Raw genomic sequence first — 115343 nt, 5'->3', positions numbered from 1 at the left:
TAATGTCAGGTTGTGGTGCTGAGCGTGGATTAATCAGTATAGATGAAGCGCTAGATTTAGTGATTAATAAGCCTAAAAACTTAAACTCTATTCAAAAGACTCTAATAAATAGCCTAAGTAGTTATCTTGCTAAAGATATTTACTCTGAAATTAATCTACCAAGCTTTTCTCAAAGTGCGGTAGACGGTTATGCGCTTTGTAGCCATGCAGAAGATTTAAATAATCAAAAGTTTCAGGTTACTGGCGAGATTCGTGCTGGAAGTGAGAGTCACGACATACTCGGTGAAGGTCAGGCAATTCGTATATTTACGGGCGGCAAAATTCCTGAAGGGACAACGCATGTAGCTCGGCAAGAAATTGTATCGGTTATTTCGGCTCAAGAAATTTGTCTAACGGAGCATATACGCCCTCAAGCTGATATCCGTTTTACTGGTGAAGAAATCCAGCAGGGGCAGTTGCTTGCTCAAACAGGACAGTTTCTAAATATTGGAAGCTTGGCTGCTTTAAGTATGGCGGGAGTGCAAGAGCTTACTGTTTATCGTAGACCAAAAGTTGCAGTACTAGTCACAGGTGATGAAGTTGCTCAAACGGTAGATGATTTAATTGATGGAAAAGTCTTTGATGCAAATGGGCCTTTATTAAAAGCTTGGTTTGAAGATTATGGTTTAGATATTGAACTCATTCACGTGGCAGATGAAGCAGAGCAGGTCACCCATTACTTTAACCAATTAAAAGATAGTCATGATGTCATTATAACAACAGGCGGAGTTTCAGTCGGAGACTACGACTTTGTTCGACACTGTGCTTTCGAAGTTGGGTTTGAACAAATATTTTGGAAAGTTAAGCAAAAACCGGGTAAACCTTTATTCTTTGCCGAATATCATAATTCACAAGTTAGCCATTCATGCTATTTATTAGGCTTACCGGGCAATCCAGCTGCGGTATATGTAGCAATGCAAGTTTATGGCAAATCTTTGCTTGATGCATTGCAGGGCAATAGACAGGGACCAGAATGGTTTACAGCAATTTTAGAGCATGATTTAAAAGAAGATGCACGTGAGCGTTTTTTACGAATGTATGCTTATTTTGATGCAGGACAACTTAGAGTAAAAAGTTTAGCGAAGCAGCAGTCCCATATGCTGAGTAATCTTATGCAAGCCAATTGTTTAGTACGTATTCCTGCGAATAGAAAACTAGAGTCAGGTACATTATTAGAAGGAATCTTTATTTCAAATTAGCCTACAAATAAGCTGAATATGATTAATTTATACTTATAAGTTAATCATATTTTATAAATATTTCTATTCATGGTTATTTAAAAAATAAGCGTCATAAGTACATTAAAAACTTATTTTTAAGCTGAATGTTGCATATAACATATTAAGTGGTTTAGGGTATGAATAATAAGGCAAGTAGGCCAGTTCTATATTGAGGAAAGCATAAAGATGAAATGGGATGACATCGGTGATCAACCTTGTTCTGTTGCCCGCATGCTATCAGTAATTGGTGATCGATGGACGATGCTAATATTACGTAATGCTTTTATGGGAATTCGCCGTTTTGATGATTTTCAAAAATCGCTAGGTGTCACTCGTCATGTCCTATCGGATCGTTTAAAGCGTTTGGTTGAATACGAAATTTTAGTCAAAGCTCCTTATTTTGATCGTCAGGAACGCTTTGAATATCGTCTCACCGATAAAGGATTTGAGCTTTATCCAATTATATTATCTATGGCGAACTGGGCAGATAAATGGATGGATCAAGGTTTAGGTAAACCTTTGGAATATCGTCATAAAGCTTGTGGTCATAAATTTGAACCAATCATGGTATGTTCGGTCTGCCGTGAACCTTTGCATGCAAAACAAGTTCAAGTTACGGCTGGACCGGGCTATTTTGCTTATATAGAACAAAAGCAAAAACAAGCTTAAAGCGTTTTCTTTAAAGACTCTTGCTGAAGTGCCTCTGTAAGAGTCTTATAAATATAATCATGATTTGATTGGGTAATATTAAAACGAATAAATTGGCCTGCCGATTGTGCTTGGCTAAAAGCATTGCCCGGAGCAAGAATTACCTCTCGATTCAGACAAAACTGAGCAATCTTCGCTGCATCTACTCCTTCGGGTAACCGACACCACACAAAAATTCCAGCTTTGGGTTCAATCCATGGTTCTATTCCAATCGATTTAAGTTTCGCTATTGTTTCCCGCATGGCTTGAGCTAAACGAACTTTTAACACATCTAGATGCTTACGATATGAACCATCGGTTAAAGCTGTGTGTAAAATTTTAGCTGAAAGGCCATTGTGAGAAAAGCTGGTAGCTATTTTTAAATCGGTAATTTGATCAATCCATTCTGGTTTAGCAATAATGTAGCCGCAGCGAATAGAGGCAGAGAGTGTTTTAGAAAAACTTCCAATAAAAATCACGCGTGAAAGGTTGTCTAGGGCCGCAAGTTGTGGCGCTGAAGTATGTTCAAAATCTGAAAATATATCGTCTTCAATCACAATCAAATTAGACTGCTCAATGAGTTTTAATAATTGATGAGCGATCGAAAGTGAGAGTGTTGCACCAGTGGGGTTGTGTATTCCAGAATTTGTAATGTAAAGCCGTGGATTATGGGTCTCAATCGCTTCTTTAAAGGTTTCTAAATCTGGTCCGCTTGATGTATAAGGAATGCCAATAACTTTAACTTGATGAACTTTAAGTAAAGCATGAAAGTTAAAGTAGCAAGGGTCATCAATCAAAACAACATCATCTGGTTTAAGTAAAAAACGACAAACTAGATCAATTGCTTGAGTACCAGAATCAGTTAAAAGAACTTGGTTCAAGTTTGCTTCTATACCTTTACTTTGCGCTCGCCTAGCGAGTAAATCTCTTAATGCTGGTAGCCCTAAAGGTGACGAATAGCCCATTAAGTTATCATCTTCGTTACGTGTAGCAGATCTTAAAGCTTTACGAATACTTTCAAGTGGCATCCAGTCATTTGGTAACCAGCCACAACCAGGTTTAAATGCATCGGGTTTTGCTTCCAAAGACTGACGCGAAATCCATAACGGATCTATAGAACGATCTAATTTAGGGCCTAATTCACTTAAAGCCAAAGGGGCAAGCGGTCCTACGACATAAAAACCAGAGCCACTACGAGATTCAATTTTACCTACGGCAATTAACCGCTCATAAGCTTCAACAATAGTAGAAACAGAAAAACCTAAATCTTTGGATAGTTTACGTACAGAAGGTAAACGGGAGCCTGGTGTTAAAGAACGATTTTTAATTTGCTGTTCAATCTGTGAAATAACAAGCTCGATTTTTGTTTTTGACTGATTCACGTTAACCATCTCTAACTGTATTGCTTATTTATACATAACAGTTTTTTGAAATTGTACTGCTTTGTATCTGGTTTTGACACCATATCACAGCTTAAATTCTTCGTATAGTTGCGGAGAATAATATGCAAAAGTTTATGAATGGTTGGGTAAATGGTTTTATTGGGGTTGCGATTTTTGCAGGCTCATTACCAGCCACCCGTGTTGCGGTTACCAGTTTTGATCCTGGTTTTCTCACGGCGGCAAGAGCAGCCATTGCGGGTATTCTAGGTTTAATTCTTATCTTTTTGCTTAAAGAAAAAAGACCGGCTAAACAATATTGGGGGGCACTTGCTATAGTTGCTTTAGGTGTTGTGGTGGGTTTTCCCTTATTTACGGCACTTGCTTTGCAATATATGAATGCAGCACATTCAATTGTCTTTGTGAGTCTTCTACCGCTTGCAACAGCGATATTTGCAGTAGTGAGAGGCGGAGAAAAACCAAATTTATTTTTTTGGATATTTGCAATTTTAGGCAGTCTGATTGTTTTTACCTACATGTTTTTTTTATCGGGTGAAGCTTCTTTTGGCATCGGCGATTTATACATGCTTATTGCAATTATTCTATGTGGATTTGGCTATGCAGAAGGCGGAGTACTTTCGAAAAAAATAGGTGGCTGGCAGGTGATTTGTTGGGCGCTTATTTTAGCTTTACCGATTATGTTATTTGCTACTATTTTTTACATGCCTGTTTCTTTCCAAGATGTATCTACATCGGCGATAGCAGGGCTGGTTTATGTATCGTTATTTAGTATGCTTATCGGGTTCTTTTTCTGGTACAAAGGGCTTGCACAAGGCGGTATTGCTGCAATTAGCCAGCTACAGCTTTTACAACCTTTAATGGGACTCGCGATTGCCGCACTGTTATTACATGAACATGTAAGTTGGTCGATGTTAATGGTAACGGCAGTAACAATTCTATGTGTCGCTGCCGCTAAAAAGTTCGCATAAAAAAGTTATAAACAATTTGCTGGTTTAGGAATGCCTGCTAAACGACTGAGATGGCGCGCAACTAAACCAGTATTAAATTTTTGCTGTAAAACAGCATTATTGATATCAGGACTGACAGTTTTCATTAAGAATTTAATGAGGGGACGAGTCGCTGGAGAATGCCCAAATTGCTGATAAAATTGGCGAACCGCAGCTAAAACTTCAAAATGCCAATCTGTTAATTCAAGATCGAGAGATTTGGCAAGTTCCTGTGCGACTTCGGGATTCCAAATCGTATAGTCGACTAAATGACCATCTTGATCTAATTCTAAATTCATAAAAATGAGCCTAACTATATTATTTCAAAGAAATACATCGATTAAATTGTAAAACCAGATCCGCAAACTGGTCATAGTTTAATACCTTAACGTGAGCCAAGGTTTCTGCATCAATTAAATCTTTTTCATGAGACAAACAAGAAACTGAGCCAAACTGCTGACAAATGCTTAGGGAAAGCTGTGCGGTTGAATCGCCCATAAAAATAATCTGATCGTCTTTATGAAAAAGTTTTTCAAGTTCTTCAATAATGCAAGGAGTATGTTGATAAGAAGCTTGCACCAGATAAAGTGTTGATTGCGTCATTAAATTTACACCTTTATCTACCAATATAAGACATGATTGAAGGATTGGATGAGTTCAGTATCTAACTGAACAAACTCTAGCTCCTGCTCACTGTTTTGAACAAAAGGATGCTGTTTATTTTTGGTCTCAACAAGAATGGGGCTCAAGTCATAAAACTCAAAGCTATCCACCATGTTTGAAGCAATTTTAAAAGCATGCTGCAACTGGTCAAAGTTATGTTCATTTTGTAAGAGGCTAAGAGCTGCATCTTTCAATAATACTTTGACTGGTGAGCCAAAGGTTGCTAAAACCATAGTAGCGGCGAGGCTTTCATTGACTTGTAGGCTGGTTAGATTGGCTTGGGTCAAAATAACGAGTACAGTTTTCACACAATATACCTTTTAAAAGCAACAATCTAAGTTAACAAAGTAACTTAGAATTGAAGAAGACGAGAGGCTGACTGTACTGCATCAGCAAGTTCACCTAGTCCAACTAACTCAAAGTTGTCCGCTAGGTTGTGATGACTAAGTTGATGGCGACTCGCATTTTCTGCATCGGTAATACCACGTGCAAGGGCGGCGCTGACACAGACAGGAAGTTGGATCGAGAGCTTTTGCCATTCATGCGTTAAATTACGCTGGTCGTCAGGAACCCACTGAAAATCATTCGCAACCTGAACGCCATCTTGGTAAAAGAATACACGAAAGTCTTCATTTTTACTTTTGAGTGCCTGAGCAAGGCCCAGCGCATGCCAAGCATGGATTGAAGTAGGAGCAGAGGTTATTAGTAGTAATGTACTCATTGAGAATTCACTATGGTCATACGTCTAAATGGGCGTAGATACATTAAGAGAAAGGTAAGTATACAATGATTTTAGTGACAGGTGGTTTAGGCTTTATCGGTTCACACATTGCATTGAGTCTGTTGGCTCAAGGCCAAGAAGTGGTTATTGTCGATAATTTGGCTAACTCGACCTTGCAAACGCTTGAGCGGTTAGAATACATCTCTGGTATGTACGTTCCGTTTGTTAAACTTGATGTACGTAATACACCTGCATTGAATAAGGTATTTGAACAATACTCAATTGATGCAGTCATTCACACCGCTGGTTTTAAATCCATTGAAGAATCTAACTTAAAACCGCTCGAATATTATAACGATAATGTCAGTTGCATCATGAGTCTATTACGTGCGATGCAACGTACAGGAGTTCGTCATTTTATCCATTTATCTAGCTTGGCAGTCTATGGAAAATCTGATTTAGAACTAAGTGAAACACAAGATTTCAACTACGCTTATCCAAATCCATATATCAAATCTCAACAGATGATTGAAGAAATCATCCGTGATACCTATAAAATTGATCATGAATGGAAAATTGCGATCTTACGCCTATCAAACATTGTAGGTGCTTTTGAACATGGTGTATTAGGTGAGTATGTTGCGCAGCTTCCTAAAAATATTGTACCGCTTGCATTGCAAGTAGCAGCCATGCAGCGTGATTTAATTGAATTACAAGACCAAGTGTCTACCGAAGACCATACTGTAGAGCGTAGTTTTCTACATGTCTTAGATGTATGCGAAGCTGTAAGTGCAACTCTACTATGGCTACGTGATCAAACCCATTGCTGTGAAGCATTTAATATTGCACATGACCAAGTACATTCAATTCGTCAGTTATTAGATGAAATTTCACAAGTGACCCAAGCTGAAATTCCGACACAATCGGCAATTTATAAGCATGAAGAATTGGCTCAACTTGGTGCAAATGTAGGAAAAGCAAAAACTTTATTACAATGGAATCCGAAACGAACTTTAAAGCAAATGATTGAAGATGAATGGAGATTCTATCAAAACACATTAAATGGAAGATGAGATAATGATTCTTATTTACAATAATGGAATGCTTGAGTACGATACTAAAATTAACTAGCCAAAGCAAAAATTGCTTCAGCCCGTGAGTTCTTTAACCAGATAACCGAGGTTTCTATGCAAACACGAATTGAACATGACACTATGGGTGAGATTGAAGTTCCAAATGAAGCGCTATGGGGAGCACAAACCCAACGTAGCTTACAGAACTTCAAAATCGGGCAGGAGCGTTTACCCCGTGCCATGATTCGAGCGATGGGATTGGTAAAAAAAGCAGCAGCAATAACCAATGCAGAGTTAGGACAGTTACCACAAGATTTAAGTCAATATATTGTGGGCGCTGCCGAAGAAGTGATTGCAGGAAAATGGGACCCACAGTTCCCACTCGTAGTTTGGCAAACAGGTTCTGGTACACAAAGCAACATGAACTGTAATGAAGTGATTGCCAATATTGCCAACCAAAAATTAGGTGAAGTGCTGGGCGCACAAAAACCAGTACATCCAAATGATCATGTCAATCGTGCGCAATCTACCAATGACTCATTTCCAACAGCTATTCACGTAGCAGCAAGTTTGCAAATTAATGAATTGCTGATTCCAGCTGTAGAGCAGCTTAAAGCAACTTTGCAGAAGAAGTCCGATGAGTTTCACGATATTGTTAAAATTGGCCGTACTCATTTGCAAGATGCTACACCATTAACCTTAGGCCAAGAATTTAGTGGTTATGTTTCTCAGCTTGAGCACGGTTTAGTACGTCTACAACAAGCTTTAACTGGTTTATATGAGTTGCCATTGGGTGGCACAGCAGTGGGAACAGGGTTAAATGCTCATCCTGACTATGCTGTTAAGGCAGCAACTCAGCTTGCAGCTTTAACAGGTTTGCCATTTGTTACTGCTCCTAATAAATTTGAAGCACTTGCAGGGCGTGATGCCGCTGTTTTTGCATCAGGCGCATTAAAAACTTTAGCAGTAAGCTTAAATAAGATTGCTAATGATATTCGTTGGTTAGCAAGTGGGCCACGCTGTGGTTTTGGTGAAATTCGCATTCCTGAAAATGAACCAGGCTCAAGTATTATGCCGGGTAAAGTGAACCCAACACAAAGTGAAGCAATGACCATGGTGGTTGCACAAGTGCTTGGCAACGATACCACTATTAATGTCGCAGGTGCTTCGGGTAACTTCGAACTAAACGTATTTATGCCAGTAATTGCTTATAATTTATTGCAATCAATTCAGCTTCTTGGCGATGCATGTAATAGTTTTAATGATCACTGTGCGGTTGGAATTGAACCTAACCGCGATAAAATTGACCACTTCTTGCATAACTCTCTCATGTTAGTTACTGCATTAAATCCAGTTATTGGTTATGAAAACTCTGCAAAAGTAGCGAAAACTGCCTATAAAGAGAATAAGACTTTAAAACAAGTAGCTGTTGAGCTTGGTTTAGTAACAGCTGAACAGTTTGACGAAGTCGTTAAACCTGAAAAAATGGTTTCGCCAAATAGTAAATAAGCAGTCTATATAGCCATCAGTAGTTTATGTACATTCAGTACAAAATGGCACTACTGATGGCTATTATATCTACGCATTAAATCTATAGCTTTTCATATATGCTCTAACTTATAGGTTGATAATAAAAGCTACATCAGTAGATCTTCTATATATTCCCAACCATTTGCTTTCATTTCTTCAAATTTTCTTTTTAGTTCTTCTTTCGTGTATTCATGAGCATCTTTTGCTAAAAGAATATGATAAGAATTTGAGGCTGGATCTATAGTGACCTCTGTAATTTCTATCGGTTCAATCACACCATTTTCGGTCAGACCAAGATCGGTAAAGCACATTCCTTTTACTGGAATAACGCTGCATTCATATTCTTTTGAAATAAAATAGTGATTTGAATAAGTTGAATAGGTACGTGAAGCTCGAATCTTCATTGATCTCTCCTTTATTTGTAGGGAAGACATCAATAGTTTGGTGTCTTTTAACTGTTAAAACTGTTTAATTTTTATTGTTTATTTACTATGAATCTTTGTTTTTTATAATTTTTAACCTTCTATCTCAAAGTTTCTTATAGAAGCCTTCCATTAAAAGAAGGCTTCAGAATATATAAAAGCTTATTTTAAAATTTTGTAAACTTTCTCTTTGTATTCGTCGTTGGAAATGACTCCTTTATCGTATTGCTGTTTTAATGATCTATATTGTTGAATACGAATATCTCTTTTGAGACCTATATCATCATGATTTCTAATGTAGTAGAGACTTCGGTCATGATCACTCATATTCACAGTTGGATCTGGAGAGTGAGAGTATGTATTTTGTGGTTTCTCATCTTGGTATTGTTTGGCAATTTCAGAAAAATCTACTGCTTTCTTGTTTGAATCGGAACGAAAAGGATTGTGTTGTGATTCGTTAAACTTATGATTTGAATTGTTTATCTCAAGCATACTTCTATGGCGATTCGATTTTTGGTCATAAAACTCTTGTTCAGTTGGGAAGGTAATCGTTTCAGAAAATACAGAAGAAGAAAAAGTACCAATACTTAAAAATAATAAAATTAACTGTGATCTATTCATTTCTTTGGGAGCCAGATGAAATTGAGTAAATCACTGTATTGTAACATTAAATCTTAATAAGAGGCTGAGTTGTAGTGTATTTAATGAGCACTAACTTTTTGAGCTATTAATTCATATCAGCGCTCTTTACAAAGTTAATTGAATTTAATTGTTCTTATATAGCTTAATCAAACTAACTTAGAGTTGAATAAGCTGTCATAATTGTTAAAATGCCCACCTTATCCTGTTTTTGTATTGTTTTTAATTTGCATTTATTTTGCGATATAGAAATTAAACACATAATAAACAGTTGCTTAGCCAAGGATTTTTGAATGCTCTCGATTTATTTAACAGATACCGAACAACATGTGCAGTTTAATGATTACCCAAGTGATCAGCCTGTTAAATTTCTGTTAAATCTTAAAAAGATTTTTCCAAGTACTGGTGATTTACTGTTACCTGTTTTACCCGAAGATAATAATCTGGAAAACGTAACTTGGGAATCAACGACAAAAGACTTTGAAATCTTCAAAAAATTGTTGGCAGGTTGGGGTGTTATTGAGCTTCGTTTAAATGCAATCACAACATATAAAGATAAAAATTTTGCAAATGAGCTCATTAAACAAGCTCAAGCTAAACGTAAAAAAGTAGCACAAAAAAATCATCAACTGTCTTTAGTTTCGTTGGATTATATTTTTATGCACGAAATTCATGCACTAATTGATGCTGAGTTGGTCACAATTGGTGAGAAGTTTTATTTACCAACCTTGCGAGAGCAATGGAAAGGTCTAGTTTCTGACCAAGTGCTTGAAGGAAAGCTCTAATAAATAGCAAAAGGTGAATTTAAATAATTCACCTTTTTTTATAATTAAATCAAATACTTTCTTGTTTAATTGAATTGCTGTACAAAAGTTTACAAGAAAAGAATGCGTTTTTTTAAAAGTGGCAGATACATTGCTTATATAAATACAAAATTATTGCGGGAGAGAGGTTCTTAGGAACCCGCCGAAGGAGCAACAGGCCCGGAAACTCTCAGGCAAAAGGACTGTAATAATTAAAAAATCTGGAGAGCAGCTTAAGATTTATAAGCATGAAGAATAAAAACTTATAAGTCATAAACTCACCGAAGGGGAAGATCGAAATGCTAAAAGGTAGTGTTTAGGTCGAAACTCTCAGGTACAAATGACAGATGGGCTGTACTGATGAAATGTTTTTGCATTTCAGAGGAGTCTGTTATGCCACATGTTATTGTGATTGGTGCAGGAATCACAGGGGTTACTTCAGCCTATGAATTATCTCAATTAGGTTACCAAGTCACAGTGATTGATCGCCATCTTTATCCAGCTATGGAAACATCATTTGCAAATGGAGGGCAATTATCTGCTTGTAATGCAGAAGTCTGGAACCAGAAAGCGACCGTTATAAAAGGTTTTAAATGGATGAGGCAAAAAGATGCTCCTCTATTACTTAACCCTTCTTTTAGTTTGCACAAATATAGCTGGTTAGTTGAGTTTCTATCTCATATTAAAAATTATGAGGCTAACACCATAGAAACTGTTCGCTTAGCATTGCTCGCTCGTAAGCGCTTGTTTGAAGTCGCTGAAAAAGAGCAGCTTCAATTTGATTTGGAGAAACGCGGTATTCTTCATATGTATCACAGTAAGGCTGATTATGACGTTGCCAAACAGGTGAATGACGTCTTAAACAAAGGTACTTTGGAGCGCTATTCAGTTTCACCAGAGGAAATGAAGACAATCGAGCCATCTTTAACTGGTGATTACTTTGGGGGGTATTACACTCCAAGTGATGCAACTGGAGACATTCATAAATATTCAACAGCTTTAGCTGAAAAGACTAAACAATATGGTGTTCAGTATAAATTTGGACTTGAAGTGACTGATATTAAGTGTCACACAGATAAAGTAGTGTTGAATTGTCAGCCAAGTGCTGAACATCCTCATCTTTCTCAATCAGATAGCTTTCAATTGGAAGGTGATGTTCTGGTTGTTTGTGGTGGTGTCGGAAGTTATCAGTTGGCTGATATGGTCGGTGAGCGTGTAAATGTTTATCCAGTTAAAGGCTATTCAATTACTGTCCAATTGAAAGATGAGAAAAGTATTAAAAATGCGCCATGGGTGAGTTTGCTTGATGAAAGCGCCAAAATTGTAACGTCTCGTTTAGGCCAAGATCGTTTACGTATTGCAGGTACTGCTGAGTTTAACGGCTATAATCGAGACATTCGAGCGGATCGTATTCAACCCCTAGTGAATTGGGTGAATCGTAATTTTGACATTTCAACTGAGCATGTTGTTCCATGGGCAGGTTTAAGACCGATGATGCCTAATATGCTGCCAGTCGTAAAACAGTCTAAACAGCCACGGGTTTTTTATAATACTGGACATGGCCATTTAGGTTGGACTTTATCAGCAGCGACTGCTGTTTTGGTGAGTCAAGATATTCTGCAGAAATATCCAGCATAAAAAAGAAAAGCCAGTGTATATTCACTGGCTTTTTTGTTTTATATCAACTAATCATATAGTCTATAAACACCAGTAAATCGTTCACAGCCTTTTTGTTGGGTTTTCACTACAAGTAAGGCCTTTTGGAAATCGAACTTATATTTGCAGTTATGTTCGTTGTCTAAAATTTCACTTTTTTGTTCAGGAGAGCTATAAGCCATGAGTGAAATAGTTTGCGTATCTTTTCGGTTATTCGGATTACGGTAAGCTAATCCTTCGATTTTGATTTTATCTTTAGCAAGTTGATGAATTTGTAAATGAACAGGTTGAGCTGCAATATGCCCATTTTCAAATTTAAGATAATGCTGCGTTAGGGTTTGCTTAAGTGATGCATAAAAGTTTAAATCATCCCCACGTATATCAAACTGTTGTTGAAAACATGAAGTGTTTTTGCATTGTTGAGTATGTTTAAACCACAAAGTCTGTGTATCTTGTAGAAGTTTTAAGGGGGCATCTGTAACTAAGTATGCAGAAAGATATTGATTGTTAAGTTGCTTACGCGCTTCACTAAAGGTTTTTGAGCAGATTTTGAGCTCAGATTTTGAATTTGAGCAGTCGATAGATTCCGCAAAAACAAATGGTGAGCATAAACAACTCAATGTCACGACAAAACTTAATCTTTTCAATTGATTCATATCAGTATTCGACGGCATGATCGCTTATACTTTCAGTCTACTTTGCTAAGTGTACTATAGCGAAACACAACAGCTGAATACAAGATTTCTTAAGTTTTTATAGAAGGGAAGAGTTGATATGGTCGCTCAAATTCGTATTGGACAAGGAATGGATGTACATGCCTTTGAAGAGGGTAACTTCGTAACTTTGGCTGGCGTTCAGATTCCACATACGCATGGCTTAAAAGCACATTCTGATGGCGATGTTGTGTTACATGCGCTATGTGATGCTTTACTCGGTGCACTGGCGCTTGGTGATATTGGTCAGCATTTTCCAGATACCGATCCCGAGTTTAAAGGAGCGGATAGCCGTGTACTGCTAAAACACGTTTACCAATTAATATTAGACCGTGGTTATCGTTTGAATAATGCTGATATTACTGTAGCTTGCGAACGTCCTAAATTAGCGAAACATAATTTAGAGATGCGCCAAAGCATTGCAGATGTTTTGAATGTGGATTTAAATCAAATTAGTATCAAAGCGACCACCACCGAAAAACTTGGGTTTACGGGTCGCCAAGAAGGAATTTTAGCAACAGCGACGGTATTAATCTCTAATTAAACTAAATCATCAGTTTGTTGCAGAGACTGTTGAAGTTCTAAGGTAGCCTTACGGCCTTGTAGCTGTAAGGTAATACTATGGATCAGTCCTGTCCAAGTTTCATTGGGTTCCCAAATTTCGTGTAGTAAATCTTGAGAAGTTGGCATGTCCATATTCATATAAAATTGTCTGTATACGTACATGAGACAACTTACACGTTTGTTTTTGGCACAATGTAACCAAACGATTTCATTTTGAACCAAATGATCAATTAAATCTAAAACCAATAAGCATTGGTCAGAAGAAGGTGTTTCCCAGTCAATTGGAATATGAATGTAATTTAAACCATGCTCAAGACAAACCTGATCTTCATTTTCAATACAATTCGATGAATTTGTCAAAGCTAAATTGATAACAGTACTACAGCCGTACTCTTTAATGAGTTTGAGCTGTTCAACGGAAGGTTGTGCTGAACTAAATAAGTGTTCATGAATAATTGAAAATGCAGGGATTTGAGATAGTGATTCTTCAAGGGTTGTCATAATCGCACTCTACAAGAGTAGGCTTGGCTTATTGTGTAGAATGTTATACACGATTCTAGAGTGTAGTTGAAATATAGACTGTTTATATATTCAGCAACATCGTGAAAAATTTTAAAAAATAAACAAGAAAAATAAGAGTTTTATGGAAATAAAAAAAACAGCACCTTAAAGATGCTGTTTTTCTATCGAGATTAAGCTTTTTTCAAATTTTCATTCAATAAAAATTCCATTAAAGCTTTCTGAGCATGTAGGCGGTTTTCTGCTTCATCCCATACGACTGAATTTTTATGATCAAGCATGGTTTCTGAAATTTCTTCACCACGATGTGCTGGCAAACAATGCATAAATAAACAGTCTGGATGTGCAAGACTCATCAGTTTTTCATTGACTTGAAACGCTGAAAAAGCATTCTTACGTAATTTTTGTTCTTCTTCTTGCCCCATGCTTGCCCATACGTCTGTAACGATAAGGTCAGCATTTACAGCGGCATCTTCAGCATTGTCAAAAAGCTCAACACAATGTCCAAACTCTGCTAAAAATTCAGGTTTAGGCTCAAAACCCTTTGGCGAAGCAATTTTTAATTTAAAACCCATTAAATGTGCAGCTTCAATATATGAATTACACATATTATTGCCATCACCAATCCAAGCTACGGTTTTACCTTCGATACTACCGCGATGCTCAATATAAGTTTGTAAATCTGCAAGTAACTGACAAGGGTGGTGGTCATCAGTTAGGCCGTTAATCACAGGAACTTTTGAGTAAGATGCAAAGCGTTCAACAATATCGTGACCAAAAGTACGAATCATCACAATATCAAGCATGCTTGATATAACACGTGCTGAGTCTTCAATAGGCTCACCACGACCTAGTTGTGTGTCGCGAGGTGACAAAAAGATGGCACTGCCACCAAATTGGTTAATACCAGCCTCAAAAGAAATACGAGTGCGTGTGCTCGATTTTTCAAAAATCATTCCCAATACTTTACCAACAAAAGGCTGATAAACCTTATTGCCTTGTTGCATTTTTTTTAGTTCACTTGCGCGTTCTAAGATGCGGTTAAGTTCTAATGTGGATAGATCACGTAAAGTCAGGAAATGTCTTAGAGCCATGTAGCTACTCCATAATAATTGTCTTTGAAATACAACAATTATCTGTTGTTGGCTGGGTGGATGTGGAGAAAAAGAAGTCTACTATACTATAAGCATTTCAAAATGCAAAAGAATTAGACTTTATGGTGGCCTTTTAAGAAAATTTCTACACAATATTCAATATAATCAAATGCTTCTTTCTCATTGGGTAGGGCAGGCATACCCATAATCATACGCCACTCAATATCGCGTATAATCCCAAAGTACATGAGTGAAGAATGATAAGGAGAAGGACATGTGATTTCTCCTGCATTGTGCGCAAACTCTAATGCTTGAGTAAGAGTATTCTGTAAGTTGTGTACCCATTTGTCATAAAGGTATTGTATGAGGACTGTATTGCATTCGGTCTGTTCGATAATAAGTCGTAAAAACGCGATATGTTCCGGTTGAATGATATGAACGTAAACACGTTCGAGCGTTTGAATTAGATATTCTTTTAAAGTACTTTTTTCAGGATTAAATGGAATACACACATCTTTAAAAAACATTTCACGTTTATAGTCACAAATAGCGGTAAAAAGTCCTTCTTTGTTTCCAAAATATTTATAAATAGAGGCCTTTGAACCACCTGCATGATTTACGATATCGTCCAGAGATACGGCATCATATCCTTTTTCCAAAAACAGCTCGGTTGCGCTTAGCAATAAAGCTAAACGACGTTCGATACCGCGGCGCGTTTGAGGTTTGTCACATATAGGATGATGTGACTCAAGGACTGGATCATGCATAAAATTTAATAACAACGATTAATACTGCTTAGCTAGTATATCAAAACTATCTTTACCGATGGACATTGCTATATTCTTAGATTGTCTGCTAAACAATCATATAAGTATGAAACTGAATAAATATTTTAAAATATAAAACCTTACACGATCTTTTGGAGTTTTTTAGTGATGTAACTATATGTTCACGTTTTATTTTAAAGATTAATTTCCTTATCAATAGATACAAAGAAAAAGCGGCTAAAATCAATTAGCCGCTCTTGTTGTGTATTTTACAATTAAGCTTCAGACAACGTTGCTTTATGTTCGTCCTCATCATCGTCATCAGCAGAATCCATTCCTAGTTCCTTTAACTTTCGGGTTAGGGTGTTGCGTCCCCAACCTAATAGTTCAGCTGCATGACGTTTGCGTCCACGAGTTTGTTGTAGGGCAGCATTAATTAATGTGCGTTCAAACATCGGTGTTGCAATATCCAAAATCTTCATTTCGCCATTTTTTAGCTTTTGAATTGCCCATTGGTTTAGCAATTCATCCCAATGATGTAAAGAAATACGCTCAAAAGATGGGGCTGGCTGACTAGTTTCACTAGTTTTTTGAAGTGGTACTTGTTTTAGTTCAGAAGGTAAATCTTCTGGATAAACTTCACGACCAGTAATCATGACAGTTAACCAACGACAGGTATTTTCAAGCTGACGTACGTTACCTGGCCATGGCAGTTGTTGCATATAGTCTGTTGTTTCAGTACGTAAAATCTTTGGACTTACACCTAACTCTTTGCCTGCACGGGCCAAGAAGTGTTGAGCAAGCATTGGTATATCTTCGCTACGATGCGCAAGCTTAGGAATATGAATACGAATTACATTTAAACGGTGATATAAGTCTTCACGGAAGCGTCCTTCATTCACCAATTTTTCTAAATCTTGGTGTGTCGCAGCGACAATTCGGACATCCACTTTAACAGGGATATGTCCACCAACTCGATAAAATTCACCATCTGCAAGTACGCGAAGTAAACGAGTTTGTGTTTCAAATGGCATGTCACCAATTTCATCAAGGAATAATGTTCCACCATTGGCTTGTTCAAAACGACCTTGATGTTGAGTGTTAGCGCCCGTAAAAGCACCTTTTTCATGACCAAATAATTCCGTTTCGATTAAGTCTTTCGGAATTGCTGCCATGTTTAGTGCAATAAATGGTTTGGCACGGCGCGGTGAATGCTTGTGTAAAGCATGTGCAACGAGCTCTTTACCAGTTCCTGACTCGCCATTAATTAAAACGGTAATGTGTGATTGCGATAACCGCCCAATTGCTCGGAAAACCTCTTGCATGGCAGGAGATTCACCAATAATTTCTGTCGATTGTAGCGGAGAAGCAGTTTTTGTAGCTTCTTGCTGCTGCAATTTATTGATATGCAAAATCGCACGATTGACTAAAGCTAAAGCTTCATCAATATCAAATGGCTTTGGTAAATATTCAAACGCACCAGTTTGATAGCTTGATACAGCTGACTCTAAGTCTGAATGAGCTGTCATAATAATGACGGGTAAGTCGGGGTGTGTGTTTTTTACTTTGGATAAAAAAGTCAACCCATCGATACCAGGCATACGGATGTCAGTTAAGATGACATCGGGAGCATCATGATGTAAACGTTCGAGTGCTGTTTGAGCTTCTTCAAAATTGGTGACGTCAAATCCTTCTTCTTTAAAGGTCTTTTCAAGTACCCATCGCATGGCGCGATCGTCATCAATAACCCATATTTTATTTCGCGACACGGTCTGACTCCCAAGGTAAATATAAGCTAAACATTGTTTTTCCAGGAACTGATTGGCATTCAATCATTCCGTTATGTTGATGCATAATGTTCTGTGCAATACTTAGGCCAAGCCCTGTACCTTTTGCTCGTCCTGTAACCAACGGGTAAAACACAGATTCTAAAATGCTTTCTGGAATACCCGGTCCATTGTCTTCAATATCAACTCGAACAGCCGAGCGGTTGAGCACACCATTAATAGTGACTAGACGTTGAATTCGGGTACGTAAAATTAATTCGGGTTCTTGATCTATAAAAAATGACTTATTTTCTGTAATCGCTTGAATGGCATTAACGCTAATATTGAGCATAACTTGAATTAATTGGTCTCGGTCAGCATTCACATCTGGTAAAGACAAATCGTAGTCACGCGTAATTTTAATTTTTTTCTTGGTTTGGTTTGCAATTAAAGACCGAACACGTTCCAAAGGTTCATGAACATTCACGTTCTCATAACTCGGCAGTTGTCTTGAACCTAACATAGTGTCAGCCAAGTTAGTAAGACGATCTACTTCATTAATAATAACATCTGTAAATTCTGCATAACTCTCGTCATTTAAGCTCCGAGCAAGTAATTGAGTAGCACCTCGTATCCCAGCCAGTGGATTTTTAATTTCGTGAGCAACGCCTCGAACCAACTGTCTAGCCACTTGATGTTGTTGAATTAAGTTTTCTTCTTTAGAAATTTTCAACATACGGTCAATTGGATTTAACTCAATAAGTAAAAGTGGATGATAACTTTTACCTGCATTTAATTGTGAAACCGTATAATCAACATGTAAGTCTTTAAAGTTGACATTAATCACAGCTTCACGACGTGTATAAGGTTGTCCTGTTTTTAAAGTATTGAGTAAGGCTTCATGTGTATTAAAGGTATCATCTGGCGCATGAAGTAAATTTAAAACCGGCTGCCCAGAAGCACGTAGCAAACTAATGTCGAAAAGTGCTTCGCAAGCTGAATTCAAATAAAAAATATTAAAATTACTATCGATTAATAAAATCGCAGTAGTTAAATTGTCTACCAAAAGGCGATAGTCGATAGGTGCGTGTTGATCCATTAGCGAATCGTTCCTGTCTTAAAATGGCGCAATGGCATCTTCATTGGTTATCGGTATTCACCGTTATAGAACATGAATGATGCAAAATGTACGCCAACTTTGTTTATGGATTATTTTGAGGTTTCAAGCGTAATTAAAGCGCGCTAAAATCGTTCTTAATATCTTTTGGTCAAAAATAACAGACTGCTTTCTAATAATAACATGTTCCAACTTGGTGCAATATTGGGTTTTGGTGCAAATATTGGTTGTATTTTGGTGCATTACACAAAGAGTGGGGTTTCCACCTATGCGTGAGACGAGAAAAGACATACAATACGCGCATTCAAGTGGAGCGCAGATTCATGAAGACCCCCAAAGTCGGTTTTGTTTCTTTAGGTTGTCCTAAGGCATTGGTAGATTCTGAACGAATTTTAACTCAGTTAAAGACTGAAGGTTATCAAGTTGCATCAGATTATGATGGTGCTGATTTAGTAGTTGTTAATACCTGTGGTTTTATTGAATCTGCGGTACAAGAGTCGCTAGATGCAATTGGCGAGGCCATGAGTGAAAATGGTCGAGTAATCGTTACAGGATGCTTAGGTAAAGACGAAGATAAAATTCGTCAAATGCATCCGAACGTTTTAAAGGTTACTGGTGCGGCAGCTTATCAAGATGTGATGCAAGCTGTACATGAATATGTACCAGCACCGCCAAAACATAATCCTTTTATTGATCTTGTTCCTGAACAAGGTATCCGTTTAACGCCTAAGCATTATGCTTATTTAAAAATATCTGAAGGCTGTAACCACCGTTGTACCTTCTGTATTATCCCGAGCATGCGTGGTGATTTAGTATCACGTCCAGTTGGTAGCGTGTTAGAAGAAGCAGCTGCGTTAAAACGCGCAGGTGTGAAAGAAATATTGGTTATTTCACAAGATACTTCAGCTTATGGTGTAGATACTAAATATAAGTTGGATTTTTGGAACGGGCAGCCAGTAAAAACCAAATTCTTTGACATGTGTGAAGCACTTGGTCAGCTTGGAATTTGGGTGCGTCTACATTATGTATATCCATATCCACATGTTGATGCAGTGATTGATTTGATGGCTCAGGGTAAAATCCTGCCTTATCTAGATATTCCATTCCAACATGCGAGCCCACGCGTTCTTAAATTAATGAAGCGTCCAGCGCATAGTGAAAATACTCTAGAAAAAATTAAATTGTGGCGTGAAAAATGCCCAGATCTTGTGATCCGTTCTACTTTTGTGGTTGGTTTTCCAGGCGAAACTGAAGAGGATTTCCAGATTTTGCTAGATTGGTTAGTTGAAGCTCAACTTGATCGTGTAGGCTGCTTTACCTACTCACCAGTAGAAGGCGCTACGGCCAATGATTTACCAGATCATGTGCCAGAAGAAATTAAGCAAGAGCGTTACGAGCGCTTTATGCAAGTGCAGCAGCAAATATCTGCTGCCAAATTACAAAAACGTATCGGTCAAACGATGACTGTGTTAGTCGATGGTTTGGAAGATGAATATCCTGTTGCTGTTGCACGTTCTTATGCCGATGCTCCGGAAATTGACGGTAATGTCTTCGTAGAAGATATCGATAAGAGCACGATTCAACCAGGCGATATGTTGGAAGTCGAAATTACCGATGCGGATGAATACGACTTATTTGCAAAGTTAATTAAAATTAAATCGGTCTAATCGAATCACGATTCAAAAAGCATTCAGTTTAAGAGGTCTTGGAGCAAAATCATGGCGGAAACAATAAGCCCCCGTTATTCACGAATTTTATTAAAATTATCTGGTGAGGCATTATCAGGTAATAAAGATATGGGTATTGATGCTCAAGTTTTAGATCAGATGTCACTTTCTATTGCACATTTGGTGGGCTTGGGTGTGCAGGTAGGTATCGTTGTTGGTGGCGGTAACTTATATCGTGGTAGCCAGTTACAAAAAGATGGCTTGGTTGGCCGTGTAACAGGTGACCAGATGGGTATGCTTGCAACTGTCATGAATGGTTTGGCAATGCGTGATGCATTAGTGCGTCGAAACATTAGAACTCGTCTTATGTCTGCATTACCAATTGGTACTGTTGTAGAGTCATATTCAAGTCGTGATGCAATCCGTCATTTAAGCCAAGGCGAAGTTTGTGTTTTCGTTGCAGGAACAGGTAATCCATTCTTTACAACTGATACAGCAGCATGTCTACGTGGTATCGAAATTGAAGCAAATTTAATTTTGAAAGCAACTAAAGTAGACGGTGTCTATAATAAAGACCCAAGCAAATACGAAGATGCAGTCAAATATGATCATTTAACATTTGATCAAGTGTTAGATGAGAAGCTAGGCGTTATGGATTTAACAGCAATTTGTCTATGCCGTGACCATAATGTTCCATTGCAAGTATTTGATATGAATAAATCTGGTGCGCTTTTATCTGTTGTGATGGGTGAAAAAGAGGGTACGCGCGTTACTAAATAATGTACGTGTGCTGCAAAGCTCTTTATACTAGCGCTAAATTAAATTTGTTATATACATCCTTGAATAAATAAGTAAGGAAGATCATATGATTAACGATCTGAAAAAAGACAGCGAACAGCGTATGATGAAAACTCTTGAGTCTTTGGAACAAGGGTTTAATAAAGTTCGTACCGGCCGTGCACACCCATCAATTTTAAATGGGGTAATGGTTCCTTACTATGGTTCTGATGTGCCTTTAAACCAAGTAGCGAACGTTGGTGTTGAAGATTCACGCACGCTTATCGTTCAACCATTTGAACGTACAATGGTTTCTGCAATTGATAAGGCAATTCGTGAAAGTGATTTAGGTTTAAACCCTATTACTGCCGATTCAATTCGTGTGCCTTTACCAGCTTTAACTGAAGAAACACGCCGTGATATGCAAAAAGTTGCACGCAGTGAAGCTGAAAATGCAAAAGTTGCTATTCGTAACATTCGTCGTGATGTTTTAGGTGATATCAAGGCACTCTTGAAAGAGAAAGAAATCTCTGAAGATGATGAACGTCGTGCAGGTGATGATATTCAGAAAATTACTGATAAATATGTTGCAGAAGTAGATAAGCGTCTTGCAGCGAAAGAAGCAGAATTGATGAAGGTCTAATTTTATGACCGAATCAGAAGAGTATCATCTTCCACAGCATGTTGCCATCATCATGGATGGCAACAACCGCTTTGCCAAGAAAAATCAAATGCAAAAAGGCGATGGGCATCGAGAAGGTAAAAATATTCTTGATCCTATTGTTGAGCATTGTATAAAAACTAGCGTCCGTGCTTTAACTGTTTTTGCATTTTCGAGTGAAAATTGGAATCGACCACAATATGAAGTCGATCTGCTTATGAAGCTTCTTGAAGAAACGATTCATGAGCAAATACCTCGCATGAAAAAATTCAATATTGCTTTGCGTTTTATAGGGGATCGTTCTAGATTACCTTCACATTTAGTTGCCTTAATGGAAGATGCAGAGCAACAAACAGTACATCATGACACCATGACATTAACTATTGCGATTAGCTATGGTGGTATGTGGGATATTGCAAATGCAGCTAAAGAGGTTGCACAAGCAGTTTCTCGTGGTGAAATTGACGCTGATCAAATAAATATTGATTTGTTCGGAAAATATGTCAGTCTAAATGATCTGCCAGCTGTGGACTTGTTGATCCGTACAGGTGGAGATTTCCGTATATCTAACTTCTTGTTGTGGCAAGCAGCTTATGCGGAACTGTATTTTACGGATACATTATGGCCGGAATTTACAGTCGAGGAATTCGATCATGCACTGAATGTGTTTTCAGGGCGTGAACGTCGTTTCGGTAAAACATCTGAACAAATTCAGCAAGAGAAAATCGAGAAATTATAATGTTAGAGCGGATTGTTACCGCATTGGTACTTGTTGCAGTTGTTTTGGGCTGTATGTTTGCTACGCAATCACATTATCCAATGTTGGTACTTATGATTGTGGCGGCAGCGGTTGCGGGGTATGAATGGTATAAGTTAATGCCTCATGAAGCTGGTGCGGTAGTAAAGCCTAAAGCATGGGGTTATGGTCTACTTGTTGCCTTTGTTTCTGGTGTTGCCTTATTCTTTCATGACATTGCATTGTTGCTATGGTCTGCTTCAATTTTAACTTGGCTCGTTAGTGTATATTGGGTTAAGTCTTTTCCTGAATTTGATGGTTGGTATAACGCGACTCTCTATATTATTGGTTTAATTCTTATCTGTGCAGCAGTGACTGCAATCTTTGTAGTATGGCAAAGCTCACCATGGTGGTTGATGTATTTGTTCTTGCTTGTATGGGGTGCAGATAGTGGAGCTTACTTTGTAGGTCGCAAATTTGGTAAAAGAAAATTGGCACCCACAGTAAGTCCAAATAAATCGGTAGAAGGATTGTATGGTGGTATTTTAACTACAGTGATTGTCATGCTTGTAGTGCAATATCAATATTTAAACCTAACTTGGGTTCAACAACTTTTATTCCTGATCTTATCTTTAATTACAGTATTTGGTTCAGTATTAGGTGATTTGTTTGAATCAATGATCAAACGTCGTGCTGGTATTAAAGACTCTGGCCGTGTGTTGCCTGGTCATGGTGGTGTGTTGGATCGTATTGATTCTTTACTCGCAGCAGCCCCGATTTTTGCAACGGGAATGTATATATTAAAGCTTATTGGTGTAGATTTATAGATGACACAATCTGTTTGCATATTGGGTGTAACTGGTTCTATTGGGCAAAGTACCTTAAAAATTTTAAGTCAGCATCCAGATAAGTATTCAGTCTTTGCAGTTTCGGCACATAGTCGAATTTCTGAACTTGTTGAAATCTGCAAACAGTTTCGCCCTAAAGTTGTTGTTGTTCCTGAACTGAAGATAGCTGAATTAAAAACATTATTTGCGCAACAAAACATACAAGATATTGAGATTTTAGTTGGGCAAGATGGTCTGATTGATATTGCATCACATTCTGACGTTGATATTGTAATGGCTGCAATTGTAGGTGCTGCAGGTCTTTTACCTACTTTGGCAGCTATTAAAGCAGGTAAACGAGTATTGCTTGCAAATAAAGAAGCATTGGTGATGTCTGGTGAAATCATGATGCAAGCTGCTCTTGATCATCAAGCATTGTTATTGCCAGTGGATTCAGAACATAATGCTATTTTCCAGTCATTACCTCATAATTATTTAGAAGTTGAGAGAACTGGGCAACCACAATTAGGTGTATCCAAAATACTACTGACGGCATCTGGTGGTCCCTTTTTAAATCATTCCCTAGAACAATTGGAACATGTAACACCACAACAAGCATGTAAACATCCAAACTGGTCTATGGGCCAAAAAATCTCAGTTGACTCAGCCACTCTTATGAATAAAGGGTTAGAGTTAATCGAAGCATGTCATTTGTTTTCAATATCTGAACATTTTGTTACAGTTGTTGTTCACCCACAAAGTATTATTCACTCTATGGTGCAGTATGTTGATGGTTCAACATTAGCACAAATGGGTAATCCTGATATGTGTACGCCAATAGCACATGCATTAGCATGGCCTGAGCGTTTACAAACAAGTGTTCCTGCTTTAGATTTATTTGAGTATTCTCAACTTAATTTTCAAGCTCCGGATACCCAAAAATTTCCTGCACTAAATCTTGCAAGACAAGCAATGCGTGCAGGAGGTTTGGCGCCTACCATTTTGAATGCAGCGAATGAAATTGCTGTTGAAGCATTCTTAAAGGAAAGGATTGGATTTACACATATTCCGCAAGTGGTAGAGCATACTTTGCAAGATTTAGAGAATGCAGCCGCTGAGAGCATTGAGAGCATTTTAGACAAAGATAAAATGGCTCGCTCAGTAGCTCAACAATATATATCAAGTATTGGAGGCTGAAATGAATGCTCTTTTTATGATTGCAGCAGCGGCTCTTTTACTTGGTCCGTTAATTGCAATTCATGAGTTTGGTCATTACTGGGTTGCACGTAAACTTGGTGTTAAAGTTTTAGTTTATTCAATTGGATTTGGTCCAACTTTACTCAAATGGACCTCTAAAAAGTCTGGTATTAAATATCAGCTTTCTGCTTTACCTTTAGGTGGCTACGTTAAAATGTTAGACGAGCGAGAAGGTAATGTGGCAGAACAAGATTTACCATATGCCTTTAACCGTCAAAAACCATGGAAACGTATTGCTATTGTTGCGGCAGGGCCATTAATTAACCTAATTTTTGCCATATTGCTTTTTTGGGTTTTATTTTTGCCGGCGCAACAACAATTAAATACTAAAATCGGTAAAATTATACCAAACTCGCCAGCTGCAGCTGCTCAGTTACATGTAGGTGATAAAATTATTGCTGTTGATGGCAAAGAAACAGCAACTTGGGAAAAGTTAAATTTTGCTTTGATCGATCGGGTAGGTGAAACCGGTACTGTAAATATCGATGTAAATCGTGCAGGCACCGAGAAAAATTTTGTATTACCGATAAAAGATTTTTTAAAAAACCAAAATGAATCTGCACTCGATGTATTAGGCTTCTTACCTTATCGACCTGTAATTCCTGCTGTTGTAACAGATTTAACAGCAGATGGTGCTGCAATTCGTCAAGGAATGAAAGTGGGTGATCGTATTGTTGCGATTGATGGTCAGCCTATGAAAGATTGGTTTGATGTTGTTGAGGTTGTTCAGCGCTCTCCAGAAAAGTTACTTAATATTGATGTGTTGCGTCATCAACAGTTGGTTCATTTGCAAGTGATGCCACAAGGAAAACGCGATAACATGGGACAAGTAAATGGTGTTCTTGGTGTAAAAAGTGACGCTGGAAAAATTACAATTCCTGACGAATATAAGCAAACAATCCAATATACTCCAATACAAGCTTTTGAAATGGCTCTTGATAAAACTGGCCAGATCTCTAGCATGATTTTGAACTCAATAGTGAAAATGGTAAAAGGACTTATTGGATTAGAAAATCTTTCTGGACCTATCACTATTGCAAAAGTAGCTGGGCAAAGTGCAGAAATGGGATGGCAAACTTTTATCTCTTTCATGGCATTGATGAGTGTAAGTCTTGGAATTTTAAATTTATTACCAATTCCAATGTTAGATGGTGGTCATCTAGTGTATTACATCATTGAAGCTATTCGAGGAAAGCCTGTTTCTGAACAAATACAAATGTTTGGTCTGAAAATTGGTATGGTACTGCTCGGTAGTATGATGCTTTTAGCTTTATTTAATGATTTTATGCGTTTGTAAACGTGTATGGATTTATAACTTACTGGAAAAAACTGGCATGCGGCACACACATTTTTTAATGCCTTTGGCACTTGTTAGCGCTATGGCAGCGGTACAACAAGCATATGCAGCTGATGATTTCGTTGTTAGAGATATTCGTGTAAACGGTTTAGTCCGTCTTACTCCTGCAAATGTTTATACCATGTTGCCAATCAACAGTGGCGATCGCGTTAATGAGCCGATGATCGCCGAAGCAATTCGAACATTGTATGCCACGGGTCTTTTTGATGATATTAAAGCGTCAAAAGATAACGATACTTTGGTTTTTAATGTTATTGAACGCCCTATTATTTCAAAACTTGAATTTAAGGGTAATAAACTTATTCCTAAAGAGGCGTTAGAACAAGGCCTTAAAAAAATGGGTGTTGCAGAGGGTGAGGTTTTTAAGAAATCTGCTTTGCAAACCATTCAAACAGAATTAGAGCAACAATACACACAACAAGGTCGTTATGATGCTAGCGTTACTGTTGATACCGTTGCGAGACCAAACAACCGCGTTGAATTAAAAATTAATTTCAACGAAGGAACGGCAGCAAAAGTTTTTGATATCAATGTAATTGGTAATACTGTTTTTAAAGATAGTGAAATCAAGCAAGCATTTGCTCTTAAAGAAAGCGGCTGGGCTTCAATCGTTACACGCAATGACCGCTATGCGCGTGAAAAAATGGCCGCAAGCCTTGAAGCATTACGTGCTATGTACCTTAACAAGGGTTATATTAATTTCAATATTAATAACTCTCAGCTTAATATTAGTGAAGATAAAAAACATATCTTTATTGAAGTTGCAGTTGAGGAAGGTAATCAGTTTAAATTTGGCCAAACTAAATTTTTGGGTGATGCACTTTATAAGTCTGAAGAATTACAAGCCTTAAAAATTTATAAAGATGGCGATACTTATTCTCAAGAAAAGGTAAATGCTGTTAAGCAATTACTTTTGCGCAAGTATGGTAATGCAGGTTATTACTTTGCTGATGTAAATATTGTTCCGCAAATTAATAATGAAACTGGTGTTGTTGATCTAAATTATTATGTTAATCCAGGTCAGCAAGTTACCGTACGTCGTATTAATTTCACTGGTAATAGTAAAACTTCTGATGAAGTATTACGTCGTGAAATGCGTCAGATGGAAGGCGCTTTGGCAAGTAATGAAAAAATTGACTTGTCTAAAGTTCGATTGGAGCGTACAGGTTTCTTTAAAACTGTTGATATTAAACCTGCCCGAATTCCAAACTCACCTGATCAAGTCGATTTGAATGTAAATGTTGAAGAACAACATTCAGGTACCACAACATTGGCGGTAGGTTATTCGCAAAATGGTGGTATCACGTTCCAAGCAGGACTTAGTCAAACCAACTTCATGGGTACTGGGAACCGAGTTGCAATTGATTTGTCTCGTTCAGAAACTCAAGATTATTATAATTTAAGTGTCACTGACCCATACTTCACCATTGATGGTGTAAGCCGTGGTTATAACGTTTATTATCGTAAAACTAAGTTAAATGATAACTATAACGTTAATAACTATGTAACCGATAGTGTGGGTGGTAGTTTAAGTTTTGGTTATCCTATTGATGAAAACCAAAGTTTAAGTGCTTCGGTTGGTGTTGATAATACTAAAGTCACCACTGGTCCTTACGTCTCTACCTATGTACGTGATTATTTATTAGCAAATGGTGGTAAAGCAACTGGTAAGTCGACTTGGTGTCCAAGTGGTAAGACAGAGACAGATCCTAAAACAAATGAATCAATAGCTGATACATGTCAAGGTGGATTTGAAGACTACAATAGTGCTTTTGATGGTGAATTCTTTACTTATAATTTAAACTTAGGTTGGTCATATAACACGTTAAATAGACCAATTTTCCCAACATCTGGTATGTCTCACCGTTTAGGCCTTGAAATAGGCTTACCAGGAAGTGATGTTGACTACCAAAAACTTACTTATGATACGCAAGCATTCTTACCGATTGGTAATTCAGGCTTTGTACTTCGTGGTTATGGTAAGCTTGGTTATGGTAATGATTTACCATTCTATAAAAACTTCTACGCGGGCGGTTATGGTTCTGTTCGAGGCTATGACAACAGTACTTTGGGGCCTAAATATGCTAGTGTAAATTTACAAGAAACAAAACAAAATGATCCTTCACCTGAAAATGTGGGTGGTAATGCTCTAGTTCAATTTGGTACTGAGTTAGCATTACCTATGCCATTTAAAGGAGATTGGACTCGTCAAGTACGTCCTGTACTGTTTGCTGAAGGTGGTCAGGTCTTTGATACTAAGTGTAACATTAATAACTCTGTATATGGCGATAAAGGCATGAGGATTAATGGTCAGACAATTACAGACGTTAAGAAGTATTGTGAAGATAATTATGGCTTCGATTTAGGTAACTTACGTTATAGCGTGGGTGTGGGTGTAACTTGGATTACTATGATTGGGCCACTGTCACTTAGCTATGCATTCCCGTTAAATGATAAACCGGGTGATGAAACTAAAGAAATCCAGTTTGAAATTGGTCGTACTTTCTAAGTGCGACTTCATTGAACAACGAAATAAGGAAAGTGATTATATGAAAAAATTAAATGCATTAATGTTAGGATTGGGTTTAACGGTAGCTTCAGTGGCAGCTAATGCAGCTGGTTATGGCGTAATTGATCTAGCTAAAGTTGTTGAAAGTAGTACTTATTTGAAACAACAAAATGCAAGCTTAAACCAGTCTGTAAAACCTACAACGACTAAACTTGAGCAATTGGGTAAAGAGTTAGAGGGACTTCAACGTCAGGCCCAAACTCAAGGCCAAAAAATGAAAGAAGATGATATTAAGAAATTGCAATCTCAGTATCAATCGAAATTAAATGAATTTAATTCAACACAACAAGGCTTACAATCTAGAGTTCAAACTAGCTTACAAAGTATGAATACAACGTTTGAAACAAGAGTTAAGCAAGCTGCTGAACAGTTACGAAAAGAAAATAATCTTGACTTTGTTTTGAATAAAAATTCAACTGTTGCCTATGACCCTAAGTATGATTTAACTGATAAAATGATTCAAAAGGTTAATTCAATGAAATAAATTAATGAAAGTGCAACAATATCGTTTAGATGAATTAGCTCATCTGGTTCAAGGTGAGCTAATTGGTGAAGGCAGTCTTCAACTTTCGAATTTGGCAAGTTTAGAAAAAGCTAATTCAAACCATATTACTTTTATAAATGGTGAGAAATATCTTGAGCAAGCCAAAATGAGTAATGCTGGTGCCTTCATTGTTACAGCTACTTTAAAAGAACTTCTTCCAGAAAAACATAATTTCATTATTGTTGAAAATCCTTACCTTGCATTTGCAATTTTGACTCATGTGTTTGATAAAAAGGTTTCCATAACGGGGATAGAAAGCACTGCTCAAATTCATCCTTCTGCTATTATTTCGGAAACCGCATATATTGGTCACTATGTGGTTATTGGTGAAAATTGTGTGGTAGGTGATAATACGATCATTGAGTCACATACTAAACTTGATGATTATGTAGAAGTTGGAAAAGATTGTTTTATCGATTCTCATGTCACCATTACGGGTAGCTCTAAATTACAAGATCGTGTGCGTGTACACTCGAGTACTGTGATTGGAGGTGAGGGCTTTGGCTTTGCGCCATATCAAGGTAAGTGGCATCGTATTGCTCAGCTAGGTTCGGTCTTAATTGGAAATGATGTTCGAATTGGATCAAATTGTAGTATTGATAGAGGTGCACTTGATAATACAATTTTGGAAGATGGAGTAATTATTGATAACCTTGTGCAAATTGCACATAACGTTCATATTGGTTCAAATACTGCTATTGCAGCCAAGTGTGGTATTGCTGGAAGTACAAAAATTGGCAAAAACTGTATTCTAGGTGGAGCATGTGGAGTATCAGGTCACCTTTCAATTACCGATAATGTGACTTTTACTGCAATGTCAATGGTCACAAAAAATATTTCTGTTGCAGGAACTTATTCATCGGGAATTGGATTATTTGAAAATAGTCATTGGAAAAAGACTGTTGTACGCTTGCGACAATTAGCAGATGTGCCATTGACCCAAATCACTAAACGACTTGATCATATACAGGCTCAAATAGAGTCTCTTGAATCAACTTTTAATTTGCGTAAATAGAATATTATGACCGAGTCAACTACCCCTAAATTTGCCATCCCTGAATTACCAATGCAGATTCAAACGATTCGTCAATATTTGCCGCATCGTTATCCATTCTTGTTGGTTGATCGTGTGACTGAAGTTACTGACAATAGTATTGTTGGTTATAAAAATGTTTCTATCAATGAAGAGTTCTTACAAGGACATTTTCCAGAATATCCAATTATGCCTGGTGTTCTAATTGTTGAAGCACTTGCTCAAGTTTCAGGTGTTCTTGGTTTTATTATGAACAATGAAACACCAAAACCAGGTTCTTTGTTCCTGTTTGCTGGTGCTGAAAGAGTTAGATTTAAAAAACAAGTAGTTGCAGGTGACCAACTTGTATTAAAATCTGAGTTGGTAATGCAGAAGCGCGGCATTTACAAATATAATTGTACAGCTAGCGTTGATGGCATTGTAGCAGCAACCGCTGAGATTATGATTTCACACCAAAAAACAGAGCAGGCATGAGTAATCACGATTTAATCCATTCTACCGCCATTATTGATCCATCTGCAGTAATTGCTGCAGATGTTCAAATAGGACCTTATTGTGTTATTGGTCCTCAAGTGACTATTGGTGCTGGTACTAAATTACATTCTCATGTGGTAGTAGGTGGTTTTACCAGAATAGGCCAAAATAATGAAATCTTTCAATTTGCAAGTGTTGGTGAAGTTTGCCAAGACCTCAAATATAAAGGTGAAGAAACTTGGCTTGAAATTGGTAACAATAATTTAATTCGCGAACATTGCAGCTTACATAGAGGCACAGTGCAAGATAATGCATTAACCAAAATAGGTAGCCATAATCTATTGATGGTAAACACGCATATTGCACATGACTGTATTGTAGGTGACCATAATATTTTTGCTAATAATGTTGGTGTCGCTGGGCATGTACATATTGGTGATCACGTTATTGTGGGTGGGAATTCTGGAATACATCAATTCTGTAAAATTGATTCTTACAGCATGATTGGTGGTGCTTCATTAATTCTTAAAGATGTACCTGCCTATGTGATGGCTTCTGGTAATCCTGCTCATGCTTTTGGTATAAATACTGAAGGTATGCGAAGAAAAGGTTGGTCTAAAAATACAATTCAGGGTTTAAGAGAAGCTTATAAATTGATATTTAAGTCTGGACTGACTTCTGTTCAAGCTGTTGAACAAATTAAAAGTGAAATTTTGCCTTCTGTTCCAGAAGCTCAATTATTAATTGATTCTATTGAGCAATCAGAGCGTGGAATTGTACGCTAATTAATATGACATAAAAAAGACACTGTTTAACAGTGTCTTTTTTTATGCCTAAATTATTTTTTAAAGAATTTAACTTCTTCAGATTTAGGATATTGCGTAAGTAATTTGTTCTTATATTGGTTTGCTGATGCAGTATTCTTATCAACATCCTTTGCAATGCTATACAGTTGATACAATGCTCGAGGAGCTTTACTAGAGTTTGGATATTGATTCGCAACAATATTATAGTTTTTCTTCGCTTCATTGTAGTTCACAGGGTCTGTGGCTAAATGAAATTCAGCTAACCAAAAGTAAGCATTACCTGTATAAATACTATTAGGGTGGTTTTTAATAAAGTTTTGCATTGGGGCAATAGCTTTTTTCGCTCCGCCCTGTTTGTAAGCATCTAAAGCTACTGTATAAGCGGCTTTTTCTAATTCAAGTGGATTTGACTGGTTTTGAGCAGCGGTGGTTGGTTGAGCGTTTGTTACTGGTGCGCTAGGTTGTTGTTCAGAGGTGGTTGGAGTAGGCGGAGTTGCAACTACTTTGTTGCCATCTGTAGGCTGAGAAGAAGGTGCTGATGTATTTGTAGTGGCGCTACTATCGGCAGTCGTATTTGAGCTATCATCTTGGGTCGCACTGTCTGGGTCAACTTTTTGATGTAGTAGCTCTAAACGTTGATCTAAGTCTGTATAGCGGTTGGCTAGCTCTTTTTTTAGTTGCTCAATATCATTTGCTTGTTCTTCTAATTGACCTCTTAATGTGCGGATATCATTCTCTAATTGTTGATTTTTTTGCATCAACTCCCAGTTTAAATTGGTGGGAACTGAAATATTGCTTGAAGAAGTATTAGATGCACTACCATCATTTTGACTTAAACCACGAGACTCGATAGGAATATTTGCGTATAGAGAAGTGGTACTCATTAAGGCAATAAATAATAAAGAATGCTTCTTCATTTGCATGTGTATAAATCCATAATTTTATATAAAAGCCACCTTGAACACCGGAATATAAAAATCAATTCACTAAATATCTAAGGTTTTTCATTGATCAATGCAATTAAAACAGTTAACAGTTTAAATGCAAGGATAGTTTACAATCTTCAAGCATATTTTATGCAAAATGAAAAAGGAACTTAAGCTCATAAAATTACATTTTCAAATTTTAAACGATTGTTGTTGATGAATTAATCAATCGAAACAAAAACTTGCTGAAAACGGTATAGAAGGGTTGCATCTCTTTTAAAAATCTCTATACTTTGTTTTGCAATGGTAGCCCCGCTGGTGGCTTCGCAATTGTACTCTGTGAACCCCGCCAGGACCGGAAGGTAGCAACGGTAGCAGATCTATGATGTGCCGAAGTTTTGCTAGTGGGGCTGCCACCTTTCTTTTAATCCAATTTTCTTTGGATTGCTTTTAAAATTACATCTAAATCAAACCCTCTATACTGTAAGAATCTAATTTGTTTTGCTTTAAGCTTTGGATCCTTTTCAACAACTTCTCCAAATTTCTTAACTTTAAGCTGATAAGCTTGCTCTATCCAATCAATTTCGTGAATTTCATCAGCGATTAAATCGTTCTCAATCTGTTTGGTTTTTAAAGCTTGTTGAATGCGTTTTGGACCTTTACCTTTACGAATCTGACTTGCAAGCATTTGCTCTGCAACACGTTGGTCACTTTGATAGTTTTGCTCAGATAACTCTTCAACGAGTTGTTTCACTTCTTCTATATTTTGTGCATAACGGGCTAATTTTTCAATCAGTTCTGCTTTAGAGTAGTCTCGGCGAGTAAGTAAAGCAAAAGCATATGATCGTAAACGCTGGCCAGTAAGAGGGGAGCGCTGTTGAGATTGCTCATCGTTTCTTTTGAACATATAGGTTTCCTTGTAAAAAACGCCCCGAAGGGCGTTTTATGACTCATCTATAATTAAGATTCTAATAATAGATCTGGCTCTTCTTCGTCATCTTCAACTTGTACTGCGCCATTTGTACCTGTGGTCAGCAATTGCTCTCGAATATTGCGCTCAATCTCTTCAGCGATTTGCTTATTTTCTTCAAAATAACGAATCACGTTATTCTTACCTTGGCCAATTTTATTACCTTGATATGAATACCATGCACCAGCTTTTTGAACGATATCTTGTTGAACTGCCAAATCTACAAGTTCACCAAGTTGGTTGGTACCTTTGCCGTATAGGATTTGGAAAATAGCTTCTCTAAATGGAGGAGCCATTTTGTTTTTAACGACTTTAACTTTAGTTTCTGAACCAACGATTTCGTCGCCTTCTTTTACTTGACCAATACGACGAATATCTAAACGAACTGACGCATAGAACTTAAGAGCGTTACCACCCGTTGTAGTTTCTGGGCTACCAAACATAACACCAATCTTCATACGGATTTGGTTAATAAAGATAACCATACAGTTTGAACGTTTAGCGTTACCCGTAATTTTACGAAGCGCTTGGCTCATAAGACGAGCTTGTAGACCCATGTGAGAATCACCCATCTCACCTTCGATCTCTGCTTTAGGTGTAAGGGCAGCTACCGAGTCCACAACGATTAAATCAATTGCGCCTGAACGGACAAGCATATCGGCGATTTCAAGTGCTTGTTCACCATTATCAGGTTGTGAAACAAGTAGATTGTCAATATCTACACCAAGTTTACGTGCATATTGAGGATCTAGGGCATGCTCGGCATCGATGAATGCACATGTACCACCAGACTTTTGACATTGGGCGATTGCTTGCAATGTCATTGTGGTTTTACCAGAAGATTCAGGACCATAAATTTCGATAATACGGCCTTTTGGTAAACCACCAATCCCCAATGCGATATCTAAAGTTAAAGAACCTGTAGATACGGCTTCAACTGCTTGAACAGTGTTATCACCGAGACGCATAACCGTATTTTTGCCAAATTGCTTTTCAATCTGACTCAAAGCGGCTTGTAATGCTTTGCTTTTATTCTCATCCATCTCAAAAACCTCAATACTCTATGTTCATCACGTTTAACCCAAGTGGATGCATTGAATCTCAACTTGTTTCACAGGGCTAATAGTGACAGATTTTTTCTTTAGCTTCTATATCTTATATATGTGAGTGCGACATAACTCGACGTTTCTATTCATCATTATAAGACCAATGGTCTTCATAATGTTGATCGTTATCCTGTTTAAACCGATTGATTTGTCGCCGATCTTTCTTACTTGGTCTATGGTCAGGTCGAGCTAGATTATGCAATTTTCGTTGGGAAGCAATCAACTCCCGTCTCGCAATACTTACTTCAGTTTCTTCATAAAGTTGCTGCGCAACTGGAGCTGGTCCTCGGGTGTTGGAAAGTGCTTTGACAACAACTGTCTTTTTTTCGAAACTTTGTTGAACAACAAGTTCCATTCCAACACGAATTTCTTTAGAAACTTTTACACGCTCATTATTGTGATGTACTTTACCACCTTCAATTGCAGCTTTAGCAATAGAACGAGTCTTAAAAAAACGTGCTGCCCATAACCATTTGTCGACACGCATTGTGTCTACAGCATCGTTTTCATGCAATTTTGACATCATTATCCTTTCTATCAGTTTGATTCAAAACAGACAGTAGCTCTGTAAGCTGATCTAGAGCTTTATACTCTAAATCTTGTGGCTGTCTTTTACTCTTAAGAGTTGAGGGCTGTAATATAGTAAACAAGTGTCTTATACCAAATTTTTCTGCAGTTTTTAAAACTTGAAGAGTATCGTCTAAAAAAATAGTGGTTTTTGGTTCAAAATAATGCAAGCGTTGTAACTCTTGCCAAAACTGAAGATCTTCCTTCGCATAACCCATTTGTTCACTAGATACAATCACATCAAAAAAATCTTGAATAGGGATGTTATCAAGTTTTAATTGTAAACTTGCGCAGTCTGCATTGGTCACTAACCAACATTGATAACCTTGTTCTTTTAGAGCATTAAGTAGCTCCATACATCCTGATCGTGTTTTAATTTTGTGTTGAAATTCTTTCTGAAGATTTAAAACATCTACTCCAGTAGTTTTCGTCCAATAATTTGAGGAGTACCATGAAAGCGTGTGCTTATTACTAAGATAAAACTGAGTCAATATTTCTTGGCTTTTTGTTAAAGAGAGTTGATGCGTCTGAGAATGCCGTACAGGTAGACATTCGTTCCAGATAAAGTCGTCAAAAGCCAAATCTAACAAAGTTCCGTCCATATCGAAAAGCACTATTTTAGCCATGTTTTAAGGACTCCAATTTGAATAGACAAGGAAGAAAGTTAGGCTAAGATTATAAGCATTAAAGCCTATAAAAACGGATTGATTTGTTATTATTTCATCATTTAGAGGTCTATCGAGGCTGATTAATAATGATTGTTAAAAGTGATAAATTCAAATGCTGCCAAGGACTTGATTGTTATTTTTTAGATGGAGAGTCTAATGAAAATTGAGTGATCGCAATTCTGATCAATTTATTCAAAATAATAAATGGAACTTTAAATGATGGGAATCTATCAATAGTACTCTTATGTCTATAAAAGTAGTAATCGCACTATTTTGATTTACATAGTGTACGTATTGACGAACATTTTATAAATTGAACTGTGCATGTTTAAAGTTATATTAAAAATTATCCGAACAATAATTTAGAGTAGGCAATGAAAATTGGATTTATTGGAGGAGCCAATGATGGCATAGTTATCAATGCCGCAAATGGCATTGATACTTATAAACTTGAATGGCATTACAAGGCTGAAAAGCACTGTCAAGAACCATCACTAGGACTAAATGGTCCTGAATATGACTATTACAATTTATTAATTTTGAGAAAAAACAAAGAGGCAAAACTTTTCTATGTTTTAACTACAATGGACAAAGAAGCTATTGCAGATAAAATTAATGAGTATTGGGAGCATTCAACTTCGGTAGGTTATGACTTTGATGAATAGCTCTGGTTTAAATTTATTAGTAATCTTTGATCATATCACTATTTAATATACTCATAACTCAAATTAAGGATTGTATATTTCATAAAGAACGTGTTCTTGAAGTGCGTGCCCATCTGGAAGCTTGGGATGATTGAAGTGTTTAACTTTACGCATTCCTAGTCTTTCCATTACAGCTTGAGAAGGCTTATTCACTGTTGCTGTAAAAGAAACCACTTTATCTTTATTAAGCACATTGAAAGCATAGTCTAATGCTGCTTTTGCTCCTTCTGTGGCATAACCTTTTTTCCAGTGTTTTGTAGCAATCCTCCAGCCAATTTCAATGCAAGGGGAAAAATCAAATTGTTCTGGTTGGTCGTGTAGGCCAATAAAACCAATAAAGTCGTGGCTTTCTTTTAATTCTACAGCCCAAAATCCCCAATCTTTTTCATCAATAAGGGCCGATGCTCTTTGAATTAAATTTATACTTTCAGTAGCAGATAAAAGCTTTGGAAAAAAACGCATAACATCTTTATCCAATCCCATTTCGATAAAGGGGGCAGCATCAGTTTCTTTCCATTGTCTTAAGATTAAACGTTCGGTTTCGATCATAGTAAAAGCTCTTTAAATATAATTTTAATTTAACCATATAGTCTACAGTGGCTTTTGTATAATTTTCTGTAAGATAATCTTAGAATTAATGCTTACCACTCCTTTAATTTTATTGAGTGTATTAATAACAAAGTGAGAAAAAGAATCTAGATCTTTAGTGGCGACATGCAGGACATAATTAGATTCGCCTGTAATGATATAAGCATTAATAACTTCATCAAAATTCTTGATCTGGCTTAAAAAAAACTGGTGATCATTTTCAGTGAGTTGAGCAAGTTTAATTTCAACTATGGCCTCAATTTTTATACCTAATTTTTCGTAGTTAACTTTCGCTTGATATTTTTCAATGATCCCGTTGGTTTCTAAAATCTTGACACGTCGGTGACAAGCAGATGCTGAGAGATTGACTAGATCAGCAAGTTCTTGGTTACTTAAGCGGGCATTATCTTGTAAATACTTCAAAATTTTTAGATCGATTGCATCGATATTCATTTTCGAATTCCATCCATATTTTTTAATTTTAATTAGAATTTTATACGAAATTAGTCATTTTTTATCAAATATTATCGAATAAATCGCAAGAATTGGCGTGATAAAATTCAAATACAAAGGAAATGTTGAAATAGGTGCAATACCAAATGATTACTCGTGAACAGTGTTTATATTGGGATCAGGAAGATGAACTCAAAAAATTTAAAGATGAATTTGCATTGCCAGAAGGTGTCATTTATTTAGATGGTAACTCTTTAGGTGCTAGACCAAAGAAATCTTTGGCTGTCGCCCAGCACATTATTTCCCAAGAATGGGGAGAAGATCTAATCAATAGCTGGAATAAGGCTGATTGGTGGGGGCTACCTACTAGACTGGGAGATAAGGTAGCCACATTGATTGGTGCTGAGCAAGGCGAAGTTGTTATTTCAGATTCAACTACACTGAACTTATTTAAAGTTTTATCAGCAGCGGTAAAAATTCAGGCTGAAAAAAATCCTGAACACAAAATCATTGTGGCAGAAAAAGATGCTTTTCCAACAGATATTTATATTATTGAAGGTTTCATTGATTTAATTCAAAAGGGCTATCAAGTTGAATTGATTGATGGCGTAGAAGACTTAGCTCGAGCGTTAGAGAAAGATGTTGCTGTAGTGGTACTTTCTCACGTGAATTACCGTACTGGGTATTTCTACGATATGTCATCTATTAATGAGCAGATTCACTCTAAAGAAGCTTTGGTGATTTGGGATTTATGTCACTCCGTTGGTGCTGTTCCAATGGACCTAAACCAAAGCGGCAGTGATTTTGCGATTGGGTGTACCTACAAATATTTAAATGGTGGTCCTGGTTCTCCAGCAATGTTGTGGGTCAATGAAAAGCACCGTGATCAGTTTTGGCAACCTTTATCTGGCTGGTGGAGTCACAAGAAACCATTTGATATGGCACAGCATTATGAGCCTGCTAATAGCATTCGTCGCTATTTATGTGGAACACAGCCCATTATCTCTATGAGTCTTATTGAATGCGGCGTAGATATTTTCCTAGATGCAGATATGCAAAAAATCCGTGAGAAATCTCTGAAATTAACTGATTTATTCATTCAACTGGTACAGCAAGAATGCTCTGAATTTGGTTTTGAGTTAATTACGCCTTTAGAACATAAATATCGTGGTAGTCACGTTAGTTATCGCCATGAATTCGGTTATGAAATTATTCAAGCGCTTATTGCACGTGGTGTGATTGGTGATTATAGGGAACCTGCGGTGTTGAGATTTGGTGTTACACCTTTGTACTTAGGATTTGAAGATATTTGGAATGCAGTACAGCACTTAAAAGAAACTATGTTGAATAGTGAATGGAAAAACAAGCGCTATTTAGTTCGCGGTGAAGTGACCTGATTTTAAGGAATCAAAATAAAACAAATGGCTAGGAGGGCTTATGAGTAGTTTTGATGAAATACAAAATAGAGAAGCTGGGCTGCATAAAAAGTTATCTGCAAAACAGATGGGTATGATTGCCATTGGTGGAGCAATTGGAACCGGATTGTTTATGGGAAGCAAATTTGCAATTAGCTTTGCAGGTCCTGCAGTCATTGTCAGCTATGCGATTGGTGGTTTAATTGCATTTGCACTTATGGCTTGCTTGGCTGAAATGACGGTTCAGCATCCTACTTCGGGCTCATTTGGGGCGTATGCAGAACATTATATGAGTCCACTTGCTGGCTTTTTAGTTCGCTACTGTTATTGGGCTTGTATTGTACTGGCTGTAGGTACCGAGATTACCGCTGTAGCTGACTATATGAAGCTTTGGTTCCCCAATGTAGGCTCTTGGGTCTGGATTGGTTTTTTTTCACTAACTTTACTTGTTGTAAATGCCTATAGTGTTAAAGCCTTCGGACTAGTTGAGTACTGGTTTTCTACAATCAAAGTTTTTGCCATTATCGTGTTTATTCTTTTGGCTATTGGTATCTTGACTCAAAGCAATCAGGGAATGAAGCAAGTTGTGACTAATTTGTCAGGGCATGGAGGCTTTTTCCCCAATGGCTTTAGTGGGGTATGGATTGGTGTCATTATTTCAATATTTAGTTATTTAAGTATAGAAATGATCGCCGTCGCAGCTGGTGAAGCAAAAGACCCTGAAAAAGCAGTAAAAAAGGCATTTAAAAGCACAGCACTCCGACTCATTTTGTTCTATTTATTGTCCTTATTTCTCATCGTTACTTTGGTGCCATGGACGGTTTTGATTGGAGCAGATGCAACAAGTCCTTTTGTTATGGTCATGAAGATTGTTGGTATTCCATATGCCGATAGTATTTTAAACTTTATTGTAATTGTAGCTGCCTTATCTGCAATGAATAGCATGCTTTATATTTCAACTCGTATGTTGTTTAGCTTGTCCCGTGCAGGTGATGCACCAAAAGTTTTTGGCCGAATCAGTAGCAACGGTGTACCTGTAAATGCACTGTTGTTATCAGCGGTGGGGATTGGTATTGCTAGTATTGTTTATACGATTAATCCAGCTTCTGCGTTTCCAATCATGATTGCGCTATCGATGTTTGGTGCATTGTTCACGTGGGGCAGCATCTTTGTAACACATATGTTTTTTAGAAAACATATGGCTCAGCAAAGCATCGAGCTGAAATTTAAAATTCCTGCTAGTCGATTCATCTCACTATTTGGTTTTATTGCGATTTTGAGTATTACAGTAACCACTTGGTTTACGAATGAGTTTAAGTCTACTTTACAGTTTGGCGTACCTTTGGTGCTTGTTCTGATATTTTGCTTCTACTTAAAACGTTCAACCTTAAAAGTAAGTCTTAAGTCTACTGAAGAGACATTGAAGTAATCGCGATATGAGACAATATGACAATGCTACAACGGTAGCAAATGAAGGTGAAATATTAGCAAGCTTTCAATATAGAAGCTTGCTAAGTTATCAGGCCTATCATAACGTAAAAGATATTAAGTATGGTTCACAGAACCGATCAACGATGGATTTTTTCCCTTTAGAACATGCCAATAAAACAGTGATTTTTATACATGGGGGATATTGGCAGTGGTGTGATAAATCGGACTTTGCCTTTATAGCACCATATATTTTGGCAAAAGGAGCGCAGTGTGTACTTGTAGAATATGACTTGGCTCCTCAAAGCCATATTTCACAAATTGTGGCTCAGACTCAAAAAGCCCTAGATTTTATTGCACAGCAGAATTGGAAAACGGATGAGGTTTTATTAGTGGGCCATTCAGCAGGGGCGCATCTCGGAGCATTATGTTTAAGCCACCCTTTGTTATCTGAGGTGGCTTTATTAAGTGGAATATATGATTTAGCACCTATACAAGCGACTCATTTAAATCATGCATTAAAGTTATCACAAGACGATATTTTAAAATATAGCCCTATTCATCGGGAAGAGAATGTTGATATTCCTTGTACGCTTTTGTGTGGAGAGTTGGAGCTAAGTGAGTTGAAATGGCAAAGCCAAAACTATTTTGATCATAAGTGCAAACAAAATCAGAATCTTATGTCATTAGATATTATTTCGGAAGTTAATCATTATTCTATTTTAGATTATTACTTTAAGTATATATTTTAATAAAATAGAAAATGCGAAATATAAAACTTTGGGAATTAAATTGGATAAATTATAGATTTTAAAAATCAAAAACTTATCCTTGCTCTATAAAAGAGAATACCTCTATCTCAATTGTTAACTTAAGTGTATAGACGGGTTTAAGTGATTGTTAGACCCTCTATGGTAAATCAATTACTTGAACCTAAAGCTAGATTATATATATTTATTTAAATTTTAATAATATATATTCATTGTTTATTATATGTGGATTGAACTGTAAACTTTGTCACATTTAATTAACTTTTTTATTGATATATATGCTTAAGAGTTGACCTAAACTAATATCTCGATTAGATTAAAAAGATAGTGTTTTCTCTCTACGCGACAAATTGTTTAGCTGTTGCTTAGCTGAGTTTTATAGTCCGTAGCTTCCCAAGATACGGACTTTTTTATTTTTAAACTTTGCTGTTGAAAGGTGTTTTAGTACATAAAATCATCAAATTTGCTCATGCTTATAGTCATAAGTCACTAAATTGATCAAAGAGGTATTGAAAATACATCTTTAAGCGATTATAGTAGTTCAAGCATATACTGCGTCTGTAAAGTTATTTATTTTTTAATACCCTCATATTTTTTAATATGGGGGTATTTTTTATTAAGAACTAAATCAATAATTAATATATTTATACATTTCTGATACGAAAAATTTGTAGTTGAATAAATTGTAAAATTCTTATGGTTGATAATTTGATTGAATTTTTAAATAATTTTTAAAAGTTTGGTTGTTTCTAAGATTTTATGGATATTTTGAAGTTTCTAAAAAGTTTTAATACAGTTGGTACTTATTTGACTGTTATGCTAGTTGTTTTAATAAGTATGCTTTTATATTTTTATATAATTGCTCCTCAAACGTAAAAAGAAAGGTCCTGAAGGATCTTTTTTAAATTTTTGCATGAGTACCATAATTATCTATCATAATTGAGCTCGCTTCATTTAGACCGCGAACAGTTACTTTAATATTGTTCTTTTGAAATTTATTTACTACAGAATCTAGCATAGCAACTGAAGTCACATCCCAAATATGAGAATGGGTAAGGTCAATAATGGCTTCTTTAATATCTTCTTTAAAGTTAAAGCTTTGCATAAGTCTTTCAGATGAACTAAAAAATATTTGACCACTTAACTTATACAGACGAGCTTCACCTTCTAAGGAGGTTTCTATACGAATATCATTTTCAAGTTTATTTGCTTAGAAAAGTGCTGAAAGTAATACGCCCGTCAATACGCCTAACGCTAAGTTATGAGTGGCAACTACCACGATAACTGTAGCAATCATAACAACATTACTGCTTTTAGGATTGTTTTGAAATTGTGTTAGTGAACTCCACAGCAGAAAGTAGATAAACGTGTGCGGCCACCCGATTTTACATTAATTATTGATTGACCAATCATGGCACAACCGGCCATACCACCCATGAAACCCGAAGCAATATTAGCTGCCTTCACACGTAACTACACCACATCACTAAACAGTGATGAGTTATTTACACGAAATAAGAGGATGTAAACTTAAGGTGGCGTAAGCATCATGGATATTGAGTTTGAAGCATTTAAGAGTGCCTGAAGAATAGCGTAAGATTTAAAAATTAATAAAAGAGATCAAAATAAATTTAAGTTGTTTAACTTAAAAGAAGTTTATAAAGATGTTGAGTTCTTTTGAATAGCTACTTTTATGCAACAGAGCCTTTCATAAATTTGGATTTTAATAAATGTGCTATTCATCATAATACAAATCATATAGAGAGCATGTACCAAACTTTTGCTAAAGGTTTAAAAATTCTCGTAAATTTTGAAATTTATAAGGTGGACATATGAATAAACATTTATTGGCTAAAATTGCTTTAATGGGTGCTGCCCAGATATTCGCATTAAATACAGCGTTTGCTGATATTCCTCTTACCCCTGCACAATTTGCTAAAGCAAAAACAGAAAATTTTGATAAAAAAGTTATTTTGTCTAACTTAAATAAACCGCATGCTTTGTTATGGGGGCCAGATAATCAGATTTGGTTAACTGAACGAGCAACGGGAAAGATTATAAGAGTCAATCCTGAGTCTGGTAGTGCAAAAACAGTGTTTCAGGTTCCTGAAATTGTGAATGATGCAGATGGACAAAATGGTTTATTAGGCTTTGCCTTTCATCCTGACTTTAAACATAACCCTTATATCTATATTTCGGGTACTTTTAAAAATCCAAAATCTACAGATAAAGAACTACCAAACCAAACGATTATCCGTAGGTATACCTATAATAAAACAACAGATACATTTGAAAAACCTGTCGATTTGATTGCAGGTTTACCATCATCGAAAGACCACCAGTCTGGTCGTCTTGTTATTGGTCCCGATCAAAAAATCTATTATACAATTGGTGACCAAGGTCGTAACCAGTTGGCTTATTTGTTTTTACCAAATCAGGCGCAGCATACCCCAACTCAGCAAGAGCTTAACGGCAAAGACTATCATACTTATATGGGCAAGGTATTACGCTTAAATCTGGATGGAAGTATTCCTAAAGATAACCCGAGCTTTAATGGGGTAGTTAGTCATATCTATACTTTAGGGCATCGTAATCCACAAGGTTTAGCATTTGCTCCAAATGGAAAGCTTTTACAATCTGAGCAAGGTCCAAATTCTGATGATGAAATTAATCTCATTTTAAAAGGTGGGAACTATGGTTGGCCAAATGTAGCGGGTTACAAAGACGATAGTGGCTATGCATATGCCAACTATTCAACTGCAACTAATAAATCTCAAATTAAAGATTTAGGCCAAAATGGGATAAAAGTAGCCGAAGGCGTTCCAGTGACTAAAGAGTCTGAATGGACTGGGAAAAACTTTGTAGCACCTTTAAAAACGTTATATACCGTACAAGATACCTATAACTACAATGATCCAACTTGTGGTGATATGACTTATGTCTGCTGGCCAACGGTTGCACCGTCATCGGCATATGTATATACGGGAGGCAAAAAAGCGATTCCGGGATGGGAAAATACATTATTGGTACCATCTTTAAAACGTGGGGTAATTTTCCGTATTAAGCTAGATCCGACATATAGTGCGACTTTGGATGATGCTATCCCGATGTTTAAAAGCAATAACCGCTATCGTGATGTGATTGCAAGTCCTGAGGGCAATGTTTTATATGTACTGACCGATACAGCGGGGAATGTGCAAAAAGACGATGGTTCTGTAACGCATACTTTAGAGAATCCTGGTTCTCTTATTAAATTTACGTATAACGGAAAGTAGTTTATGTAAAAAACCCAGCTCTATAGCTGGGTTTTTTATACAAGTTTAGATTTATTTATTCAGTTACGACTAATACTGGTACATGGATTTCTCCTAACAGTGCTTGAGTCACACTTCCTAGGAAGAACTTTTTAAAACCTTTTCGCCCATGAGAACCAATCACTAATAAATCAGCTTTTAGCTCAGTTGCTGCTTTGATAATTTCTGTGTGAATTGTTTGACCTTCAACAATCTTTGTTTCAACAAAGATTCCGTGTTGACTAAATTGCTCTTTAGCTTGATCTAAAATGCCCTGAATCGAAGCTCTCGCTTTATTAAAGTAATCTTGCGCGATTTCTGTACTATCGATGATTTCAACTGAAATAAAAGGATCAATAGTGAGCGCATATACTAAAGTGACTTTACTGTTAAATACTTTTGCAAGACTTGCAGCATGGTTAACGGCAATAAGTGAAGTAGGAGAACCGTCGACTGGAACTAAAATATGGTGATAACTCATATATTGCTCCTTATTGCCTTGTGGCAATATTTATTGTTGAAGAACTAAAAATTCATTATCGTTATGATTATATTATCGCCAATTTTATAATTTTTATTGTGTGCTTTTAGTGTGTAAAGCGAGCGACTTCTTTTGAATATTCAGACTAATTCATAGAATAGTGGCTTTCTATATAAGCCTGACCTTGTTTAAGAATAGATATAACCTGATTCGCATCAATAGCTTGTTCAAATAAGAAACCTTGTCCAATGTTATATCCGAACTGGAGCAGTAACTCTTGTTGTTCAGGTGTTTCAATACCTTCTGCTATTAGCCTAAGGGAAAGATTGGGTGCAAGTAAGCCGATTGCTTGGACGATTGCATAAATTGATGGGTCATGTTGCATCTTTTGTATAAAGCTACAATCGACTTTTATGCAATCAATTGGATAGTCTCGTATATGCGTTAGAGAAGAAGATCCTGTTCCGAAATCATCTAAAGCAATGCGTACACCATGTTGTTTTAGTTTATTGAGTGCACGAATAACATATTCAGAACCTCGATCACCAAGCATATGCTCAGTAACTTCTATTTCAATTAAATGTGTAGGAACGTCAAACTGATATATCTTTTTTAATAGGCGTTCAGCGTAATTGTCTCTTAAAAATTCAACTGGTGCTGCATTTAAAGATACAGGAAGTGGCTGAAAACCTAATTTTATCCATTTAGCCATATCATGCAAAACTTGATGCTGCATAATTTCACCGATCTTACTGGCTAAATCATAATCTTTAAATGCTTCAGCAATCTGGGAGGGTAATCCTGTTTGAGCTGATGTTGTGTGCCAACGCAATAATGCTTCAAATCCTACGACAGTATGGGTTTTTAAATCAACTTTGGGTTGATAGTAAGGTTGGATGGTATGGTGACGAATAAGCTGTCGAGCAATGTTAAGTTGAGATGCGATTGCTTCGGTTAATTGCATCATACTGGGGTTATACATACGTATACCACCACGACCTCGAGCTTTTAAGTCATGTAATGCCATGTCTGCACAGCTCAATAAACTCGACTGATCAACAGCATCTTGCGGGTAAATGGCACAGCCGATACTCATTCCGCCGTTGAGCACATTGCCAGCATATGTAATAGGGTGATTGAGTTGTTGAAGTAATACTTCAGCGATACCTCGAATATCATCTTCATCTTTTAAATGACTAATAATGACCGCAAATTCGTCTCCACCTAATCTAGCAACAATACATCGTTCATGATCTACGCACTGATTAAAACGTTTCGATAGAATTTTTAGCAAGTGATCACCAGCACTATGACCTATAGTGTCATTAATGTGCTTGAAATGATCTAAATCAATTAAAAGTAACCCTACGCTGGTTTGAGTTTCTCTTGAGTAAGTTAATGTACGTTTTAGTTGTAGTTTAAATGAACGTCTATTAAATAATCCGGTAAGTTCATCTCGCTCACTAATGTCTCTAAGACGATTCTCAGTAAGATATTGCTGAGTAACGTTCCGAGAAACACACAATATTTGAATAATTTCGCCGTTTGTATGTTGGATTGGGGTAAGTATATTGTCCCAATGTTCAGGATCCTGATTGGGTAAAGAACTCATGCCAGCGAATCGAGCTACTTTACCTTGCAAGGCTTTTTTTAAAGCAACTCTTCCACGTTTACGTATATGAGGTGGTAAAAGGTCTAACCATGGCATTCCAAATTTTTTTTCATTTTCAGGCACGCCTAGAGCAACGCATCCTGATTTATTCATATGAGAGACTGTGCCATCTGTATTTAAAACTTTAATACAATCGACACTGATATCAAGCATTTGATTTTGTATATCAATATCTTTACGTAAGTTTTGTTGTTCTTGAATGTCTTGATCAATATCTAAAAAACTAATAAACCATTCATTTTCAGGCAAAGATTCATGATACTTTGACAATTGAATTGAAAGCTTACACCATCGATAGTGATGGCTTTTATGTAAAAGACGACATTTAAATTCAATTCTTGATTGGAGTCTTATAGCATCTAACCATTTGTTTTTAACTTCTTCTAAATCGGCAGGGTACACGAAATCTAGCCATTGTTGAGATAATGGGGGAGAAGTATCGTGCCAGTATTTTGTACACTCCGTATTGCAATATAAAATTAAGCCTTTTTCATCACTAACCCATGTCGGTAGAGGAATCTGCTCAACAATAAAATGCTTTTGGGTAGTGTTCGACATTGAAGTCATAACATGCCTAAAAATTGCTGAAGAATTAAACTATTTATAAACTGTATTGTAATAGTTGTGTCGTCAGCACAAAAGCTATAAAAACTGGACATTTGGTGTTTTTTTGAGCTTAAATAAATATTTTTCTAAAATATAATTGTAATTACTCATGTATGCGTATGTTATTTATTAATTTTTAATTCTATTTAGGTTACTAAAAATAGAGTTTTAACTTTAAAAAATTATGCTTATTTTTGTAAAAAAATTGTTATAAACAGTTGTTTATATATTAGAAAAAAGAAGAGATTATGGAGGTATATAAATGAGATAAAATATTTTTTAAGGCGCAAGTTAGGTTAGATTCAATATTTTACTTAGAAAAATTTATATAAATAATTAATTTAAATTATTAAGTACAAATACAATAACTACTATTAAGTTTACAAAAGTAACATAAAATAAGGCCTTATATTATCGTAGAATTCTTTTTGTCGAAAAGGATATATACATCCTTTTTGTGCATTTTATAGCCTACATTTTCCCCAAGATGTAGGTTTTTTTTATGCCATAATTTTATCATCTTACTGTTTATTAACTTTTAAATTATATAAAAAAAAGCCATGATGGCTTTTTATACGGTTTCTGGTTTTTTCAATTGTTGTTGAATATAAAGGTTCATATAATACTGCTCTATATAGTCATCAGCATAATTGTTAGCTAAAGTTTTTGTAGCTACCTGTTCATGCTTATTATAACAATTAGTTTCTAAATCTTTCTCAAGTACCCACCATTGACGGTTAATACGACGTACCTGAAACTTATCACTTTTATATTTTCTTTTAGCCATTTTTCCAAAAATTACGATGTAGATAATAGAAGAGAGTTTCTACTGGAGTTGAAAGAACAAGTCAACACGCATAGTGTTTAATTGACTACTTTATGAAATTTAAGTTTCGAGTCATAGTCAGTAAATGTAAAAAAGCCCTCATAAGAGGGCTTTAAAATTCAGTAAGTTATAGAAAGTAATTAACGAGATAGATTCTTTAAAAGCATTTTTAAGCTTTCCATCATTTTTTCTAACTGTAAAGGGGTTATGCCTTCAAAAGATTGCTCAAGTACGACGCTGGTTAGGTCATTAATTTTATTTATCATTTCTGTGCCACGTTCAGTAAGATATACACGTGTAATACGTCCATCAGTTTGGCAAGAATATGTTTCAACTAAACCTTCGTCTTTTAAGCGATAAACAATTTTGGTTGTTGTCGACATCTTTGAAATGATCATGTCAGATAACTCAGAAACGCTAGCATGTGGTTTGCTACTGAGTGCAAGCATAATCCGTCGACGAGAATTATCTAGGCCATATTTTTTGAGGGCATTGTCAATATTCTGAACATATTGAGCATGGACCTGAGTAATCCAATAATATGGAAAATCTTCAAGAGTGAAAGATTCTGTTGTAGGTAAAAAACGCGCATACTTCTTTGTCATTGACTTTTCCCCATACCTTGGTGGATCGCATTTTATGAAACTAATCTTAATAGTTGAAAAATATAGTTTCACTAAGCAAGTTATATCAGGACTTTAGGTCGTGAGCAAAATTTATATTGTTTGATTTAACAAGGACAAACTATAAATTTTACTAATCTGATAAAACTTATTTCTTACCGTTGATTTGAACTTGGCTGCTCGCTTGTTCGTAAAATGAACGATATCTCTTTGCCAGAGAATCCTAGAAAAAAAAATTTGTTTTGAACGTGACATTTCTCTAAATATTTTTTGTCTACAAAGTCATAACCATAAAAAATAAATGCATTTAATAATAAAATATTAAATATTATCAACAACTTAATTAATGTTAAAAGCTAAAAAATTTACCAGACATTTAACACGATTGATGAATAATCTATAAATTTTATTGGATATTTGTTTTTATGTTATTGATTTTTAAATATTAAAATATTTTTTTAAATAGGGCGATTCTTTCAAATTATAACTTAAATATGTAAATAGGGTTCTAAAAGCTCAGAAATTAAAAGAAGAATCTAATAAAAGCTAACTCTTGCAGTGGTATTAGCCCAAGATCTTCCAGAAGAAATTATGGCGCGAGCAGTTCAAATTCAACATTAAAAATTAGCTAGTAATAAAAAGGGAGAATTAATATTCTCCCTTTTTATTAACTTATGAGTTTGTTAATAGTTTTTCTTCTTGGTTCCTTTTTAGGATGGCATAACTTACACCTGTTACGATGCTTCCAGCTGCAATTGCTGCTAGATATAACCAAGCATGATTAATTGCATTTGGAATTAGAAGTACAAATACACCGCCGTGTGGGGTAACGAGTTCACAGTGAAATAAAGCAACCAGTGCTCCAGTTACTGCGCCACCTAAAATACAAGTTGGAATAACACGCATTGGGTCTTTTGCTGCAAATGGGATTGCACCTTCTGAAATAAAGCATAAGCCAAGCACGAAAGCAGCTTTGCCAGCATCTTTCTCGCCTGTACTAAATTTATTTCTAGCGAGGAAGGTTGCAATTGCCATACCTATTGCAGGAACCATACCACCTGCCATAGTGGCTGCCATTGGCATATAGGTATTGGTTGTAAGTAAACCTACCGTAAAAGCATAAGCTGCTTTGTTAATTGGGCCACCTAAATCAATACACATCATACTTGCCAGAATAATTCCCATTAATATGGCATTTGTGGTGCCCATGTTATTGAGAAAATCTTTCATTAACTCAAAAATATGTGCTACAGGTTGACCAACCACATAGAACATAATGAGACCAACAAATAATGTTCCTAATAGTGGAATAATTAAAATAGGTTTAAGAGACTCTAAGCTAGTTGGTAGTTTAAGTTTTTTGGCAATAAATAATGCGATATAACCAGCAAGGAAGCCAGAAACAATACCACCTAAAAAGCCCGCTTGTAGCTGTGCAGCCAATAATCCACCAATTAAACCAGGGGCAAGACCAGGGCGGTCTGCTATGGAATATGCAATGTAACCTGATAGCATCGGTACCATTAGAGTAAATGCTGCTGCACCAATCTGTTTTAATATAGCTGGCAGGCTACCAGCTTGTTCTGCTGCATTCAGGCCAAAACATAGAGAGAGTGCAATTAACAGACCACCTGCAACAACCATAGGTAGCATATAAGAAACACCAGTTAATAAGTGTTTATATACTCCAACTTTTTCAGTTTTCTCTTTATTTTCCGTTGTAGCTTGTTGTTTACCTTGTTCTAAAACTTGTGCATTCGCAATTGCCTCTGCAAATGCCTTGTCGGTTTGTTTTAGGGCAAAGCCAGTACTGCATCGATAAACACGTTTACCTACAAAACGGTCTGTGTTGACTTCAATGTCAGTTGCAAGAATAACAATATCGGCATCTGCAATCGTTTGTGCTGACAAAATATTCTTCGCACCTACAGAACCTTGAGTTTCTACGTCGATTTGATATCCAAGTCTCTCTGCACCTTGCTGTAACGCTTCGGCCGCCATAAATGTATGGGCAACTCCAGTTGGGCAAGCAGTAATTGCAACAAAGTGAGTTGCTGTATTTGAAGCCTGCTTAGGTTTTTGAGCCCATTCGTTTGCAGGTTTCGAGTGTTCAAGTGCTGTTAAAAATGCTTTATCTGCATCTTCTTTAATATCTTCAATAGATACTAAAGCTAAATCGCTTTGACCAAAAATATTTAGGTTTTTAGGCTCTTGCCCAATAATAATCACATGATTAAAGTCATCATTTGATTCAAATTCATCGAGTGAAATAACACTGTGTTTATAGCCATGTTGTGTTGCGACTAAAGCAAGTTTACGAGCTAAAATCAAAGCATTGACTTGCTGTTGCGGACTATTCGTGACAAATAATAAATGTTTAGCAGTTTGCATCAGATTCACTCAATGAATTGATAGTAGTTTGTGCTTTTAATTGGTCTAGAACTTCTGGATTAGGAATTCGAAAACCAATTTGTGTTACAGCATGGCTTGCAATTGCTGTCGCAGTTTTTAAAGTTTCTTCAGGAGAAAGTTGGTTTACAAGTCCGTGAATCATACCTGCTAAGAGGGAGTCACCAGCACCGACTGTACTTTTTACAATAACTTTTGGTGCTTGAGCATGTAGGGGGTGTGAGGCATGCAGCCAATTTACGCCACCTTCACCCATTGAAATAACCACATGCTCAATATCGCTTAAGCTGTCAAAAAGTTTTCTTTGTTCAGCATAGCTTGTTGCAGGACGTTGATAACTTTCTAAGAGCTCATCAGTATTAGGCTTGATCATCCAAGGTTGACATGCAATTGCGGCAACCAAAGCTTTACCACTAGTATCTAATGCAACTTTTTTATTTTGTTTTTTGATTAATTGAATAAGTTGTTGTAACTCATCAATACTAAAACCTTGGGGTAGGCTACCAGCTATTGCAACCACTTCAACTTGTGGTAACAGAGCTTCAATCTTATTAAATAGGCTTTGTTTGTCTGTTTCAGAAACAAAGAAACCTTTGCCATTTAAATCGGTCATCCGCCCAGAATGCTCAGCAATTTTTATATTTTGGCGTGTTTCGCCATAAATATAAATAAATTCGGGTTGAAATTGAGCTTGGGCAAAATGTGTATCGAAAATTTGTCGATTATGTTCGCCTAAAAAACCAGTTACGATGACATCGTGACCTAAGTCTTTTAATACTTGAGCAACATTAAGGCCTTTACCAGCCGCATGAATTTCTACCGACTCTTGTCGGTTCACTTCACCTACCTGTAACTCATTTAGTTGGATGGTTACATCAATTGCAGGGTTTAAAGTAACTGTTAAAATTTTGGCCATTACTATTCCCAATTTTATAAGTCTTGTTCAGAGAGCTGGCGTACAGCAGGGGCGCTATCACACAGTAAAGCTTGTTGCGCAAGTTTTTGAGCATGACTATAACTCAGCGTACGAATTTGGGCTTTTACTAAAGGAATGCTATTTGGTGACATACTCAGTTCATCTACGCCCAATCCCATGAGAATAGGTACAGCTTTCGGGTCTGCTGCGAGCTCACCACAGATTCCCACCCATTTGCCATGTTTGTGGGCAGCCTTAACAGTTTGATCAATCAAGTTCAGAATACTTGGGTGTAACCCATCTGCTTCAGCTGAGAGTATTGGATGGCCTCTGTCAATCGCTAAAGTATATTGAGTCAGGTCATTTGTACCGATACTGAAAAAGTCGATTTCTTGTGCAAGAATTGGTGCAAGTAAAGCGGCAGAAGGAACTTCAATCATAATGCCAACTTGTAAATTGTCACATGGATGTTGAGCTCTTACTTCATCAAGAATCGCTTTCGCAGCACGCCATTCTTCAACGCGCCCAATCATAGGGAACATAATTCGTAATGGACGATTATCTGATGCTTTTAATAAAGCAGTTAATTGCTGTCTTAAAAGCTCAGGGCGTCTTAAAGTTAAACGAATTCCTCTTAATCCTAAGAATGGGTTCTCTTCCTCAGCAATTGGTAGGTAAGGTAAAGGTTTGTCACCACCTACGTCTAATGTTCGTACAACAAGTGGGCGGCCAGCAAGTGCATCTAATACCACTCGGTAGTCAGCTTCTTGAACAGTTTCACTCGGTGCACTGCTATGAGACATGAAAACCAGCTCTGTACGAAGTAATCCAATCGCTTCTGCACCACATTCTACCGCTTGTGCTGTTGCTTGAACTTTACCTAAATTTGCCGCAATTTCGATTTGGTGTTGATCTAAAGTAATAGCAGGTTCTTGGCTATGACGTTCGGCTTCTTCACGAATTTGACGCTGTTGCTCACGCTCTTGCTTGGCTTGTTCGATTTGAACTGTATCTGGATTTAAAACAAAAGTTCCCGTGTCACCATTAATGAGTAGGGTACTTTTCTGATCAATTTCCAAGACTTGTTCACCAGCACCAACAATAGCCGGAATACCTAAAGCACGTGCCACAATTGCACTATGAGCACTTGCACCGCCTATAGCAGTCAAAATGCCTGCAACGCGGTCTTTGTTAAGACGAGCGACATCGCTTGGCCCAACATCATGCATAATTAAAATATACGGCTCTTTAGGCTCTTCAATAACCACTTCACCACATAGTTGTGTTAAAACACGGTCACCAATATCACGTAAGTCTGTTGCACGTTCAGCGAGTAAACGATCTGGTAATGCTTCCTGCGCTTTAGCCGCAGCCTCAATGTGCTCATGCCAGGCAGCTGGTGCTGATAGATTGTGGTTAATTTTTTGATAGACACCATTAATCAAATCAGGGTCATCAAGCATTTCTAAGTGAGCTTGAAAGATTTGCTTAATTTCAGAAACATCTGATTTGGCAATAACTTGATGGATATTGTTTTTTACGGCATGTAATGCAATATCTAAATTTTCTTTTTCAGCTTTTACGCTTAAACCCATACGTTCATATTGATAAACCTTTGGTTTAATCACATGTACTGGTCCAAAAGCCAAACCGCTCGATGCCGCGATTCCTGTGTTGTTGTTTCCTAGTGTTTTTACGCTTGATGTAGATGGTTGTAAAGAAACCTGATCGGATACTTGACTGGTTATTGCTATGGCTTCGACTTCTTCGCCTAAGCCTTGCTCTACTGCAAAAATCACTTTATCTAATGCATCTACTGCATCGGTTTCTGGTTCTGCAATAAAACGTAGAGTTTGACCACGTTTACAACCTAAGGCTAAAAGACGAGTTAAACTTTTAGCGGAAACAAAGTTGCCATCATCTACAGCAACTTGAATGTCGCCTTGAAAAGTTTTGGTCAAATTGACTAAGTGCGTAGCTGGTCGAGCATGTAAGCCATGTGCATTTGCTAATACAACTGAACGTTGAGGCCAGTCTGGAATAACATCAGCCCCAATAATTTTTGCAATTTCGTTTGGAGTTTGGGTTTTATCTAACTCTGCAACTTGTTCTGGGTTGAATAAAATATCAATTAAACGATTAAATCTTGCATTATCGAGCTGATCATTCGCTGCTATACAAACTAATGTATTTAGCTTTTTCCCATTTAGTTCTAAAACGTTTGATGGTTTAGTAATGCTAATAGCAGGTTGTTGAACAAATTGATTGCTAGAAATGGACCAAATTTGATCTTGCAGTTGAATGGCTTGTTCTGGATTGAGTGAACTTAAGAAACCACATTTTACAAAATTATGTTTTTTTAGTGTCTGAGAAGCTGTCCAAAATAAATCTTCGATATCTTGTGCATCAATTTCAGTTTGGATGAGGTTTTCATGAAGTGCTAAAGATAGAGGCTGAGCTTGTAGTAACTCAATAATTTGTTCAGGTTTTGAAGCATTTTTTACTTGTTCACTCACATCATGCATTAATGCGCGAGTAAGAATTTGCAAAACTTGCAAATGTTCATCAGATTTTGCTGCAATAACGACGGCTAAATATATTTTATTTTCCCCATCCCAAATTACGCCTTCCGGAAAATGGGCTAAGCGAATACCTGTTTTTAAAATATATTCACGTGATTGGGGAGTACCGTGGGGAATGGCAATACCTTGGCCTAAGTAAGTCGCGCTTTGTTGTTCACGATTGATGAGTCCTGTTATATATTCAGGTGTAACTAACCCATCATTTTCTAATATATCTACTAGACACTTTAATGCATGTGTTTTATCAACAGCATGTTGATTCATATGAATATGTTGAGGCTCTAGTGCTAGCATAATTATCCTTGAACAATTTCTTTGGCTTTAGCTAAAACAGAAAAAAAGAAGCTGTATGCATTAAACAAGTATATTTACTTATTTTTGACAACAGCTTCAGATGAATTACCTTAGCAGAACTTTAAATGTATATCGACGCATTTAAGTAAAAAGTAGTTCGTTTTTAATACAAAAAAACCTCTAAGTAGGATTACTGACTTAGAGGCGAAAATAAAACCAGTGATTAATGATTAATTTCTTGTTCTAAAATAGACCAAAGTTTTTGATGTGATTTTTTGAATAACAACATATGGCCAATTGATTTATATCCTAAATCTTTTGGAGTAAGTTCAATCATTTTTTTATTTGCATTTGGATATAGACTTAATAATTCTTTTACATTGCATTTGGTTGCAATCTCATCGTCATCAGCCCAAATCGCAGTAATTGAACACTGAATTTCTGAATGAAAATCATGAAAAATAGTCTTGCCGATGGCATTTTTGACATATCCGGGATGGCTACAAAATTCTCGCCATTGTTGAGCAACTTTTTTAGGTAAGTTTTCTCCCATACCAATGAATTGAGTTGCGCCATAGCCTTTAACGAGACTAGAAATAGGGAAGATAAGATTAAACATCACTGGCGCTAGAAACTTAGTTTTTCCTTTAAGACCTTTAATATTTCCTGTTGAACATGCAACAGCTATAACCTTTGCGACTTTATTATAATTAGGCACGACCCCAAGTAATTGTCCGCCAGCACTGTGTCCAATAAGAATAACCTGATCTGCTCCAGTTTTAATTAATAGAGCATCAATCGCAGCTGGTATATCGAATATGCCCCAATCGGTAATGCTTGCACTACTTTGCTTTAAAGTACCATGTAATGATTCACCAATTCCTCGGAAGTCAAAACTCAATACATCGTGGCCTTGTTGGCTTAACCATGCCGCAAAGGAGTGATAAAAGTTTTTAGTAATACCCGTTGCTGGACAAATAAGAATAGGGTAGTCAGCTTTCTTTTCTTGAGCAGGATAAAATTGTGCTGCAAGTTGATAGCCATCTTTACAGGTAATCCAAAAAGATTCAAAAGTCTTATCCATATATTTAGAGCTAATTATTTAATCATTCATCTTAATGTACATGAGTTCTGAAAAGGTACTTGATTAAAATGTGACTATAAAGTCAAGATTTATGTTATACAGCTCTTCAAATTTTAATAAAACGAATAAAGGAAATGATGGAAATATCGAAAGCTGTACAGTTGGCTGTTGTCTTTAGTGGTGTCTTTTTATGGATAGGAATGTTAACAGGAGTATGGAAATATTGGCAAATTCGCCGTTCTGAATTAAGCCGTGCACATTATTATGTAGACATTGCACATAGAAGTAGTTTGCTTTATGCAGCAGCTACACTCACTTTGGCTGCATTAAGCTATTTTACCGTTTTAAGTGAAGATATTGCTCTATGGTGTGTATTGGCAAATATACTATTTTTTAGTTTCTCAATTTTAGTTTATATCATTCATGGTATTTTGCAGGATACGAGCAATCAGTTTAAACAACCACATAGGTTAGGGCATTTAAGTTTACCGACATGGTTGATGACTTTCATGATGATTGCTTTAATTATTACTGAGTTATTAGCCACTGCTATTTTGCTAATGGGAACCATTCTATTATTTTTAGGTAAATAAAAATGGATGATCGCTCATCCATTTTTTTAAATTCTATTATTTCTGTCGACTCATTCGTCTTTTAGCTAATTTTCGCATTTTGTGATCGACAAAGGCCCATACACAAAATACAAAAGAAACAACCATGGCGTATACAAAGTACTCGGGTTTCAGATTCCCTTTAATCATACCTTGAAACAGTAAAGTGAGCATAAGAGCAAGCGTGGTTACTCCATACACAACTGAATCTTTACTGTTCAGAGTGTTAATGAAGACTTGTTTGTTGAAATGTAATGATAACATCTCCATCCCTCCTTGTGGTTGCGCTAAAACCAAATGTTTTAGTCAAGAATAAGTTTAATGTTGTACTTGTATTTTTAGCTTAATTCAATAGTCAATTGAAAATTTTTTGAACAGTTTTATGAAAACCTCTATATTTATAAATAGTTAAGGTATAAGAAAGGTAAATATTAAATATTTTTGTATAAAATACTTAATATTTTAGAAAAGAGAAATTTTTAGGTGAAAAGTAAAATAATTTCTCTTTTCTTACAATTTGCTTTAGTTGCTTTGTTTCTTTAAAAACACATCAATGGCATGTTGTGCAATTTCAGCATCTTCAAAAGATTGGACACCAGAAACACCAATTGCGCCTAAAATCTGGCCTTCATAAATAATCGCTTTTCCGCCTTCTAGCATACCTTTAGCACTTGGCAGACTTAAGAAACCAAGACGGCCATTTTGAAGAAGTTCTTCGTAAAATTTTGAAGGGCGGCCGCTCATTGATGAGCATTTAGCTTTTTCTAGACAGATATGTGTACTGAGAGGAGAAGCGCCATCTAGACGTTTCATAAGTAATAAAGAACTTGTTTCATCAACAATAGCGATACTCACTTTAAAGTTATGTTCTATTGCATATTTTTGAGCTTCTTCCATTAAAAACTCTGCATCTGCTAATGTCAGATAATATTTACTTTTCATTTATGCTCTTCTTTCCTGAGTAAGCTAAAAATTATTTTAGTGTAATATTACAGTAAAAATTAATTATATCTATAGTTGAATTGTCATCAAATACTGGTGTTTGAAATAAAATGCTGGTTGGGTAAACGCAGCATTTTATTCGATATATAAAATCATGTTTGGGTAAAACTCGATTTCAAAAAAACACCAGATTAAATGTTTTTATGTTTAACTTTGTCGATAAGGGTTGTTACCGCAAGAACAATTAAAGATGGGATCAGCCATGCTAGGTTTTGTTCATTTAATGGTAAATGCTGAAGGAACGTAGGAAGATTATCTCCAAAACCTGCAACTTTAAGCCCATCGATGATTCCGAAAATGAAAGCAATACTTGTTACCGAACCAACAATAAAAGACGGCTTATGCCAAAATTTCCAGAAGAAGCTAAGCATAATCACCACAATAGCAGGTGGATAAATTGCACTTAAAACTGGAACAGATACGGCAATCAGTTTGGTCAATCCAAGATTAGAAATAATGAAAGAGAAACCAACTAGAATGAAAACTAAAAGCTTATAAGGTAACTTGGTCAATTGGGCAAAATATTCACCACATGCACAAGTTAAACCAATTGCAGTCACCATGCAGGCTAAGAAAATGAGGCCAGTTAGGAATAATGAACCCATATTACCAAAAGCATGTTGAACATAGGCATGTAAGATTACAGCACCATTTGCTGCATTTGGTGCAACTTCGTGGCTACCCAAACCTAATTTAAATAAGCTTAAGTAAACTAAAGTAAGACCAACACCTGAAATAAGGCTAGCAATAATTGCATATTTGGTTACTAGTCTGTTATCGGTAACACCGCGCGAGTAAATTGCTTGAATAATTACAATACCAAATACTAAAGCGCCTAAAGTGTCCATAGTGAGATAACCATTTACGAAACCTTCTGAAACAGGAGAGTTAACGTAATGATTGATTGGAGCAGGAACATAGCCCGAAGGAATCATAACCGCTGCAATTCCTAAAATTGCGAGAGCAATAATTTTTAGGGGAGCGAGTACATGTCCAACAGTATCTAAAAGCTTGTTTGGATATAACGAAACTACAGTTACAAAGGAAAAATAGATTGCGCTATAGATTAAAAGGCTACTACTTGATGTTCCAAAATATGATGAAAAACCGATTTCATATGAAACAGTTGCAGTACGTGGAGTCGCAAATAAAGGACCTACTGATAAATAACAAACAACAGTTAAAATCAGACTTGCTATTCGGCCTAAAGGAGAACTAATAATTTCAATGGAACCCTGCATGCGAGAGAGTGCCATAATCGTAATGACAGGTAGGCCAACTGCAGTAATCAAAAATCCTATGGCTGCCAACCATACATGATCACCTGCTTGTTGAGCGACTATGGGAGGAAAGATAATATTGCCAGCTCCAATAAAGAGCGCAAAGGTCATAAAACCTAAAGCAATAATATCTCCAGTACGAAGTTGTTGCATAAATCAAATTTAACAAAAAAGAAAGAATTTTAGAGCAAACGAGAGCATGATCAAGCGCTATTTTATGTGAAAAAGCTTTTTTTCCGACCTTATAAATCATTCAGAGATATGAAAAATATCAAGTGGTTAAGTTATCTAGTTGAAAAACCTTTGAAAGAAATAAAGAAAAGATTTTTTATATCTGACTTTTTAAGAAAATTATGTAAAAATAAAAATATCAATTTCTATTATGAATGTTGAATATTTGGGCATTTACAGCTTCCTGCCTACTCTACATCCGTTCTAAAATATTCGAAATTAACTTACATTTTTGTAGACATGGTAAAAGCAATGTCTACGAGGATAAAATTGAATGAGAGCTTCTACTGTTACAATTAAAACTGAACAAGACCTGGAAAAATTGCGGATTTCTGGCCGTTTGGCTGCACAAGTTTTAGAAATGATAGGTGAGTATATTAAACCCGGTGTAACAACCGAATATTTAGATAATATTTGTAATGATTACATCATAAATACGTTAAAAGTGATTCCTGCCAATGTGGGTTACCACGGTTTCACAAAAACAATATGTACCTCAGTTAACGAGGTGGTTTGTCATGGTATTCCTTCACCAAATAAAATTTTAAAAGATGGTGACATTATTAATATTGATGTAGCGATTATTAAAGATGGCTACTTTGGTGATACAAGCCGTATGTACTATGTGGGTAATGTAAATCCACATGCCAAAAAACTAGTTGAAACAACTTATGAAGCAATGGTTGCTGGTATTCACACAGTTAAACCTGGGGCGACTTTAGGCGATATTGGTTACGCTATTCAATCAGTTGCTCATCGTGAAGGGTATAGCATTGTTCGTGAATATTGTGGGCATGGGATTGGTAAAGTCTATCATGAGCAGCCTAATATTCTGCATTATGGGCAACGTGGACAAGGATTAGTTTTGAAGAAAGGTATGGTCTTTACGATTGAACCTATGGTGAATGCAGGGAAACCTCAAGTTAAAGAATTAAACGATGGTTGGACGGTTATTACTCAAGATCTTTCTTTATCTGCTCAATGGGAACACATGGTTGCTGTTACAGATACAGGTTTTGAATTGTTGACACCATGGCCAGAAGGTGTGGGAAGCTATCCGAAAATTTAATCGCTAAAAGTATAAAAAGTTCGATGTCTCATCGAACTTTTTTATTTTTTAATATTATGAATGCTCAGAAAGATGCTCTACCAAATAGTCAATAAATACGCGTACCGCTGGAAGCAATCCTCTACGAGACGGATAAACTGCATGAAATATACCATGAGCCGCTTTCCAGTCTGGCAAAATTTGTACAAGCTGGCCGGATTTCACAAAATCTTCAGCAGCTGTTTCTGGTAATAAGGCAATACCGCAATTTTGACTTGCGAGTTGGGCAAGCATATAAAGATTGGTCCCCATCACAGTTGGACTGACTTTGACTTTTTTCAATTGGTTGTCTGGTCCATGTAAGGTGAATTGTTGGTCTAAATGCTCTTCAGATAAGCTTAAAATACGATGCTCACTCAATTGTTCTGGCGTCTTGATATTGCCAAATTCATTTAAATAAGCCTGACTTGCAAATAGACTTTGCTCTATAAGTGAAAATTGTCTTAACACTAAGCTTGGATCATCATCTAATTTAGATCTGACACGTAAAGCAACATCAATACCTTCATTAATCACATCAACACGGCGGTTACTTACGATAAGTTGTAAGCGTATTTCAGGATATTTTTTTAAAAAGGCCGGCAAAATTTTAGGTAGTTGGTTTTGGGCAATATCTACAGGAACACTTACTTTGACCACACCTCTAGGTTGAATACTCAAGTGGTCGACTAGATCATGAGCAGCTTGAGCAGCATTCATCATGACTTGAGCATGTCTATAGATATCCATACCAATGTCAGTAACGGCGAAATGGCGTGAGCTGCGTTGTATTAGACGAACTCCTAAATTTTCTTCTAAATTATAAACACGACGACTTAATTTTGATTTTGGGATGTCAGTAACACGTTCAGCGGCGCTAAATCCACCATGCTCAACAACAAGGGCAAAACAATAAAAATCATCAAGATCGGTGAGCATTAAAATATCCTATTTATGCAACACTAAAGATTTTACATTATTATTTTTGCAACGATAAAGTTTGATTTTAATTTTTTGTAAAAAGCATATAAAAAGGACTCGAAAAGCAAAGTTAGATGGTTTGAAATGCAAATGTAATTACATTGAAATTGTTTTGTGTGTCGTTTTTCGAATTAAAAATCAAATATGGTGTTCATACGTTATTTTTCATAAAATATATTTTTATCAAATTTTTTTAAAGTATGTCTTACCAGTTAGTTGAATTAAAAGATGCAACTGCAAATATTCTTTGCCCAATTTGTAAGCTTGCAGTTATTGATTGGTCACAAGAGCAATACGTCCAACCTTGTGAACATACATTGTTTATTGCAATGGATTTAGGCTTTGAATTTGTGGCTGACCGTTTTGAAGAATCTATGAATCAAAACGTAGATGAGTTACATGAAGATCCAAATATGAATGTTTTTGAAGCGATAACGAGCACATCATATAAAAATTTGACTATTTTAAAATCAGATCTTGGTGTTGATGGTTTGTTTCGTTATGTCGGCATAAGTGATTGTTAATTTGATGGGTATAAAAAAGCCAATCTTTCGATTGGCTTTTTTATTATTAAGCTTCTGGAGCTGCGCTATATTGTTCAACTAATGGTTTTAATTCGCCATTTTGGAACATTTCAAGCATGATATCGCTACCACCGATAAGTTCGCCATTTACCCATAACTGTGGGAAAGTAGGCCAGTTTGCAATTTTTGGTAAAGTTGCACGAATATCAGGGTTTTCTAAGATGTTCACATATGCGAATGGACGACCAATTTGACTGAGCGCCTCTACTGCACGTGCAGAGAAACCACATTGTGGAAACTGTGGAGTGCCTTTCATGTAAAGTAAAACGGGATGCTTCGCAATTTGATCGCGAATTAACGCTTCAGTATCACGTGCTTGTTCAGTCATATGTAGATCCTCAACTAATCTTGCAGCATTATAGGGGGTGTTCACATTGGTTTGCAAACCACCTTGCTGTCTAAAGTTGCATAGAATATTCAATATTTTATTGTATAAAACGAAGTGATAGTAAAAAGCAGACGAAATTTTAGATAAATGAGTGATGAGACTTTTCATCAGCGCAAGTTTTTGTTTATATAAACCCTTCTTAAAACCTCATAAAGACAGAGTTCGTGATGACTGATATTACCCTAGCTCCAGTACAACCTGATCAACCAACACACTTAATGGCTACTTATGGTCGCCAAGCGATCAGTTTTGTCCGAGGCCGAGGGGCATATCTATACACACAAGATGGTACAGAATATTTAGATGCATTAACGGGTATTGCTGTCTGTGGTTTAGGACATGCTCATCCTGCTATTGCTGAAGCAATTGCTGAACAAGCAGCAACGCTCGTACATACCAGTAATTTATTTGAAATTCCTTGGCAAACTGCTGCTGCTCAGAAGCTTGCTGAAGTTTCTGGTATGGAAGAAATCTTCTTTTCAAATAGTGGTGCCGAGTCAAATGAAGGTGCAATCAAAATTGCTCGTAAATTTGGTACTCAACAAGGTATAAGTCTGCCAAAGATTATTGTGGCTGAACAATCATTTCACGGTCGTACTTTGGCGACACTTTCTGCAACAGGGAACAAGAAAGTACAAGATGGTTTTGCTCCTTTAGTAGAAGGCTTTATTCGAGTGCCATTTGGTGATATCGAAGCGATTCAAGAAGCTGCTCTACAACATCCAGATATTGTTGCTATTTTGATTGAGCCGATCCAAGGTGAAGGTGGTATTAATACTGCACCACAGGGATTTAGCTATTTAGAAGAAGTTCGCCATCTTTGTAATCAGCACAACTGGTTGATGATGTTAGATGAAATTCAAACTGGTAATGGTCGTACTGGTAAATACTTTGCATATCAACATACCAATATTATTCCAGATGTTTTAACCACTGCTAAGGGATTAGGGAATGGTTTTCCTGTGGGTGCTGTAATGACCCAAGGTAAAGCTGTAGGGTTATTAGGGCCTGGAAGCCATGGTTCGACTTATGGTGGTACGGTATTGGGTTCTCGTGTGGTTTATACGGTAATTGATACGATCCAGAAGGAAAATGCAGTAGAGAATGCAGCAGTAGTGGGTAACTATATTGTTGATCAATTACGTGCTCAATTAGCAGATAAAGGCGTACAAGTGCGTGGTTTTGGTATGATGATTGGTATTCAATTACCTAAAGATTGTGCTGAACTCGTTGCGATTGCTCGTGATGAATACAAGCTTATTATTAATGTAACAGCAGGTTCTGTAGTTCGTTTATTACCTCCAATTAATATGACTCAAGCTCAAGCTGATATTTTGTTAGAACGTTTAGTTGCTTTAATTACCAATTATCTGTAAGTTTTAAAGGCAATAAAAATGGGCGATTAACGCCCATTTTTATTTTGTACGTTTAGCCAGAAATATATTGCTTTAATTGTTCAATTAAAACTTTTTGGTCTTCCATTGCTGCTTTAACTAAGTCACCGATTGAAATAAAACCAACTAGTTTTCCATTTTCTAATACAGGTAAGTGACGTAAATGACGATCGGTCATGAGCTGTAAACATTCTTCAACTGTATTGTTTAGGCCTACAGTGATTACTTTTGCTGTCATAATTTCAGCAACTGTTGTGCTATAAGACGAGCGTTCCATTAGAGTTACTTTTCGAGTGTAATCACGCTCAGATAGTATTCCGACTACTGTTTCACCCTCTGCTACGACTAAAGCTCCAATTCCTTTTTCAGCCATAATCGTAATTGCTTCAAGGACAGTTGCTTCGGGCGAGATTGTGAAAATAGCTTGTTGTGATTTGTTCTTAATTACTTGTGCAACGATAGTCATTTCTTCTGTCCTGTTGTTTTATCATTTTGATTTAAATTAGCCTGATTTTAGAAAATTGCAAAGACTCCATAGTCACTCAAATACAAGTTTTATGCTCAAGCGTTCAAAAAGCACTCTATATTTGGTGGCTTAAAAATTAAGCTACCTGCCATTTAGGATGATTAAAAAAGAAATGATGCATTTGCTGAGTAGATAGCTTTAACTTGCGGTGAGATGAATTAAATAAAGCAGGGGTAACTTTTAACCGTGTTAAGGTTGGTAGTAGAGATTCATGGAAGTCTTTTGGAGTGATTTTTCTAGGTTTGTAATTAGGCCAGTGAGTTTTAGCATATCGATGCGCCTGAACTCCATTTAACCAAAACGGGAAAATGAAATCTTCCTGATCCGATTTAATGGCCCATCCTTCATCAAATAGTCCCCAAAGAACCCCGCAGTACATCATGGTTCTTAAAATATAAATCTTGATCATCAAGTCTTTAGAAACCGGTTGTAGATTACTTAAATTATTCATTTTTCAATTTAAAGGTTTTAACTTATCTAGCTTATTATAAGAGAATCACATGACATTTCAGTTTAAACAGGTGTCAAAACGTAAACAAATATTGATGACTAGAAATATCAATGATAAGTACCAAATGAAAATATTGTTTTCGTAGTTATTGAAGAACCTTATTAGGCTTATGACATTTTGTTTTTTATAAACGTAAAAAAACTCCACCTGAGCCACGACTAAAGTGGCGAAGCAAGGCCTCTAATAATTGATAACTTTGGTTTTTTATAGACGTAAAAAACGCCACCTGAGCAAGACAAAGCGACTAAAGCTTTGGCGAAGCGTAAGAAAAACAACAGCTAAATTTGTCTATATCGAATTTTTTTTACAGGTATAAAAAAACGCCACCTGAGCCACGACTAAAGTGGTGAAGTAAGGCTTCTAAAAAATTGATAACTTTGGCTTTTTATAGACGTAAAAAAACGCCACCTAGGTGACGTTTCTTTATGCTTGCATGGTGGCCAGTTTCTGCCAATATTGTGCTTTCAGGGAGTCACGTTCAACACGGAAACCTTGATAGTATAATTCTGCTAAGAATAGTGCAGCTTTACCGTGACCAGCACGAGCAACTTCTTCTAACTGTGCAACCGCATCTTGGAAATTCATTTGAGAGTGAATTGTGTTAACCGCAGTTGCGTATACATGTTCTAAATCATGATGAGAGATACGTTGAATCATATAAAACTCCTTATTGTAATTATGATTACTTTTTCTAAAGGTCGCTGCCTTTAATCTAATTTAACTTAGAATTGTTAAACTAATATTACAGATTAATTGATTTGTCAACTATTGATCAGCTTTCTTTATTTCACTATTAGGATACATGATTAAACATTATTCGCAAATAATTTTGAGTAAAATCAATATGAGAATAAAAGACAAGGAGAATAACTATGACAAATACAATCGATGGCTTTGTTTTTGATACTCCTCCTAAAGAGGACCAAATAATAGAGCTTGCTCATTATCATCGTAAATTATTAGACGAAGCAATTTTTCATCAAGAAATACATTTAGGTGATTATTGTTTGGCACAAAGGAAACGCGTTTTTGATTACGCTAGCCAATTAGATCCTAGTCAAAAAGCTCAGTTCTATAATATATATGATGGTGAGCTTAGAAAAATTGCAGATGAAGATGAATTGCACCCGGCAGATGCAGAAGAAGGTTTGAGCATTTTTGCTATGTTCCTTGTTTTAGTGATTATTGCTGCAATTTTATACTTCTCTGTAATTCGATCTCTCATCAGCTAAAGTTTGTGATCCAGTAAGGATAAAGAATATTAGCCTTACTGGATTTTGATCTTGTGCTGAAGTGCATTGAACCCTACACTACATAAATTAGAGGTAGGTCATGCTCACATTCAAACAAAATTTTCTTAAATTAAAGTCTGAGTTAAAGGCAGAGCAATGTTTTAATCTAGTTGTGATTATTATTATTGCCTGTATTTTTGTACTTTCTTATTTAGCATTACTTCGTCCTGTCAATTCAGAGCAATACCAAAGAATTGTACAACTTTCTCGACAGGCGACTTATCCTAGAACTCAGGATATGGCTGAGTTGATTATGACTCAATCTGAGATTCATCGAGCAGAGTATCTGAAATTAATGCATGCTTATCAATTTGAACACAATCATATCAAAGAATATCCAGCATTAGCGCAAGAAGATACTCAATAAGTATTGTCTTTATTTCAACAAGGTTTTGCTCGCTATTGGAGCAGGCAAAAACTTGAATTTATGCTAAACTTTCCGTTTTTTAACACGCTGCTTTTCAAGGAATCGGCATGCAACAACAATCGAATATGCAAAATAAATTCTTGATAGATGCTGAGATCGGGGATGACGATGTCACATTGCCTAATTTACCTGCTATCGATGTTCCTATCGTTGAATCACCTGTTAAGCAAGAAGTAAAAGTTGAAGAAGCTGTTGAAACTGCACCTTCTTTAGAGTCAGAAAAGCCAAAATCTGGTTTCTTTGGACGAATGAAAGATGGTTTGACTAAAACCCGTCGTAATTTCACTGATGGTATGGTTAACATCTTAATTGGTGGTAAAGAAATTGATGATGAGTTGCTTGAAGAAGTAGAAGAGCAGTTATTGGTTGCTGATATTGGTGTTGAAGCAACCAAAACAATTATTACCAACTTGACTGAACGTACCGCTCGTGGCGATTTGATTTATTCACATTCACTTTATAAAGCTTTACAAGAAGAGTTGGTTGCTTTGCTTGCGCCTCGTGTTAAGCCTTTACATATTGACCCAAATAAATCGCCATATGTGATTTTAATGGTTGGTGTGAATGGTGTAGGTAAAACAACGACAATTGGTAAACTTGCTAAGCGTTTACAAGGCGAAGGTAAAAAAGTAATGCTAGCTGCAGGTGATACATTCCGAGCAGCTGCTACTGAACAATTGCAAATTTGGGGTGAGCGTAACGATATTTCTGTTGTTGCTCAAGGCCACGGTGCGGACAGTGCTTCGGTTATTTTTGATGCTTTTGAAAGTGCGCGTGCAAAAGGTATTGATGTACTAATTGCGGATACCGCAGGTCGTTTACATAACAAAAGCAACTTGATGGAAGAGCTTAAGAAAGTTAAGCGTGTTATGCAAAAAATTGATGCAACCGCGCCGCATGAAATTATGTTAGTAGTGGATGCTGGTACAGGGCAAAATGCAATTAACCAAGTACAAGAATTTGACCAAGCAGTGGGTTTAACTGGTATTACTATTACTAAGTTAGATGGTACTGCCAAAGGTGGTGTACTGTTCAATATTGCAAGCCGTACTCATGTGCCAATTCGTTTCATTGGTGTTGGTGAAAAAATTGATGATTTAAGACCGTTCTCGGCGAAATCATTTGTAGCAGCATTATTTGAAACAGAAAAATAATGTTTAGTTAAGTTGATAAGACCTCACGAAATAGTGAGGTTTTTTTATATTAATATCTTTTTTTATTGTTGCGAAAATAAAACGAACTGTCATATTTTTAATGCTGATTATAAGAAATGAGTTTCATAGACTATATTCATTCCCAAACAACGGCCAATGGTCAATCAAATAGGTAGGAAATAACAAAATGTCTACTTTCTTAGATAAAATTAAAAACCGTCGTACTATTTATGCAATTGGTAAAAATGTTGCATTAGATCGCACTAAAATTGAAGAAACAATTCGTGAAGCGGTTAAACATAGCCCATCATCATTCAACTCACAATCTTCACGTGTAGTGACACTTTATGGTGAATCACATGCTAAATTTTGGAATTTAGTTCGTGAAGCATTACGTAAAATTGTTCCTGCAGATTCTTTTGCTGGTACAAATGCGAAAATTGATAGTTTTGTTGCTGGTGTTGGTACAGTATTATTTTATGAAGATCAAGCTGTTATTAAAAGCTTACAAGAGCAATTTGAATTGTATGCAGACAATTTCCCAGTTTGGTCTGAACATTCAACTGCAATTGCTCAGTTCGCAACTTGGACGGCACTTTCAGAGCTAGGCTTGGGTGCTTCTTTGCAGCACTATAACCCAATTGTTGACGCAGATGCTGCTGCTGCATTTGATGTACCTGCAAATTGGAAATTACGTGCTCAGCTAGTATTTGGTTCTGTTGAAGCTCCTGCTGGTGAGAAAGCATTTATTAGCGATGAAGATCGTTTTAAAACATTCAACTAAGTTTGGTTGATGAAAAGAGCACCTTGTAGGTGCTCTTTTTTTTGCTTGAAAAATGGGTTGTAACTTTGTTTTAAAATAGATAATGACTAAAATTCAATAATATATTTTAAAAAAATTAAGGCTAAGTTTGTATACATAAAGCTTGTCATAAAATGGTCATAATCATGTTGCATATTGCTCATGTTTTTACAAACTATTAAATATTATAGAGACGTGAACAGATGGCTTTAAGATTAAGTGTTGCTGCGATTGGTTTATTACTCAGCGGTTCAGTATTTTCAGCAGTTACAATTACAGCACCAGAGGAAATTGTAATCCTTGCGGTGAATGGTCAAGAAGTCAACTCTGGATTATTTCGTTCTTCTAAAAATAGTTACAAAGTCGATGCCGGCGAAACAAACTTAAGTGTACGTTATCAAGAATATTTTGAACATTTAAATGGTGAGCACGATATCGTTAAGTCGGGCGTGGTTACAATTCAAACACCAACATTAAAAGACGGTCAAACTTATAAGCTGGCGATGGTTGATGTGCCAAAAAAATATGAGCAAGCAAAGAAATATGCTGAGCAACCAACAGTGGCTTTATATAATTCAAATAATGAACTAGTTGTTCAGCAAACTGGTGCAAACAACGAAGCAAAACCTTGGTTTGCAACTGGCTTGTTGGGTAAGGTAGCAGACTTTACAACAAAACCTTCTAAACCTCAGCCTCAAGCTGTTTATGCTGCTGCCAAGCCATCTACTTCTCAAGTTACTACATCTGTTGCTGCAACGGTTCCTTCGACAGGTGCTGCGCAAAGCAATGATCAACGGTTGGTTGAAGTGTGGCAGAAATCTTCTAAAGCTGAGCGTCAAAAATTTATGGCTTGGTTGGCAGAACAATCAAATTAAATTATTGCTATTCAAAATAAAGCCGATTTAATATCGGCTTTATTTTTATAATATTTTAAATAGCCTAAGCATATTTATGATGAATTTAAATTTCCGTCTAGCAGAATTGAGTGACATAACGTCACTGGTCGATTTAATTAATCAATCGTATAGAGAACAACAAGGTAGAAGCTGGACAACTGAAATTGAATTTGTAAAAGGGCAACGTATTAGCCAAGAGCAACTACAACAGCAATTAGAGTTGTCTAATTCATTACTAATAGTTGCAGAAATAGATTCTTCAAGAATTGTTGCGTGTATCGGGTTAAATTTTCAGGATAATAATGTTGAGATTGGAACGTTCTGTACCGATCCTAATTTACAGAACATGAAAGTAGGCAGTTGTGTTTTGGAATATGCAGAACAGTTTGCTTTGCAAAAAGTCCCTGAATTAGACAGTGCGATCATGTATGTATTAGATGTTCGTTCAGAACTGATTGCTTATTATGAAAGACGCGGATATACAAAAACAGGTCATGTAGAACCATATCCATATGAAGCAGATGTTGGAGTCCCTCTTGTGCCTATACAAGTGATTGAAATGAAAAAGGACCTCAAATGAGGTCCTTTTTTTAGGTTAAAAACCAGATGTAATAGCCTAACAGCATAAGAGGCCAAGCTATCCAAGGGCTAAATAACCATTTCCATAACCAGAAGTGCGGTACGAAACCAACACCGTAGATAAAGCCTCCGGAAATTCCCACCATAACCAGCATAAGCTGACTATGGTTGTAGTGTCCGTTTGCATCTAGCATCAGTGAAGGATGAACCAATAAAATTGCAGCAAGCGGCAATGCCAACAGAAATGAAATGGCCATTGCAAATGCTTGAGCTTTTCGTTGACTTGGTGTTGTCATTGCATTTGCCATGATCTATTCCTCATCTAAATCTTGATGATGTTCGATATAAAGCGCACTGAGTACACCCGCAAAACATGCCATCAAAATTCCAAGAATCCATGCGAAATACCACATATGCTTCTCCTTATTAGTACAAGCTGTGCGAGTTTGACTCGATATGTTTGTTGGTAATCACGCCCCACATTTTGTAATACGACCAAGTGGTATATATCAAAATGATTGGAACAAATATACAAGCAGCAACTGTCATAACACCTAAAGTACGATGACTTGATACAGCATCCCACATTGTTAAGCTAGAGTTCGGATTAACACTCGATGGTAACAAAAATGGGAAAAGAGCAAACCCAGCAGTTAAGATTGCACCTACAATCATTAAGCTTGTTCCAGCAAAACTTAAACCCGCTTTTGCTTTAGATGCCGTAAAGAGTGCGATAAGTGCCCCTAAAATTGCGAGAACTGGAGCAACTTTAGTGATTGGGTAGTTACTGTAATTGTTCATCCAACCAGGGTTATTATTTGTGATGACTTGTTTCGCCAAAGGATTAAGGGCAGCATTTGGATCAATTGCGGTTGCATAGCTATAACCTGGTACTTGACCGAAGTACAACCATGCACCAATGACAAGGAAACAAATTAAGAATACTGCTGCCATAATTTGTGTGGCTTTAGCAGAACGTTGTTTTAAAGCGCCGTCTGTACGTAGCATTAGCCAAGCACCACCATGCGCACACAACATAGATAAACTAACAATACCGCAAACTAAGGCAAATGGGTTAAGAAGAGCAAAGAAGCTACCTGAATATTCAGAGCGCAATGTGCTATCTAAACTAAAAGGGATACCTAAGAATAAATTACCGAACGCTACACCGAAAACTAGAGCAGGCACTGCACCACCTATACATAGTCCCCAATCCCAAGAGTTACGCCATTTTGTATTTTCAAGTTTAGAACGATAGTCAAAACCTACTGGCCGTAAGAATAAAGCAAATAGCACAAGTAATAAGGCCCAATACATTCCCGAGAATGCAACTGCATAAACCATTGGCCATGCAGCAAATAAGGCACCACCTGCAGTAATAAACCAAACCTGATTTCCATCCCAGTGCGGTGCAATGGTATTAATAGCCGCACGGCGTTCATTATCAGTTTTACCAACAAAAGGCATAAGTGCCATTGAGCCCATATCGAAGCCATCGGTTAAAGCAAACCCGATGAGTAAGACTCCAACTAACACCCACCATATGATTTTTAGGAGTTCGTATTCAATCATGATAAAGCCTCCCCATTAACAGCTGCTTTTGTCTCTTGCTTTTCAAAATGATATTTACCAGTATGAAGTGAGCTTGGTCCTAAGCGAGCAAATTTAATCATTAAGTACATTTCAATAATAAGCAGGACAGTGTAGAACGCTGCTAACGCGAGGATAGAGCCCCATACATCACCTGTACTTAAACTCGAAGTTGATAAGTGAGTTGGTAGAATTTCACCAATAGACCAAGGTTGACGGCCACCTTCAGCAACGAACCAGCCTGTTTGAGCTGCAATCCATGGAAGTGGTAACGCAAACAATGCATATTTAAGTAACCACGGTTTATTTTCAGCATTTCTTTTTGCTACAGCCCAAGTGGCTAAAATGAAAAGAAGCAACATTAAGAAACCAGAGGCCACCATTGCACGGAATGAGAAGAATAGAGCAGTCACATTTGGAATGGTGTCTTTAACAGCGGCTTGAATGTTTTGTTCACTTGCATCCACGACATTTGGTGCATATTTCTTAAGAAGTAAGCCATAGCCTAAATCTTTTTGATTTTTTTCAAATGAAGCTAATAACTCTGGTGAGCGGTCTCCAGCACGTAGTTTTTCAAGTTCAGCATAAGCAAGCATACCGTTACGAATACGGACTTCGTGCTGTTGCATTAAGTCTTTTAGACCAGTGACTTCTTTGGTTGTTGAGCGAGTTGCAATTAGACCTAATGCATAAGGAATTTTAACTGCATAGTCTGTTCGCATTTCTTCATGGTTTGGCACACCAAATAAAGTAAATGGAGCTGGAGCAGGGTGAGTATCCCATTCTGCTTCAATTGCAGCGAGTTTAGTTTTTTGTACATCACCTAGTTCATAACCAGACTCATCACCAAGCAAAATCACTGAAAGTGTAGAGGCAAGACCAAAAATGGCAGCAATCGCGAATGAACGGCGGGCAAAAGGCAGATCACGTTTTTTAAGTAAGTAGTAACTTGAAATTGCGAGTACGAAAATTGCACCTGTTACGTACCCAGCAGAAACAGTATGTACAAACTTAACCTGTGCTACAGGGTTAAAAATAAGTGCACCGAAATCTACAAGCTCCATACGCATTGTTTCAAAGTTAAATGCTGCACCTACAGGGTTTTGCATCCAGCCATTGGCAACTAAAATCCAGAGAGCTGACATATTAGAGCCAAGGGCAACTAACCAAGTAACCCCTAAATGCTGTACTTTACTCAGACGGTCCCATCCGAAGAAGAATAAACCGATAAATGTTGACTCAAGGAAAAATGCCATCAAGCCTTCAATTGCTAATGGGGCACCGAAAATATCACCAACATAGTGTGAGTAATATGCCCAGTTTGTTCCGAATTGGAACTCCATGGTGAGGCCAGTAGTTACACCTAAGGCAAAGTTAATACCGAATAGTTTTCCCCAAAATTTAGTCATATCCTTGTAAATTTCTTTACCCGATATAACGTAAGTGGTTTCCATAATAGCCAGAATGAATGCAAGGCCTAGGGTCAAGGGTACGAAAAGAAAGTGATACATTGCGGTCATCGCAAACTGGAACCGCGAAAGATCAACCACGCTTTCAGAAATCATCAACGTGTCTCCTTAATATGGGAAGTATTATCGCCAGCAATATGCTCAGCGACTTGATTGTCGAAATTTTTGGGGATGGTGGGAGCATCAAACCAAATATGTTTGATTGTTAAGAGAAGTACGACTTTAATTATTAGAATAATCGTGATTTCTCTAACTAATTTGGCATTAATATCTAGATTTTTAAGGCTCATAAAATAAACCTCGATACATATTAATTTTATTATTAATCAAAATATATTAAAAATAAACAATAAATATATTTTAAATAAAAACTTAATTATATTATTTATTTAAAACAATAGCTTAGGTGTTTAAATAATTTTAAATAAAATATCTTACTAAAATAGTTTGAATTGATTATTAAATCCAACTAAAACACTTGTAAATAATAAAAATTAAATCCAACTAAAATACTTGGTTATTTTTTATTCTGAGTGTTTTGGTTGGTTTAAAATAAAAAATGAACAAATAGAAGGGAGTGGATATGACTCAGTTAAGAAAGAGCATCCATAAAAAAATATTGTTTTGATAAATCTTAAGAAGGGTATAAAAGTATAAAAATTAGTCTGGTGCAAATAAGTCGTTGGACATCGAAATCTTTTTTGCAAGATAGTGGCTTTTTTGAACTCTCACTAAAATCACTTGTGAATATAATTCTAATTCACCATATTCTGGTTCAACTTGAACATAATGTAGTTGACCAAATTCATCTCTTACGCGTGCTTGAGCTGAAAAACCTGGTCTAGCACTGCCACTTGAGATAGTTGCTAGTCGTCCTAACAGATTGTAATTGGTGTGAGTGAGCTTTGGTTTAATCACTTGGTCAAGACAGTGGATCATGAATACAGTAAAAAAGATTGCGATGACCAGTGCAGGAATAATTAAATAAAAAGGAGTAATAAAGTAATGCTGTATTGCAAAGAAAGAGAGTTGTAAGAAATAACCTGCAAAGCTGAAATTAATAAGTAAAAAAACGAAAATTAGAGCTTTAGAAAATTTAACATTCAGTAATGGGGAGTTAGTAAGCCAGTCGGGTGCAATTTTTTTAAGTAGTTGGCTTGGACGTAATCCAATATACATACCAATGGTTTCTACCACGCTGAGCAATATCAAAGCCACAACACTTAAATGGAATGGCATAAGATAATAATTAAAAAAGAAATCAGCCATGGTAGAAACTCTAATGTTGATGATCTTAGTCTACGATATAAATACCGCCATCTGAATGGACTTTAATCTCAACTTTATTTAAGAAATCACCTAAACAAGGACCTGATATACATTCACCAGTTTCCACGTTAAATAAAGCACCGTGAGTAGAACATTGAATATATTCTTGGTCTTGATCTAGAAATTGATTTTCTAAGTATTCAAGTTCTGTTTGCAAATGTGGGCATAAATTCTGATAAGCATAGAATGAGCCATCACGCTGTGTAATGAAAATAGTCGTTCCTTGTAAAGTGTCAAAAGCTCTAGCTTCACGCTCAGGAACTTCTTCCGTCATACAGATCCTTTCCATTTCAAGCACATTCCTTCTGAAAATTTTCAAGAAGTTTAGCATAGTCATTAATGGCTAAACGAGGACCAAATTGCGACACAACTTCACTAGAAATTAGGATGGCTAACTGTGCAGCAGCATTTAAATCTTCGTGATGGTTTAATGCATAGAGGAATGCGCCTGCAAAAGCATCACCAGCGCCATTTGTATCTACAGCTTCGACATGACGACCTGCTACATGAAAATGTTGCGTAGGGTTTGCAACTAAAGCACCTTTTGCACTTTGTGTAATCACAATGGTGTGGTTTTTAAAGCGTAATTGAGTAAGTGCATCTTCTACGGTAGTCGTATTGGTATACATTAAAGCTTCTTGTTCATTACAGAACAATAAATCTACACCATCATCCATCAGCTCTTCTAGACCTTCACGGGCATATTGAACCATTGCAGGATCTGATAAAGATAAAGCGATTTTAACGCCGTGAGCTTTTGCAATTTCTCGTGCTTGTTTTACTGCTTTACGAGCTGTTTCACTTGTAGAAAGATAACCTTCAATATAAAGCCATTTTGCTGTTTTTAACGGCTCAAAATCGATTTGATCTTGAGAAAGTTCAGCCGTAATACCTAAATAAGTATGCATGGTACGCTCAGAGTCTGGGCTAATAAGTACCATACAGGTACCTGTTACACCTTCACTGATTGACTTAGGAGTGGTTTGGATGCCAGCTTCGTTTAGACCTTGTAGATAAATTTCGCCCAATTGATCATGACCAACACGACACCCATAAAAAGCGCTACCGCCTAATGCACTAAAGGCTACAGTTGTATTTGCTGCAGAACCACCACTTGCTTGACCTTTGTAATCTTGAGTTTGCTTTAATTTTTCATATAAAGCAGATTGTGTTTCACCGTCAGACAACTGCATGGTGCCTTTTTGTAAGCCTTGCTGACTAAGAAAATCATCAGACACTTTAAATTCTTGGTCGATTAATGCATTACCAATTGCAAAAAGATCTACAGTTGCCATATGTGTTGTCACAGAGTAAAAAATCAGATTTATAAGTTTACACCATTGCTCACCTTTGCTGTAGTTTGTTGAATAAAATTCAGTTAATTCAGCGATTAGCAGACGAAGTGTGTTTTGACTAGGCTATTGAAATAATCCTTTTAATAAATATTATCAATTAATAATGATTCTTGATAATATTTACAAAGGTATAGTATTTCATTGAAACTTCGCGTGAAATTATTCGTAGCGAACTTACATGAAGCGTTCTATTTTATTTATTTCATCATTTGGGGTTATAACAGGCCATGTATATGCCGCAGAGACAGCCTCACAGGCTGTAACCAATCTTCCAACAATTTCAGTAAAAGCTGAGAAGGAAAAAAGTTTAAAACAAGAAGTAGGTCAAGCATCCAGTGCCACTAAGGGACTGATGCAATTAAAAGATGTTCCTCAAATTGTAAATGTTGTACCGAAACAAATTTTAAGAGAGCAGACAGTGACATCTATGCAAGGTGCCTTGCAAAACGTTGCTGGTTTGAGTTTTAGTGTCGGTGATGGACAACGTGATCAGGTCATGATTCGTGGTTTCTCTGCAATCACAGATAACTATGTAGATGGTATTCGCGATGATGCATTGTATTTCCGTGATATGTCGAATGTTGAACGAGTTGAGGTATTAAAAGGACCTGCTTCTGTACTTTATGGACGCGGTTCGGCGGGTGGGTTGGTCAATAAAATTAATAAAAAGCCAATGGATGAATCTTTGCGTGAAGTGAGCCTGATTGGTAGTACTACAGGTCAACGCCGCGCAGAAGTCGATGTGAATGAAAAAGTAGCAGAGAATGTTAAGGTTCGTTTAACTGGTGCTGTTGAAGACTCAGATGGTTATCGTGATCAGGCTTTTTTAAAACGTCAGGCGGTGGCTCCATCGGTGCAGTGGGATATTAGCGATAAAACTAAACTTTTACTTCAGGCCGACTATTTACATGATGACCGTTTAGCTGATCAAGGCTTCCCGACAGATCCAATTACAGGTAAACCTGTTAAAACAAATCCTAAAACTTTTTATGGTGCATTAAACGGTAAAGAAGTCGGGGATGTTGATACTGAAATCTCAAGTCAAACTATCAGCTTAGACCATGAGTTTAATGATCAACTCAAATATCATGGTGCAGTTCGCCACTATAACTACTCATTAGACCGTCAATATAGTGTTGATACGCATCCTGCTGATAAGTCAAAAATTACTTTGACTCAAAATAAACGCTTGCGTAATGAAGATGATGTGTATGTTCAACAAGAATTGAGTGCTTTATTTAATACAGGTTTCTTAAAGCACAATACCTTAATTGGTGCTGAATATAGCAAGCAGCATAAAGATGAGATACTTTGGCAAGGTGCTAAAACAACTACAGATTTATATGATCCTAAATTAGAGTACTGGGCGCCTATTAATACAGGAACTACAGCTGCACGTAATAACAATAGCAATACTTTTGAAAACTACGGCGTGTATCTGCAAGACTTAATGACAGTGACAGACCAGCTTAAAGTTTTAGTTGGTTTACGTTATGACAATTTATCTCAAGATCGTGATGATAAAACAAGCGCGAATTTAGACTTAAACCGTACTGACAATACTTATTCTCCACGAATTGGAGTGGTCTATCAGCCAATAAGCAATCTTTCACTCTATACTTCTTATAACCGTTCTTTCCAGCCTTTGGCTGATTCATTTGTTTTTTATCAAAACAGTGATGATTTAAAGCCAACAAAAACCGAAAATTATGAGGTGGGTGCAAAGTGGGATGTAAATGATCAATTGAATGTGACATTGGCTTTATTTGAAATGAGCCAAACCAATATTCAAAATCAAGATCCAGCTAATCCAACGCAAGCACTGTTAGCAGGCGAACAAAAAACCAGAGGTGTTGAACTTTCATTAACAGGTCAGTTGACTGATCAATTGTCCGTGCTAGCTGGCTATTCTTATATGAATGGTAAGATTGAAAAATCGACTATTGGATTTACGGGTAATCACTCAGCGCTTACGCCAAACAATACAGCTAACCTGTGGTTAAAATACCAAATTAATGATCATTGGTATGCCGCTGTAGGTGGTCGTGGTGAATCATCACGTTTTAGCGCGCCAGACAACAAAAACGTTTTACCAGGTTATGCAGTTGTGAATGCGGCCTTAGGTTATCAAAGTGAACGTTATGATGTGAACTTGAACCTTAATAATTTGTTTGATCGCGATTACTTTGTTTCAGGTCATAGTGGAGCAAATGATTCAAACATGATGGGTGACCCGCTAAATGCACAAGTCGCACTTCGCTATCGTTTTTAATTAACAAATATCCAAAAAAGCTCATCGAAATGATGAGCTTTTTTGTGTGTTGTATAGCATATAGATAGTATTAAAAGGTTTTGTTCTGCTAGGATACAACCATGTGGGCTATGTGTTTGATATCAAAGCTATGCCCATGAAAACTAATACTCAACAAAAACATAGTATTTTACTTGGCTTTTGTTCGCCAATCTCAAGCCGACTCAGGCTATAATGAGACTTATTCACTTATCCGATATGTTAGGAGATCACATGACTGTAGATGTCACTGAAACCATTTCTCAAACTGTTCACCCTGCGTTTCAGTTGCTACGTCAGCACCATGTTGAAGCATTAGATATTTTAGTGTCTGAATATAAGCATAAAGTCACAGGTGCGGTGCATTATCACTTGGCAACTGATTATGATGAAAATGTATTCCTTGTTGCGTTCAGAACACAACCTATGGATTCTAAAGGAACTGCACATATTTTAGAGCATACAGCTTTATGTGGTTCTGAAAAGTTTCCTGTTCGTGACCCATTCTTTTTAATGATTCGCCGTTCATTAAATACATTTATGAACGCGTTTACAGCAGCAGATTGGACAGCCTATCCATTTGCAACTCAAAATAAGAAAGATTTCCAAAACTTACTCTCTGTTTATCTTGATGCGGCTTTTTCAGCAAATTTAAATCCTCTTGATTTTGCTCAAGAAGGTATTCGTATTGAACTTGAAAACGGTCAGCCTGTATATAAAGGCGTAGTGTTCAATGAAATGAAAGGTGCAATGAGTGCACCGTCTGATCAGCTTTATCACCAGTTGGCTCATCATCTATTCCCTGAAACTACATATCACTACAACTCAGGTGGTGATCCTAAAGATATTCCTGATTTAACCTATGAACAGTTAGTCGAATTTTATAAAACTCATTACCATCCAAGTAATGCGGTATTTATGACCTTCGGTAACCAAACGGCATATGAGTTACAAGAACAATTTGAAAAACTAGCTCTACATAAGTTTGCTGCGGGTACAACTTTATATTCAAAACCAGAAAAACGTTTAACAGCACCTGTAGAAGTTACAGAAAACTATGCTGTTGATGGAGATGAGTTAAAAGATAAAACTTACCATGTATTGTCTTGGTTGTTACCGCAAGCGAGTGATATCAAACTACGTCTAGGTATGCGTTTGGTTGAAGGTGTTTTACTTGAAAACTCCGCGTCGCCACTACGTCATTATTTAGAAACTTGTGGTTATGCTCAGTCAACTGGTCCATTAATGGGCGTAGATGACAGTAACTTTGAAATGACATTCTACTGTGGTGTTCAAGGTTCAAACCCAGAGTATGCAGAAAGCTTTAAAGATGGTGTTTTAAATATTTTACGTGAAGTAGCTGCAAAACCAATTGATTCAGCTTTAGTTGATGCGATTTTGCATCAAATCGAATTGCATCAACGTGAAATTAATGGTGACGGTACACCATATGGCTTAAGCCTGATCTTAAATGGTTTAAGTGGCGCTATTCACCATAATGACCCAATTCAGATTTGGGATGTTGACAGTGCCATTGCTCAGGTCAAAGAAGAACTTCAAGACCCAATGTGGTTATCTAATTTAATTCAAACACATTTGTTAGATAACCCACATCGTGTCCAAATGACTTTAGTACCTGATGCAACTAAGTCAGTAAAAGAGCAAGAAGCTGAAAAGGCACGTTTAGCTGCGATTGGTGAAAAGCTTACTGAAGAAGACAAAGCAGAGATCGTTGCTAAAACCAAAGCATTACAAGAACGTCAAGATACACCAGACAATCTTGAGCTATTACCTAAAGTTGGTCTAGAAGACGTTCCTGCTGACTTGCATATTGTACAAGGTCAATTGCGTGAAATTATCTGTAATCGAATGGATACGCCGTTGAATTTGTATCATGCCGGAACGAATGGTATTTACTATCAACAAGTCCTCATTCAGATTCCTGATGATGTTGTTAGCTCACCATATTTCAATTTGCTCTCTATCTTAATGGGTGAAGTTGGTGCAGGTGAGTATGACTATCTTGAACTACAAAACTTACAAACAGCTGTAAGTGGTGGTTTGGGAATGGGTGCTTCGTTACGCAGTAAAGTTGACGATAAAGACAAAATTAGTGCTTGGTTAACTTTAACGACTAAATCTTTAACTCAGAAGTTCGATGCAATTCATTTATTAAAACTAGCATTTGAACAACTTCGCTTCGATGAGAAAGAGCGCATTATTGAGTTGTTACAGCAACGTAAGACACGTTGGCAGTCTCGTTTGTCAGGCGCGGGTCATAGTTATGCGATGCAGATTGCTTCTCGTAATATGAGTGCATTAGCTCAACGCGACTATCAAAACACAGGCTTAGGTGCGTTGAACTGGTTGGGTGAGCTTGTTACTAAAATTACTCAAGACGATGCCGCTTACGATGCACTTATTGCTGAATTGAAGCATATCCATACCAAATTATTGCAAGCACCTAAACAGTTCTTATTGGTATGTGAAGAGCATCAGTCAGAGCGTTTAGTTGAAGAAATTCAAAACGTTTGGGATAAATTAAACGTTGATAAAGCAGCAACTGAGTTAACTCAAGTTGAGCAAGAAAATACGAACGAACATGAAGCTTGGTTAATTCAAACCAATGTTCAGTTCTGTGCTTCTGGATATCAAGCAGTTGAAGTGTCTCATCCAGATGCAGCACCTTTAATGGTGTTGGCAGCCTACTTGCGTAATGGTTTCTTACACAGCGCTATTCGTGAAAAAGGTGGTGCTTATGGTGGTGGTGCTAGCTATGATGGAAATGCATGTTCATTCCGTTTCTTTAGTTACCGTGACCCACGTTTAGCTGAAACGTTTAAAGACTTTGAAGCGAGTGTGCAATGGTTGCTAACTACGGAGCAACAACCTCATCAACTAGAAGAAGCAATTCTTGGTCTCGTGGCGAGTATGGACAAACCTGGTTCACCAGCAGGTGAAGCAATTACAGCATGTTATGCACTGTTACATGCAAGAACTCCAGCTTTCCGCCGTACCTTACGTGAAAGACTATTGCATGTGACTCTAGAAGACTTACAGCGTGTTGCGCGTCAATATTTAATTGAACAAACACCTGTAAAAGCTGTGGTTGCACCTTTTGCAAAACGTGATGAATTGCAGCAACTGGGCTTTACAATTAAACAAGTTAATTAAAATAAAAATTGGAGATGAACATGGCGTTCAGACAATTTGAACGCACATCATTACAGCTAAGTATGGGAACCCTGCTTAGCTGCTTATGTGCGTCGGTGGCATATGCTGACACCTTAGCCCCTGTAAAACCTGCGACCGTAGATGCATGTGTTGCCCTTGCTTCAAATGCTGATCGCCTAGCTTGTTATGACTCTGTATTTAAACCCTCGGCTTTGCCCGCTCTGCAAGCTGCAGCAGTCCCAGAGCCTGTTAAAAAAGTTGATCAGCCTGCTGTTCAACCTGAAACATTTAAAGAGAAGGTTGTAGATACGGTTAGTAATATAAAAGTAATAGGGAAGGCTCCAAAAATTGAGCCTACTACTTCTTTACTAGACCAACGGTGGGAGTTATCTGAAAAGAGTAAGCTCGGTGTTTGGAATATTCGTGCTTATCAGCCTGTCTATCTACTACCTGTATTTTGGACTAGCGATAAAAATGAATTTCCAAGTAGTCCAAATCCCAATAACACTGTTAAAGAAGCTCAAGATTTGAAATCTACGGAAACTAAATTTCAAATTTCTTTGAAAACGAAAGCTTGGGAAAATATTTTTGGCAACAATGGTGATTTGTGGGTGGGATATACGCAATCTTCACGTTGGCAGACATTTAATGCTAAAGAATCTCGTCCTTTCCGTGAAACGAACTATGAGCCTGAAGCAAGTTTAATGTTTAGAACAAACTATGAGTTGCTCGGTTTAGATGGTCGTTTATTAGGTGTAACTTTAAATCACCAGTCAAATGGTCGTTCAGATCCTTTATCTCGTAGCTGGAACCGTGTCATTTTTAATGTGGGCTTAGAGCGTGGTAACTTTGCTGTCATGCTTCGTCCTTGGGTACGCATTAATGAAGCTGCCAAAGATGATAACAACCCTGATATTGAAGATTATGTTGGGCGTGGGGATTTAACTGCTTTTTATAAGTGGAAAGATAACGATTTCTCTTTAATGCTACGTCACTCTTTAAAAGGTGGTGATGAGTCGCATGGTGCAGTTCAGTTTGACTGGGCGTTCCCAATTAGTGGTAAGTTACGTGGTCACTTTCAGCTATTTAATGGATATGGTGAAAGCTTAATTGACTATAACCACCGCGCAACTTATGCAGGTTTGGGTGTTTCACTCATGAACTGGTACTAAGTTCAAGCCTATAAAAATGCCGCTGTAAAAGCGGCTTTTTTATTAACCAATTTGAATGTTGGCCTGAGGATGTTTGAGGCGACTCTTTTTAGGTGTGGCGATCAAATATGCCAGAGTTAAAGGTCCAAGTCTTCCTGCAAACATAAGTAGGCTTAAGATAAACAGGCTACCATTATGTAAATCTGGGGTAATACCACGAGAAAGTCCAACTGTGCAGGCTGCCGAGACCACTTCAAATAATAAGTTCATAAAGTCAGCTTTCGGTTCTAAAAGCAAAAGTATGAAGAACCCAATAAATATAAGAATGCTGGTAATTGCAGTAACTGCTAAGGCCTTATAAGTAGTTTCATGAGAAACAGAATGATTGAAGACTCTAATTTCATCTGTACGTCTTAGAAATGAAAGTACACTTAAAACTAATATCGCAAAGGTTCCTACCTTAATACCACCAGCGGTACTCAGTGAGCCGCCACCAATAAACATAAGCAGCATCATAACCAAGGAACTACTATTGGTCATTGCACCAGTATCAATGGTGTTGAACCCTGAAGATCGTGGAACAGTTGCTTGGAACCAAGCATGTAAAGCTTGATCGCCTACACTCAGCATTCCTAATGTATGTGGGTTCTGCGCTTCTAGAGCCCAGATTAATATGAAGGCGACTAAATTAATAATTGCTATTGTTGTAAGTATGAGTTTGCTATTGGGGCTTAGTTTTTTCCACTTTTTATTCTGCTTAATATCCATCAAAACTAAAAAGCCAAGTCCACCTAAGATATAAAGTAAACTCACTGTAAGGCAGATGACATAGTTGTTTTGGAATCCCATTAAACTATTATTAAATAAAGAAAAACCCGCATTGTTAAATGAAGAAATACTATAAAAAATTGCATAATACAAACCGCGAGCAAAACCAAACGCAGGTGTAAATGCAGTCGTAAGAATTATGGTTCCGATCAATTCAAAAAGAAAAGTATAGGCGACAACACCTTTTGCAACAAAAGTCACTTTAGAGAGGCTAGTTTGACCAAGACTGTCTTGAGCCATCATTTGCTGCTTAAGGCCAACTTTCGGCGATAGACTTAGTGCGGCCAAAATTGCAAAAGTCATGAAGCCTAAACCACCTGACTGAATCAGTAATAAAATAATGACTTGCCCAAAAAGTGTAAAAGATTGATGAATATTTAAAACAGATAAACCTGTAATGGTAACCGCTGAGGTTGCTGTAAATAATGCATCCATCCAGCTGACATGTCCGTTATTGGCAATAGGAAGCTTAAGCAACAATGTGCCGAATATAATAAATGCTAGAAACCCTAACGCTAATAAAGATGGAGGACTTAAATTTAGTGTTTTGTGTGGCTTAGGTTTAAGAGACATATTTTCTAGTTCGTTTTCTTATAAGAAACAATGTGAGAGTTTTTTAAGCTGCTGTAAATGACCTTCCAAAATAATAATATCATGCATTTTTAAGGTAAAAGTCTCATCAGTTTCAAATAGAATTTGCTGCTGTCTTTTTACAAGTAGTGTTTTAACCTGTGGTGCTTGCTGCATAATTCCATACAAGTTAATACCATTTAATTTCTCGGGAATATCAATTTTCACAATATAGTGATCATCATCTAAAGACATGTAACGACTCACCATAGGGTAATTGAGTGCTTGCGCAACACGTACGCCCATGTCTTCTTCAGGATGAATGATTTTATTGATATTGAGGTGAGATAAAATTGTATGATGGGCTTTAGTTTTTGCTTTTACCCAAATTTTATCAATACCGAGATTTTTTAAATTCAGCACACATAAAATACTGGCTTCAATATCTTCACCAATTGCAACCACAACTGCATCACAATTTTGAATGTTTAATTCATCTAGTACATGTTCATCTGTAGCATCAGCAATGACAGCATGAGTTAAAACATCGGCAAGGTTCTCTACATTCTTTTTGACTGTATCAATGCCAATAACATCATGATTTAATTTTGTGAGTTCTTGAGCAACTGTTGCTCCAAAACTTCCCAAGCCGATGACCGCGAACTGTGCCATAAATAACCTTTTATACTTAATTAGGGCTTTATTTTTAATGAAATTTTCTTTGAGATAAAGACAAGCAATGTAAATATAAAAAATATTGAGCTTAAATCATAAAAAAGCCGACAAATTTGCCGGCTTTTTTATCAAAATAAAAGATTATTTCAAGAAACGCTTATAACCCACATTGTCAGTAATTTCTGCATATGGATAGCTAATTTGCTCTAGAGTTTCGATTAAGCCATCTGGATTTTGTTTGGCATCTGTTGCTTGTAAACCAACCAATACGCGGCCTTCAGCAGCACCGTGGTTTCGGTAGTGGAATAGCGTAATATTGTGGGTTGGGCCTAAACGAGTTAAGAAGGTGAGTAATGCACCTGGACGTTCAGGGAACTCAACACGGAACAATCTTTCATCGTCAAGATTGGCATGACCACCAATCAAGTAACGAATATGCAATTTAGCAACTTCATCATCAGATAAATCATCGACAACATAATTTTGTTGTTTAAGTTGCTCTAAAATTTCATGACGTTCAGCATCACCACCTTTTAAGCTAATACCCACAAAAACTTGTGCTTCTTCTGTGTTATTTGCGCGGTAGTTAAACTCGGTAATATTGCGGCCTTGTAGGGCACGGCAGAAACCTAAGAATGCGCCTTTTTCTTCAGAAAGCGTAACCGCATAAATTGCCTCGCGTTGCTCACCTAGTTCAGTACGCTCTGCAATGTAACGTAAACGGTCAAAGTTCATGTTGGCACCACAAACAATCGACACCATGTTTTTACCGCTAATTTTATGCTCAGCCACATATTTTTTAATACCAGCTAAGGCCATTGCACCTGATGGTTCAACAATACTTCGGTTTTCATCAAAGGTATCTTTAATTGCAGCACAGATTTCATCTGTATTTACAGTAACAATGTCTGGCTCAACAATTGGGCCAGAATTATCTGATTTGCGAAGACGAATAATATCAAACGGCAAAGCACCAATTTGGGCAACTGCTGTACCATCTGCAAATAAGCCTACATGTGGTAGCACTACACGTTCATTGGTTTCTAAAGCTGCTTTTAAGCAAGCAGACTCTTCATATTCAACACCAATTATTTTTACATGTGGTGCAACTTCACCTAGGTAGGCAGCTACACCAGCAATTAAACCACCACCACCAACAGCAACGAATACATATTCCACATCGCGCCATTGGCGTAAGATTTCATTCGCAATCGTACCTTGACCAGCAATAACCAGTTCATCGTCATAAGGAGGAATAAAAACTAATCCTTCTGCTTCGGCACGTTGTTGAGCATATTTGTTTGCAATGTCAAAGCTATCGCCATGTAATACAACTTGGCCACCTAATCGCTTAACTGCCTGAACTTTAATATCAGGAGTAGTGCTTGGCATAACAATAATTGCAGGAATGCCTAAACGTTGACCAGACAATGCAACGCCTTGTGCATGGTTGCCGGCAGATGCGCAAATCACACCACGCTCAAGTTGATCTTTCGGTATTTGACTAATACGGTTATAAGCACCGCGTAATTTAAAAGAAAAAACTGGTTGTAAATCTTCACGCTTAAAACGAATTGTATTATTTAATTTTTGACTAATTCGTGGAGCTGCTTCGAGAGGTGTTTCAATTGCAACATCATAAACCGTTGCTTGTAAAATTTGTCGTACCACACGAGACAGCATGTTCATCTTCCCTATAACAGTTTAAAATAGGAAATTATTGTAGCAAACCCTTGTGCATTTGCGCCGATTATTGGCGCATAAATGTCAAAAAATAGTTGAGTGATGTAATGAGCCTATATGCAACCCAAGATGAAAAGAAACAAGCTGCTGCGAAAGCTGCTTTAAAACACTTACCCAAAGGTGGCATTTTAGGGGTAGGAACTGGAAGTACTGTAAATTTTCTAATCGATTTGTTGCCTGAATTACAGCTAGAAGCAGCGGTAGCAAGTTCGCAAGCAACAGCAGACCGTCTTAAAAAATTAGGTATCGAAGTGGTTGATATGAACCATGTAGGTGGCTTAGATGCGTATGTAGATGGTGCAGATGAAATTGATCGTCATATGCATATGATCAAAGGCGGCGGAGCAGCATTAACTCGTGAAAAAATTGTAGCTTCAATTGCTAAAAAATTTGTATGTATTGTTGATGATTCGAAATGGGTCGATCAACTTGGTCGTGATTTCCCATTACCAGTAGAAGTAATTCCAATGGCGCGCTCTGCTGTAGCTCGTAAATTGGTCAGCTTAGGTGGTGATCCAGTTTACCGCGAAGGTGTGGTAACAGATAACGGAAACGTTATTTTAGATGTATTTAATTTGAATATCTTAAATGCAATTGATTTGGAAAAGACCATCAATAATATCCCAGGTGTTGTAACTAACGGTATTTTTGCGTTAAACCCTGCAACAATTGCAATTGTTGCGACAAATAATGGTATTGAAGAGCGTACTGCACAGTAATGTCTGTGGAAATGCCAGAAATTAAAATTGTTCGTCACGTAAGGGCAAGAAAATTGCGCTTACGTGTTGAGCCTGCCTCTATACGACTGACTGTCCCGCTATTTTGTAGCAAGAAACAGATTCAGCAGTTTTTGGCGCAGTCTGAACAATGGTTGATCGAGACGTGGAGTAAACAGCAACACGTTCAATCAGCATCCTTTGAGATTCCTTCAGAGATTTCTTTTTTCAATAGAGAACAGCCTTTTCAAGTTGTTGTACAAAAGCAACATCGTATTTTTCAATTTGATTGGGAAAATAATTATTTATTCATTAAAGACCAACAACCTTATCAAGCTTTACAAAATGCCGTGATTGCTTATGCCAAACAAGAGTTGCCACTTCTTTTGTCAGAGCTTAGCCAAAAAACTCGGCTGAGTTATGCCGAATGTGCAATTCGACGTCCTAAAACACGTTGGGGAAGTTGTAGTAGTCAACATAATATTATGTTGCATGCAGGCCTGGTTCTTATGCCAGCCCCAATTACCCGTTATGTTTGTATTCATGAGTTAGCACACACTAAACACTTCGATCATAGCCCTGCATTTTGGGCCGAAGTTGCAAAGTTCGACCCCAACTATATGCAGAACCGCAGACAATTAAAAGCCAATCCATTGCCTGCTTGGTGGTATATAACAGCTTAGCTAAAGCTACATTCCAATTGTTTTGTTTGTAATACATCTGGTGCTTTGCGGCTATCAAGGCCAGCTTGTGCGCTAACGATTTTATTAGTTTTAATGTGTAATTGTATAAAATTATATTGCTGCGTTGAATTGTTTGGTTCAGATGAGCTTGAGTTAAGTAAGTAACTATAACTTGCAGCATCTGTTTGCAGTAAGTTGTCTGTACTATCAGCACTCAATGCAGAACGATAAATCTGAGAACCTTGAATTAACTCAATTTGTCCATTTGCACGGAAATTAAGTTGGCAGCCTGATGCGCTGTTTTCATAGTGACCGACTAAATAGTCTGTGGCAGGTAGTTTAGGGTCAGCTATATTGATGCTGGTCAAACCTTGTTTACATGGATAAGCCGAACCATTACAAGTCGCCGTAATACCACTAAAACCAACAGCACGTCGATAATCACCCGCACCATCTATACGGAAAAAGTCAGTCGTATTTCCAGAAGGCACAACCCCAGAATAGAGTTTTTTCTGCAAAAGAGCATATCCTGTTTGGTCTAAACTGGACTGACTTTGTGAATCTGCCAATTGCAATGTGGCAGCTTTTAAATTAGTAGCAAAATAATCACGAGTTGCTTTTTGATTAGCTGCAATGTCCAAAAGTGTATTTTTTACAGGATCAATATTATCTGGTGAAGGGCTAAAAATAGGTGTCATGGTTGTATTATCACCAATAAGTTTTTTGCCATCTAAATATCCATCTTTTAAATCGGTTGCAAGGCTATTTGTAAGTTCTTGATAAGCATTCAAATTACCGTGGATCGTATTCCAATATTGTAAATATCCAAAGCTAAGATAGCTGTCCACATAAGTACTGGGTTGCTTTATTGAATACTGTAATAAATTTAGAACAGTCAGAGGGCTAGCTGGGCTCAAGCTTGGTATAGCTGCATCTTTAAATGCACTAATAAGCGCTGTGTAAACATCTTGAGAAGCCAAGTCAGCATGAGATACTTCAATCAGGGTCGGATTTATAGTTTCTTGCGGGAGTTGCCCTGATCGGATTACAGCACGTTGATAAATTGCTTCTGAAGTTGGACTAATCAGTTGAGTTTTATTACTGATTGAGCTTGGCGTAATAAAAGCGTGATAAACACCAGAAATACTTTGATATTTAGAATTAATCGGGTCAAATACTTGAGATGAAGCCTGAGTTATGACTTCAACTCGATAGAGACGGTTCAATTTAGTACTTGGAAGTTTAATATTATAACTTGTTAAACTCGCAACTTGGGTATCAATCAAAATACTATTATCGGTATTGTCATAGACCTTAAGTTGAACATTACGCATTTCGACAGGGGTTTTAAGTGTGAAATCTGTCGTAACTTCAGGAGTTGGCACAGTAGGCGTCGTTGTACTAGATGAACTACTACTACTGCCACCACCACACCCCACAAGGGCTGCGCTTAAAATTAAAGTACTAAGGCCGAGATAAGTGCGCAACTTTGTTTCTTTTGATTGATCAAGCATCCTAGCTCTCCAAAAATGAATCTGGTATTTATTTACTGATATTTGTTTGGTTCTGACAGACCAGCAAGTGCTGTGTAATTAACGCTAAAAAATAAAAAAATTAAAATTACCAAGCATGAAATGGTTTTGTAAGCCTGGACATCCTGTCATACTACCGCAAGTATAGATTCAATATTTGAGGTAATGCACGTGATTTCTGTCGGAATTGTTGGTGGAACTGGTTATACAGGCGTTGAACTATTACGTATTTTATTACGACATCCAAAAGCGCAGGTTCGAGTTCTGACTTCACGTACAGAAGCAGGCAAACCAGTTGCTGATATGTTCCCAAACTTACGTGGGCATACAGATCTTCAATTTTCAGATTTAAACATTGATGCATTAAAAGAATGTGATGTTGTATTCTTTGCGACCCCACATGGTGTTGCGATGCAACATGCAAAAGATTTGATCGAAGCAGGGACCAAAGTTATTGATTTGGCAGCGGACTTTCGCCTGCAAAATCTTGAACAGTTTGAAAAATGGTATGGCATGGAACATGCGTGCCCAGATGTACTAAAAGATTCTGTTTATGGTTTAACTGAGTTAAATCGTGAAAAAATTAAACAAGCTCAAGTCATTGGTAATCCAGGTTGTTATCCAACAACTGTTCAATTAGGTTTGGCTCCACTTTTAAAATCTGCACAAGCATTGATTGAAACTAAAAACATTATTATTGATGCTAAATCAGGGGTTTCAGGTGCTGGCCGTAAAGCGAGCTTAGGCATGATTTATAGCGAGAATGCCGATAACTTTAAAGCGTATGGTGTTGCAGGTCACCGTCACCATCCAGAGATTGTTGAAGCACTAGAAAATATTGCGGGAAAGAAAGGCGGGTTTGATGGTCTATTGTTTGTACCGCATTTGGTGCCAATGATTCGCGGTATGTTGAGTACAATTTATGTGGACTTAACAGAGACAGGTAAGCAAACAGACTTACAAGCTTTGTATGAAAACTTCTATGAAAATGAAAAATTTGTAGATGTTATGCCTGCAAACAGCTCACCTGAAACACGTAGTGTGCGTGGAGCAAACGAGTTACGTATTGCTTTGTATAAACCACAACCAAATAAACTCATTATTTTGGCGGCGCAAGATAACCTTGTAAAAGGTGCATCTGGTCAAGCTGTACAAAATATGAACCTTATGTTTGGTTTTAATGAAGACGAAGGCTTACAAGGGATTGGTTTATTACCATAAAAAACTCTTTTTTGCTTCACACACATTTAAATTTCGATTTAAATGTGTGTCTTGACTCTGATCTTAAACACTGAGATGACGATGCAAAACTCGGAACAGACGACTTCTGTAGAAAGTTCGTTGCAAAAGAAAAAATTTTTAAACACTAATAAACCTTTGTTTATTGGTGCCGCTATTCTAGTAAGTGGTTGTTTTGCGCTCGGCTATACAATTGGACACCGTCAAGGTTTAACTGTTGTAGGTTACGATGCAGATGCAGAGCAATTGGTTGAAGTTGTGCAAAAGCAAAAAACAGCGTTAGATGCAGTCAATAAAAGCCTGAACGCTGCTGTACAAGAGCGTGATGTTGCTGTTACAAATGCGAATGATTTGTTTACAGCACTGAATCAAGCAAATGCTGATAAAACACAACAAGAAGGTATGAGTAATATCTACCGAGAAATTTTAAGACAACGCGGTGGTTTAAGCTTAACGATTCAAAATTTGGCAATTAAGCCATTACCAGAAAATGCTTATGAATATCAGCTTGATCTGGTACAAGTGAGTCCAAGTAAACGCCGTGCTTCTGGCTCAGTAGAGATTAGACTGATTAAAGATACAGAAGTTTTGGTTGTACCGCTTGAAGATAAGAACTTTAACTTCACTGATTTTGAGCGTTTAACAGGCCGTTGGACCATGCCTAAGGGTTTCACACCTCAGTTTATTGAAGTGCGTTTAACGGGTGGTTCTGATACACCTGTGATTAAGCGTTTTAGTTGGCAGCGTGGTGCACCTGTCGAAACACCTTCTGCTTTTGTTGCAGAAATTCCCCAAGCTGAAGCAAATTCACAATAGTAACATCATATGCGAACAAATAAGCGTCAAACAAATTTAAAAGATATTAAGGCTTCTTTTCAGCAGTCTGGCTATGTCGATTGGCACTTCAATCCACGCTTAAGTGATTCGCAAAACGAAGATCATGATGGAGAGGTTGTTGTTCAAACAGCACCTCCCGAACTCAAGCGTCCGCCCTTATATGCAGTAGTATTATTGAACGACGATTACACACCAATGGACTTTGTAATTGAAATTTTACAACAATACTTTGCAATGAATCTTGACCAAGCAACTCAAGTAATGCTAACAGTACACTATGAAGGTAAAGGTACTGCCGGGGTATATCCAAGAGACATCGCGGAAACCAAGGCAAACCTTGTTAATAATTACGCTCGATCGCAAGGTCATCCATTACTTTGCCAGATTGAGCCTAAAGCATAAGGGGGTCACATGCTCAGTCGTCAATTAGAAGTATCATTACGTTTGGCTGTTAGCATGGCTCGTCAAAAGAGACATGAGTTTCTTACAGTTGAACACTTACTATTAGCCTTACTCGATAACGATTCGGCTGTGAATGCATTAAAAGCATGCGGAGCTGATATTGTTTCTTTACGTAAAGAATTAGAAGAATATGTAGAACAACATACTCCTAAGCTTGGCGAAAATAGCGAGCAAGCTCCACATCCAACTGAAAGTTTCGACCGCATTTTGCAACGTGCAATTTTCCACGTTCAATCTAGTGGTGGTGATCGTACTGTTGAAGGTGCGGATGTTTTGGTCGCAATGTACTCAGAGCGTGATTCTTTTGCTGTTTATTTACTTAAACGTCATCAAATTAATCGTTTGACTTTGACTCAATACTTGTCTCATGGGACGCGTAAAGACGAAGTTCAAGTTGAAGAAGAAGTTGAAGACATTGAGGGTGAAAGCAATTCAGGCAATGCAGGGCCATTGGAACTTTATACGCTCAATTTAAATGTTGAAGCGCAAAAAGGAAAAACAGACCCACTTATTGGCCGTGAAAAAGAAATTGAGCGTACAGCGCAAATTCTTTGCCGCCGTCGTAAAAACAACCCATTGCTAGTGGGTGATCCAGGTGTAGGTAAAACTTCAATTGCAGAAGGCCTTGCTTGGCTCATTGTAAATGGTAAAGCACCAAAACCATTGAGCAATGCAGAAGTCTATAGTCTCGACATTGGCGCATTGGTCGCGGGTACAAAATACCGTGGTGATTTTGAAAAACGTTTAAAACAATTGCTGAATGCTTTGAAGAAAAATCCAAACGCGATTTTATTCATTGATGAAATTCATATGATCATTGGCGCTGGCTCAAGTATGGGCAGCACTATGGATGCATCGAATCTCATTAAACCAGCTTTGGCAAATGGTACTTTACGTTGCATTGGTTCAACGACTTTCCAAGAATATCGTCAGGTATTTGAAAAGGATCATGCGTTATCTCGTCGTTTCCAAAAAATTGACGTAAATGAACCAAGCATTTCTGAAACTATCGATATTTTACGTGGCTTGAAAACTAAGTTTGAAGATTTCCACCACGTACAGTATGACGACAAAGCTTTAGTTTCTGCCGTTGAGCTTTCTGCAAAATTTATTAATGATCGTTTCTTGCCAGATAAAGCAATTGATGTCATCGATGAAGCAGGTGCACAACGCCGCTTAAAAGCAGAAAGTGAAGACAGCTTAATTACTGTAGAAAATATTGAAGACATCGTTTCTAAAATTGCGCGTATTCCGCCTAAGACTGTGTCTAAAGATGATAAATCAGTACTTGAAAATCTTGAGCGTGACCTAAAACGTGTTGTATTTGGTCAAGACGAAGCAATCACTGCATTGGCTTCTGCAATCAAGTTGTCACGTGCTGGTTTGAAATCACCAGACAAGCCTGTGGGTAGCTTTGTATTTGCTGGTCCAACCGGTGTTGGTAAAACTGAAGTCACTAAACAATTAGCGAAATTGCTAGGCGTTGAGCTTGTTCGTTTCGATATGTCAGAGTATATGGAGCGTCATGCTGTTTCTCGTTTAATCGGTGCTCCTCCAGGTTATGTAGGTTATGACCAAGGTGGCTTGCTCACAGATGCGATCCATAAAAATCCGCATTGTGTCTTGTTGCTTGATGAAATTGAGAAAGCACATCCTGATGTGTTTAATCTGTTGTTGCAAATCATGGACCATGGTGCGTTGACAGACAATAATGGTCGTAAGTCAGACTTCAGAAATGTCATTATTGTATTGACCACAAACATTGGTGCAGAAAGTATTTCACGTGCAAGCATTGGATTTACAGAGCAAGACCATAGCTTAGATAACCAAGATGCAATGAAGCGTGCATTCTCACCAGAGTTCCGTAACCGTTTAGACAGTGTTATTCAGTTTAAAGCTTTACCAACCACAGTAATTGAATCTGTAGTTGATAAATTCTTAACAGAATTACAAGCACAGTTAGATGAAAAACGTGTGGTTCTAGAGGTAGATCAAAGTGCGCGTGACTGGTTAGCAACCAATGGTTATGATCGTTTAATGGGTGCTCGCCCAATGCAACGTCTTATTCAAGAACACTTGAAGAAACCATTAGCTGAAATGATTCTGTTTGGTGAACTTGCAGATCATGGCGGTAATGTGGCGGTATCAGTGAAGAAAGAAGATGGCAAAGCAGTTGGTCTTAAACTTGAAGTTTTTGAAGATCACCATACGGCAGAACCTGCTTAATCTATGTTAATTGATAGTCTTTCTATAACCCGAATACTCAGTGTGTTCGGGTTATTTATTATTACTGCCATCGCTGAGATATTAGGTTGTTACTTTCCTTATCTTATTCTAAAAGAAGGGAAGTCTGCTTGGTTGTGGATCCCTACAGCCTTAAGCTTAGCGATCTTTGTTTGGTTACTTACATTACATCCCGCTGCCTCTGGACGAATTTATGCGGCCTATGGTGGTATTTATATTTTTACCGCGCTGATGTGGCTACGTTTTGTCGATCAGGTTGCTTTAACGAGATGGGATATTTTAGGTGGGTTGATTGTACTTTGTGGTGCCAGTTTGATTATTTTACAGCCGCAAGGATTAATCCGCTAAAAATGAAAGTGGTCAGTTAAGTTTTAAGTGAAAAAGTAAGAAATATTTTCGCAAAAAACACTTGTCAAACTCATCAACAATGCGTATTTTAGATTTAAGGAACATTTTTTAATATTTGAGATAAAGATGTTAAATCAATCTGTGAATTCTAACGCTTACTTTTATTTCTGGCAATTTAGATAGTTGCCTGAGCGTATTCGGGCACGAAAGTTGCCCATCACAGTTAATACCTGATCGGCAACCCCGATCAGGTTTTTTTATGCTTTATCTTTTTCAAATCGAGGAACTCAAAATGAACAACATGACTTATTCATACTTTAGCAACTTTTATTGGTTTTACTTTTGCCTACCTTTGCCAACGAATAGATCCAAAACGCTCAAATAAATGATCGGACTGATTCGGTTTCAGTCCAAAGGAAAAGACCAATGAATGCTTTAAATACTCTACTAACTCAAAGTAATACAAAAGAAACACCAGTTAGTTTACCTGTCCAGTTAAAAGCTAAATATCCGCTTGTGCAGACCTTCGCACGTCAAATTGCAGAACACCGCCAAATTATTCAAAATATCCTTGCTGGTAAAGATCAGCGCTTAATGGTTATTACAGGACCATGTTCAATTCATGACCCAGTTGCGGTTCTTGAATACGCAGAAAAACTGCAAAAATTACAAGAACAAGTAAAAGATCAAATATTCATTGTAATGCGTGCTTATATTGAAAAGCCGCGTACAACTGTAGGTTGGAAGGGTTATATGTATGATCCAAATCTTGATGGATCATCTAATCTACAATTAGGTTTGGAAAAATCACGTGAGCTTTATTTACAAATTATTGAAAAGGGTTTGCCGATTGCGAGCGAAATTCTAAGCCCAATGGCAACGGGTTATTTTGATGATTTATTGGCTTGGGGTGCAATTGGTGCTCGTACCAGCGAATCTCAAATTCACCGTGAAATCTCAAGCCACATGTCATACAGCATTGGTTTCAAGAATGGTACAGATGGCTCAATTCAAATTGCTTTAGATGCTATTCAGTCGGCACAAAATGAGCACCAGTTTCTAGGTATGAATCAGCAAGGTTTACCTTCTGTCATTCAGAGTGCTGGTAATCCATTGCCACACTTAATTTTGCGTGGAGCAAATCATGGTCCTAATTATGACTTAGCTTCAATTCAGGCAATACGAGAAAAGCATAAACAGAATCTTCCTGCTTTAGTCATTGATTGTAGTCATGGCAACAGTGGTAAAGATCCTTTACGTCAACCAGAGGTTTTACAGCAAATCGTTGCTGAGCGCTTAAAAACTCAAGTAAAGGGTGTCATGATTGAAAGTCATTTAGTTGATGGTAATCAGAAAATTTCATGTGAAATGACTTATGGTCAGTCTGTGACAGATGGTTGTTTAGGCTGGGAAAAAACGGAGCAGCTTTTGTTAAGCGTTGCTGAACAATTAAAGGTAAATGAGTTAGCTCATTCAGCTTAATATTTTATAGATTTAAAAAAGGGATCTGTTTAGCAGATCCCTTTTTTTAAGAAGCATGTTTTAGTTCGGATAAAAAAGTGGTGATTTCATGACCGAACTTTTTCGGTTCGGTTAATAATGGCGTGTGACCTGAGCGCTCGAAATAAATTGCTTTTGCATGTTCAACACTGTGTGCAATCAGTGTTTGACCAGTTTCTGGGTAAAGTGTCGAATTACGACCAATAAAGAAAGTAGTAGGGCACTGTAATTGTTGAAGCGCCTCACGATAATCTTCATTGTGAAAAAGATAATTTTCGACATACCAAAATAAGTAGTCTAAACGTTGAATGGGTAATAGATACTTCTGTAAAAAAGGTTGTTTTAAAGCCGTTTTAAAAACAAATGGACTAAATGGATTGTTGCTTTGCAATTCAATAAAATCTACCCATAATCGTACAAGTTCCTGACGGTCTGGAAGCGATAATTCATAAAGGTATTTAGCATTTTTGTGTTTTGCTAATAATTGATAAATATCATTGAGTAGTTTTTTAAATTGAAGATGTAGCGGGCCAAATAAACCATATTGCCATGTTGAATCTACTGATATTTTTGGAGTTTGATCAATATGTAAATAGGCTTTTAATTGCTGCGCTAGATGAGCATGCTTCATACCATGCATTGCTGTGGTTGCGCCCATTGAGTAGCCCATTAAAATAAAGTTATCAAGTTTTAATTGCTCAATTAAATGAGCAACATCTTGCCAGTGACTTGATATAGCATCTTGATCGGGAATGGCACAATTTTTTGAACCGCCAAAACCACGCCAGTCAGGAATAATAAACTCGTATTCTTTACGATTTGCATAGATAAAAGGTAGCCATTGCCAACTCTGCATACCTAATCCAGATAATACTAATACCGGCTCACCACGACCAACATGGCGTACAAATAAACTTTCCTGATCGGACATGGTGTAATAAGGCATGTTTATTCTCCAGATACGTTATCTTGAGCAAAAAATTTTAATTGCGGAATGACTTGTTCTAACCATTTGATCCATTCAGTTTCCATGGTAATACCGAGTTCCAAGATCATTTTGTGGATATATAGCACTCGATTATTCAAGTCATCGTTATCTTTAAAATCTTTATCATAAATACTTTGATAAAGCTTAAGCTTTTCTTTGTGTAAACCAAGATGTCGCAATAGTTCGGGCAATATTTGATTATTGCTCAATTGTGCTTCTGCACGCAATCTTACCATTAAGTCATCTCTAAGCTGTGCAGGTTCACTTTGCTGTGTCATCCATGAAGCCAGTTCTATACGCCCAAGTTGTTCGACCTGATAAGTTTTTTTTCGGCCACTATCCATCTCATTTTCTAAAGTAGAAACCCAGCCTTTTTTTAGCATGTTATTGAGTTCACGATAAATTTGCTGATGCGTGGCATTCCAAAAAAAGCCCATAGAACGGTCAAAACGGCGAGCAAGTTCAAAGCCAGTGCTTGGACGTTCTAGTAAGCTCGTTAGTAAAACATGGGGAAGTGACATGGCAATCCGTTTGTAAGCAAAAGTAAAGTGTGACTCATAAGATTATGCAACATGTTGCATAAAAGTCAAAATTTGATTATAAATTTGTGCAACAAGTTGCATTAAGCAAGCAGATTAGCAAGCCAAGGAGTTGTTATGTCGTTATATCCACATTTATTAAAACCATTAGATTTAGGTTTTACGACATTAAAAAATCGCGTATTGATGGGATCTATGCACGTTGGTCTAGAAGAGGCGCCAGGTGGTTACGAACGTATGGCAGCTTTTTATGCAGAGCGTGCTAAAGGGGATGTTGGACTCATTGTTACTGGCGGTATTGCGCCCAATCAGGCAGGTTTAACCTTTGCTCATGCTTCTAAGTTAGATAGCACAGAAGAAGCTGAAAAACATAAAGTCATTACCGAAGCCGTCCATGCTGCTGGCGGAAAAATTGCATTACAAATATTACATACAGGCCGATATTCTTATCAGCCAGAAATTGTTGCACCTTCGGCAATTCAAGCACCAATTAACCCAATTAAACCTAAAGCAATGACTTCTGCAGAGGTTCAACAAACGATTGATGATTTTGCAAACTGTGCGAAGCTTGCGCAATATGCCGGTTATGACGGCGTTGAGATTATGGGTTCTGAAGGTTATTTAATTAATGAGTTTATAGCAGCAAGAACAAACCATCGTGATGATGAATGGGGTGGTAGCTATGAAAACCGTATTCGTTTTCCTATCGAGATCGTAAAACGCACACGTGAAATAGTTGGTGAAAACTTTATTATTATTTATCGTTTATCAATGCTTGATTTGGTTGAAGGCGGTTCTACTTTAGAAGAAGTGATTCAGCTTGCTAAAGCGATTGAAAAAGCAGGCGCTACAATCATTAATACGGGTATTGGCTGGCATGAAGCCCGTATTCCAACAATTGCCACTAAAGTTCCAAGAGCTGCATTTACTTGGGTCACTGAAAAATTAAAAGGTGAAGTTTCAGTTCCATTAATTACCTCAAACCGTATTAATACCCCAGAAATGGCTGAGCATGTATTAGCATCGGGTCATGCTGATATGGTTTCAATGGCACGTCCAATGCTTGCAGATCCTGAGTTCGTTTTAAAAGCTAGTGAAGGTCGTAGTGATGAAATCAATACCTGTATTGGTTGTAATCAGGCCTGTCTCGATCACATTTTTTCTATGAAAATCGCAACATGTCTAGTAAATCCTCGTGCATGCTATGAAACTGAACTGATTTTTAAAGAAACGCAAAATCAAAAGAATATCGCTGTTATTGGTGCAGGACCAGCAGGTTTAAGTTTTGCTGTATATGCAGCAGATCGCGGGCATCAAGTTAAAATTTTTGAAGCAAGTCATCAAATTGGTGGTCAGTTTAATATCGCTAAAACTGTACCGGGTAAAGAAGAGTTCTACGAAACATTACGTTATTTTAATCGTCAAATTGAACTACGTCCAAATATTGAGCTTGTATTAAATCATAAGGCAACTTATGAAGAGTTAAGTCAATCAGGCTTCGATGAGATTGTAGTTGCAACGGGTGTAACACCTCGTCAATTACAATTTGAAGGTATTGATCATCCAAAAGTGTTGAGCTACTTACAAGTACTTAAAGAGCGTGTACCAGTAGGTCAACGTGTTGCCATTATTGGGGCAGGTGGTATCGGTTTCGATACCGCTGAGTACCTAACCCATGAAGGTGAAAGTGGTAGTTTAAATCCTGAAAAGTTCTATGAAGAATGGGGTATTGATACTCACTATGAGCATGTTGGTGGTTTAAAGCAGCCGAAAGTTGAAGCTTCTGAACGAGAAATCTATTTGTTACAACGTAAAGCTTCTTCTATGGGTGCGGGACTAGGTAAAACAACTGGTTGGATTCACCGTACAGGGCTTAAGAACCGAAACGTGAAAATGTTAGCAGGCGTACACTACGAAAAAGTCGATGATCAAGGTCTTCATATTACGGTTGATGGAAAACCAACAGTGCTTGAAGTTGATAATGTCGTAATTTGCGCGGGCCAAGAATCATTTACTGCAATGTATGACCAATTAAAAGCAGATGGTAAGAATGTTCATTTGATTGGTGGTGCTAAAGAAGCCGGTGAGTTGGATGCTAAACGTGCTATTCGTCAAGGTGCTGAACTAGCAGCGGTTCTTTAATGAGTTAAGTGAGCATTGTCTTAATTAAGAGAATGCTCACTACTAAAACCAATTTGAAGGAAAAGAAAAATGACACTTGAAACAACGAAACAGTCATTAGAAAAATGGCACCACATGATTCAATCAAACGACTTATCGAACTTAAATGATTTGCTCGCAGATGATGTCGTTTTCCGTTCACCGGTTGCTTATAAACCTTATGAGGGAAGACAAGTTGTTTTCTTTATTCTTACTAATGTGATTCAGGTATTCGAAAACTTTACCTATCACAGAGAATTCTACACAGAAGATGGCGAAAATGTAGTGCTTGAGTTTAGTGCGAATGTAGGTGACAAATCATTGAAAGGGATTGATATGATCCGTTTTAATGAGCACGGTAAAATTATTGACTTTGAAGTAATGATTCGTCCAATGAGTGGTTTAGCTGCATTGGCTGAACAAATGGGTGCAAGAATTACTCAGTTCAAACCTCAATAGTTTTTTATTAAATAGCCTAAGTTTTTTGAGGTATATTAAATGTGGTTAAAACTTTCAACATTGCTTTTATTGCCTGTATTATTTGTGCAAGGCAATAAAGTCCGAAAGAATACTCCACGTTTATTAGAGCCTAAAGGTGAACGAGAAGGTGGCATTGGTCAAGGCAAGCCTTTATCTCTGCTTATTTTGGGAGATTCTGCAGCAGCTGGCGTGGGTGTAGAAACACAAAAAGATGCTTTGTCTGGTGCTATTATTCAAGAACTGCAAAATGAATTTTTCCTCCAGTGGAAACTTCATGCCAAAACTGGTGATACGACCCGACAAGTTTTTCATGCTTTACAGCATTTAGAAGAGCGGAAGTATGATGTAATTGTGACATCTATTGGTGTAAATGATGTTACTAAGTTGACTTCTGCCAAATCATGGATACAACAACAAAAACAATTATTTGAGCATATTCAGAAACGTTTTCAACCAAAACTGATCATTGTTTCTGGAGTGCCTCCAATGCAACATTTCCCAGCTTTACCCAATCCATTGGCTTGGTTATTTGGGCAATATGCAGAGCAAATGAATCAAAAATTACAGCAATGGTTAGCACCACAGAGCCAGTTTAAATTTCTTCAATATGATATTGAAACTTTTCAAGCCATGAATTTGACAATGGCAAGTGATGGTTTCCATCCTAGTAAGGAAGTTTACGAAATTTGGGGAAGGCAGATTGCAGCTTTAGTGCGTCAATCATTTCACTCATAGTCATAGGTAGTCATTGGATATGGGCACATCTGTTTTTAGTAAAATTAAAGATTTCGGTTCAGAGTTGTTCGATTTAGTAGTAGGGGCGGAGCATCCAAAAGTTTATTATGATCCTCAAGGGCAAATAAAAGATGTGTTGGAGAAGCTTCCTCAACTCAAGCAGAAATATCGTCCTACACCTTGGTTGACGAATAATCATGTTCATTTACTCTATTTCGATCTTATTAGAAAACAATCAATAAAATTGGAATATGACCGGATTGATCAACTTACGATGAGTGATGGCGGTATTACCGCAATTGCTTGGTATGGCTATAATTTACCAGCAGATACACCAACGGTTGTAATCATGCATACCATTACAGGTACTCCTGAGAGTATGCGTGAGTTGGTACGCGATTTAAATCAATATACAGGCTGGCGAATTGCATTATGCCTTCGCCGTGGTCACGCAGGTTTACCAATGCCTGTGCCACAAATTTCTCTTTTTGGTTCAACTCGTGATTTAAAAGAACAGCTTGACCATATTCAAAGCTTATTTCCCGCATCAGATTTATATGCGGTAGGTTCATCGGCAGGTACAGGCTTGCTTGTTCGCTATTTGGGTGAGCAAGGTGAAGATACGCCTTTTAAAGCTGCCTTTGCGATGTGTCCAGGTTATAACACGGAAATTGGTTTTAAAAATGTTCATCCTTTTTACAGTAAAATGATGACCAAAAAGCTCTTTAAGTATTTTATTTATCCGTATCAAAATACGTGGAGCAAAATTGCATCTTTAGAAAAAGTTTTATCGACTACCAATTTAGAAGAATTTGAAAAAGAATACTTTGAAATGGCTGGTTTTCAAGATTACGAAACTTACTGTAAATCTATTAACCCGATTTATGTTTTTGAGAATATTAAAATTCCATTAGTGATTCTGAATGCTGAAGATGACCCAGTTTGTTCAATTAAAAATTTGGAGCCATATAAAGAGCCAATTCAACAAATGAGTACTGTAGCTGTAGTGACAACTAAAAAAGGGAGTCATTGTGCATTTTATGAAGGGTGGCGTAGCACTTCATGGGCAGCACGTCTCATGTCTGATTATTTTTTAATTGAACGTAATAAATAGACAATCATCAGATGCGTAAATAAAGCCCAGACTTTGGGCTTTATTTTTTACTTTTTAAGATAAAAGTAGTGATCTATCATTTATTCCAAGTTTTACTTTGGTAGCAGCAACCAGAGCTTTCTCATCTGTCTGGTTGGGGTGAAAGTTAAAACGATAATATTCAAGAAACTTTGGAATTAAAGCTTTATATTGTGTGCTTGCAAAACCAAAAAAGTTGCGCCAAGTTTTAAAATTAGTCAGTTGTTTGTCGCGTTTCATTAAAATAATTTGGTAAATGGTCGAAAAAGCGGTAATCAGGATTAAACTAAAAGTAAATACTGAAATACGTGGAATATAAGCACTTAATCCGTTGCCATATAAATGCTGATATAAGTCGAATGCAACAGCTTTGTGTTCGGTTTCTTCTACGCTGTGCCATAGCCATAAGTTACGAATAGTTGTATCAGTCATAAGCTCATTTACTGATTGCATCATGCTAACTACAAGTACTGCGGTGTAGTGCTCTAAACCAACCGTTACAAGTAAATTCCATTTTTTGCTAAAAACTTTTTCAATACCTTTAAGAATAATCCCTGTTGCTTTTTCTAGAGACTCAGGATTTAAACCATGCTGCTGTGCACTAACATGAAAAGCATGATGCTCTTTAGAATGCATTGCTTCTTGGCCAATGAAAGCACCAATCTCTCTGTCTAAAGTTTCATTTTCTTTTGCCTTAGCACGTAAAGCACGCACAGATCTAACAAAGTATGATTCTCCTTCGGGAAATAAAGTAGAAAGACCTGTGAAATAATGGGTGAGTGAGGGCTCGTGATTGCACCAATAACGTGGAATATTTTCAAAATTGTAGTCCATACGACGTACTGGAAAAGAGGCGGGTACACGGTTTAAAGCTGTTTTCATTTTCTTGCTCCAATCTTTTTATCTTTAAGTTCTAAAAAGGAACTTGATGATAGAAAGTATAAGTAGATAGGGTTGGAGTCAATGATTTTTGAATGGATGAAACTAGATTGTCCCGAAATGATAGGCAGAGAAGTTTTGAAGATAAAAGCAAAGAAATTAAATTTATTTTTATTATGAATATTATATAAATGCCCAAATCAAAAAATTAATTTGGGCATTATCCGACACACGCTTAGTTCTTAAGCGCTGGTGTTGCAGCGGCAATTGCAGCAGCCACTGCATCATCTTCTGTCTTAGCAGATTCAGTTGCTTTAGCTGGTTTTGACTGAGCTTTTTCAGCTTTAGGTTCTGCTTTAGCCTCAGTTTTCTTTTCTGGTTTAGGTTCTACTTTTGGTGTCTCAGATTTAGGTTGTTCAGCAACTTGTGTTTGTGAAGATTCATCAGAATGTGCAGGACGAGTTTCACGGCGAATTTCAGTTGTAGTGTTGTTTGTTTCTTCACGATGAACTTCAACTTGTGGTTGTGCTTCAACTTGAGCTTCTTGATGAGTATCCACACTCTCTAAAGACTCAAATTTTGCAGGCTTCGCTGGTTGAGGTTCTGAAACAGCAGTTTCAACCTTGTCTTGCTCTTCTTCTTTAGGTGTCTCTTTTTTAACGCATGCGGTTAACAATAGTCCAGCCGCAATTGCAGCACAGATTAAAAGTTTTTTATTTGCCATTGCCCTAAACAACATTTAATTGAGGAGTTGGCATTATAACAGTAAATAGCAATGAAAAAATCATGTGAGATTGAGCTAATTTTTTATTAAAAATGCTGCTAGAATAACCAGTTGTTTATTGTTCTTTGAATTGATGCGGTTTGACTTTGCTTTATAGGGGCAGAGTACAGTAAAATTGCCAAACATTGTAGGCCGATTTCGGCTTGATTGTATGAGAAACTTAATGACCCATTTTATTTTTGTCACTGGTGGTGTGGTTTCATCACTAGGTAAAGGTATTTCTGCTGCTTCTGTTGCTGCACTTTTGGAAGCTCGTGGCTTAAAAGTCACAATGGTTAAAATGGATCCTTATATTAATGTCGATCCAGGGACAATGAGCCCATTCCAGCATGGTGAAGTTTTTGTTACCGAAGATGGTGCAGAAACCGACCTCGATCTGGGTTATTACGAACGTTTCTTACGTCGCGCTAAAATGACCAAGCTAAACAACTTTACGAGTGGTCGTGTATATCAAGACGTTTTAAATAAAGAGCGTCGTGGTGATTACTTGGGTGGTACAGTTCAGGTTATTCCTCATATTACCGATAATATTAAAGAACGTGTTCTTCGCGCAGGCGAAGGCTATGATGTTGCTATTGTAGAAATTGGTGGCACCGTAGGTGATATAGAATCATTACCGTTCATGGAGTCGGTTCGTCAGTTAATGGTTGAGCTTGGTCATAAACGTACCATGCTTATGCATTTAACCTTGTTGCCATATATTAAATCGGCAGCAGAGTTGAAAACTAAACCAACTCAGCACTCTGTAAAAGAGTTACTTTCAATTGGTATTCAACCAGATATTCTGATCTGCCGTACTGAATATGATGTAGATGTTGATACTAAACGCAAAATTGCATTGTTCACTAACGTAGAAGCGCGTGCTGTAGTTGTATGTAAAGATGCGAAAACAATTTATCAAATTCCACGTACATTCTATGAACAAAACGTTGATGACTTAATCTGTGAACGTTTTGGATTTAATGATCTTCCAGAAGCAAACCTAGAAGATTGGGACAATGTAGTCGAAGCATTGTTGAACCCTGAATACACTTTACGTGTAGCTATGGTTGGTAAATATGTTGAATTACCAGATGCTTATAAGTCTGTAAATGAAGCACTATTACATGCTGGTATTAAGAATCGCGTAAAAGTACAAATTGATTACGTCAATGCTGAAGAGCTTGAGAGTCAAGATGTATCTATTTTAAGTACAGCTGATGCAATTTTAGTTCCAGGTGGTTTTGGTGAACGTGGTACTGAAGGCAAAATGAAAGCTATTCAGTACGCTCGTGAAAATCGTATTCCTTTCTTAGGAATTTGTTTAGGCATGCAATTGGCAGTTATTGAATATGCTCGCCATGTTGCAGGTATGCCAGAAGCTTCTTCTACAGAATTTAACCGCTCTACAAAATATCCACTTATTGGTTTAATCACTGAATGGTTGGATGAGCGTGGTGAATTACAACAACGTAGTCTCGAATCTGATTTGGGCGGAACAATGCGTTTAGGTGCACAAAAATCAGAATTGGTTGAAGGCACAAAAACACGTGAAGTCTACGGTAAAGCTGAAATCACTGAACGTCATCGTCACCGTTATGAAATGAATAACCGTTTCATCGAGTCGATTGAAAAAGCTGGTATGAAAATTTCTGGTTATTCTTCAGCACAACATTTGGTTGAAACTGTAGAAATTCCTGAACATCCTTGGTTTATTGCTGTACAATTCCACCCGGAATTTACAAGTTCACCACGTGATGGACATCCATTATTTGCTAGTTTTATTGACGCTGCGAAAACTCAGCATCAAAAAAGTAAATAATGCGATTTAAATAAACTGGGAAAGTTTAAATGTCACAATTAAAACCACAAGAAGTTGTACGTTTAGGCGATATACAAATGGCAAATCATTTGCCATTTGTATTATTTGGCGGAATGAACGTACTTGAATCAAAAGATTTAGCTTTTGAAATTGCAGAAACGTATGTAGATATTTGCAAACGTTTAGAAATTCCTTATGTTTTTAAAGCGAGTTTCGATAAGGCAAATCGTTCTAGTCTACATTCATTCCGTGGCCCTGGACTTGAAAAAGGTATTGAATGGTTAGGTGATATTAAAAAGCATTTTAATGTTCCGATCATTACTGATGTGCATGAACCATATCAAGCTGCACCAGTTGCAGAAGTAGCCGATATTATTCAGTTACCTGCTTTCTTAAGTCGTCAGACTGATCTTGTTGAAGCGATGGCAAAAACACAAGCTATCATTAATATTAAGAAAGCTCAGTTTTTAGCACCTCATGAAATGCGTCATATTCTGCACAAATGTTTAGAAGCAGGAAATGACAAACTCATTCTTTGTGAACGTGGTTCAGCATTTGGTTATAACAATCTTGTTGTAGATATGCTTGGCTTTGACATCATGAAAGAAATGAATGTGCCAGTTTTCTTTGATGTGACACATGCGTTGCAAACCCCTGGTGGTCGTGCTGATTCGGCAGGTGGTCGTCGTGCTCAAATTACAACTTTAGCACGTGCTGGAATGGCAACTGGCTTGGCTGGGCTATTCTTGGAAGCTCATCCAGATCCAGAACATGCAAAATGCGATGGACCTTGTGCATTACGTATGTCACAACTTGAGCCATTCTTGGCGCAAATAAAAGAATTGGATACTTTAGTTAAAGGATTCAAAAAGTTAGACACCCATTGATGCAGTAATCTGCATCTCGTTATTCATTCAACAGAGGAATTGTTCATGAGCCAAATCGTTGACATTCGTGCACGTGAAATTTTGGACTCTCGTGGTAACCCAACCATCGAAGCAGACGTAATTTTAGAATCTGGCGTTGTTGGTCGTGCATGTGCACCGTCTGGTGCTTCAACTGGTTCTCGTGAAGCTTTAGAACTGCGTGACGGTGATAAATCACGTTACTTAGGTAAAGGCGTTCGTACAGCAGTTAATAACGTTAATACGTTGATTCGTGATGCTTTGTTGGGTAAATCAGTTTTTGAGCAAAAAGACATTGATAACACAATGATCGCGCTTGATGGCACTGAAAACAAAGAAAAATTAGGTGCTAACGCAACTTTGGCTGTGTCATTGGCTGCTGCGCGTGCTGCTGCTGAAGAAAAGAAACTTCCTCTTTTCCAATACATCGCAGATCTTCGTGGTCAAACAATTTTGACAATGCCTGTACCGATGATGAACATCTTGAACGGTGGTGAGCATGCAGATAACACTGTTGATATTCAAGAGTTTATGATTGAGCCAGTAGGCTTCACTTCATTTGCTGAAGCTTTGCGTGCTGGTGCTGAAGTATTCCATTCTTTAAAATCAGTTTTAAAGAAACAAGGTTTGAATACTGCTGTGGGTGATGAAGGTGGTTTTGCGCCTAACCTTCGTTCAAACGAAGAAGCAATTACTGTAATTCTTCAAGCAATTGAACAAACTGGTTATAAAGCTGGTTCAGATATGATGCTTGCACTTGACTGTGCATCTTCAGAATTCTACAAAAACGGTCAATACGTTTTAGAAGGTGAAGGCAACCGTGCATTTACAAGTCATCAATTTGCAGACTACTTAGCTGGTCTTGTAAATCAATATCCGATTATTTCAATCGAAGATGGTTTAGATGAATCTGATTGGGAAGGTTGGAGCTACTTAACTTCAATCCTTGGTGATAAAATCCAATTGGTTGGTGACGATTTATTCGTAACTAATCCTAAGATTTTACAACGTGGTATTGATGAGAAAGTTGGTAACTCGATTCTTATCAAATACAACCAGATTGGTACATTGACTGAAACTTTAGATGCAATCTACCTTGCTAAAGCAAATAGTTACTCAACTGTTATTTCTCACCGTTCTGGTGAAACAGAAGATTCAACTATTGCTGATTTGGCAGTAGGTACTGCAGCTGGTCAAATCAAAACTGGTTCACTTTGCCGTTCTGACCGTGTTGCTAAATATAACCAATTGCTTCGTATTGAAGAAATGACTAAAGCGGCTTACCGCGGTAAAGCTGAGTTCAAAGGTTTAAACTAATCTTTTGAATAATGCTTTGCTTATTTAAATATTGATGAAAAATTAATATTTAAAATAAAAGTGCTATTTCTACTTCTTAGAAATAGCACTTTTTTATTTATCCTAAACGCCGAGTTTTTAAAGATTCAGCCCAACTATGGTGATGACAACGGGAACATTCTTGATCGAGTTTATTTAAAATCTTAGTTTCACCGCATTTCATACAAGAATAAAAAGTATTCGTTTTAAGTATTTTAGCTTTGTTATAGGCATCGGGAAATAAAGGAAGACCCCATTTAACGTCTTCATCCTCATAATAAAGCAAGCTCAAAATCCCATCGGACTCAAGTAAGGCTGTTCTGACTTGACCTAAGTGTTCTACATTCTGTTGCCGCATTTCTGAGAAAAATTCATCGTGAGAATATGTTTGTTTCTGAAAATCTTTGTAGACCAAAAGACCCTCTTTGACGACGCAAAGAGCTCTTCCTTCTAACAATGTTTCAATTTTTTTGTGCTTTACCATACCCCAAGTGATAAGGCGATATAAAAAGAGGATTGCAACAAAAACCACTAAAGCGTGTGCAATTGGAACGTCTTTAGTAAACATAGGGTCACCAGCTGCAGATCCTAAACATAAAATGATAGCCAGTTCGAATAAAGAGAGTTGTCGAATACCACGTTTACCAGATAGTCTTAAAAAGCTAATGATAATAATGAATATGACAGTGCATCTTATTAAAATTTCTAAAGCAAAACCCCATGTGGTATCACCAATAAAAATATTAGAAAGATCCATCTTTATCTCGCTTTTTCAAATTTTAGATATAGGGTAGATTTAAAATTCATAGCAAAATAAAAATCAAAAAACTATAGTTTTTAAGTAGTTATTGGTTAAAAGTACAAAAGATGTGTGATCGTGTATTAATTAAAAATAAATGAAATTCGTAGTGCGATTTTAAAACATAGATTATTGTAGTCTCTTAAGAATAATTATTTTGGTTTGGACTATGATCTATGTGGCACTTGCTTTTATTGGAGTTCTTTCAGGGCTGATTAGTGGAGTGGTTGGAACTGGATCATCAATTATTTTATTACCAATTCTTGCTTATATTTTTGGGGCCAAACTTGCTGTACCTATTATGGCAATTGCTGCAATTATGGGGAACATTTCACGTGTGATAATGTGGCGTAAAGAGCTTAATATTAGAGCATTTCTTTTATTTACAAGTTTGGGCATACCAGCAACGATACTAGGAGCCAATACATTATGGGTGATGTCACCTGTATTGTCTAACTTATGTATAGGTGTATTTTTCTTCTGTTTAATACCGATTAGGCATTATGCCAAACGTCATAGTTTTAAATTTAGTTCATGGCAAATGGTCATTGCTGGGGGAGTGCTGGGCTATATCACAGGTGTTGTTTTTTCGACAGGTCCCTTATTACTCCCAGTTTTTAATGGTTTCGGTTTAACGAAGGGAGCTCTCTTGGCGACAGAGGCTGCCGCTTCATTTGGTATCTACGTAACAAAAAGCTTAACTTTTGGTGCACTAGGTGTTTTAAAACAAAATATTTTAATTGCGGGAGTTGCTGTTGGTTTTTCTCTAATTATTGGCAATTATATTGGCAAAACTTTTGTAATAAAGATGTCTGAGAAAACTTTTGATTTATTGCTAGATTGTATGTTGGTGGTTGCTGGTTTTTCGATGATATTGGCAGTTTTTAATCATTCTTAACAGTAACTTTTATATGCATAGATTGATTTATAAACAGTTGTGTTTATAAACATTATTTTCCTTTCCAATTGAGTTTAATTTTGACAAAATGAAACATGTCACAATGGTCAATTTAAAGTAATATGGCCATTCATAGTTTTGCAGGAATGTTGCAGGAATTTTGCATGTCGCTTGTAAATTGTCATACAATACAAAAACTTAATAAAGTTTTTAATTAAAGCTCTTAATGCTATGTTAGAAGTATTTCGATCCACTTCAAGCAAACTTATTTTGCTACTGGTTATTGTTTTAGTAGCTATATTGCAATATCAGTTCTGGTTAGGTGAGGGTGGTTATTTTCCTCATCAAGCACTTATGCAGCAAATTCAACAACAAGCTGAAGTAAATGATGAGCTTAAAGAGCGAAACCGTATTTTGGCAGCTGAGGTTTTCGACCTAAAAAATGGTACGGAAGCGATAGAAGAGCATGCTCGTCTGGATCTTGGTTTGGTTAAGCCTCACGAAACATTTGTTCAAATGAGTACGATCAGTACTAATTATAAACCTATTTATATTGACCCGAACGCTAAAGTAGATTTGGAAACTAATGAGACACCTCCATCACCAGATATCCCAGACTAAACTATGGGCAGTTATTCCTGCTGCTGGTTCAGGAAGTCGTTTTTCCAAAACTGAATTAAAGCAATATCAATATATTCAAGATGTGACAGTGTTAGAGCATACTGTTAAGCGTTTAGCTGAGCTTCCTTTAGCTGGCTATGTCTTAGCAATTGGTGCGCAGGATACTCTTGCTTCTACTTTAGCTTTTAGCGAAAAGCATAAGGCACATTTTTGTAATGGTGGTGCTGAGCGAGTCCATTCGGTTTTAAATGCGCTAAATTATCTGTCACAAATTACAGATGAAGATGATTGGGTGTTGGTACACGATGCTGCACGACCTTGTGTAACCCTTGATTGCTTAAATGCTCTTGTTTTGCATGCGATAAGTTCAAATCAAAGTGCTATTTTGGCAATTCCTGTGCGCGATACGTTGAAACTTGTAGATAAAGAACAGCAGATTAATAAAACGGTAAGTCGAGAGTTATTGTGGCAGGCTCAAACGCCTCAAATTGCAAAAATTGGGACACTTAAAAAGGCGATTGAACAAGCGCTAATTAATAATTTGACTATTACTGATGAGGCAAGCGCGCTTGAGTTTATGGGGGAGAGCGTACATGTAGTTATGGGACGGTCTGATAATATAAAAATTACTTATCCCGATGATTTAGAACTTGCGCGTTTGATTCTGCAATCACAATCTTAATATTTTATATACTTAATAGCAGGCTATTTTATTTTTAAATAGCCTAAGTATACGTTTCATTTCTACACATCTATTCAAAATAATTTATATTTTTTTATAGCGGAAATAGATAACATCATTATGTAATTTAATTAGATAATGTTCGATAGTCGAACAAAAAAATCCTAAATCGAACAAAAGTGTATGTAGCTTACTAGATCAAAATCTGAAAATTATCAAAAATAATCAAAAGGGAAATCTAAGGGAAACACTCGGGATTGAGTGAAATATTTATCTATCTTATTACCCCAGTGTGCCTATTCTCTTACCTTTCTCTTCTTCAATGAGCACAATGGAGTTGTCTAATGATTGACAAAAGTAAGTCCTCACTAAGCGAGGTTCTATCGCAGATTAAAGATGGTGCAACCATTCTGATTGGTGGTTTTGGTACCGCAGGACAACCCGCTGAACTCATTGACGGTCTTATTGAACTGGGTATTAAAGATTTAACCATTGTTAGCAATAACGCCGGTAATGGCGATTATGGTCTGGCTAAACTGCTTAAAGCAGGTTCGGTTAAAAAAGTGATCTGTTCTTTCCCTCGTCAGTCAGACTCTTATGTGTTTGATGAACTGTACCGTGCTGGAAAGGTCGAGCTTGAAGTAGTACCACAAGGTAATCTGGCTTGCCGTATTCAGGCGGCGGGTATGGGACTTGGCGCTGTGTTTACCCCAACTGGCTTTGGAACACTTTTAGCTGAAGGGAAAGAAACCCGCCAGATCGATGGGAAAGATTACGTACTTGAATATCCAATTAAAGCTGACTTTGCCTTGATTAAAGCCTACAAGGGCGACCGCTGGGGCAATCTAGTTTACCGTAAATCTGCGCGTAACTTTGGCCCAATTATGGCCATGGCTGCGGATGTCACCATTGTTCAGGTTTCTGAAGTGGTTGAACTCGGTGGCCTAGATCCAGAGCACATCATCACCCCAGGTATTTTTGTACAGCATGTTGTACAAGTACAACCCGCACAATAAGCAATAAGGAGAAATAACATGAGCTACCAGAAACTCAGCCGTGACCAGATTGCAAAACGTGTGGCACAAGATATTCCAGATGGTGCCTATGTAAACTTAGGCATTGGTTTACCAACCAAGATTGCAAGCTACTTACCTAATGATAAAGATATTTTCCTTCATTCTGAAAATGGCCTGTTGGCCTTTGGCCCGCCACCAGCAGCAGGTGAAGAAGATCCTGAACTGATTAATGCGGGTAAAGAGTTTGTGACCATGCTTGAAGGCGGCAGCTTTTTTCACCATGGTGACTCATTTGCGATGATGCGTGGCGGTCACCTTGATATTGCAGTGCTTGGCGCATTTCAGGTTGCAGCGAATGGTGATTTGGCGAACTGGCACACGGGTGCTCCCGATGCGATTCCTGCGGTGGGAGGTGCTATGGATTTGGCTGTAGGTGCTAAAAAAGTATTTATCACCACAGATCATGTGACCAAGCAAGGTGAGCCGAAAATTGTGGCTGAGCTGACTTATCCGGTAACGGGTAAACACTGCGTAGACCGTATATACACTGACCTGTGTGTGATTGACGTGACTAAAAATGGTTTAAAGGTGATTGAGAAAGTTGAAGGTCTGAGCTTTGATGAGTTGCAGGCTTTAACTGGTGCAACTTTGATTGATGCCACTCAAGGGTAAGGAAGTAGGGAAATGACATTAAAAAACGCTTATATCATCGATGCCATCCGTACACCATTCGGCCGTTATGCCGGTGGCCTTGCACCTGTCCGTGCCGATGACCTTGGCGCTGTGCCGATTAAAGCTCTCATGCAGCGTAACCCGAATGTAGATTGGGAACAGGTCGATGATGTGATCTATGGCTGTGCTAACCAAGCCGGTGAAGATAACCGTAATGTTGGCCGTATGTCAGCACTGCTTGCTGGTTTACCGTATCAAGTACCAGCAACCACCATTAACCGTTTGTGCGGTTCATCACTCGATGCGATTGCGATTGCTGCCCGTGCCATTAAAGCAGGTGAAGCGAACTTGGTGATTGCAGGTGGTGTGGAAAGCATGAGCCGTGCACCTTATGTGATGGGTAAGTCTGACAGTGCTTTTGGCCGTAGCCAGAAGATTGAAGACACCACCATGGGTTGGCGCTTCATTAACCCTAAACTTAAAGAATTGTATGGTGTAGACACCATGCCCCAGACTGCCGAAAACGTGGCTGAACAGTTCAACGTAAATCGTGCAGATCAGGACCAGTTTGCCTTGGTGAGCCAACAACGCACCGCAAGCGCGCAAGCCAAAGGCTTTTTTTCTAAAGAAATCGTGGCAGTTGAAATCCCTCAGCGTAAGGGCGATGCTGTTGTGATTGATACCGATGAACATCCTCGTGCATCGACCACGCTTGAAGGTTTAAGCAAACTTAAACCTGTGGTTAAAGCAGAGGGTACAGTCACTGCGGGCAATGCTTCAGGGATTAATGATGGTGCAGCAGCTTTGCTGATTGCTTCTGATGAAGCAGTTCAAGCCTACAAGCTCAAACCGCGTGCCAAGATCATTGCTTCAACCGCGGTGGGTGTAGAACCACGCATTATGGGTTTTGCTCCAGCGCCAGCGATTAAAAAACTACTTAAACAAGCCAACCTGACTTTAGATCAGATGGATGTGATTGAGTTGAATGAAGCTTTTGCTGCACAAGCTTTAGCAGTTACCCGTGATTTAGGTTTGCCAGATGATAGCAACAAGGTAAATCCAAACGGTGGTGCCATTGCATTAGGTCATCCACTGGGTGCATCAGGTGCACGCTTAGTCACCACAGCATTAAACCAGCTTGAACAAACAGGTGGTCGTTATGCCTTATGTTCAATGTGTATTGGTGTAGGTCAAGGTATTGCTTTGATTATTGAGAGAGTCTAATCATGAGCCAGTTATATGCCAGTTTGTTTTATCAAAAAGATGTCACCGACATCTTTAGTGACTCATCTTTAATCAAATATATGATTGAGGTTGAAGTCGCGTTAGCTCAAGCACAGGCACAAGTTGGCGTGATTCCTCAAAATGCGGCTAACACCATTACCCAAGTAGCTGAGCAAGCAATAGAAAAGTTTGACTTTTCAGCCTTAGCCGTGGCAACTGGCTTAGCTGGAAACATTGCAATTCCGTTCGTAAAACAACTAACGGCAATTGTTAAAGATCTTGATGAAGATGCTTCACGTTATGTGCATTGGGGCGCAACGAGTCAGGATATTTTAGACACAGCTTGTATTTTGCAATGCCGTGATGCATTGAACATTGTAGAAGCTCAGCTTCAACAGTGCTATGCGACTGCGTTAGAACAAGCCAAGCAACATCGTCATCAAGTCATGATTGGGCGTACATGGTTACAGCAAGCTTTGCCTATTACCTTGGGACACAAGCTTGCTCGTTGGGCTTCTGCATTTAAGCGTGATTTAGATCGTATAAATGCAATGAAATCACGTGTATTTACTGCTCAGTTAGGTGGGGCTGTGGGTTCTTTAGCTTCTTTGCAAGATCAAGGTTCATCTGTGGTCAGTGCATTTGCCAAAAAACTAAATCTGACTGTACCGACAAGTACATGGCATGGTGAGCGTGACCGTATTGTAGAAATCGCAAGTGTGCTTGGCATGATTGTTGGGAATACGGGCAAGATGGCACGTGATTGGTCGCTCATGATGCAAACTGAAATTGCAGAATTGTTTGAACCTACTGCAAAGGGTCGTGGTGGTTCATCAACCATGCCTCATAAGCGTAATCCAGTCGCAGCAGCTTCAGTACTTGCAGCAGCAAATCGTGTACCAGCACTTATGTCTAGTATCTATCAAAGCATGGTACAGGAACATGAGCGTAGCTTAGGTGCATGGCATGCAGAATGGTTAGCTGTTCCTGAAATTTTTCAGCTTTGTGCTGGAGCATTAAGTCGTACTGGTGAAGTTTTACAAGGTTTCGAAGTTAATACTGAGCATATGCAGCAGAACCTTGAGTGTACCAACGGGCTGATTATGGCCGAAGCTGTGATGATGGCGCTTGCTCCAAAAATTGGACGTTTAAATGCACATCATGTTGTTGAAGCAGCTTGTAAAACAGCCGTGGCTCAAAAGCAGCATTTATCTGAGGTTGTTAGTCAGTTAGATGAAGTAAAAGAACATTTTAGTCAAACAGAAATTTTGAAAATATTTAAAGCAGAAAACTATTTGGGCAACATTCAAGCTCAAATTGATGCTGTTCTGCAAGAAGCACAAGGAGAGTCAAAGTGAAACAGCTTATAACCAATCGACAAGGAAAACAGCTCGCTGTTTATGCCGAAGGTTTAAAAGATGCTCCAGCACTTGTGTTATCTAACTCGTTAGGAACAGATCATGGAATGTGGCAGCCGCAAGTAGATGAGCTTAAAAGTCATTTTAATGTCATTACATACGACACACGTGGTCATGGCGAAAGTGATGTGATCGCTGAAACATCTTTACAAAATTTAGCTGAAGATGTTGTTGATATTCTAGATGCCTTAGATATTGAAAAAGCCCATTTTTGTGGAATTTCAATGGGCGGAATTACAGGGCTTTGGTTGGGTATTCATTATCCAGAGCGCTTTCTAAGTATTACCGTTGCGAACTCGGCAGCCAAAATTGGACAGGCTGAAGCGTGGTTAAGTCGTGCCGAATCAGTAGAACAAAATGGGCTCGCTGAATTGGTAAAAACCACACATACACGTTGGTTTAGCGAAAAATTCGACTATCAACATAATGTAGTTGCACAAACGACGATTCAAAGTCTGGCAAACACACCAGCACAAGGTTATGCCAATGCGTGTCGTGCTTTAGCACATGCTGATTTAAGAGATGAAATTGGAGAAATTCAAATTCCAGTGTTGCTGATTGCAGGAACAGAAGATCCAGTAACTACAGTAGTCGATGCTGAGTTCATGCAGAAGGCTATTAAGAATAGCCAGCTTGCTAAATTGGAAGCATCTCATCTTTCTAATATTGAGCAACCGCAAAGATTTACTCAGGAATTGACTAGGTTTATTCAGCAAATCTAATAGCTTAGTAGTTTAAAAGGAATTGGCCTTAAGGAGGCAAATATGGCGTCTCAGGATTACGCTACACCAAACAAAAGTATCGATGCTCAAGCACTAATTAATGATGCACCACTCAGTAAGTATCAGTGGATGATCGCAATTATTTGTTTCTTAATTATTTTTACTGATGGTATCGATACAGCTGCAATGGGTTTTATTGCACCAGCATTGGCTCAGGACTGGGGTGTTGATCGCTCTCAGTTAGGTCCAGTAATGAGTGCTGCACTTGGTGGAATGATTATTGGAGCTTTGGTTTCTGGCCCAACAGCTGATCGCTTTGGCCGAAAAATTGTTCTAGCTATTTCAATGCTTGTATTTGGTGGTTTTACCTTAGCTTCTGCTTATGCAACCAACTTAGATAGCCTTGTTGTTTTACGCTTTTTGACAGGTATTGGTTTGGGCGCAGCGATGCCAAATGCCACTACATTGTTTTCTGAATACTGTCCAACTCGCATTCGTTCACTGCTCGTGACATGTATGTTCTGTGGTTACAACTTAGGTATGGCAACAGGTGGCTTTATTAGCAGTTGGCTCATTCCGACCTATGGCTGGCACAGTCTATTTTT

The 115343-nt window shown here is 37.4% G+C and carries 117 protein-coding genes, 1 other RNA gene, 1 pseudogene and 1 riboswitch (2 of these 120 cut by a window edge); of the genes and pseudogenes, 65 read left to right on the top strand and 54 right to left on the bottom strand.

Going from position 1 to position 115343, the window contains the following annotated elements; translation table 11 throughout:
- The 3 genes from moaCB to AC056_RS08655 all read left to right on the top strand — a co-directional run.
- Positions 1-3, top strand: partial view of a bifunctional molybdenum cofactor biosynthesis protein MoaC/MoaB gene (moaCB, locus tag AC056_RS08665; RefSeq protein ID WP_077163351.1) — the 3' portion only. Its footprint begins 921 nt before the window's first position; only the last 3 of its 924 coding nucleotides appear in the window; its start codon lies beyond the left edge, outside the window; its stop codon occupies positions 1-3.
- Entirely contained in the window at positions 3-1238 is a 1236-nt protein-coding gene (locus AC056_RS08660) for a molybdopterin molybdotransferase MoeA (protein ID WP_077163350.1), read from the top strand. Before moaCB ends, AC056_RS08660 begins: the two co-directional genes overlap by 1 nt.
- 207 nt (positions 1239-1445) lie before the next feature.
- On the top strand, positions 1446-1928 hold the full coding sequence (locus AC056_RS08655) for a winged helix-turn-helix transcriptional regulator (RefSeq protein ID WP_019458721.1): 483 nt from the start codon (positions 1446-1448) through the stop codon (positions 1926-1928).
- Here the strand turns inward: AC056_RS08655 and AC056_RS08650 are convergent.
- On the bottom strand, positions 1925-3328 hold the full coding sequence (locus AC056_RS08650) for a PLP-dependent aminotransferase family protein (protein WP_077163456.1): 1404 nt from the start codon (positions 3326-3328) through the stop codon (positions 1925-1927). The genes AC056_RS08655 and AC056_RS08650 overlap by 4 nt on opposite strands.
- 122 nt (positions 3329-3450) lie before the next feature.
- Here AC056_RS08650 and AC056_RS08645 point away from each other — a divergent pair, with 122 nt between their 5' ends.
- A complete protein-coding gene (locus AC056_RS08645; protein ID WP_213033478.1) occupies positions 3451-4314 on the top strand; it encodes a DMT family transporter in 864 nt (287 codons plus the stop codon).
- Between the two features lie 5 nt (positions 4315-4319).
- Here the strand turns inward: AC056_RS08645 and AC056_RS08640 are convergent, their stop codons facing one another.
- Genes AC056_RS08640 through tusD form a run of 4 tightly spaced genes read right to left on the bottom strand, consistent with a single transcriptional unit; the run spans position 4320 to position 5716 of the window.
- The gene (locus AC056_RS08640; protein WP_001047539.1) at positions 4320-4631 is read right to left on the bottom strand and encodes a TusE/DsrC/DsvC family sulfur relay protein; all 312 of its coding nucleotides are present in this window, start codon (positions 4629-4631) and stop codon (positions 4320-4322) included.
- A gap of 19 nt (positions 4632-4650) precedes the next feature.
- Entirely contained in the window at positions 4651-4935 is a 285-nt protein-coding gene (locus tag AC056_RS08635; protein WP_077163349.1) for a DsrH like protein, read from the bottom strand.
- A gap of 17 nt (positions 4936-4952) precedes the next feature.
- On the bottom strand, positions 4953-5303 hold the full coding sequence (locus tag AC056_RS08630) for a hypothetical protein (RefSeq protein ID WP_077163348.1): 351 nt from the start codon (positions 5301-5303) through the stop codon (positions 4953-4955).
- Positions 5304-5347: 44 nt separating this feature from the next.
- Positions 5348-5716 carry a sulfurtransferase complex subunit TusD gene (tusD, locus tag AC056_RS08625; RefSeq protein WP_077163347.1) on the bottom strand — a complete coding sequence of 123 codons (369 nt, stop codon included), beginning with the start codon at positions 5714-5716 and terminating at the stop codon, positions 5348-5350.
- Between the two features lie 65 nt (positions 5717-5781).
- Here tusD and galE point away from each other — a divergent pair, with 65 nt between their 5' ends.
- Entirely contained in the window at positions 5782-6789 is a 1008-nt protein-coding gene (galE, locus tag AC056_RS08620; protein ID WP_019458726.1) for a UDP-glucose 4-epimerase GalE, read from the top strand.
- A gap of 114 nt (positions 6790-6903) precedes the next feature.
- Positions 6904-8298 (top strand): class II fumarate hydratase, encoded by a 1395-nt coding sequence (gene fumC / locus AC056_RS08615; protein ID WP_077163346.1) that lies wholly within the window; start codon positions 6904-6906, stop codon positions 8296-8298.
- Positions 8299-8426: 128 nt separating this feature from the next.
- On the opposite strand, the gene AC056_RS08610 is transcribed toward fumC, so the two are convergent.
- Complete coding sequence (locus tag AC056_RS08610) at positions 8427-8723, bottom strand: hypothetical protein (protein ID WP_049066217.1); 297 nt, start codon at positions 8721-8723, stop codon at positions 8427-8429.
- A 180-nt stretch (positions 8724-8903) separates the two neighbouring features.
- A complete protein-coding gene (locus AC056_RS08605) occupies positions 8904-9362 on the bottom strand; it encodes a hypothetical protein (RefSeq protein ID WP_077163345.1) in 459 nt (152 codons plus the stop codon).
- A gap of 311 nt (positions 9363-9673) precedes the next feature.
- Between AC056_RS08605 and AC056_RS08600 the strand changes: the two genes are divergently transcribed.
- Together AC056_RS08600 and AC056_RS08595 are read left to right on the top strand one after the other, a co-directional pair.
- Complete coding sequence (locus AC056_RS08600) at positions 9674-10165, top strand: hypothetical protein (RefSeq protein ID WP_077163344.1); 492 nt, start codon at positions 9674-9676, stop codon at positions 10163-10165.
- Positions 10166-10311: 146 nt separating this feature from the next.
- Positions 10312-10399: riboswitch (glycine riboswitch) on the top strand.
- Positions 10400-10576: 177 nt separating this feature from the next.
- Complete coding sequence (locus AC056_RS08595) at positions 10577-11821, top strand: D-amino acid dehydrogenase (RefSeq protein WP_077163343.1); 1245 nt, start codon at positions 10577-10579, stop codon at positions 11819-11821.
- Between the two features lie 47 nt (positions 11822-11868).
- Here the strand turns inward: AC056_RS08595 and AC056_RS08590 are convergent, their stop codons facing one another.
- Entirely contained in the window at positions 11869-12513 is a 645-nt protein-coding gene (locus tag AC056_RS08590; RefSeq protein ID WP_049064217.1) for a hypothetical protein, read from the bottom strand.
- Positions 12514-12613: 100 nt separating this feature from the next.
- Here AC056_RS08590 and ispF point away from each other — a divergent pair, with 100 nt between their 5' ends.
- Positions 12614-13096, top strand: coding sequence for a 2-C-methyl-D-erythritol 2,4-cyclodiphosphate synthase (gene ispF / locus AC056_RS08585; RefSeq protein WP_004701182.1), 483 nt, complete (start codon positions 12614-12616; stop codon positions 13094-13096).
- Here the strand turns inward: ispF and AC056_RS08580 are convergent.
- From AC056_RS08580 to glnL, 5 genes are all read right to left on the bottom strand, one after another.
- Positions 13093-13617 carry a protein tyrosine phosphatase family protein gene (locus AC056_RS08580; RefSeq protein WP_004701184.1) on the bottom strand — a complete coding sequence of 175 codons (525 nt, stop codon included), beginning with the start codon at positions 13615-13617 and terminating at the stop codon, positions 13093-13095. The two genes, ispF and AC056_RS08580, sit on opposite strands and share 4 nt — an antisense overlap.
- Before the next feature lie 191 nt (positions 13618-13808).
- Entirely contained in the window at positions 13809-14729 is a 921-nt protein-coding gene (gene argF / locus AC056_RS08575) for an ornithine carbamoyltransferase (RefSeq protein ID WP_004701186.1), read from the bottom strand.
- Positions 14730-14842: 113 nt separating this feature from the next.
- Complete coding sequence (locus AC056_RS08570) at positions 14843-15496, bottom strand: TetR/AcrR family transcriptional regulator (RefSeq protein WP_077163342.1); 654 nt, start codon at positions 15494-15496, stop codon at positions 14843-14845.
- Positions 15497-15771: 275 nt separating this feature from the next.
- Positions 15772-17265 carry a nitrogen regulation protein NR(I) gene (gene glnG / locus AC056_RS08565; protein WP_004701189.1) on the bottom strand — a complete coding sequence of 498 codons (1494 nt, stop codon included), beginning with the start codon at positions 17263-17265 and terminating at the stop codon, positions 15772-15774.
- Positions 17252-18361: a nitrogen regulation protein NR(II) gene (gene glnL, locus AC056_RS08560; protein WP_004701192.1), complete on the bottom strand. Its 1110-nt coding sequence runs from the start codon at positions 18359-18361 to the stop codon at positions 17252-17254. The genes glnG and glnL overlap by 14 nt, the downstream gene beginning before the upstream one ends.
- A 341-nt stretch (positions 18362-18702) precedes the next feature.
- Between glnL and rimO the strand changes: the two genes are divergently transcribed.
- From rimO to lpxA, 12 genes are all read left to right on the top strand, one after another.
- Complete coding sequence (gene rimO / locus AC056_RS08550) at positions 18703-20046, top strand: 30S ribosomal protein S12 methylthiotransferase RimO (protein ID WP_077163340.1); 1344 nt, start codon at positions 18703-18705, stop codon at positions 20044-20046.
- Positions 20047-20097: 51 nt separating this feature from the next.
- The gene (pyrH, locus tag AC056_RS08545; RefSeq protein ID WP_000852257.1) at positions 20098-20826 is read left to right on the top strand and encodes a UMP kinase; all 729 of its coding nucleotides are present in this window, start codon (positions 20098-20100) and stop codon (positions 20824-20826) included.
- Between the two features lie 85 nt (positions 20827-20911).
- Positions 20912-21466 (top strand): ribosome recycling factor, encoded by a 555-nt coding sequence (gene frr, locus AC056_RS08540; RefSeq protein WP_004701195.1) that lies wholly within the window; start codon positions 20912-20914, stop codon positions 21464-21466.
- 4 nt (positions 21467-21470) lie between these two features.
- Positions 21471-22223 carry a polyprenyl diphosphate synthase gene (gene uppS / locus AC056_RS08535; protein WP_077163339.1) on the top strand — a complete coding sequence of 251 codons (753 nt, stop codon included), beginning with the start codon at positions 21471-21473 and terminating at the stop codon, positions 22221-22223.
- On the top strand, positions 22223-23047 hold the full coding sequence (locus AC056_RS08530) for a phosphatidate cytidylyltransferase (RefSeq protein WP_004701199.1): 825 nt from the start codon (positions 22223-22225) through the stop codon (positions 23045-23047). The genes uppS and AC056_RS08530 overlap by 1 nt, the downstream gene beginning before the upstream one ends.
- The gene (gene ispC / locus AC056_RS08525) at positions 23048-24244 is read left to right on the top strand and encodes a 1-deoxy-D-xylulose-5-phosphate reductoisomerase (protein WP_077163338.1); all 1197 of its coding nucleotides are present in this window, start codon (positions 23048-23050) and stop codon (positions 24242-24244) included.
- Position 24245: 1 nt separating this feature from the next.
- Positions 24246-25601, top strand: coding sequence for an RIP metalloprotease RseP (gene rseP, locus AC056_RS08520; protein ID WP_077163337.1), 1356 nt, complete (start codon positions 24246-24248; stop codon positions 25599-25601).
- Positions 25602-25638: 37 nt separating this feature from the next.
- The gene (bamA, locus tag AC056_RS08515; protein WP_416224617.1) at positions 25639-28170 is read left to right on the top strand and encodes an outer membrane protein assembly factor BamA; all 2532 of its coding nucleotides are present in this window, start codon (positions 25639-25641) and stop codon (positions 28168-28170) included.
- A gap of 40 nt (positions 28171-28210) precedes the next feature.
- Positions 28211-28714, top strand: a complete 504-nt coding sequence (locus AC056_RS08510) for an OmpH family outer membrane protein (protein ID WP_004701206.1) — start codon at positions 28211-28213, stop codon at positions 28712-28714.
- A gap of 4 nt (positions 28715-28718) precedes the next feature.
- Complete coding sequence (gene lpxD, locus AC056_RS08505; protein WP_004701209.1) at positions 28719-29789, top strand: UDP-3-O-(3-hydroxymyristoyl)glucosamine N-acyltransferase; 1071 nt, start codon at positions 28719-28721, stop codon at positions 29787-29789.
- Between the two features lie 6 nt (positions 29790-29795).
- A complete protein-coding gene (gene fabZ / locus AC056_RS08500; protein WP_000140523.1) occupies positions 29796-30281 on the top strand; it encodes a 3-hydroxyacyl-ACP dehydratase FabZ in 486 nt (161 codons plus the stop codon).
- Positions 30278-31066 carry an acyl-ACP--UDP-N-acetylglucosamine O-acyltransferase gene (lpxA, locus tag AC056_RS08495; RefSeq protein ID WP_004701211.1) on the top strand — a complete coding sequence of 263 codons (789 nt, stop codon included), beginning with the start codon at positions 30278-30280 and terminating at the stop codon, positions 31064-31066. Before fabZ ends, lpxA begins: the two co-directional genes overlap by 4 nt.
- 53 nt (positions 31067-31119) lie before the next feature.
- Here the strand turns inward: lpxA and AC056_RS08490 are convergent, their stop codons facing one another.
- Positions 31120-32010 carry a YbgF trimerization domain-containing protein gene (locus AC056_RS08490; protein ID WP_077163336.1) on the bottom strand — a complete coding sequence of 297 codons (891 nt, stop codon included), beginning with the start codon at positions 32008-32010 and terminating at the stop codon, positions 31120-31122.
- A 316-nt stretch (positions 32011-32326) separates the two neighbouring features.
- On the opposite strand from AC056_RS08490, the gene ffs reads away from it, so the two are divergent.
- An RNA gene (gene ffs, locus AC056_RS08485) (signal recognition particle sRNA small type) lies at positions 32327-32423 on the top strand.
- Positions 32424-32437: 14 nt separating this feature from the next.
- Here the strand turns inward: ffs and AC056_RS08480 are convergent.
- The 4 genes from AC056_RS08480 to AC056_RS08465 form a co-directional block, all read right to left on the bottom strand.
- Positions 32438-32920, bottom strand: a complete 483-nt coding sequence (locus tag AC056_RS08480; protein ID WP_077163335.1) for a regulatory protein RecX — start codon at positions 32918-32920, stop codon at positions 32438-32440.
- Positions 32921-32973: 53 nt separating this feature from the next.
- Positions 32974-34026 (bottom strand): recombinase RecA, encoded by a 1053-nt coding sequence (recA, locus tag AC056_RS08475; RefSeq protein ID WP_004701217.1) that lies wholly within the window; start codon positions 34024-34026, stop codon positions 32974-32976.
- Positions 34027-34171: 145 nt separating this feature from the next.
- The gene (locus tag AC056_RS08470) at positions 34172-34612 is read right to left on the bottom strand and encodes an RNA-binding S4 domain-containing protein (protein WP_077163334.1); all 441 of its coding nucleotides are present in this window, start codon (positions 34610-34612) and stop codon (positions 34172-34174) included.
- Entirely contained in the window at positions 34596-35282 is a 687-nt protein-coding gene (locus tag AC056_RS08465; protein WP_004701221.1) for an HAD-IA family hydrolase, read from the bottom strand. The genes AC056_RS08470 and AC056_RS08465 overlap by 17 nt, the downstream gene beginning before the upstream one ends.
- A gap of 416 nt (positions 35283-35698) precedes the next feature.
- Here AC056_RS08465 and AC056_RS08460 point away from each other — a divergent pair, with 416 nt between their 5' ends.
- Positions 35699-35989, top strand: coding sequence for a hypothetical protein (locus AC056_RS08460; RefSeq protein WP_004701224.1), 291 nt, complete (start codon positions 35699-35701; stop codon positions 35987-35989).
- A gap of 63 nt (positions 35990-36052) precedes the next feature.
- Here the strand turns inward: AC056_RS08460 and AC056_RS08455 are convergent, their stop codons facing one another.
- Together AC056_RS08455 and gigD are read right to left on the bottom strand one after the other, a co-directional pair.
- Entirely contained in the window at positions 36053-36577 is a 525-nt protein-coding gene (locus tag AC056_RS08455; protein WP_077163333.1) for a GNAT family N-acetyltransferase, read from the bottom strand.
- Positions 36578-36619: 42 nt separating this feature from the next.
- Positions 36620-37069, bottom strand: a complete 450-nt coding sequence (gene gigD, locus AC056_RS08450; protein ID WP_077163332.1) for an Lrp/AsnC family transcriptional regulator GigD — start codon at positions 37067-37069, stop codon at positions 36620-36622.
- Positions 37070-37215: 146 nt separating this feature from the next.
- Between gigD and kynU the strand changes: the two genes are divergently transcribed.
- The 4 genes from kynU to AC056_RS19855 all read left to right on the top strand — a co-directional run bounded on the left by kynU (position 37216) and on the right by AC056_RS19855 (position 41558).
- Positions 37216-38466 carry a kynureninase gene (gene kynU / locus AC056_RS08445; RefSeq protein WP_077163331.1) on the top strand — a complete coding sequence of 417 codons (1251 nt, stop codon included), beginning with the start codon at positions 37216-37218 and terminating at the stop codon, positions 38464-38466.
- 40 nt (positions 38467-38506) lie between these two features.
- Entirely contained in the window at positions 38507-39913 is a 1407-nt protein-coding gene (locus AC056_RS08440; RefSeq protein ID WP_077163330.1) for an amino acid permease, read from the top strand.
- 7 nt (positions 39914-39920) lie between these two features.
- A complete protein-coding gene (locus AC056_RS08435) occupies positions 39921-40664 on the top strand; it encodes an alpha/beta hydrolase (RefSeq protein WP_077163329.1) in 744 nt (247 codons plus the stop codon).
- A 777-nt stretch (positions 40665-41441) separates the two neighbouring features.
- A complete protein-coding gene (locus AC056_RS19855; protein WP_077163328.1) occupies positions 41442-41558 on the top strand; it encodes a hypothetical protein in 117 nt (38 codons plus the stop codon).
- Positions 41559-41583: 25 nt separating this feature from the next.
- Here AC056_RS19855 and AC056_RS08425 read toward each other — a convergent pair.
- Positions 41584-42140 (bottom strand): annotated as a pseudogene (locus AC056_RS08425) (STAS domain-containing protein); the annotation flags it as partial.
- A 374-nt stretch (positions 42141-42514) separates the two neighbouring features.
- Between AC056_RS08425 and AC056_RS08415 the strand changes: the two are divergent.
- Positions 42515-43957 (top strand): glucose/sorbosone family PQQ-dependent dehydrogenase, encoded by a 1443-nt coding sequence (locus tag AC056_RS08415; protein ID WP_077163327.1) that lies wholly within the window; start codon positions 42515-42517, stop codon positions 43955-43957.
- 55 nt (positions 43958-44012) lie between these two features.
- On the opposite strand, the gene AC056_RS08410 is transcribed toward AC056_RS08415, so the two are convergent.
- The 8 genes from AC056_RS08410 to AC056_RS08375 all read right to left on the bottom strand — a co-directional run bounded on the left by AC056_RS08410 (position 44013) and on the right by AC056_RS08375 (position 55468).
- Positions 44013-44456 carry a universal stress protein gene (locus AC056_RS08410; protein WP_077163326.1) on the bottom strand — a complete coding sequence of 148 codons (444 nt, stop codon included), beginning with the start codon at positions 44454-44456 and terminating at the stop codon, positions 44013-44015.
- A gap of 145 nt (positions 44457-44601) precedes the next feature.
- Positions 44602-46695 carry an EAL domain-containing protein gene (locus tag AC056_RS08405; RefSeq protein WP_077163325.1) on the bottom strand — a complete coding sequence of 698 codons (2094 nt, stop codon included), beginning with the start codon at positions 46693-46695 and terminating at the stop codon, positions 44602-44604.
- A gap of 610 nt (positions 46696-47305) precedes the next feature.
- Positions 47306-47521 carry a hypothetical protein gene (locus AC056_RS08400; RefSeq protein WP_004701241.1) on the bottom strand — a complete coding sequence of 72 codons (216 nt, stop codon included), beginning with the start codon at positions 47519-47521 and terminating at the stop codon, positions 47306-47308.
- Positions 47522-47700: 179 nt separating this feature from the next.
- Positions 47701-48165 carry a MarR family winged helix-turn-helix transcriptional regulator gene (locus AC056_RS08395; protein ID WP_002050629.1) on the bottom strand — a complete coding sequence of 155 codons (465 nt, stop codon included), beginning with the start codon at positions 48163-48165 and terminating at the stop codon, positions 47701-47703.
- Positions 48166-48855: 690 nt separating this feature from the next.
- Entirely contained in the window at positions 48856-50574 is a 1719-nt protein-coding gene (locus tag AC056_RS08390) for a fructose-specific PTS transporter subunit EIIC (protein ID WP_077163324.1), read from the bottom strand.
- A complete protein-coding gene (pfkB, locus tag AC056_RS08385; RefSeq protein WP_077163323.1) occupies positions 50561-51508 on the bottom strand; it encodes a 1-phosphofructokinase in 948 nt (315 codons plus the stop codon). The genes AC056_RS08390 and pfkB overlap by 14 nt, the downstream gene beginning before the upstream one ends.
- A 14-nt stretch (positions 51509-51522) precedes the next feature.
- Positions 51523-54384: a phosphoenolpyruvate--protein phosphotransferase gene (gene ptsP, locus AC056_RS08380; protein WP_077163322.1), complete on the bottom strand. Its 2862-nt coding sequence runs from the start codon at positions 54382-54384 to the stop codon at positions 51523-51525.
- Between the two features lie 223 nt (positions 54385-54607).
- Positions 54608-55468: an alpha/beta fold hydrolase gene (locus AC056_RS08375; RefSeq protein ID WP_077163321.1), complete on the bottom strand. Its 861-nt coding sequence runs from the start codon at positions 55466-55468 to the stop codon at positions 54608-54610.
- 137 nt (positions 55469-55605) lie between these two features.
- Here AC056_RS08375 and AC056_RS08370 point away from each other — a divergent pair, with 137 nt between their 5' ends.
- A complete protein-coding gene (locus AC056_RS08370) occupies positions 55606-56061 on the top strand; it encodes a hypothetical protein (RefSeq protein ID WP_077163320.1) in 456 nt (151 codons plus the stop codon).
- Between the two features lie 36 nt (positions 56062-56097).
- On the opposite strand, the gene AC056_RS08365 is transcribed toward AC056_RS08370, so the two are convergent.
- The 3 genes from AC056_RS08365 to brnQ form a co-directional block, all read right to left on the bottom strand.
- Complete coding sequence (locus AC056_RS08365; RefSeq protein ID WP_004701257.1) at positions 56098-56343, bottom strand: hypothetical protein; 246 nt, start codon at positions 56341-56343, stop codon at positions 56098-56100.
- 258 nt (positions 56344-56601) lie between these two features.
- Positions 56602-57021: a GlcG/HbpS family heme-binding protein gene (locus tag AC056_RS08360; protein ID WP_002050687.1), complete on the bottom strand. Its 420-nt coding sequence runs from the start codon at positions 57019-57021 to the stop codon at positions 56602-56604.
- Positions 57022-57212: 191 nt separating this feature from the next.
- On the bottom strand, positions 57213-58514 hold the full coding sequence (gene brnQ, locus AC056_RS08355; RefSeq protein ID WP_077163319.1) for a branched-chain amino acid transport system II carrier protein: 1302 nt from the start codon (positions 58512-58514) through the stop codon (positions 57213-57215).
- Between the two features lie 352 nt (positions 58515-58866).
- Between brnQ and map the strand changes: the two genes are divergently transcribed.
- Positions 58867-59661, top strand: coding sequence for a type I methionyl aminopeptidase (map, locus tag AC056_RS08350; protein ID WP_039250584.1), 795 nt, complete (start codon positions 58867-58869; stop codon positions 59659-59661).
- Positions 59662-59715: 54 nt separating this feature from the next.
- Here the strand turns inward: map and AC056_RS08345 are convergent, their stop codons facing one another.
- Positions 59716-60618: a LysR family transcriptional regulator gene (locus tag AC056_RS08345; RefSeq protein ID WP_039250583.1), complete on the bottom strand. Its 903-nt coding sequence runs from the start codon at positions 60616-60618 to the stop codon at positions 59716-59718.
- 242 nt (positions 60619-60860) lie between these two features.
- On the opposite strand from AC056_RS08345, the gene AC056_RS08340 reads away from it, so the two are divergent.
- Positions 60861-61184 (top strand): hypothetical protein, encoded by a 324-nt coding sequence (locus AC056_RS08340; RefSeq protein ID WP_049065685.1) that lies wholly within the window; start codon positions 60861-60863, stop codon positions 61182-61184.
- A gap of 46 nt (positions 61185-61230) precedes the next feature.
- On the opposite strand, the gene grxD is transcribed toward AC056_RS08340, so the two are convergent.
- Entirely contained in the window at positions 61231-61572 is a 342-nt protein-coding gene (grxD, locus tag AC056_RS08335) for a Grx4 family monothiol glutaredoxin (protein ID WP_002120913.1), read from the bottom strand.
- 227 nt (positions 61573-61799) lie between these two features.
- Between grxD and AC056_RS08330 the strand changes: the two genes are divergently transcribed.
- The gene (locus tag AC056_RS08330) at positions 61800-63008 is read left to right on the top strand and encodes an aspartate aminotransferase family protein (protein ID WP_019458762.1); all 1209 of its coding nucleotides are present in this window, start codon (positions 61800-61802) and stop codon (positions 63006-63008) included.
- A gap of 52 nt (positions 63009-63060) precedes the next feature.
- Here the strand turns inward: AC056_RS08330 and AC056_RS08325 are convergent, their stop codons facing one another.
- The 3 genes from AC056_RS08325 to AC056_RS08315 form a co-directional block, all read right to left on the bottom strand.
- A complete protein-coding gene (locus tag AC056_RS08325; RefSeq protein ID WP_004701271.1) occupies positions 63061-63492 on the bottom strand; it encodes a CBS domain-containing protein in 432 nt (143 codons plus the stop codon).
- Between the two features lie 136 nt (positions 63493-63628).
- A complete protein-coding gene (locus tag AC056_RS08320; protein ID WP_004701273.1) occupies positions 63629-64003 on the bottom strand; it encodes a DUF2750 domain-containing protein in 375 nt (124 codons plus the stop codon).
- A gap of 483 nt (positions 64004-64486) precedes the next feature.
- Entirely contained in the window at positions 64487-64720 is a 234-nt protein-coding gene (locus AC056_RS08315; RefSeq protein ID WP_002121063.1) for a hypothetical protein, read from the bottom strand.
- A gap of 215 nt (positions 64721-64935) precedes the next feature.
- Here AC056_RS08315 and AC056_RS08310 point away from each other — a divergent pair, with 215 nt between their 5' ends.
- The 6 genes from AC056_RS08310 to AC056_RS08285 all read left to right on the top strand — a co-directional run bounded on the left by AC056_RS08310 (position 64936) and on the right by AC056_RS08285 (position 69214).
- Positions 64936-65295, top strand: a complete 360-nt coding sequence (locus AC056_RS08310) for a hypothetical protein (RefSeq protein WP_004701275.1) — start codon at positions 64936-64938, stop codon at positions 65293-65295.
- Between the two features lie 100 nt (positions 65296-65395).
- On the top strand, positions 65396-65722 hold the full coding sequence (locus AC056_RS08305) for a hypothetical protein (RefSeq protein WP_004701277.1): 327 nt from the start codon (positions 65396-65398) through the stop codon (positions 65720-65722).
- Between the two features lie 107 nt (positions 65723-65829).
- Positions 65830-66936 carry a signal recognition particle-docking protein FtsY gene (gene ftsY, locus AC056_RS08300; protein WP_019458763.1) on the top strand — a complete coding sequence of 369 codons (1107 nt, stop codon included), beginning with the start codon at positions 65830-65832 and terminating at the stop codon, positions 66934-66936.
- Between the two features lie 187 nt (positions 66937-67123).
- Complete coding sequence (locus tag AC056_RS08295) at positions 67124-67720, top strand: nitroreductase family protein (protein ID WP_004701282.1); 597 nt, start codon at positions 67124-67126, stop codon at positions 67718-67720.
- A gap of 221 nt (positions 67721-67941) precedes the next feature.
- Positions 67942-68613 (top strand): DUF2057 family protein, encoded by a 672-nt coding sequence (locus AC056_RS08290; RefSeq protein WP_077163318.1) that lies wholly within the window; start codon positions 67942-67944, stop codon positions 68611-68613.
- A 76-nt stretch (positions 68614-68689) separates the two neighbouring features.
- Positions 68690-69214, top strand: coding sequence for a GNAT family N-acetyltransferase (locus tag AC056_RS08285; RefSeq protein WP_077163317.1), 525 nt, complete (start codon positions 68690-68692; stop codon positions 69212-69214).
- A gap of 10 nt (positions 69215-69224) precedes the next feature.
- On the opposite strand, the gene AC056_RS08280 is transcribed toward AC056_RS08285, so the two are convergent.
- From AC056_RS08280 to AC056_RS08245, 8 genes are all read right to left on the bottom strand, one after another.
- Positions 69225-69524 (bottom strand): cyd operon YbgE family protein, encoded by a 300-nt coding sequence (locus tag AC056_RS08280; protein ID WP_171262123.1) that lies wholly within the window; start codon positions 69522-69524, stop codon positions 69225-69227.
- A complete protein-coding gene (cydX, locus tag AC056_RS08275; protein WP_002120988.1) occupies positions 69525-69626 on the bottom strand; it encodes a cytochrome bd-I oxidase subunit CydX in 102 nt (33 codons plus the stop codon).
- Positions 69627-69639: 13 nt separating this feature from the next.
- Positions 69640-70785 carry a cytochrome d ubiquinol oxidase subunit II gene (gene cydB, locus AC056_RS08270; RefSeq protein WP_077163315.1) on the bottom strand — a complete coding sequence of 382 codons (1146 nt, stop codon included), beginning with the start codon at positions 70783-70785 and terminating at the stop codon, positions 69640-69642.
- Entirely contained in the window at positions 70782-72368 is a 1587-nt protein-coding gene (locus tag AC056_RS08265) for a cytochrome ubiquinol oxidase subunit I (RefSeq protein ID WP_004701290.1), read from the bottom strand. The genes cydB and AC056_RS08265 overlap by 4 nt, the downstream gene beginning before the upstream one ends.
- Positions 72368-72562, bottom strand: coding sequence for a cytochrome oxidase putative small subunit CydP (cydP, locus tag AC056_RS08260; protein WP_004701293.1), 195 nt, complete (start codon positions 72560-72562; stop codon positions 72368-72370). The genes AC056_RS08265 and cydP overlap by 1 nt, the downstream gene beginning before the upstream one ends.
- A 370-nt stretch (positions 72563-72932) precedes the next feature.
- Positions 72933-73541, bottom strand: coding sequence for an OB-fold-containig protein (locus AC056_RS08255; protein WP_004701294.1), 609 nt, complete (start codon positions 73539-73541; stop codon positions 72933-72935).
- Positions 73542-73566: 25 nt separating this feature from the next.
- Complete coding sequence (locus AC056_RS08250) at positions 73567-73875, bottom strand: Rieske (2Fe-2S) protein (RefSeq protein WP_004701295.1); 309 nt, start codon at positions 73873-73875, stop codon at positions 73567-73569.
- A 16-nt stretch (positions 73876-73891) separates the two neighbouring features.
- Positions 73892-74896, bottom strand: coding sequence for an adenosine kinase (locus tag AC056_RS08245; protein ID WP_077163450.1), 1005 nt, complete (start codon positions 74894-74896; stop codon positions 73892-73894).
- 238 nt (positions 74897-75134) lie between these two features.
- On the opposite strand from AC056_RS08245, the gene AC056_RS08240 reads away from it, so the two are divergent.
- From AC056_RS08240 to AC056_RS08230, 3 genes are all read left to right on the top strand, one after another.
- Positions 75135-77228, top strand: coding sequence for a TonB-dependent receptor (locus AC056_RS08240; protein WP_077163314.1), 2094 nt, complete (start codon positions 75135-75137; stop codon positions 77226-77228).
- A gap of 252 nt (positions 77229-77480) precedes the next feature.
- Positions 77481-80420, top strand: a complete 2940-nt coding sequence (locus AC056_RS08235; RefSeq protein WP_077163313.1) for an insulinase family protein — start codon at positions 77481-77483, stop codon at positions 80418-80420.
- A gap of 20 nt (positions 80421-80440) precedes the next feature.
- The gene (locus AC056_RS08230; RefSeq protein WP_068933097.1) at positions 80441-81592 is read left to right on the top strand and encodes a phospholipase A; all 1152 of its coding nucleotides are present in this window, start codon (positions 80441-80443) and stop codon (positions 81590-81592) included.
- 42 nt (positions 81593-81634) lie between these two features.
- On the opposite strand, the gene AC056_RS08225 is transcribed toward AC056_RS08230, so the two are convergent.
- From AC056_RS08225 to ilvA, 3 genes are all read right to left on the bottom strand, one after another.
- Positions 81635-82972, bottom strand: a complete 1338-nt coding sequence (locus AC056_RS08225) for a TrkH family potassium uptake protein (protein WP_039249846.1) — start codon at positions 82970-82972, stop codon at positions 81635-81637.
- Between the two features lie 18 nt (positions 82973-82990).
- Entirely contained in the window at positions 82991-83641 is a 651-nt protein-coding gene (locus AC056_RS08220) for a potassium channel family protein (protein WP_049066688.1), read from the bottom strand.
- A gap of 144 nt (positions 83642-83785) precedes the next feature.
- On the bottom strand, positions 83786-85333 hold the full coding sequence (ilvA, locus tag AC056_RS08215; RefSeq protein ID WP_171220315.1) for a threonine ammonia-lyase, biosynthetic: 1548 nt from the start codon (positions 85331-85333) through the stop codon (positions 83786-83788).
- A gap of 101 nt (positions 85334-85434) precedes the next feature.
- On the opposite strand from ilvA, the gene rpiA reads away from it, so the two are divergent.
- The gene (gene rpiA, locus AC056_RS08210) at positions 85435-86106 is read left to right on the top strand and encodes a ribose-5-phosphate isomerase RpiA (protein ID WP_004791976.1); all 672 of its coding nucleotides are present in this window, start codon (positions 85435-85437) and stop codon (positions 86104-86106) included.
- The gene (locus AC056_RS08205) at positions 86106-86786 is read left to right on the top strand and encodes a SprT family zinc-dependent metalloprotease (RefSeq protein ID WP_077163312.1); all 681 of its coding nucleotides are present in this window, start codon (positions 86106-86108) and stop codon (positions 86784-86786) included. Before rpiA ends, AC056_RS08205 begins: the two co-directional genes overlap by 1 nt.
- Here the strand turns inward: AC056_RS08205 and AC056_RS08200 are convergent.
- Positions 86783-88300: a hypothetical protein gene (locus AC056_RS08200; protein ID WP_077163311.1), complete on the bottom strand. Its 1518-nt coding sequence runs from the start codon at positions 88298-88300 to the stop codon at positions 86783-86785. The two genes, AC056_RS08205 and AC056_RS08200, sit on opposite strands and share 4 nt — an antisense overlap.
- 183 nt (positions 88301-88483) lie before the next feature.
- Here AC056_RS08200 and argC point away from each other — a divergent pair, with 183 nt between their 5' ends.
- The 6 genes from argC to AC056_RS08170 all read left to right on the top strand — a co-directional run bounded on the left by argC (position 88484) and on the right by AC056_RS08170 (position 94930).
- A complete protein-coding gene (gene argC / locus AC056_RS08195; protein ID WP_077163310.1) occupies positions 88484-89539 on the top strand; it encodes an N-acetyl-gamma-glutamyl-phosphate reductase in 1056 nt (351 codons plus the stop codon).
- 75 nt (positions 89540-89614) lie between these two features.
- A complete protein-coding gene (locus tag AC056_RS08190) occupies positions 89615-90373 on the top strand; it encodes a DUF6776 family protein (protein WP_077163309.1) in 759 nt (252 codons plus the stop codon).
- 9 nt (positions 90374-90382) lie between these two features.
- On the top strand, positions 90383-90796 hold the full coding sequence (clpS, locus tag AC056_RS08185) for an ATP-dependent Clp protease adapter ClpS (RefSeq protein ID WP_001260033.1): 414 nt from the start codon (positions 90383-90385) through the stop codon (positions 90794-90796).
- A 9-nt stretch (positions 90797-90805) separates the two neighbouring features.
- Positions 90806-93082: an ATP-dependent Clp protease ATP-binding subunit ClpA gene (gene clpA / locus AC056_RS08180; protein WP_077163308.1), complete on the top strand. Its 2277-nt coding sequence runs from the start codon at positions 90806-90808 to the stop codon at positions 93080-93082.
- Positions 93083-93085: 3 nt separating this feature from the next.
- The gene (locus tag AC056_RS08175; RefSeq protein ID WP_077163307.1) at positions 93086-93448 is read left to right on the top strand and encodes a YnfA family protein; all 363 of its coding nucleotides are present in this window, start codon (positions 93086-93088) and stop codon (positions 93446-93448) included.
- A 426-nt stretch (positions 93449-93874) separates the two neighbouring features.
- The gene (locus AC056_RS08170) at positions 93875-94930 is read left to right on the top strand and encodes a 3-deoxy-7-phosphoheptulonate synthase (protein WP_077163306.1); all 1056 of its coding nucleotides are present in this window, start codon (positions 93875-93877) and stop codon (positions 94928-94930) included.
- Between the two features lie 46 nt (positions 94931-94976).
- On the opposite strand, the gene AC056_RS08165 is transcribed toward AC056_RS08170, so the two are convergent.
- Both AC056_RS08165 and AC056_RS08160 read right to left on the bottom strand, forming a co-directional pair.
- A complete protein-coding gene (locus AC056_RS08165) occupies positions 94977-95894 on the bottom strand; it encodes an alpha/beta fold hydrolase (RefSeq protein WP_077163305.1) in 918 nt (305 codons plus the stop codon).
- A gap of 2 nt (positions 95895-95896) precedes the next feature.
- Positions 95897-96457, bottom strand: a complete 561-nt coding sequence (locus tag AC056_RS08160; protein WP_077163304.1) for a PadR family transcriptional regulator — start codon at positions 96455-96457, stop codon at positions 95897-95899.
- Between the two features lie 135 nt (positions 96458-96592).
- On the opposite strand from AC056_RS08160, the gene AC056_RS08155 reads away from it, so the two are divergent.
- The 4 genes from AC056_RS08155 (at position 96593) to AC056_RS08140 (ending at position 100964) form a co-directional block, all read left to right on the top strand.
- Positions 96593-98617: an NADPH-dependent 2,4-dienoyl-CoA reductase gene (locus AC056_RS08155; RefSeq protein ID WP_077163303.1), complete on the top strand. Its 2025-nt coding sequence runs from the start codon at positions 96593-96595 to the stop codon at positions 98615-98617.
- Between the two features lie 69 nt (positions 98618-98686).
- The gene (locus tag AC056_RS08150; RefSeq protein WP_077163302.1) at positions 98687-99094 is read left to right on the top strand and encodes a nuclear transport factor 2 family protein; all 408 of its coding nucleotides are present in this window, start codon (positions 98687-98689) and stop codon (positions 99092-99094) included.
- 39 nt (positions 99095-99133) lie between these two features.
- On the top strand, positions 99134-99850 hold the full coding sequence (locus tag AC056_RS08145; RefSeq protein ID WP_077163301.1) for an SGNH/GDSL hydrolase family protein: 717 nt from the start codon (positions 99134-99136) through the stop codon (positions 99848-99850).
- A gap of 19 nt (positions 99851-99869) precedes the next feature.
- Complete coding sequence (locus AC056_RS08140; RefSeq protein WP_077163300.1) at positions 99870-100964, top strand: YheT family hydrolase; 1095 nt, start codon at positions 99870-99872, stop codon at positions 100962-100964.
- Between the two features lie 54 nt (positions 100965-101018).
- Here the strand turns inward: AC056_RS08140 and AC056_RS08135 are convergent, their stop codons facing one another.
- Together AC056_RS08135 and AC056_RS08130 are read right to left on the bottom strand one after the other, a co-directional pair.
- Positions 101019-101864 (bottom strand): metal-dependent hydrolase, encoded by an 846-nt coding sequence (locus AC056_RS08135; protein ID WP_139344634.1) that lies wholly within the window; start codon positions 101862-101864, stop codon positions 101019-101021.
- Positions 101865-102096: 232 nt separating this feature from the next.
- Positions 102097-102585, bottom strand: coding sequence for a hypothetical protein (locus tag AC056_RS08130; RefSeq protein ID WP_004701329.1), 489 nt, complete (start codon positions 102583-102585; stop codon positions 102097-102099).
- A 223-nt stretch (positions 102586-102808) separates the two neighbouring features.
- On the opposite strand from AC056_RS08130, the gene AC056_RS08125 reads away from it, so the two are divergent.
- From AC056_RS08125 to eno, 3 genes are read left to right on the top strand one after another with little or no spacing between them, the layout of a single operon-like run.
- A complete protein-coding gene (locus AC056_RS08125; protein WP_004701331.1) occupies positions 102809-104446 on the top strand; it encodes a CTP synthase in 1638 nt (545 codons plus the stop codon).
- Positions 104447-104475: 29 nt separating this feature from the next.
- Positions 104476-105333 carry a 3-deoxy-8-phosphooctulonate synthase gene (kdsA, locus tag AC056_RS08120; protein WP_004701333.1) on the top strand — a complete coding sequence of 286 codons (858 nt, stop codon included), beginning with the start codon at positions 104476-104478 and terminating at the stop codon, positions 105331-105333.
- A 45-nt stretch (positions 105334-105378) separates the two neighbouring features.
- Positions 105379-106668 carry a phosphopyruvate hydratase gene (gene eno / locus AC056_RS08115; RefSeq protein ID WP_077163299.1) on the top strand — a complete coding sequence of 430 codons (1290 nt, stop codon included), beginning with the start codon at positions 105379-105381 and terminating at the stop codon, positions 106666-106668.
- Between the two features lie 97 nt (positions 106669-106765).
- On the opposite strand, the gene AC056_RS08110 is transcribed toward eno, so the two are convergent.
- Positions 106766-107443 (bottom strand): DUF421 domain-containing protein, encoded by a 678-nt coding sequence (locus AC056_RS08110; protein ID WP_077163298.1) that lies wholly within the window; start codon positions 107441-107443, stop codon positions 106766-106768.
- A gap of 211 nt (positions 107444-107654) precedes the next feature.
- On the opposite strand from AC056_RS08110, the gene AC056_RS08105 reads away from it, so the two are divergent.
- From AC056_RS08105 to AC056_RS08065, 9 genes are all read left to right on the top strand, one after another.
- The gene (locus AC056_RS08105; protein ID WP_039249882.1) at positions 107655-108383 is read left to right on the top strand and encodes a sulfite exporter TauE/SafE family protein; all 729 of its coding nucleotides are present in this window, start codon (positions 107655-107657) and stop codon (positions 108381-108383) included.
- A 231-nt stretch (positions 108384-108614) separates the two neighbouring features.
- Positions 108615-109004, top strand: a complete 390-nt coding sequence (gene ftsB / locus AC056_RS08100; RefSeq protein ID WP_004701341.1) for a cell division protein FtsB — start codon at positions 108615-108617, stop codon at positions 109002-109004.
- Complete coding sequence (gene ispD / locus AC056_RS08095) at positions 108970-109686, top strand: 2-C-methyl-D-erythritol 4-phosphate cytidylyltransferase (RefSeq protein WP_004701344.1); 717 nt, start codon at positions 108970-108972, stop codon at positions 109684-109686. The genes ftsB and ispD overlap by 35 nt, the downstream gene beginning before the upstream one ends.
- 344 nt (positions 109687-110030) lie before the next feature.
- Entirely contained in the window at positions 110031-110702 is a 672-nt protein-coding gene (locus AC056_RS08090; RefSeq protein WP_005305950.1) for a 3-oxoacid CoA-transferase subunit A, read from the top strand.
- An 18-nt stretch (positions 110703-110720) separates the two neighbouring features.
- Entirely contained in the window at positions 110721-111374 is a 654-nt protein-coding gene (locus AC056_RS08085) for a 3-oxoacid CoA-transferase subunit B (protein WP_039249886.1), read from the top strand.
- A gap of 12 nt (positions 111375-111386) precedes the next feature.
- A complete protein-coding gene (gene pcaF / locus AC056_RS08080) occupies positions 111387-112598 on the top strand; it encodes a 3-oxoadipyl-CoA thiolase (RefSeq protein WP_077163297.1) in 1212 nt (403 codons plus the stop codon).
- A 2-nt stretch (positions 112599-112600) separates the two neighbouring features.
- Positions 112601-113956 (top strand): 3-carboxy-cis,cis-muconate cycloisomerase, encoded by a 1356-nt coding sequence (locus AC056_RS08075; RefSeq protein ID WP_077163296.1) that lies wholly within the window; start codon positions 112601-112603, stop codon positions 113954-113956.
- The gene (gene pcaD, locus AC056_RS08070) at positions 113953-114738 is read left to right on the top strand and encodes a 3-oxoadipate enol-lactonase (RefSeq protein WP_077163295.1); all 786 of its coding nucleotides are present in this window, start codon (positions 113953-113955) and stop codon (positions 114736-114738) included. Before AC056_RS08075 ends, pcaD begins: the two co-directional genes overlap by 4 nt.
- Before the next feature lie 42 nt (positions 114739-114780).
- Positions 114781-115343 carry the beginning of an MFS transporter gene (locus tag AC056_RS08065; protein WP_019458798.1) on the top strand. 793 nt of this gene lie beyond the right edge of the window, so 563 of the gene's 1356 nt are visible here — the first part of the coding sequence; the start codon lies at positions 114781-114783; its stop codon lies off the right edge, out of view.

The organism is Acinetobacter genomosp. 33YU (assembly GCF_001990725.1).
Lineage (GTDB): Bacteria > Pseudomonadota > Gammaproteobacteria > Pseudomonadales > Moraxellaceae > Acinetobacter > Acinetobacter seifertii.
The sequence above is the reverse complement of the archived record's forward strand: the minus strand, read 5'-3'. Positions and strand labels throughout refer to the sequence as shown.

Coding starts and splice junctions, on each gene's coding strand:
- AC056_RS08660 (WP_077163350.1), top strand. CDS start 3: ATGTCAGGTTGTGGTGCTGAGCGTGGATTAATCAGTATAGATGAAGCG.
- AC056_RS08655 (WP_019458721.1), top strand. CDS start 1,446: ATGAAATGGGATGACATCGGTGATCAACCTTGTTCTGTTGCCCGCATG.
- AC056_RS08645 (WP_213033478.1), top strand. CDS start 3,451: ATGCAAAAGTTTATGAATGGTTGGGTAAATGGTTTTATTGGGGTTGCG.
- AC056_RS08640 (WP_001047539.1), bottom strand. CDS start 4,631: ATGAATTTAGAATTAGATCAAGATGGTCATTTAGTCGACTATACGATT.
- AC056_RS08635 (WP_077163349.1), bottom strand. CDS start 4,935: ATGACGCAATCAACACTTTATCTGGTGCAAGCTTCTTATCAACATACT.
- tusD (WP_077163347.1), bottom strand. CDS start 5,716: ATGAGTACATTACTACTAATAACCTCTGCTCCTACTTCAATCCATGCT.
- galE (WP_019458726.1), top strand. CDS start 5,782: ATGATTTTAGTGACAGGTGGTTTAGGCTTTATCGGTTCACACATTGCA.
- fumC (WP_077163346.1), top strand. CDS start 6,904: ATGCAAACACGAATTGAACATGACACTATGGGTGAGATTGAAGTTCCA.
- AC056_RS08610 (WP_049066217.1), bottom strand. CDS start 8,723: ATGAAGATTCGAGCTTCACGTACCTATTCAACTTATTCAAATCACTAT.
- AC056_RS08605 (WP_077163345.1), bottom strand. CDS start 9,362: ATGAATAGATCACAGTTAATTTTATTATTTTTAAGTATTGGTACTTTT.
- AC056_RS08600 (WP_077163344.1), top strand. CDS start 9,674: ATGCTCTCGATTTATTTAACAGATACCGAACAACATGTGCAGTTTAAT.
- AC056_RS08595 (WP_077163343.1), top strand. CDS start 10,577: ATGCCACATGTTATTGTGATTGGTGCAGGAATCACAGGGGTTACTTCA.
- AC056_RS08590 (WP_049064217.1), bottom strand. CDS start 12,513: ATGCCGTCGAATACTGATATGAATCAATTGAAAAGATTAAGTTTTGTC.
- ispF (WP_004701182.1), top strand. CDS start 12,614: ATGGTCGCTCAAATTCGTATTGGACAAGGAATGGATGTACATGCCTTT.
- AC056_RS08580 (WP_004701184.1), bottom strand. CDS start 13,617: ATGACAACCCTTGAAGAATCACTATCTCAAATCCCTGCATTTTCAATT.
- argF (WP_004701186.1), bottom strand. CDS start 14,729: ATGGCTCTAAGACATTTCCTGACTTTACGTGATCTATCCACATTAGAA.
- AC056_RS08570 (WP_077163342.1), bottom strand. CDS start 15,496: ATGCATGATCCAGTCCTTGAGTCACATCATCCTATATGTGACAAACCT.
- glnL (WP_004701192.1), bottom strand. CDS start 18,361: ATGGATCAACACGCACCTATCGACTATCGCCTTTTGGTAGACAATTTA.
- rimO (WP_077163340.1), top strand. CDS start 18,703: ATGAAGACCCCCAAAGTCGGTTTTGTTTCTTTAGGTTGTCCTAAGGCA.
- pyrH (WP_000852257.1), top strand. CDS start 20,098: ATGGCGGAAACAATAAGCCCCCGTTATTCACGAATTTTATTAAAATTA.
- frr (WP_004701195.1), top strand. CDS start 20,912: ATGATTAACGATCTGAAAAAAGACAGCGAACAGCGTATGATGAAAACT.
- uppS (WP_077163339.1), top strand. CDS start 21,471: ATGACCGAATCAGAAGAGTATCATCTTCCACAGCATGTTGCCATCATC.
- AC056_RS08530 (WP_004701199.1), top strand. CDS start 22,223: ATGTTAGAGCGGATTGTTACCGCATTGGTACTTGTTGCAGTTGTTTTG.
- ispC (WP_077163338.1), top strand. CDS start 23,048: ATGACACAATCTGTTTGCATATTGGGTGTAACTGGTTCTATTGGGCAA.
- rseP (WP_077163337.1), top strand. CDS start 24,246: ATGAATGCTCTTTTTATGATTGCAGCAGCGGCTCTTTTACTTGGTCCG.
- bamA (WP_416224617.1), top strand. CDS start 25,639: ATGCGGCACACACATTTTTTAATGCCTTTGGCACTTGTTAGCGCTATG.
- AC056_RS08510 (WP_004701206.1), top strand. CDS start 28,211: ATGAAAAAATTAAATGCATTAATGTTAGGATTGGGTTTAACGGTAGCT.
- lpxD (WP_004701209.1), top strand. CDS start 28,719: ATGAAAGTGCAACAATATCGTTTAGATGAATTAGCTCATCTGGTTCAA.
- fabZ (WP_000140523.1), top strand. CDS start 29,796: ATGACCGAGTCAACTACCCCTAAATTTGCCATCCCTGAATTACCAATG.
- lpxA (WP_004701211.1), top strand. CDS start 30,278: ATGAGTAATCACGATTTAATCCATTCTACCGCCATTATTGATCCATCT.
- AC056_RS08490 (WP_077163336.1), bottom strand. CDS start 32,010: ATGCAAATGAAGAAGCATTCTTTATTATTTATTGCCTTAATGAGTACC.
- AC056_RS08480 (WP_077163335.1), bottom strand. CDS start 32,920: ATGTTCAAAAGAAACGATGAGCAATCTCAACAGCGCTCCCCTCTTACT.
- recA (WP_004701217.1), bottom strand. CDS start 34,026: ATGGATGAGAATAAAAGCAAAGCATTACAAGCCGCTTTGAGTCAGATT.
- AC056_RS08470 (WP_077163334.1), bottom strand. CDS start 34,612: ATGTCAAAATTGCATGAAAACGATGCTGTAGACACAATGCGTGTCGAC.
- AC056_RS08465 (WP_004701221.1), bottom strand. CDS start 35,282: ATGGCTAAAATAGTGCTTTTCGATATGGACGGAACTTTGTTAGATTTG.
- AC056_RS08460 (WP_004701224.1), top strand. CDS start 35,699: ATGAAAATTGGATTTATTGGAGGAGCCAATGATGGCATAGTTATCAAT.
- AC056_RS08455 (WP_077163333.1), bottom strand. CDS start 36,577: ATGATCGAAACCGAACGTTTAATCTTAAGACAATGGAAAGAAACTGAT.
- gigD (WP_077163332.1), bottom strand. CDS start 37,069: ATGAATATCGATGCAATCGATCTAAAAATTTTGAAGTATTTACAAGAT.
- kynU (WP_077163331.1), top strand. CDS start 37,216: ATGATTACTCGTGAACAGTGTTTATATTGGGATCAGGAAGATGAACTC.
- AC056_RS08440 (WP_077163330.1), top strand. CDS start 38,507: ATGAGTAGTTTTGATGAAATACAAAATAGAGAAGCTGGGCTGCATAAA.
- AC056_RS08435 (WP_077163329.1), top strand. CDS start 39,921: ATGAGACAATATGACAATGCTACAACGGTAGCAAATGAAGGTGAAATA.
- AC056_RS19855 (WP_077163328.1), top strand. CDS start 41,442: ATGGATATTTTGAAGTTTCTAAAAAGTTTTAATACAGTTGGTACTTAT.
- AC056_RS08415 (WP_077163327.1), top strand. CDS start 42,515: ATGAATAAACATTTATTGGCTAAAATTGCTTTAATGGGTGCTGCCCAG.
- AC056_RS08410 (WP_077163326.1), bottom strand. CDS start 44,456: ATGAGTTATCACCATATTTTAGTTCCAGTCGACGGTTCTCCTACTTCA.
- AC056_RS08405 (WP_077163325.1), bottom strand. CDS start 46,695: ATGACTTCAATGTCGAACACTACCCAAAAGCATTTTATTGTTGAGCAG.
- AC056_RS08400 (WP_004701241.1), bottom strand. CDS start 47,521: ATGGCTAAAAGAAAATATAAAAGTGATAAGTTTCAGGTACGTCGTATT.
- AC056_RS08395 (WP_002050629.1), bottom strand. CDS start 48,165: ATGACAAAGAAGTATGCGCGTTTTTTACCTACAACAGAATCTTTCACT.
- AC056_RS08390 (WP_077163324.1), bottom strand. CDS start 50,574: ATGCAAACTGCTAAACATTTATTATTTGTCACGAATAGTCCGCAACAG.
- pfkB (WP_077163323.1), bottom strand. CDS start 51,508: ATGGCCAAAATTTTAACAGTTACTTTAAACCCTGCAATTGATGTAACC.
- ptsP (WP_077163322.1), bottom strand. CDS start 54,384: ATGCTAGCACTAGAGCCTCAACATATTCATATGAATCAACATGCTGTT.
- AC056_RS08375 (WP_077163321.1), bottom strand. CDS start 55,468: ATGGATAAGACTTTTGAATCTTTTTGGATTACCTGTAAAGATGGCTAT.
- AC056_RS08370 (WP_077163320.1), top strand. CDS start 55,606: ATGGAAATATCGAAAGCTGTACAGTTGGCTGTTGTCTTTAGTGGTGTC.
- AC056_RS08365 (WP_004701257.1), bottom strand. CDS start 56,343: ATGTTATCATTACATTTCAACAAACAAGTCTTCATTAACACTCTGAAC.
- AC056_RS08360 (WP_002050687.1), bottom strand. CDS start 57,021: ATGAAAAGTAAATATTATCTGACATTAGCAGATGCAGAGTTTTTAATG.
- brnQ (WP_077163319.1), bottom strand. CDS start 58,514: ATGCAACAACTTCGTACTGGAGATATTATTGCTTTAGGTTTTATGACC.
- map (WP_039250584.1), top strand. CDS start 58,867: ATGAGAGCTTCTACTGTTACAATTAAAACTGAACAAGACCTGGAAAAA.
- AC056_RS08345 (WP_039250583.1), bottom strand. CDS start 60,618: ATGCTCACCGATCTTGATGATTTTTATTGTTTTGCCCTTGTTGTTGAG.
- AC056_RS08340 (WP_049065685.1), top strand. CDS start 60,861: ATGTCTTACCAGTTAGTTGAATTAAAAGATGCAACTGCAAATATTCTT.
- grxD (WP_002120913.1), bottom strand. CDS start 61,572: ATGACTGAACAAGCACGTGATACTGAAGCGTTAATTCGCGATCAAATT.
- AC056_RS08330 (WP_019458762.1), top strand. CDS start 61,800: ATGACTGATATTACCCTAGCTCCAGTACAACCTGATCAACCAACACAC.
- AC056_RS08325 (WP_004701271.1), bottom strand. CDS start 63,492: ATGACTATCGTTGCACAAGTAATTAAGAACAAATCACAACAAGCTATT.
- AC056_RS08320 (WP_004701273.1), bottom strand. CDS start 64,003: ATGAATAATTTAAGTAATCTACAACCGGTTTCTAAAGACTTGATGATC.
- AC056_RS08315 (WP_002121063.1), bottom strand. CDS start 64,720: ATGATTCAACGTATCTCTCATCATGATTTAGAACATGTATACGCAACT.
- AC056_RS08310 (WP_004701275.1), top strand. CDS start 64,936: ATGACAAATACAATCGATGGCTTTGTTTTTGATACTCCTCCTAAAGAG.
- AC056_RS08305 (WP_004701277.1), top strand. CDS start 65,396: ATGCTCACATTCAAACAAAATTTTCTTAAATTAAAGTCTGAGTTAAAG.
- ftsY (WP_019458763.1), top strand. CDS start 65,830: ATGCAACAACAATCGAATATGCAAAATAAATTCTTGATAGATGCTGAG.
- AC056_RS08295 (WP_004701282.1), top strand. CDS start 67,124: ATGTCTACTTTCTTAGATAAAATTAAAAACCGTCGTACTATTTATGCA.
- AC056_RS08290 (WP_077163318.1), top strand. CDS start 67,942: ATGGCTTTAAGATTAAGTGTTGCTGCGATTGGTTTATTACTCAGCGGT.
- AC056_RS08285 (WP_077163317.1), top strand. CDS start 68,690: ATGATGAATTTAAATTTCCGTCTAGCAGAATTGAGTGACATAACGTCA.
- cydX (WP_002120988.1), bottom strand. CDS start 69,626: ATGTGGTATTTCGCATGGATTCTTGGAATTTTGATGGCATGTTTTGCG.
- cydB (WP_077163315.1), bottom strand. CDS start 70,785: ATGATTGAATACGAACTCCTAAAAATCATATGGTGGGTGTTAGTTGGA.
- AC056_RS08265 (WP_004701290.1), bottom strand. CDS start 72,368: ATGATTTCTGAAAGCGTGGTTGATCTTTCGCGGTTCCAGTTTGCGATG.
- cydP (WP_004701293.1), bottom strand. CDS start 72,562: ATGAGCCTTAAAAATCTAGATATTAATGCCAAATTAGTTAGAGAAATC.
- AC056_RS08255 (WP_004701294.1), bottom strand. CDS start 73,541: ATGGCTGATTTCTTTTTTAATTATTATCTTATGCCATTCCATTTAAGT.
- AC056_RS08250 (WP_004701295.1), bottom strand. CDS start 73,875: ATGACGGAAGAAGTTCCTGAGCGTGAAGCTAGAGCTTTTGACACTTTA.
- AC056_RS08245 (WP_077163450.1), bottom strand. CDS start 74,896: ATGGCAACTGTAGATCTTTTTGCAATTGGTAATGCATTAATCGACCAA.
- AC056_RS08240 (WP_077163314.1), top strand. CDS start 75,135: ATGAAGCGTTCTATTTTATTTATTTCATCATTTGGGGTTATAACAGGC.
- AC056_RS08235 (WP_077163313.1), top strand. CDS start 77,481: ATGACTGTAGATGTCACTGAAACCATTTCTCAAACTGTTCACCCTGCG.
- AC056_RS08230 (WP_068933097.1), top strand. CDS start 80,441: ATGGCGTTCAGACAATTTGAACGCACATCATTACAGCTAAGTATGGGA.
- AC056_RS08225 (WP_039249846.1), bottom strand. CDS start 82,972: ATGTCTCTTAAACCTAAGCCACACAAAACACTAAATTTAAGTCCTCCA.
- AC056_RS08220 (WP_049066688.1), bottom strand. CDS start 83,641: ATGGCACAGTTCGCGGTCATCGGCTTGGGAAGTTTTGGAGCAACAGTT.
- ilvA (WP_171220315.1), bottom strand. CDS start 85,333: ATGAACATGCTGTCTCGTGTGGTACGACAAATTTTACAAGCAACGGTT.
- rpiA (WP_004791976.1), top strand. CDS start 85,435: ATGAGCCTATATGCAACCCAAGATGAAAAGAAACAAGCTGCTGCGAAA.
- AC056_RS08205 (WP_077163312.1), top strand. CDS start 86,106: ATGTCTGTGGAAATGCCAGAAATTAAAATTGTTCGTCACGTAAGGGCA.
- AC056_RS08200 (WP_077163311.1), bottom strand. CDS start 88,300: ATGCTTGATCAATCAAAAGAAACAAAGTTGCGCACTTATCTCGGCCTT.
- argC (WP_077163310.1), top strand. CDS start 88,484: ATGCACGTGATTTCTGTCGGAATTGTTGGTGGAACTGGTTATACAGGC.
- AC056_RS08190 (WP_077163309.1), top strand. CDS start 89,615: ATGACGATGCAAAACTCGGAACAGACGACTTCTGTAGAAAGTTCGTTG.
- clpS (WP_001260033.1), top strand. CDS start 90,383: ATGCGAACAAATAAGCGTCAAACAAATTTAAAAGATATTAAGGCTTCT.
- clpA (WP_077163308.1), top strand. CDS start 90,806: ATGCTCAGTCGTCAATTAGAAGTATCATTACGTTTGGCTGTTAGCATG.
- AC056_RS08175 (WP_077163307.1), top strand. CDS start 93,086: ATGTTAATTGATAGTCTTTCTATAACCCGAATACTCAGTGTGTTCGGG.
- AC056_RS08170 (WP_077163306.1), top strand. CDS start 93,875: ATGAATGCTTTAAATACTCTACTAACTCAAAGTAATACAAAAGAAACA.
- AC056_RS08165 (WP_077163305.1), bottom strand. CDS start 95,894: ATGCCTTATTACACCATGTCCGATCAGGAAAGTTTATTTGTACGCCAT.
- AC056_RS08160 (WP_077163304.1), bottom strand. CDS start 96,457: ATGTCACTTCCCCATGTTTTACTAACGAGCTTACTAGAACGTCCAAGC.
- AC056_RS08155 (WP_077163303.1), top strand. CDS start 96,593: ATGTCGTTATATCCACATTTATTAAAACCATTAGATTTAGGTTTTACG.
- AC056_RS08150 (WP_077163302.1), top strand. CDS start 98,687: ATGACACTTGAAACAACGAAACAGTCATTAGAAAAATGGCACCACATG.
- AC056_RS08145 (WP_077163301.1), top strand. CDS start 99,134: ATGTGGTTAAAACTTTCAACATTGCTTTTATTGCCTGTATTATTTGTG.
- AC056_RS08140 (WP_077163300.1), top strand. CDS start 99,870: ATGGGCACATCTGTTTTTAGTAAAATTAAAGATTTCGGTTCAGAGTTG.
- AC056_RS08135 (WP_139344634.1), bottom strand. CDS start 101,864: ATGAAAACAGCTTTAAACCGTGTACCCGCCTCTTTTCCAGTACGTCGT.
- AC056_RS08130 (WP_004701329.1), bottom strand. CDS start 102,585: ATGGCAAATAAAAAACTTTTAATCTGTGCTGCAATTGCGGCTGGACTA.
- AC056_RS08125 (WP_004701331.1), top strand. CDS start 102,809: ATGACCCATTTTATTTTTGTCACTGGTGGTGTGGTTTCATCACTAGGT.
- kdsA (WP_004701333.1), top strand. CDS start 104,476: ATGTCACAATTAAAACCACAAGAAGTTGTACGTTTAGGCGATATACAA.
- eno (WP_077163299.1), top strand. CDS start 105,379: ATGAGCCAAATCGTTGACATTCGTGCACGTGAAATTTTGGACTCTCGT.
- AC056_RS08110 (WP_077163298.1), bottom strand. CDS start 107,443: ATGGATCTTTCTAATATTTTTATTGGTGATACCACATGGGGTTTTGCT.
- AC056_RS08105 (WP_039249882.1), top strand. CDS start 107,655: ATGATCTATGTGGCACTTGCTTTTATTGGAGTTCTTTCAGGGCTGATT.
- ftsB (WP_004701341.1), top strand. CDS start 108,615: ATGTTAGAAGTATTTCGATCCACTTCAAGCAAACTTATTTTGCTACTG.
- ispD (WP_004701344.1), top strand. CDS start 108,970: ATGAGACACCTCCATCACCAGATATCCCAGACTAAACTATGGGCAGTT.
- AC056_RS08090 (WP_005305950.1), top strand. CDS start 110,031: ATGATTGACAAAAGTAAGTCCTCACTAAGCGAGGTTCTATCGCAGATT.
- AC056_RS08085 (WP_039249886.1), top strand. CDS start 110,721: ATGAGCTACCAGAAACTCAGCCGTGACCAGATTGCAAAACGTGTGGCA.
- pcaF (WP_077163297.1), top strand. CDS start 111,387: ATGACATTAAAAAACGCTTATATCATCGATGCCATCCGTACACCATTC.
- AC056_RS08075 (WP_077163296.1), top strand. CDS start 112,601: ATGAGCCAGTTATATGCCAGTTTGTTTTATCAAAAAGATGTCACCGAC.